Annotated in this window: 96 protein-coding genes and 1 pseudogene (1 of these 97 cut by a window edge); 51 read left to right on the top strand and 46 right to left on the bottom strand. The window is 63.1% G+C overall.

Features of this window, described 5'->3' with window-relative positions; all coding sequences use genetic code 11:
* Together X730_RS1000000168520 and X730_RS157350 are read right to left on the bottom strand one after the other, a co-directional pair.
* Positions 1 to 129 (bottom strand): annotated as a pseudogene (locus X730_RS1000000168520) (RNA polymerase subunit sigma-70); the annotation flags it as partial.
* Positions 130 to 136: 7 nt separating this feature from the next.
* Positions 137 to 505: a YciI family protein gene (locus tag X730_RS157350; RefSeq protein ID WP_023744856.1), complete on the bottom strand. Its 369-nt coding sequence runs from the start codon at positions 503 to 505 to the stop codon at positions 137 to 139.
* A gap of 235 nt (positions 506 to 740) precedes the next feature.
* On the opposite strand from X730_RS157350, the gene X730_RS157355 reads away from it, so the two are divergent.
* On the top strand, positions 741 to 1202 hold the full coding sequence (locus X730_RS157355; RefSeq protein WP_023755312.1) for a RidA family protein: 462 nt from the start codon (positions 741 to 743) through the stop codon (positions 1200 to 1202).
* A gap of 277 nt (positions 1203 to 1479) precedes the next feature.
* On the opposite strand, the gene X730_RS157360 is transcribed toward X730_RS157355, so the two are convergent.
* A complete protein-coding gene (locus X730_RS157360) occupies positions 1480 to 1905 on the bottom strand; it encodes a DCC1-like thiol-disulfide oxidoreductase family protein (protein ID WP_031196669.1) in 426 nt (141 codons plus the stop codon).
* A gap of 179 nt (positions 1906 to 2084) precedes the next feature.
* Positions 2085 to 2234 (bottom strand): hypothetical protein, encoded by a 150-nt coding sequence (locus tag X730_RS1000000165860; RefSeq protein ID WP_196813601.1) that lies wholly within the window; start codon positions 2232 to 2234, stop codon positions 2085 to 2087.
* Between the two features lie 344 nt (positions 2235 to 2578).
* Between X730_RS1000000165860 and X730_RS157365 the strand changes: the two genes are divergently transcribed.
* Both X730_RS157365 and ligD read left to right on the top strand, forming a co-directional pair.
* On the top strand, positions 2579 to 3445 hold the full coding sequence (locus X730_RS157365) for a Ku protein (protein WP_023825849.1): 867 nt from the start codon (positions 2579 to 2581) through the stop codon (positions 3443 to 3445).
* A gap of 11 nt (positions 3446 to 3456) precedes the next feature.
* Positions 3457 to 5967, top strand: a complete 2511-nt coding sequence (ligD, locus tag X730_RS157370; RefSeq protein ID WP_023825848.1) for a DNA ligase D — start codon at positions 3457 to 3459, stop codon at positions 5965 to 5967.
* A 217-nt stretch (positions 5968 to 6184) separates the two neighbouring features.
* On the opposite strand, the gene X730_RS157375 is transcribed toward ligD, so the two are convergent.
* On the bottom strand, positions 6185 to 6889 hold the full coding sequence (locus X730_RS157375) for a winged helix-turn-helix domain-containing protein (protein ID WP_023825847.1): 705 nt from the start codon (positions 6887 to 6889) through the stop codon (positions 6185 to 6187).
* A gap of 69 nt (positions 6890 to 6958) precedes the next feature.
* Here X730_RS157375 and X730_RS157380 point away from each other — a divergent pair, with 69 nt between their 5' ends.
* The 3 genes from X730_RS157380 (at position 6959) to X730_RS157390 (ending at position 7945) form a co-directional block, all read left to right on the top strand.
* Positions 6959 to 7162 carry a DUF1127 domain-containing protein gene (locus tag X730_RS157380; protein ID WP_023741364.1) on the top strand — a complete coding sequence of 68 codons (204 nt, stop codon included), beginning with the start codon at positions 6959 to 6961 and terminating at the stop codon, positions 7160 to 7162.
* Between the two features lie 85 nt (positions 7163 to 7247).
* Positions 7248 to 7604, top strand: a complete 357-nt coding sequence (locus tag X730_RS157385) for an NIPSNAP family protein (protein WP_023825846.1) — start codon at positions 7248 to 7250, stop codon at positions 7602 to 7604.
* Positions 7601 to 7945: an antibiotic biosynthesis monooxygenase gene (locus X730_RS157390; RefSeq protein WP_023825845.1), complete on the top strand. Its 345-nt coding sequence runs from the start codon at positions 7601 to 7603 to the stop codon at positions 7943 to 7945. The genes X730_RS157385 and X730_RS157390 overlap by 4 nt, the downstream gene beginning before the upstream one ends.
* A 160-nt stretch (positions 7946 to 8105) precedes the next feature.
* Here X730_RS157390 and mbfA read toward each other — a convergent pair whose 3' ends face one another.
* Complete coding sequence (mbfA, locus tag X730_RS157395; protein ID WP_023744860.1) at positions 8106 to 9089, bottom strand: iron exporter MbfA; 984 nt, start codon at positions 9087 to 9089, stop codon at positions 8106 to 8108.
* Positions 9090 to 9252: 163 nt separating this feature from the next.
* Here mbfA and X730_RS157400 point away from each other — a divergent pair, with 163 nt between their 5' ends.
* Entirely contained in the window at positions 9253 to 9573 is a 321-nt protein-coding gene (locus tag X730_RS157400; protein ID WP_023681249.1) for a hypothetical protein, read from the top strand.
* 112 nt (positions 9574 to 9685) lie between these two features.
* On the opposite strand, the gene X730_RS157405 is transcribed toward X730_RS157400, so the two are convergent.
* The 4 genes from X730_RS157405 to X730_RS01000000164225 form a co-directional block, all read right to left on the bottom strand.
* Positions 9686 to 10057 (bottom strand): endonuclease domain-containing protein, encoded by a 372-nt coding sequence (locus tag X730_RS157405; RefSeq protein WP_023825844.1) that lies wholly within the window; start codon positions 10055 to 10057, stop codon positions 9686 to 9688.
* 72 nt (positions 10058 to 10129) lie between these two features.
* On the bottom strand, positions 10130 to 10501 hold the full coding sequence (locus X730_RS157410; RefSeq protein WP_023825843.1) for a hypothetical protein: 372 nt from the start codon (positions 10499 to 10501) through the stop codon (positions 10130 to 10132).
* A 314-nt stretch (positions 10502 to 10815) separates the two neighbouring features.
* Positions 10816 to 11163, bottom strand: a complete 348-nt coding sequence (locus tag X730_RS157415; protein WP_023825841.1) for a hypothetical protein — start codon at positions 11161 to 11163, stop codon at positions 10816 to 10818.
* Between the two features lie 275 nt (positions 11164 to 11438).
* Positions 11439 to 11942, bottom strand: coding sequence for a hypothetical protein (locus X730_RS01000000164225; protein ID WP_245261306.1), 504 nt, complete (start codon positions 11940 to 11942; stop codon positions 11439 to 11441).
* Between the two features lie 171 nt (positions 11943 to 12113).
* On the opposite strand from X730_RS01000000164225, the gene X730_RS157420 reads away from it, so the two are divergent.
* Positions 12114 to 14672: an ATP-binding protein gene (locus X730_RS157420; RefSeq protein ID WP_023726762.1), complete on the top strand. Its 2559-nt coding sequence runs from the start codon at positions 12114 to 12116 to the stop codon at positions 14670 to 14672.
* Positions 14673 to 14678: 6 nt separating this feature from the next.
* Here the strand turns inward: X730_RS157420 and lepA are convergent, their stop codons facing one another.
* A complete protein-coding gene (gene lepA, locus X730_RS157425) occupies positions 14679 to 16484 on the bottom strand; it encodes a translation elongation factor 4 (protein WP_023673259.1) in 1806 nt (601 codons plus the stop codon).
* 139 nt (positions 16485 to 16623) lie between these two features.
* Positions 16624 to 16995, bottom strand: coding sequence for a DUF559 domain-containing protein (locus X730_RS157430; protein ID WP_023703870.1), 372 nt, complete (start codon positions 16993 to 16995; stop codon positions 16624 to 16626).
* A 224-nt stretch (positions 16996 to 17219) separates the two neighbouring features.
* On the opposite strand from X730_RS157430, the gene X730_RS157435 reads away from it, so the two are divergent.
* The 3 genes from X730_RS157435 (at position 17220) to msrA (ending at position 19093) form a co-directional block, all read left to right on the top strand.
* Positions 17220 to 17891, top strand: a complete 672-nt coding sequence (locus X730_RS157435; RefSeq protein WP_155922415.1) for a DUF1223 domain-containing protein — start codon at positions 17220 to 17222, stop codon at positions 17889 to 17891.
* Between the two features lie 80 nt (positions 17892 to 17971).
* Positions 17972 to 18256, top strand: a complete 285-nt coding sequence (locus tag X730_RS157440; RefSeq protein WP_023825839.1) for a hypothetical protein — start codon at positions 17972 to 17974, stop codon at positions 18254 to 18256.
* A gap of 111 nt (positions 18257 to 18367) precedes the next feature.
* Positions 18368 to 19093: a peptide-methionine (S)-S-oxide reductase MsrA gene (gene msrA / locus X730_RS157445; RefSeq protein ID WP_023825838.1), complete on the top strand. Its 726-nt coding sequence runs from the start codon at positions 18368 to 18370 to the stop codon at positions 19091 to 19093.
* A 165-nt stretch (positions 19094 to 19258) separates the two neighbouring features.
* Here the strand turns inward: msrA and X730_RS157450 are convergent, their stop codons facing one another.
* The gene (locus X730_RS157450) at positions 19259 to 20263 is read right to left on the bottom strand and encodes a cytochrome d ubiquinol oxidase subunit II (RefSeq protein ID WP_023710366.1); all 1005 of its coding nucleotides are present in this window, start codon (positions 20261 to 20263) and stop codon (positions 19259 to 19261) included.
* A 108-nt stretch (positions 20264 to 20371) separates the two neighbouring features.
* Entirely contained in the window at positions 20372 to 21733 is a 1362-nt protein-coding gene (locus X730_RS157455; protein WP_023825837.1) for a cytochrome ubiquinol oxidase subunit I, read from the bottom strand.
* A 269-nt stretch (positions 21734 to 22002) separates the two neighbouring features.
* Here X730_RS157455 and X730_RS157460 point away from each other — a divergent pair, with 269 nt between their 5' ends.
* Positions 22003 to 22929, top strand: a complete 927-nt coding sequence (locus X730_RS157460; RefSeq protein WP_023692970.1) for an ABC transporter ATP-binding protein — start codon at positions 22003 to 22005, stop codon at positions 22927 to 22929.
* Positions 22926 to 23687, top strand: a complete 762-nt coding sequence (locus X730_RS157465; protein ID WP_023703863.1) for an ABC transporter permease — start codon at positions 22926 to 22928, stop codon at positions 23685 to 23687. Before X730_RS157460 ends, X730_RS157465 begins: the two co-directional genes overlap by 4 nt.
* Positions 23688 to 23880: 193 nt before the next feature.
* Here X730_RS157465 and X730_RS157470 read toward each other — a convergent pair whose 3' ends face one another.
* Positions 23881 to 24912, bottom strand: a complete 1032-nt coding sequence (locus tag X730_RS157470) for a phosphatidylglycerol lysyltransferase domain-containing protein (protein WP_023825836.1) — start codon at positions 24910 to 24912, stop codon at positions 23881 to 23883.
* 131 nt (positions 24913 to 25043) lie between these two features.
* Between X730_RS157470 and X730_RS157475 the strand changes: the two genes are divergently transcribed.
* The 3 genes from X730_RS157475 to X730_RS157485 all read left to right on the top strand — a co-directional run bounded on the left by X730_RS157475 (position 25044) and on the right by X730_RS157485 (position 27641).
* Positions 25044 to 26246, top strand: coding sequence for an NAD(P)/FAD-dependent oxidoreductase (locus tag X730_RS157475; RefSeq protein ID WP_348524269.1), 1203 nt, complete (start codon positions 25044 to 25046; stop codon positions 26244 to 26246).
* A 232-nt stretch (positions 26247 to 26478) separates the two neighbouring features.
* On the top strand, positions 26479 to 26964 hold the full coding sequence (locus X730_RS157480) for a MarR family transcriptional regulator (RefSeq protein WP_023825834.1): 486 nt from the start codon (positions 26479 to 26481) through the stop codon (positions 26962 to 26964).
* Complete coding sequence (locus tag X730_RS157485; protein ID WP_023825833.1) at positions 26961 to 27641, top strand: GNAT family N-acetyltransferase; 681 nt, start codon at positions 26961 to 26963, stop codon at positions 27639 to 27641. The genes X730_RS157480 and X730_RS157485 overlap by 4 nt, the downstream gene beginning before the upstream one ends.
* A gap of 15 nt (positions 27642 to 27656) precedes the next feature.
* On the opposite strand, the gene X730_RS157490 is transcribed toward X730_RS157485, so the two are convergent.
* Positions 27657 to 27881, bottom strand: a complete 225-nt coding sequence (locus X730_RS157490; protein WP_023673272.1) for a hypothetical protein — start codon at positions 27879 to 27881, stop codon at positions 27657 to 27659.
* A gap of 240 nt (positions 27882 to 28121) precedes the next feature.
* Here X730_RS157490 and X730_RS157495 point away from each other — a divergent pair, with 240 nt between their 5' ends.
* The 4 genes from X730_RS157495 to X730_RS157510 all read left to right on the top strand — a co-directional run bounded on the left by X730_RS157495 (position 28122) and on the right by X730_RS157510 (position 31537).
* Positions 28122 to 28463, top strand: a complete 342-nt coding sequence (locus X730_RS157495; RefSeq protein WP_023673273.1) for a hypothetical protein — start codon at positions 28122 to 28124, stop codon at positions 28461 to 28463.
* Between the two features lie 4 nt (positions 28464 to 28467).
* A complete protein-coding gene (locus tag X730_RS157500) occupies positions 28468 to 29178 on the top strand; it encodes a phosphatase PAP2 family protein (RefSeq protein WP_023825832.1) in 711 nt (236 codons plus the stop codon).
* 288 nt (positions 29179 to 29466) lie between these two features.
* Positions 29467 to 29736, top strand: coding sequence for a helix-turn-helix transcriptional regulator (locus X730_RS157505; protein WP_023825831.1), 270 nt, complete (start codon positions 29467 to 29469; stop codon positions 29734 to 29736).
* 79 nt (positions 29737 to 29815) lie between these two features.
* Positions 29816 to 31537, top strand: a complete 1722-nt coding sequence (locus X730_RS157510) for a SulP family inorganic anion transporter (RefSeq protein WP_023825830.1) — start codon at positions 29816 to 29818, stop codon at positions 31535 to 31537.
* 18 nt (positions 31538 to 31555) lie between these two features.
* Here X730_RS157510 and X730_RS157515 read toward each other — a convergent pair whose 3' ends face one another.
* On the bottom strand, positions 31556 to 32413 hold the full coding sequence (locus tag X730_RS157515) for an ATP/GTP-binding protein (RefSeq protein ID WP_023755332.1): 858 nt from the start codon (positions 32411 to 32413) through the stop codon (positions 31556 to 31558).
* 115 nt (positions 32414 to 32528) lie between these two features.
* Here X730_RS157515 and X730_RS157520 point away from each other — a divergent pair, with 115 nt between their 5' ends.
* Positions 32529 to 33329, top strand: a complete 801-nt coding sequence (locus X730_RS157520) for a helix-turn-helix transcriptional regulator (protein WP_023739823.1) — start codon at positions 32529 to 32531, stop codon at positions 33327 to 33329.
* Between the two features lie 116 nt (positions 33330 to 33445).
* Positions 33446 to 34822, top strand: a complete 1377-nt coding sequence (locus tag X730_RS157525; RefSeq protein ID WP_023755333.1) for an adenylate/guanylate cyclase domain-containing protein — start codon at positions 33446 to 33448, stop codon at positions 34820 to 34822.
* A gap of 142 nt (positions 34823 to 34964) precedes the next feature.
* Here the strand turns inward: X730_RS157525 and X730_RS157530 are convergent, their stop codons facing one another.
* Together X730_RS157530 and X730_RS157535 are read right to left on the bottom strand one after the other, a co-directional pair.
* Positions 34965 to 35261: a YciI family protein gene (locus X730_RS157530; protein ID WP_023703852.1), complete on the bottom strand. Its 297-nt coding sequence runs from the start codon at positions 35259 to 35261 to the stop codon at positions 34965 to 34967.
* A 64-nt stretch (positions 35262 to 35325) separates the two neighbouring features.
* Complete coding sequence (locus X730_RS157535) at positions 35326 to 36153, bottom strand: oxidoreductase (protein WP_023673282.1); 828 nt, start codon at positions 36151 to 36153, stop codon at positions 35326 to 35328.
* 122 nt (positions 36154 to 36275) lie between these two features.
* On the opposite strand from X730_RS157535, the gene X730_RS157540 reads away from it, so the two are divergent.
* Positions 36276 to 36866 carry a TetR/AcrR family transcriptional regulator gene (locus X730_RS157540; RefSeq protein WP_023755334.1) on the top strand — a complete coding sequence of 197 codons (591 nt, stop codon included), beginning with the start codon at positions 36276 to 36278 and terminating at the stop codon, positions 36864 to 36866.
* 7 nt (positions 36867 to 36873) lie between these two features.
* Here the strand turns inward: X730_RS157540 and X730_RS157545 are convergent, their stop codons facing one another.
* The 3 genes from X730_RS157545 to X730_RS157555 form a co-directional block, all read right to left on the bottom strand.
* Positions 36874 to 37674, bottom strand: a complete 801-nt coding sequence (locus tag X730_RS157545) for a hypothetical protein (RefSeq protein ID WP_023755335.1) — start codon at positions 37672 to 37674, stop codon at positions 36874 to 36876.
* A 41-nt stretch (positions 37675 to 37715) separates the two neighbouring features.
* Positions 37716 to 38654, bottom strand: a complete 939-nt coding sequence (locus tag X730_RS157550) for a CHAD domain-containing protein (RefSeq protein ID WP_023825829.1) — start codon at positions 38652 to 38654, stop codon at positions 37716 to 37718.
* Between the two features lie 86 nt (positions 38655 to 38740).
* Positions 38741 to 39238 carry a CYTH domain-containing protein gene (locus X730_RS157555; protein WP_023739820.1) on the bottom strand — a complete coding sequence of 166 codons (498 nt, stop codon included), beginning with the start codon at positions 39236 to 39238 and terminating at the stop codon, positions 38741 to 38743.
* Positions 39239 to 39330: 92 nt separating this feature from the next.
* On the opposite strand from X730_RS157555, the gene X730_RS157560 reads away from it, so the two are divergent.
* Genes X730_RS157560 through X730_RS157575 form a run of 4 tightly spaced genes read left to right on the top strand, consistent with a single transcriptional unit; the run spans position 39331 to position 43032 of the window.
* Positions 39331 to 40035, top strand: coding sequence for a CerR family C-terminal domain-containing protein (locus X730_RS157560; protein ID WP_023681279.1), 705 nt, complete (start codon positions 39331 to 39333; stop codon positions 40033 to 40035).
* Positions 40032 to 40982, top strand: a complete 951-nt coding sequence (locus tag X730_RS157565; protein ID WP_023825828.1) for an HlyD family efflux transporter periplasmic adaptor subunit — start codon at positions 40032 to 40034, stop codon at positions 40980 to 40982. The genes X730_RS157560 and X730_RS157565 overlap by 4 nt, the downstream gene beginning before the upstream one ends.
* Entirely contained in the window at positions 40979 to 41899 is a 921-nt protein-coding gene (locus tag X730_RS157570) for an ABC transporter ATP-binding protein (RefSeq protein ID WP_023825827.1), read from the top strand. The genes X730_RS157565 and X730_RS157570 overlap by 4 nt, the downstream gene beginning before the upstream one ends.
* A complete protein-coding gene (locus X730_RS157575) occupies positions 41896 to 43032 on the top strand; it encodes an ABC transporter permease (RefSeq protein WP_023696062.1) in 1137 nt (378 codons plus the stop codon). Before X730_RS157570 ends, X730_RS157575 begins: the two co-directional genes overlap by 4 nt.
* A gap of 4 nt (positions 43033 to 43036) precedes the next feature.
* Here the strand turns inward: X730_RS157575 and X730_RS157580 are convergent, their stop codons facing one another.
* The 3 genes from X730_RS157580 to X730_RS157590 are packed head-to-tail and all read right to left on the bottom strand — an operon-like array spanning position 43037 to position 45020.
* Positions 43037 to 43636: a DNA-3-methyladenine glycosylase gene (locus X730_RS157580; protein WP_023748245.1), complete on the bottom strand. Its 600-nt coding sequence runs from the start codon at positions 43634 to 43636 to the stop codon at positions 43037 to 43039.
* A 17-nt stretch (positions 43637 to 43653) separates the two neighbouring features.
* Positions 43654 to 44034 (bottom strand): nuclear transport factor 2 family protein, encoded by a 381-nt coding sequence (locus X730_RS157585; RefSeq protein WP_023825826.1) that lies wholly within the window; start codon positions 44032 to 44034, stop codon positions 43654 to 43656.
* An 8-nt stretch (positions 44035 to 44042) separates the two neighbouring features.
* A complete protein-coding gene (locus X730_RS157590; RefSeq protein WP_023825825.1) occupies positions 44043 to 45020 on the bottom strand; it encodes a threonine/serine dehydratase in 978 nt (325 codons plus the stop codon).
* A gap of 195 nt (positions 45021 to 45215) precedes the next feature.
* Between X730_RS157590 and X730_RS157595 the strand changes: the two genes are divergently transcribed.
* The 3 genes from X730_RS157595 to X730_RS157605 all read left to right on the top strand — a co-directional run bounded on the left by X730_RS157595 (position 45216) and on the right by X730_RS157605 (position 50361).
* Positions 45216 to 47237, top strand: coding sequence for a hydantoinase/oxoprolinase family protein (locus X730_RS157595; protein ID WP_023825824.1), 2022 nt, complete (start codon positions 45216 to 45218; stop codon positions 47235 to 47237).
* Between the two features lie 133 nt (positions 47238 to 47370).
* A complete protein-coding gene (locus X730_RS157600) occupies positions 47371 to 49539 on the top strand; it encodes a malate synthase G (protein WP_023825823.1) in 2169 nt (722 codons plus the stop codon).
* 186 nt (positions 49540 to 49725) lie between these two features.
* Positions 49726 to 50361, top strand: a complete 636-nt coding sequence (locus X730_RS157605) for an outer membrane protein (protein ID WP_023825822.1) — start codon at positions 49726 to 49728, stop codon at positions 50359 to 50361.
* 84 nt (positions 50362 to 50445) lie between these two features.
* Here the strand turns inward: X730_RS157605 and X730_RS157610 are convergent, their stop codons facing one another.
* Positions 50446 to 51978 carry a YifB family Mg chelatase-like AAA ATPase gene (locus X730_RS157610; protein WP_023825821.1) on the bottom strand — a complete coding sequence of 511 codons (1533 nt, stop codon included), beginning with the start codon at positions 51976 to 51978 and terminating at the stop codon, positions 50446 to 50448.
* Between the two features lie 250 nt (positions 51979 to 52228).
* A complete protein-coding gene (locus tag X730_RS157615; RefSeq protein WP_155922411.1) occupies positions 52229 to 53293 on the bottom strand; it encodes a glycosyltransferase in 1065 nt (354 codons plus the stop codon).
* A gap of 184 nt (positions 53294 to 53477) precedes the next feature.
* On the opposite strand from X730_RS157615, the gene X730_RS1000000165190 reads away from it, so the two are divergent.
* A complete protein-coding gene (locus tag X730_RS1000000165190; protein WP_196814800.1) occupies positions 53478 to 54551 on the top strand; it encodes a glycosyltransferase family 2 protein in 1074 nt (357 codons plus the stop codon).
* A 92-nt stretch (positions 54552 to 54643) separates the two neighbouring features.
* Here the strand turns inward: X730_RS1000000165190 and gshB are convergent, their stop codons facing one another.
* The 3 genes from gshB to X730_RS157630 form a co-directional block, all read right to left on the bottom strand.
* A complete protein-coding gene (gshB, locus tag X730_RS157620; protein ID WP_023687497.1) occupies positions 54644 to 55597 on the bottom strand; it encodes a glutathione synthase in 954 nt (317 codons plus the stop codon).
* 80 nt (positions 55598 to 55677) lie between these two features.
* Positions 55678 to 56052, bottom strand: a complete 375-nt coding sequence (locus tag X730_RS157625; RefSeq protein WP_023710381.1) for a GtrA family protein — start codon at positions 56050 to 56052, stop codon at positions 55678 to 55680.
* Positions 56053 to 56055: 3 nt separating this feature from the next.
* Entirely contained in the window at positions 56056 to 57060 is a 1005-nt protein-coding gene (locus tag X730_RS157630; RefSeq protein ID WP_023710382.1) for a glycosyltransferase, read from the bottom strand.
* A 124-nt stretch (positions 57061 to 57184) separates the two neighbouring features.
* On the opposite strand from X730_RS157630, the gene X730_RS157635 reads away from it, so the two are divergent.
* The 8 genes from X730_RS157635 (at position 57185) to X730_RS157670 (ending at position 66361) form a co-directional block, all read left to right on the top strand.
* On the top strand, positions 57185 to 58984 hold the full coding sequence (locus tag X730_RS157635) for a hypothetical protein (RefSeq protein ID WP_023703818.1): 1800 nt from the start codon (positions 57185 to 57187) through the stop codon (positions 58982 to 58984).
* A gap of 100 nt (positions 58985 to 59084) precedes the next feature.
* Positions 59085 to 60434: an EAL domain-containing protein gene (locus tag X730_RS157640; RefSeq protein ID WP_023681311.1), complete on the top strand. Its 1350-nt coding sequence runs from the start codon at positions 59085 to 59087 to the stop codon at positions 60432 to 60434.
* A 169-nt stretch (positions 60435 to 60603) separates the two neighbouring features.
* On the top strand, positions 60604 to 61371 hold the full coding sequence (locus tag X730_RS157645) for an SDR family oxidoreductase (RefSeq protein ID WP_023703817.1): 768 nt from the start codon (positions 60604 to 60606) through the stop codon (positions 61369 to 61371).
* 5 nt (positions 61372 to 61376) lie between these two features.
* On the top strand, positions 61377 to 62321 hold the full coding sequence (locus X730_RS157650; RefSeq protein ID WP_023825818.1) for a 2-dehydro-3-deoxygalactonokinase: 945 nt from the start codon (positions 61377 to 61379) through the stop codon (positions 62319 to 62321).
* A gap of 22 nt (positions 62322 to 62343) precedes the next feature.
* Positions 62344 to 62985 carry a 2-dehydro-3-deoxy-6-phosphogalactonate aldolase gene (locus tag X730_RS157655; RefSeq protein WP_023825817.1) on the top strand — a complete coding sequence of 214 codons (642 nt, stop codon included), beginning with the start codon at positions 62344 to 62346 and terminating at the stop codon, positions 62983 to 62985.
* Positions 62985 to 63860: an SMP-30/gluconolactonase/LRE family protein gene (locus X730_RS157660; protein ID WP_031196663.1), complete on the top strand. Its 876-nt coding sequence runs from the start codon at positions 62985 to 62987 to the stop codon at positions 63858 to 63860. The genes X730_RS157655 and X730_RS157660 overlap by 1 nt, the downstream gene beginning before the upstream one ends.
* Positions 63861 to 63955: 95 nt before the next feature.
* Positions 63956 to 65017, top strand: a complete 1062-nt coding sequence (locus X730_RS157665) for a hypothetical protein (protein ID WP_023825816.1) — start codon at positions 63956 to 63958, stop codon at positions 65015 to 65017.
* Positions 65018 to 65107: 90 nt separating this feature from the next.
* Entirely contained in the window at positions 65108 to 66361 is a 1254-nt protein-coding gene (locus X730_RS157670) for a low temperature requirement protein A (RefSeq protein WP_031196662.1), read from the top strand.
* Between the two features lie 18 nt (positions 66362 to 66379).
* Here the strand turns inward: X730_RS157670 and X730_RS157675 are convergent, their stop codons facing one another.
* The 4 genes from X730_RS157675 to X730_RS157690 form a co-directional block, all read right to left on the bottom strand.
* Positions 66380 to 66667, bottom strand: a complete 288-nt coding sequence (locus tag X730_RS157675) for a DUF1330 domain-containing protein (RefSeq protein ID WP_023741329.1) — start codon at positions 66665 to 66667, stop codon at positions 66380 to 66382.
* A 13-nt stretch (positions 66668 to 66680) separates the two neighbouring features.
* Positions 66681 to 67394 carry an orotidine-5'-phosphate decarboxylase gene (gene pyrF / locus X730_RS157680; RefSeq protein WP_023825814.1) on the bottom strand — a complete coding sequence of 238 codons (714 nt, stop codon included), beginning with the start codon at positions 67392 to 67394 and terminating at the stop codon, positions 66681 to 66683.
* Positions 67391 to 67987 carry an NADPH-dependent FMN reductase gene (locus tag X730_RS157685; RefSeq protein WP_023701964.1) on the bottom strand — a complete coding sequence of 199 codons (597 nt, stop codon included), beginning with the start codon at positions 67985 to 67987 and terminating at the stop codon, positions 67391 to 67393. The genes pyrF and X730_RS157685 overlap by 4 nt, the downstream gene beginning before the upstream one ends.
* 120 nt (positions 67988 to 68107) lie before the next feature.
* On the bottom strand, positions 68108 to 68719 hold the full coding sequence (locus X730_RS157690) for a LysE family transporter (RefSeq protein ID WP_023825813.1): 612 nt from the start codon (positions 68717 to 68719) through the stop codon (positions 68108 to 68110).
* A 122-nt stretch (positions 68720 to 68841) separates the two neighbouring features.
* Here X730_RS157690 and X730_RS157695 point away from each other — a divergent pair, with 122 nt between their 5' ends.
* A complete protein-coding gene (locus X730_RS157695; RefSeq protein ID WP_023681320.1) occupies positions 68842 to 69750 on the top strand; it encodes a LysR family transcriptional regulator in 909 nt (302 codons plus the stop codon).
* Positions 69751 to 69845: 95 nt separating this feature from the next.
* Here the strand turns inward: X730_RS157695 and pmtA are convergent, their stop codons facing one another.
* From pmtA to X730_RS157730, 7 genes are all read right to left on the bottom strand, one after another.
* The gene (pmtA, locus tag X730_RS157700; protein ID WP_023681321.1) at positions 69846 to 70451 is read right to left on the bottom strand and encodes a phospholipid N-methyltransferase PmtA; all 606 of its coding nucleotides are present in this window, start codon (positions 70449 to 70451) and stop codon (positions 69846 to 69848) included.
* A gap of 117 nt (positions 70452 to 70568) precedes the next feature.
* A complete protein-coding gene (dnaJ, locus tag X730_RS157705; RefSeq protein ID WP_023681322.1) occupies positions 70569 to 71699 on the bottom strand; it encodes a molecular chaperone DnaJ in 1131 nt (376 codons plus the stop codon).
* A gap of 219 nt (positions 71700 to 71918) precedes the next feature.
* A complete protein-coding gene (gene dnaK, locus X730_RS157710) occupies positions 71919 to 73835 on the bottom strand; it encodes a molecular chaperone DnaK (RefSeq protein ID WP_023825812.1) in 1917 nt (638 codons plus the stop codon).
* Positions 73836 to 74207: 372 nt separating this feature from the next.
* On the bottom strand, positions 74208 to 75206 hold the full coding sequence (locus X730_RS157715; RefSeq protein WP_023673201.1) for an LLM class flavin-dependent oxidoreductase: 999 nt from the start codon (positions 75204 to 75206) through the stop codon (positions 74208 to 74210).
* Between the two features lie 22 nt (positions 75207 to 75228).
* On the bottom strand, positions 75229 to 75432 hold the full coding sequence (locus X730_RS157720) for an arylamine N-acetyltransferase (RefSeq protein ID WP_023673202.1): 204 nt from the start codon (positions 75430 to 75432) through the stop codon (positions 75229 to 75231).
* A gap of 82 nt (positions 75433 to 75514) precedes the next feature.
* On the bottom strand, positions 75515 to 76684 hold the full coding sequence (locus X730_RS157725) for an AI-2E family transporter (RefSeq protein ID WP_023673203.1): 1170 nt from the start codon (positions 76682 to 76684) through the stop codon (positions 75515 to 75517).
* A gap of 110 nt (positions 76685 to 76794) precedes the next feature.
* Complete coding sequence (locus X730_RS157730) at positions 76795 to 77856, bottom strand: LLM class flavin-dependent oxidoreductase (protein ID WP_023739793.1); 1062 nt, start codon at positions 77854 to 77856, stop codon at positions 76795 to 76797.
* Between the two features lie 234 nt (positions 77857 to 78090).
* Between X730_RS157730 and X730_RS157735 the strand changes: the two genes are divergently transcribed.
* Positions 78091 to 78519, top strand: coding sequence for a DUF6481 family protein (locus X730_RS157735; protein ID WP_023673205.1), 429 nt, complete (start codon positions 78091 to 78093; stop codon positions 78517 to 78519).
* An 85-nt stretch (positions 78520 to 78604) separates the two neighbouring features.
* Here X730_RS157735 and sugE read toward each other — a convergent pair whose 3' ends face one another.
* Both sugE and X730_RS1000000168090 read right to left on the bottom strand, forming a co-directional pair.
* Positions 78605 to 78919, bottom strand: coding sequence for a quaternary ammonium compound efflux SMR transporter SugE (gene sugE / locus X730_RS157740; protein ID WP_023681326.1), 315 nt, complete (start codon positions 78917 to 78919; stop codon positions 78605 to 78607).
* A gap of 206 nt (positions 78920 to 79125) precedes the next feature.
* A complete protein-coding gene (locus tag X730_RS1000000168090) occupies positions 79126 to 79392 on the bottom strand; it encodes a hypothetical protein (protein WP_032889372.1) in 267 nt (88 codons plus the stop codon).
* A gap of 71 nt (positions 79393 to 79463) precedes the next feature.
* On the opposite strand from X730_RS1000000168090, the gene X730_RS157745 reads away from it, so the two are divergent.
* The 4 genes from X730_RS157745 to X730_RS157760 all read left to right on the top strand — a co-directional run bounded on the left by X730_RS157745 (position 79464) and on the right by X730_RS157760 (position 82709).
* On the top strand, positions 79464 to 80273 hold the full coding sequence (locus tag X730_RS157745) for a transglutaminase family protein (RefSeq protein WP_023687480.1): 810 nt from the start codon (positions 79464 to 79466) through the stop codon (positions 80271 to 80273).
* A 112-nt stretch (positions 80274 to 80385) separates the two neighbouring features.
* Positions 80386 to 81339, top strand: coding sequence for a cation diffusion facilitator family transporter (locus X730_RS157750; RefSeq protein WP_023696044.1), 954 nt, complete (start codon positions 80386 to 80388; stop codon positions 81337 to 81339).
* Positions 81340 to 81416: 77 nt separating this feature from the next.
* Positions 81417 to 81821, top strand: coding sequence for a GFA family protein (locus X730_RS157755; RefSeq protein ID WP_023673210.1), 405 nt, complete (start codon positions 81417 to 81419; stop codon positions 81819 to 81821).
* Positions 81822 to 81902: 81 nt separating this feature from the next.
* A complete protein-coding gene (locus tag X730_RS157760; RefSeq protein WP_023673211.1) occupies positions 81903 to 82709 on the top strand; it encodes a class I SAM-dependent methyltransferase in 807 nt (268 codons plus the stop codon).
* 101 nt (positions 82710 to 82810) lie between these two features.
* Here X730_RS157760 and X730_RS157765 read toward each other — a convergent pair whose 3' ends face one another.
* Positions 82811 to 84064 carry a DNA recombination protein RmuC gene (locus X730_RS157765; protein WP_023825811.1) on the bottom strand — a complete coding sequence of 418 codons (1254 nt, stop codon included), beginning with the start codon at positions 84062 to 84064 and terminating at the stop codon, positions 82811 to 82813.
* Positions 84065 to 84167: 103 nt separating this feature from the next.
* Here X730_RS157765 and def point away from each other — a divergent pair, with 103 nt between their 5' ends.
* From def to truA, 6 genes are all read left to right on the top strand, one after another.
* On the top strand, positions 84168 to 84698 hold the full coding sequence (gene def / locus X730_RS157770; protein ID WP_023673213.1) for a peptide deformylase: 531 nt from the start codon (positions 84168 to 84170) through the stop codon (positions 84696 to 84698).
* 99 nt (positions 84699 to 84797) lie between these two features.
* Positions 84798 to 85085 carry a hypothetical protein gene (locus X730_RS157775; protein ID WP_023825810.1) on the top strand — a complete coding sequence of 96 codons (288 nt, stop codon included), beginning with the start codon at positions 84798 to 84800 and terminating at the stop codon, positions 85083 to 85085.
* Positions 85082 to 85507, top strand: a complete 426-nt coding sequence (locus tag X730_RS157780; RefSeq protein ID WP_023703800.1) for a type II toxin-antitoxin system VapC family toxin — start codon at positions 85082 to 85084, stop codon at positions 85505 to 85507. Before X730_RS157775 ends, X730_RS157780 begins: the two co-directional genes overlap by 4 nt.
* A gap of 37 nt (positions 85508 to 85544) precedes the next feature.
* The gene (fmt, locus tag X730_RS157785; protein ID WP_023825809.1) at positions 85545 to 86495 is read left to right on the top strand and encodes a methionyl-tRNA formyltransferase; all 951 of its coding nucleotides are present in this window, start codon (positions 85545 to 85547) and stop codon (positions 86493 to 86495) included.
* A complete protein-coding gene (locus tag X730_RS157790; RefSeq protein WP_023681337.1) occupies positions 86492 to 86998 on the top strand; it encodes an N-acetyltransferase in 507 nt (168 codons plus the stop codon). The genes fmt and X730_RS157790 overlap by 4 nt, the downstream gene beginning before the upstream one ends.
* Positions 86999 to 87009: 11 nt before the next feature.
* On the top strand, positions 87010 to 87765 hold the full coding sequence (gene truA / locus X730_RS157795; protein WP_023681338.1) for a tRNA pseudouridine(38-40) synthase TruA: 756 nt from the start codon (positions 87010 to 87012) through the stop codon (positions 87763 to 87765).
* Here the strand turns inward: truA and X730_RS157800 are convergent.
* The gene (locus X730_RS157800) at positions 87762 to 88367 is read right to left on the bottom strand and encodes a hypothetical protein (RefSeq protein ID WP_023681339.1); all 606 of its coding nucleotides are present in this window, start codon (positions 88365 to 88367) and stop codon (positions 87762 to 87764) included. The genes truA and X730_RS157800 overlap by 4 nt on opposite strands.
* A gap of 2 nt (positions 88368 to 88369) precedes the next feature.
* Positions 88370 to 88455, bottom strand: partial view of a succinyl-diaminopimelate desuccinylase gene (dapE, locus tag X730_RS157805; RefSeq protein WP_023681340.1) — the end only. It continues 1105 nt past the right edge of the window; only the last 86 of its 1191 coding nucleotides appear in the window; its start codon lies off the right edge, out of view; its stop codon occupies positions 88370 to 88372.

Raw genomic sequence — 88455 nt, 5'->3', positions numbered from 1 at the left:
CTCGGCCAGCGCGTCCTCGGCGCCGGCCACGTCGCGGGTGCGCGCCGCTAGCCAGGCGACCAGCTTGCCGTAACTCTGCCGGGCGGCCGCTTCGGCCGCCGCCCGCGCGATCTCCGGGCGATTGTCCATCACGGTTTCATTTCTTGGGCATGTAGTCGGCCATTTCCCAGATCGGCCGCAACTCGACCGTGCCGGCGCTCGCCGCCGGACAGCGCGCCGCCCACTCGATGGCGGTATCGATATCGGCCGCCTCGATCATGTAGAAGCCGGCAAGCTGCTCCTTGGTGTCGGCATAGGGGCCGTCGATCACGTTGGTCTTGCCGTCTGTGATCCGCACCGAGGTGGTCGCCTGGGTCGGGCGCAACCGTTCGCCGGCGAGCCATGCGCCGGATTTCTTCAACGCTTCGGTATAGGCGGCATATGCTGCGCTCATCTGCTGAGCCTTCTCGATTGGCGTGTTCGCCTGCGCTGCTTCGTCGCTGTTGATCAAAAGCATGTATCGCATGGGTCTTCTCCCGTGGTTTCGAAGGCCGCGTCCTAGCGGGGCCAGACGTATGTCGCGCGGCGGCGGCCGATTTCGACAGGCTTCAGAAAAAACTTTCGCCTCCGCCAGGAGATTTCGCAAGGACCAGATGTTCCTTCGTCTGCTGGCGGATGACCGGCAGCGGACTGGCCGTGGCTCCGCACAGCACTATCCTCTGTCGTTGGCGGGCACGTCACACGAGGCGTGGGAGAAGAGAATGGAACTCGTGACCCACAAGAAATTCAAGAACGGCCGGTTGATGCCATGGGGCAAAGGCACGGTCGTCAGCGGTGCGAAAGGCACCGTCTATCTCTGCGGCAACACCGCGACATCGGCTGACTACGATCCGGCCGGCAAGAAGGGTGGCGGCTTCGCCGGCGATGCCGCGGCGCAGTGGCGGGAAGTTCTCGGCAACATCAAATCGGATCTGGAAGAACTTGGCAGCGGGCTCGACCATCTCATCAGGCTGACCTTTTTCGTCAAAGGGCCATTTCCCGACGGCGGCGTCCTCAGCTCGCCTAATTTTCGTCTCGACGTGCTGGACGCGCTTTTCGCCGAGCATTGTCCGAAGCATTGCAGCGACAACAATCCGCCGCCTTCGGAGGTAATCGGCGTCGCAGCGCTTGCCCAGGCAGACATCGTCATCGAGATCGTCGCCGTCGCGGCGCTGCCGGACTGAGGCGCGAACGAACAGGCCGGCCTTGCGCGACGTCGCCGTTGCGATCGAAGCGCGCCGGCACGAGCTGCGCCGCCGCGCCGGTGCGGGCGTTGCACAAGGCCTCGGCTCTGGCCAGTGAGCGCCCGGCGACGAGCAGGACAGGCGTGGCTCGCTCTCCAGCAATTGCACGATGCGGCCGCCGAAAATGCCATAGCCGCCAACGACCAGAAGCCTCATCGCGCCGCTCTTTTTGCGTATGTCGTTCCCGGAACCGAGGTCACTTTTGGGTGACATGTGATTAGCCGATCACGCGCGCACGTATCGCGGCGGACAGGATCTCGCAACTGTCCTTGCGGCCGAACATGGCGTAGCGGTTTTTGGCGATGCGTTCGTAGAGCCAGTCACGCAAGGGGCGCGGGATGAGCAGCAGCGCTTTCGCCGCCCGCCACGGCCAGCCCAGTTCGGCCATCACCGCGATGAAACTGTCCAGCCGCATGAAGGGAGCGCCGCCGACAAGGACCAGATTGGTCTCGTAGCTGTCGGTGCGCAGCCCGTATCTCTGGAACAGCGCCTCGCCGAAGGGCGACTGCGCCGTGGCGAAGCGGAAGCGGTTTTTGCGGTCGAGCCCGACCACCGTGCGTACGAAGCCCGAGCACAGCACGCAGACGCCGTCGAAAACGATCAATGGCTGGCTGGCCTCGAAGGGTTCAGGAGAAGAAGTCACGGGACGTCCGGCAGCTTGTGTCTTCAGACACTAAGCCCGCCGGCAGCGGGATCAAAGCCGCGGCGTTGTCGCACGGCTTCTCGCGGCCAGCGCGGGGCGCTCGGCGCGATAGGTGGTTGCGCGGGGATCGGCCTCCGGTCTGCAGATCCGGCTGTCGTGACGCGTTTCGAATGTCATGATCAATGCGCGCCGAGCGAGCTGCCGCGACGGGCGCAGGCCGGACCCGGGCCGCGCATGTAGTAGCGCTCCGGCCGATAGGTCGGCGCGATGAACTCGCGGATGGCGGCGGCATAGCCGGCGATGTGGCCCCAGAATTTCATTTTACTCAAGTCCCTGTCCCGATTTTCGGATGTCCCGTCCGATTGCGGGGATCATAGTGTCGAGGCGTGAATAGTCGGTGAACACGATGTTAATCTTTGGTCGAAAACCCCATGCTTCGTGGCCGGAATGCGGCTGTTTGGGGGTCTTTCGGTGTGGTTCGTCGCCATTTCCGGCATTGTGACTTTTGCATCACATATGTTTCGTATGGATGTCGCTTGAGCGCGGTTCTGTTCAGATTTGGCGAGCCTCTCGAAATTTCCATGCTCGCTGCCGAAATGCCCCTGGTTGCGCGCCCGGAACCGGAACGGGCCTTGCCCGTTCTCGCTTGAACCGCATCGCGCAGGAGTTCGCCATGGCACCTCGCCCCGCCTGGAAGGGCTATCTGAAACTGTCGCTGGTCACCTGCGCTGTCGAACTGACCAACGTCGTCACCCACGCCGAAAAAGTTTCGTTCCGGGTGCTCAACCGCAAGACCGGCAACACGGTCAAGCGCATCTATGTCGATTCTGAAACCGGCAAGCCGCTGGGCGATGGCGACGAGATCAGGGGCTATGAGGTGAGCCCCGGTGAGTTCGTCCATATCGAGGACGAAGAGATCGAAGCGGTGCAGATCGAGTCCTCGCACACGATGGCGCTGGACGGCTTCGTCGACAAAGCCTCGATAGAGCAGATCTATCTCGACACGCCCTATTATGTCACGCCCGCCGACAAGGTGTCGGAGGAGGCCTTTGCCGTCATCCGCGATGCCATGGCGGACAAGAAGATGGCCGGGCTGGCGCGCGTCGTGCTCTATAGCCGCGAGCGGCCCGTGGTCATCGAGCCGCGCGGCAAAGGCATGGTGCTGACCACCTTGCGCTACGGCAACACGGTGCGGGAGCCGGAGAGCATCTTCGGCGACATCAAGGCGGTGAAGACCGACCAGGAGATGACCGATATGGCCGAACGCATCATCGACAAGAAAAAGGGGAAGTTCGATCCGTCGACATTCGAGGACAAGTATGAGGACGCGCTGCTCGAACTGATCCGCGCCAAGAAGGCCGGCACGAAGGCGCCGAAAGCGCAGGCCGCGCCCAAGCCGTCCAATGTCGTCAATCTGTTCGACGCGCTGAAGAAGAGCCTGTCCGATGGCGGCCAGGCGGAAGGCCCGGCGAAGAAGGCCAAGCCGGCGGCAAAAAGCGGCAAGGCGAAAGCTTCTGCGCCCAAGCGCAAGTCGGCTTGAGGGTCGGCGCCGTGGCCAGCCTCGAACAATATCAGTCCAAACGCGATTTCAAGAAGACGGCCGAGCCGGCGGGCAAGGTCGCGCGCGGCAAGCAGCCCGGCGGCATCTTCGTCGTCCAGAAGCACGACGCGACCAGGCTGCACTATGATTTCCGCCTCGAGCATGAGGGCGTGTTGTGGAGCTGGGCGGTGACGCGAGGCCCGAGCCTCGACCCGCACGAAAAGCGGCTGGCCGTGCATGTCGAGGACCACCCGATCGACTATGCCGGCTTCGAGGGCACCATTCCCAAGGGCGAGTATGGCGGCGGCACCGTCATCGTCTGGGACGAAGGCACATGGACGCCAGAGATCGACCCCGCCAAGGCGATGAAGAAGGGCCATATCGACTTCGAACTCAACGGCCAGAAGCTGAATGGGCGGTGGCATCTGGTCAGGTTAAGACCCCGCCCTGGCGAAAAGCGCGACAACTGGCTGCTGATCAAATCCGACGATGCCGCCGCCCGCCCCGGCGAGGATATCCTGAAGGACGCACCGAAATCGGTGAAGTCCGGCCTGACCATCGAAGAGGTCGCGGAAGGCAAGACCGCCGACGGCAAGAAGCCGAAGGTCTGGCACTCCAACAAGCCTGCGGCATCCAGCAAGGCGAAAGCCGGCAAGCGCCTCGACTTCGTCGAGCCGCAACTGGCGACGCTGGAGCGCGAGGCGCCGCCCGGCGAGGACTGGCTGCATGAGGTCAAATTCGACGGCTACCGCATGCAGGCGCAGATCGCCGGCACGGAGGTGCGGCTGCTGACCCGCACCGGCCTCGACTGGACGGAGAAATTCGGCCCTGAGATCGTCGCGGAACTGGCCCAGCTGAAATGCAGCGACGCCATCATCGACGGCGAGATCGTCGTGCTCGCCGACAGCGGCGTTTCGTCTTTCTCGCTGCTTCAGCAGGATCTCTCCGCCAATCGAACCGACCGCTTCACCTACTATGTGTTCGACCTTATGCGGCTTGACGGCAACGATTTGCGCCGCGAGCCGCTGGTCGAGCGCAAGCAGGCGCTGCAGGAGCTGCTCGGCGAGACGGCCGAAAATGCCCCCGTCCGCTTCAGCGACCATTTCGCCGAGCCCGGCAAGATCATGCTGCAGCACGCCTGCCGCATGGGCCTTGAAGGCATCGTCTCCAAGCGCGCCGATGCGCCCTACCGCAGCGGCCGTGGCCCAAGCTGGGTGAAGTCGAAATGCACGGCCCGCCAGGAATTCGTCATCGGCGGGTATCTGCCCTCGGACAAGACCGGCCGCGGCCTGCGTTCGCTGCTGGTCGGCTACCACGAGGGCGGCAAGCTCCACTATGCCGGCCGCGTCGGCACGGGCTTCACAGCCAGGAGCGCCACCGATTTGAAGAAAAAACTCGATGCGCTGAAGGCAGACGCCTCGCCGTTTGCCGCCGCGGTGCCAAAGGGCAAGGGTTTGGTCTGGGTCAGGCCCGAACTTGTCGGCGAAGTGGAGTTCCGCAGCTGGACCTCGGACCGTATAATACGCCACGCGTCGTTCCAGGGACTGCGCGAGGACAAGCCGGCGGAGGAAGTCGTGCAGGAAAAGCCATCGAAGGCGGCAAACAAGGCAAAGCCGGCGGCAGGCGGCGCCGGCAAGGCCGCCGGGGCTAAGGCGCCCGCGACGATCACGACCAGCGTAAAACTATCCCATCCCGACAAGCTGCTGTGGCCCGAGGAAAAAATATCCAAGCAGGACTTGCTCGAACACTACGCGCTGGTCTGGCCGCGCATGGAGCAGTTCATCGTCAACCGGCCGCTCAGCCTGGTCAGGGCGCCGGATGGCATCGGCGGTCCGCGCTTCTTCCAGAAACATGCTTCGGCCGGCATGAGCGACAAGATTGCCCGCATGAAGGACCCGACCGATGGCGAGGAAATCCTGTTCATCCGCGATTTCGACGGCCTTGCCGCTCTGGTCCAGTACGGCGTGGTCGAGGTCCACATCTGGGGCTGCAAGATCGATGAGCTGGAAAAGCCGGATCAGATCATCTTCGATCTCGATCCCGACGAAGGCGTCGACGTCAAGGCGGTGCGCGAGGCCGCGCTCGACATCAGGGGCAAGCTTGACGATCTGTCGCTGCCGAACTTCGTCAAGCCGTCAGGCGGCAAGGGCTATCACGTGCTGGTGCCGCTGAAGCCGTCGGCGGATTGGGAGGCGGTCAAAACCTTCTCGCATGATTTCGCCAAGGCGCTGGAGCAGGCCGCGCCCGACCGCTACACGGCGACGCTGTCGAAAAAGGCGCGCACCGGAAAAATCTTCGTCGACTATCTGCGCAATGGCAGGGGCTCGACCACCGTCGCGCCCTACTCTTCCCGCGCCAAGAAGGGCGCGACGGTCTCGGTACCGGTGACGTGGGCGGAGGTTGAGAAGGGGCTAGCGCCGAATTCCTTCCCGATCGGCGACAAGACGACGCTGAAGGAATTGGAGAAGGCCGATCCGTGGGCGGATTTCTTCGAGCAGGCGAAGGTGCTGAAGCGGGGGTGAGCGTCGCGCGCCTCACCTGCTACGCAAGCGTTCCGTCACACCCCCCTCTGTCCTCAAGGGGGGAGATTGGCAGCTTCGAGGCGCAGCTCACCTTTACGATGTTCGAGATTGGCGAAAGCTGTTGAGCGCGTAATCTCCCCCCTTGAGGGGGAGATGGCCGGCAGGCCAGAGGGGGGTGCTGTCCCGCCAGCGTCGCCCAATTAGCGCTGCCGAACCTCTACGCCAAAAACACCCGCTCGAACGCCTGCTTCCCCGGCGGTGAAAACACCACCGCGCGGCTGTCCTTCTCCCGCCTTGCCCATTTCTCCGCCAGGATCTTGTCCAGAATAGCCGCGCCCAGCGTTCCCGCAAGGTGCGAGCGGCGCACGCTCCAGTCGAGGCAGGCGCGGCAGACCGGCCGGCGCGGCTTGGCGCCGACGTCGATGCCGATGGCCGAAAAATGCGAGGCTGCTGCTGGCCCCAGCCGGATCTCCCCCGGCCGGATCTCCCCGAGCCTGATCTCATTGTCGTCGCGCAACAGGATGCCGCGCGCGACGAGCCGGTCGAGCATCGCCACCGCTTGTTCGCCGGCGAGGTGGTCGTAGCAGACGCGGGCCACGCGCATGGCGCCGTCGCGCGGGCCGGGCCGGGCCCGCTTGGGGCCGACCGCTTCGGCCACCCCGGTGATCGCCTCGATCATGCCGGCAACCTGCGGCCCGGCGAGGCCGTAATAGCGATGCCGTCCCTGGCTGGCCAAAGTTAAAAGCCCGCCCTCCATCAGTTTCGACAGATGCGAGGACGCCGTCGGCAGCGAGACGCCGGCCTCCAGCGCCAGTTCGCTCGCCGTCAAAGCCGTGCCGCCCATCAGCGCATTCAGCATGTTTGCCCGCGCCGGATCGCCGACCAGGCTGGCGATGCGGGCAATGTCGGGTCCTTCACGCATAGTTAGGCCTCCATCGAAGCATTCTCGTCAGATAAGCATTATTGTCGGGCGGGATCAAGGAGAACGCCGATGCCAACCGCTTCCGCCCCACTCGCCAGCCGCCGGCCGTTCCCGTTCGTCACCTGGCTGCAACGGCGGCTTCTCGCCCGCTGGTACGACCGCCATCTGCAGCGGCTAGACCTCGCAGAGGTTGACGACCATCTGCTGCGCGATCTCGGCCTGACCCGTGAGGATGTGCGCCGCGAATGCGCAAAATCCTTCTGGCAGGCCTGACAGCCAGCGCTTTTGCTTAGCAGACCCTGCGGCACAACGTTTCGACGCCGCTCGAACTATCGATGCGAAACCCAAGGAGATCACGATGACCATCACCTGCTTCATCCGCTATGAGATCGACCCGTTCGGCAAGCCGGCCTTCGAGCAATATGCCAAGGCCTGGGGCCAGGCGATCCCGCGCTGCGGCGCCGATCTGATCGGCTACTACGCCCCGCATGAGGGCTCGGCCACCACGGCCTACGCCGCCTACAGCATCGACAGCCTCGCCGCCTACGAGGCCTACCGCGCCCGCCTCGCCGCCGATCCCGCCGGCAAGGCCAACTACGAATTCGCCCGCCGCGAAAAGTTCATCTTGAAGGAGGACCGCATCTTCCTGAAGCTGGTGTCGGGGCCGCATGGACCGCGGCAGCTGTTCCGGACCGCGGTCAAGGAGGAGATATGATCGCTGTCATCTTCGAGGTGCAACCGGCTGAGGGAAAGCGCGATGCCTATCTCGGTATCGCCGCCGAGTTGCGGCCGCTGCTCGACGGCATAGACGGTTTCATCTCGATCGAGCGCTTCCAGAGCTTGGTCGACCGGAACCGCGTCCTGTCGCTGTCCTTCTGGCGCGACGAGGAAGCGGTGAAAGCCTGGCGCAACACGGAAGAGCACCGGCAGGCGCAAAAGGCCGGCCGTGGCGGAATCTTTGCCGGCTACCGGCTGCGCATTGCGCATGTGCTGCGGGACTATGGGCTGACGGAGAGGGATGAAGCGCCGGCCGACAGCCGGGCGGTGAATGGGTGACTAGGTATCGGCGTCGCGCCAGGCCCCCTCATCCGGCCGCTTCGCGGCCACCTTCTCCCCGCTGGGGAGAAGAGACTGGCGCAGGCTTCGAAAATCTCCTCTCCCCTCGGGGAGAGGTCAGCCGAGCGAAGCGGAGGCTGGGTGAGGGGGCGCTTGGCGCTCACGCATTCCCGATCAGCACCCCGGCCGCAAACACCAGCGCCCCACCCAGCACCACCTGAAACGCCGCGCGCAGGAACGGGGTTTGCATGTAGCGGTTCTGCACGAAGGCGATTGCCCACAGTTCGAAGAACACCACCACGGCCGCCACCGCCGTCGCCGTCCAGAAATGCGGGATGATGTAAGGCAGCGCGTGGCCCAGCCCACCCAGCGTCGTCATGATGCCGACGGTCAGTCCGCGCTTGATCGGCGAGCCACGCCCTGACAATTTGCCATCGTCGGAAGCGACTTCGGTAAAGCCCATCGAGATGCCGGCGCCGATCGAGGCGGCGAGGCCGACCAGCAGCGTCTGCCAGGTGTCGTGCGTGGCAAACGCGGCGGCAAAGATCGGCGCCAGTGTCGACACCGAGCCATCCATCAGCCCGGCCAGTCCCGGCTGCACATAGGTCAGGATGAACTGGCGCTGCTCGGCGCTGGCTTCCTCGTCCTTGACCTCGCCCGGCACAAGTTTCTGCTCCAGCCGGTGCGCCGAATTCTCATGGCTTTGCTCGGCCGCGGCCAGGTCGCCGAGCAGTTTCCGCGTCGAGGCATCGCTGGTGCGCTTGGCCGCCTCGACATAGAAGCGATAGGCCTGCTGCTCCATCGCTTCGGCTTGACGCCGCACATGCTCGATGCCGAGCGGCCGCACCAGCCAGTCGGGCTTGCGCTCGTAATAGCCTTTCACATGTTCGCGGCGCAGCAGCGGAATGCGCTCGCCGAAACGCTTGCGGTAGAGCTCGATCAGGGAATCGCGATGGCCGTCCTCCTCCGCCGCCATCGCCTCGAACACTTTCGCCGACTGCGGGAAACTGTCCGCCAGCCCGTCGGCATAGGCGCGGTAGATGCGCCCGTCATCCTCTTCGGAGGAAATTGCCAGCGCCAGGATCTCCTGTTCCGACAGCGTTTCGAAAGGACGGCGGCCGAAACCGAAGACACGGGAAAGCATGAGAAATTCACCCCAGTTTAGAACAATTCTAAACTAGGCGCTGCAGTCTCCGCGGTCAATCACCAGTCAAGAAATGTTGAAGCGCCGGATCGCAACGCGCCCTTCATTATCGGCAAATGTTCACCTATATTGTCGCGACACGCAAGCAAAAGGCATGAGCAAGATGACGGCAAAGCCGCATGACCACTTCGATCCGAAACCCGTCCTCGATCTGATCGCCAGCATCGAGGCCGATTTGCAGCGGCTGAAAGGCCTGGTCGAACAGCAGGTCGAAAAATTCGACCCCGCCAATCCGCACAACAAGGCGCCCGACGGCAAGCTGACCGAGGAGGGCGTCGAATGCTGCTACCGCCTGTTCGACGAAGGCAAGTCGCGCTATTCGGTCGCCCAGCAGATGAAGATCTCGTTTGCCGCCGCGACGCACCGGTTCAATTCCTGGCGCAAGGCGGGCGGGCCGAAGCGGCAGAGGGCGTTGCTGGGATAATTGGCGAAAGCCGCGGGGAAACCCGATCTCCCCCCTCGTGGGGGAGATGGCCGGCAGGCCAGAGGGGGGCACTGTCCCGCCGACCTTTCCCTGCCCTAAAGCCCAGCACCGTTCAGGATGCGCCTCCAAGCCCAGCCGCAATCACAATATGCTGGCAGATATTGTCGACGTCGCGGATGACGTCGTCATTCCAGAACCGCAGGACGGTCCAGCCATCTTGTTCGAGGTGCGATGTCCGCGTCTCATCACCGGCAGCCGCGCCGGCGTCCGCATGCTGGGAGCCATCGACTTCGATGACCAGCTTCTTCTCCGGGCAAGCGAAATCGACGATGTAGGCGGCAATCGGAAATTGTCGCCGGAAGCCAAGCCCCATCAGCCGGTGGGCACGAAGTTCGTTCCAGAGCTTGAGTTCGGCTGGCGTCAGGACTTTGCGCATCGATCTGGCGTTTGCGCGATGTCGAGGCGGTAGAGGCGTGTGCGGCATTACGATGCTCGGTNCGCCCCCCTCTGTCCTGCCGGACATCTCCCCCACTTGGGGGGAGATTGGCTGTACTTCCTACGGCGTCAGTTCAATTTCCTCCGTCTCGCCGCCATTGCAGGTGTAGCAGCAATCCTCGCATCTTTCCTTGTTGTTGGGGCCGACGCCCCAATAGGTTCCCTCGTCGCCGTCGACCCAGGCGCCGTAGCAGATGGACTCGCCCTCGTCGCACGACACCGGGATCTGCTTGGTCTCGCCATCGTCGAGATAGAAATCCTTGTCATTGCCCGGCCAGACATAGTCGCGGTCCTGGCTGTAGAGCTCGAGGCGCATGGCGTTGGGATGGCTGTTCTTGACGGCGAAGGTGATGTCGGCGGCGTAGGCCGACGGCGCCAGCAAGGTGGCGAGCGAGAGCGCGACGACGATGCGGCGCAGACAAGTGAAAGACATGGTGTTCCCCCGAGGCAAATCGGCCCCCCGGCCGAGGGAATCAGCATCGCACGATGGCGGCGGAGATTGAAGGGCGGGGCGTGACTGATTTTGGGGGGATTGGTGAAGGTGGCGGAACTGCTGATCTCCCCCCTCGTGGGGGAGATGCCTGGCAAGGCAGAGGGGGGCGCTGTCCCGCCGACCTCTCATTCCTGCAGCCGCGTCATTTCAATTTTAGGCTTGCTGATCCATACGCTGGCGATCCTTCGCGCCCCCCTCTGTCCTGCCGGACATCTCCCCCACGAGGGGGGAGATTAGCAGCTTCGGCACCCCCACTACTCAACCAGATCGATCGTCTCGGTCGTCTTCTCCACGCAGATGAAACAGCACGTATCGCACGGCTGGTCATTGTCCGGCCCGACCCCCGCCGAAATCGCATCGTTGCCATTCACCCAGGCGCCGTAGCAGATGTTTTCGCCCTGAGAGCACGAGATCGGCACCGATTTCTGCGAGTTGGGCTCGATCAGAAACACCTGGTCGCCCCCCGGCCACGACATCTTGCGGTCACGGCTGAACAGCTCCACCGCCACCGCCTGGCTGCGCAGGTTCTTGACGAAGAACGCCATATCGGCGGCGTGGGTTGGGGTGGCGAGGAGCAGGGCGGTAAGGGTGAGGCGGAGCATGATGGGGTATCCGAATCGGAGACGGGAACTAAAGCATGAGCGGAGAGGCGACGCGAGGCGATCGAGCGGGCAATCTCCCTCCTTGAGGGGGAGATGGCCGGCAGGCCAGAGGGGGTCGGTCCGACCGGGCTCAACCTTGTTGCCTTGTTGCGGCAGATGGAGGCTAGCGCTTCACGCGAGGCGACCCCCTCTGTCGCCTTCGGCGACATCTCCCCCTCGAGGGGGGAGATTAGCGCCAACCTTCACATGCGGCGCCAGCCGTCGGATCGCGTCAATCACCTCGGCGACTTCAGCAACGTCCAGATCCAGCCGGCAAACGCCAGTACCAGGAACGGACAGCCGGCGGCGGGCAGCGGCGCCGAAATCGGCAGCAACGGCGCGCCCACAGCACCATGGCCACCGTCACGACAAACAGGATGGCGCGCCGGTGAGCCGCATCCACAGGCAACGGTGCTCGACGCGCCGATCAGCACGACCGCCGCCGCCCACAGCGAGATGCCGCCGACATAGGAGGGAACGCTGGCCTCCAGCCCCGCCGCATTGCCGGCCAAAAGCAAGGTCTCGCCGGCGAGGAAGGTGAGGAACCCCGCAGCTACACAGTCATTGCCCAGCCGCTGGTATTTCATGGTCAGCAGCGCGGTTGCCACCACAAGCGCCACGCCGTCGATCGCCCAGAGCGTTTCGCGGAGCGGCGCGCTGGAGACGAATGTCCCGGCCAGGCCGAAGGCGCCGCCAATGGCGAGACCGATGGCTGCGACGGTGTCTGAAGTGGTGCGCATGCGACGTCTCCCCGAGCCGTGCCGAGATTACGCGAAGGCGGGCGTACGGTGAAGATACTGCGCTGCATCTCGTCATCCGATCCATTTAGCTTAACCCGGATATCGAGGGCTTGACACCTTAGCCGTAGAAGTAATCTAGTGACGCTGGGCGACTGAGTACTGGGGGGGAATATGCTTCACCTGTCCGTTGATCGACGGATCGCGGAGTTGCATCGCGCGGGTATCCTCGATCAATCTATAATCGACGTATTGATACCTCACGGCCGGCCTCACGACTTCGAGTCGTTTCTCTACGACTACAAAACCTTTGTCGGTCAGGATAACGGATCGCATGCAGACGCGCGCATGGACTCGCTAATAAAAGACTTTGCTGCCTTTTATAACTCCATGGGTGGATACATAATTTCGTTATTTGATACGAACCACACAGATTCTTCAGTATATAATTTTCTATCGAACAACGATCAGCTGAACCAGCGGCTGTCAAGCTTCATAGGCAAGAATATAGGCGTTCGCATTTTTGTAACCGCTGGCGCTGTCGACAACGTTAAGCGTGACATCATCCTGACGTTCGTCCCAAAGCGGCCGATAAATGAAAAGCCACGACCGTTTATTAAGAACGGCTTCAACTATGGCGCGCCAGATAAGCCTAAGTTTGTATTCGCAAAAGGCGGTCTATATTGCCGCTATGAGCATGAGTGCAAGCCGGCCAATGAGGATATTGAGCTACTAAACTTTCTATATTCTGACAGAGATAACTCAAACGCCTTACAGGTCGGGGCAAAGACAGAAAATAACCTCCCGCCCAAAGATCCAAGTCTGATCCAATTTGTTGGCAGAAAGGGATATCTTGAGGCCTTGTGGAATTGGATCACCGAGGCTAGGCGCCCAATGAAGGTGCTGACTGCTGCTGGTGGCCTTGGAAAGACCACTGTCGCCTACGAGTTCGCGACCCAACTCCTGGACCGACCAGGGGCTGGGCTCGAAAAAATAGTATGGCTGTCTGGAAAGAAAATTACCTTCGCCCCACTGCTAGGCAAGCTCGTTCCGACGACCCGCTGTGACTTCGAGAACATCGATGATCTCCTTGACAACTTCTTGATCCAGGTTGGCTTTACGGAAGACGAAGTTCGTATAGCGTCTGATCGAGAAGAGAAGATCTCAAAGTGTATCGAAGCGTTTTCTACGATATCGATTCTTTTAATTATAGATGACGTCGATTCTCTTCCGAAAGAGGAACAGAACGACCTATATTCGGTTATTTCTCAGATAATAATTTCAGCAAACGTGCAGAACGATAATAGCCGTGTCCTTTTCACCTCGAGGCTGGAGTTGTTGACGGGTCGGGAACAGCGGATCGGAATGTCTGGATTTGAAGGTGGAGACTTCGTAGAATACCTTGAAGTGAACTTGGCTTATCTAATTGAGGACCCAGGGCAGGCGAAACAGATACGGCTCAATCGGGATAAACTTCTGGCAGCGTCTGCAGGCTCACCAATCTTCATAACTTCAATTATTCGCCTAGTCTCATTAGGGCATGAATTGGGTCGGGCGGTGAGTGATTGGCGAGGTAAGAATGGTGAGCAGATACGATCGTTTGCATTTGAGAAGGAAATTGACCAGCTTTCTGCCACACAGAAAGAAATACTATTCGCAATGCAATTGCTTTCTCGCGCGCGAACTGACGAAGTTAAGGAAATTTGTGAAATAACATCAGTGGAGCTTGAGCAGGATCTCGCCACTCTGAAGAACTATCATCTGTACGCGACGAAGGGTGACCCTGTAGCCGGAACTATTCTGGAGGTGCCGGAGCCTATCCGCCTTATGCACGACATCACCCAGAACAAACTTCCGGAAGCGCGAAGGAAGCATATTGAGAGAGCGTGCATATCTGCACGGAAGAATAATGAAGATCCGGCTAGGCGGATAGCGCTAATAGTTTCTCAAACAGTGCGCCATTGGAAGGCTCAAAATTATGAGGTAGCTGAATCATACCTTTCTAAAGAAATATCAAAGTATAATAAAACAGGTGACCTCTATTGCCTTAGAGGGCGGACGCGTATGTCTGTGCGGGGACGTAAACCAAGTGAAATAGAGAGGGACTTCGAATCTGCTGACAAATATGGCTGCAATGCCTTCGATTTGTTAAAGTATTGGTATATGCTTAAGATAAGAAACAAAGACTGGCGAGGATTATTTAATCTGCACGTCCGAAAGAAGGATACTGCGCAGTTCTTTCCAATTTTTAACTGCTGCCATGTCTTTGCCGCTGTAAAGATTGCTGATCGGACCTTGGAGACTGAGAGGGCCTCGAAAGGGAGCGGGGTGGACGACGCCATTAAGTACTACACTCAAGCCTTACAGTTGGCTGACGGCTATATAACGGACAGGCAGGCGATGGGCTATTTCCATAACTTGCGATGTCTTATGCACGAGGCAGCTACTGGGGCAGTCAACGCGATTCAGATGCAAGAGTCCTCCGATCGGAAGGATCTCGATGTTTTCCGGCTCGTGGTGAAGTGCCTGAAGTACCAGTTTGCGCCGTCGTACTTTTTACGCATCGGGCTTAAAGCCGCCGAGAGTTGGGCAAAGAAAGTTGGGGCGAAACACGAACGAAATTCAGTTAGCGACGAGCTTCTGCAAATCAAACGTTATTTGGCTGCTCAGCCCTACCAACGGACGCGTCTCATGGCGGAGTGTGACCGAGTCACCAAGATCGTAATGGGCTGAGCCACCTCAATCACCCATCTTCAGCGCCTGGATAAACGCCTCCTGCGGAATATCCACCTTGCCGAACTGGCGCATCCGCTTCTTGCCCTCTTTCTGCTTGTCCAGCAGCTTGCGTTTGCGCGAGACGTCGCCGCCATAGCACTTCGCGGTGACGTCCTTGCGCAGCGCCGAGATGGTTTCGCGGGCGATGACCTTGCCGCCGATGGCGGCCTGGATCGGGATCTTGAACAGATGGTTCGGGATCAGCTCCTTCAGCTTTTCGCACATCTGGCGGCCGCGCTTTTCCGCCGCCGTGCGGTGGACCAGCATGGACAGCGCGTCGACCGGCTCTTCATTGACCAGGATCGACATCTTCACCAGATCGCCTTCCTTATAGTCGGTCAGGTGATAGTCGAAGGAGGCGTAGCCCTTGGAGATCGATTTTAGGCGATCATAGAAGTCAAAAACCACTTCGTTGAGCGGCAGGTCGTAGATCAGCATGGCGCGCTTGCCGACATAGGACAGGTCGGCCTGGATGCCGCGCCGGTCCTGGCAGAGCTTCAGGATGCCGCCGAGATAGTCGTCGGGGGTGAGGATGGTGGCGCGGATCCACGGCTCCTCGATGGCTGAGATTTTCACCACGTCGGGCATGTCGGCGGGGTTGTGCAGTTCCTTGACCGAGCCGTCATTGAGCAGCAGCCGGTAGACGACGCTCGGCGCCGTGGCAATGAGGTCGAGGTTGAACTCGCGCTCCAGCCGCTCCTGGATGATTTCCAGGTGCAGCAGACCGAGGAAGCCGCAGCGATAGCCGAAGCCGAGCGCGGCACTGGTCTCCATTTCATAGGAGAAGCTGGCGTCGTTGAGGCGCAATTTGCCGACGGCGGCGCGCAGATCCTCGAAATCGGCGGCGTCGACCGGGAACAGGCCGCAAAACACCACCGGCTGCGCCGGCTTGAAGCCGGGCAGGGCGTGCGCGGTCTGGCGCTTGTCCTCGGTGATGGTGTCGCCGACGCGGGTGTCGGCCACTTCCTTGATCGAGCCGGTGAAGAAGCCGAACTCGCCGGGGCCGAGCTCGTCGACATTGATGCGGGCGGGCGTGAACACGCCGGTGCGCTCGACCAGGTGTTTTGCGCCGGTGCCCATCATGCGGATGGTCGCGCCCTTTTTCAGCACGCCGTCGATGATGCGCACCAGGACGATGACGCCGAGATAGGCGTCGTACCAGCTGTCCACCAGCATGGCTTTCAGGGGTGCCGACGCGTCGCCTTCGCGCGGCGGCGGCAATTGGTGGACGATTGCCTCCAGCACATCGGGAATGCCGAGGCCGGTCTTGGCCGAGATCAGCACGGCGTTGGAGGCGTCGATGCCGATGACTTCCTCGACCTGCTCGCGGATGCGCTCGGGCTCGGCGGCCGGCAGGTCTACCTTGTTCAGCACCACGACGATCTCGTGGTTGTTGTCGATGGCCTGGTAGACATTGGCCAGCGTCTGCGCCTCGACGCCCTGCGAGGCGTCGACGACCAGCAGCGAACCCTCGCAGGCGGCGAGCGAGCGCGACACTTCATAGGCGAAGTCGACATGGCCGGGCGTGTCGATCAGGTTGAGGATATAGTCCTCGCCATTGTTGGCGCGGTATTTCAGCCGCACCGTCTGCGCCTTGATGGTGATGCCGCGCTCGCGCTCGATGTCCATCGAGTCCAGCACCTGCTCCTTCATGTCGCGCAGCTCCAGCCCGCCGGTGGACTGGATCAGCCGGTCGGCAAGCGTGGATTTGCCATGGTCGATATGGGCGACGATGGAGAAATTGCGGATGTGGTCGAGAGGCGTGCTCATGGCGCGCGCTTTAGCAGGGGCGGGTTGCAGGGGCAAGCGGGGTGGCGGTGCCCTTGCCTTCTCCCCTTGTGGGAGAAGGTGGATCGGCGCGCAGCGCCGAGACGGATGAGGGGTGTTCCAGCTTGACGCCGGCGTTCTTTCACCGCCATGGCTGCAAACTGACATCCCTTACATAAGCGATTATCGTGGTGCAGACGCTGTCCATGTCTTTCAGGACATCGTCGTTCCAAAAGCGCAACACACGAAAGCCTCTCGCCTCCAGTTCCGTTCTACGGGCATGGTCTGACTCTGAGTCCGCATGCTGACTCCCATCGATCTCGATGATGAGGAGTGATTCAAGACAAGCGAAATCGGCGACGTATTTTCCAACAGGAACTTGGCGCCGAAATTTGATCCGATCAAGCCTGCGGTCACGTAGTTCGTGCCACAGTTTGTCTTCCGCCTCCGTCATTTCACGTCGGAGCGAACGGGCAAAGTTTCGTTTGGCAGGAGCGACGGGCTGATGTGGCATGACGTTAGATTAACCAACGTCTCACTCCGCTGGAACACCCCTCATCCGTCTCGGCGCTTCGCGCCGATCCACCTTCTCCCACAAGGGGAGAAGGCAACGACGCGTCGGCCCCCAATCACGAAGCGGTGAACCATGTAACGAAGCCTCTGGCAGCGGCGAAGTGTGGGAAGAACTCGCCGCAACGGAGACCCACGATGACTGGACTTAACCCAAAACGCAGCGCGATGCTGGCCGCCGCAGGCGCGGCGCTGATGATGCTTGGCGGCACCGCCTTCGCCCAGCCGCTCACCGTGGTCGAATTGTTCACCAGCCAGGGCTGTTCGTCCTGCCCGCCGGCAAATGCCAATCTGATCAAGGTCAAGGACCAGCCGGGCGTTCTGGCGCTGTCGTTCAACGTTACCTACTGGGACTATCTCGGCTGGAAGGACATTTTCGGCCGCGAGGAATTTACCCAGCGCCAGGTGCGCTATGAGCCGTCGCTCGGCCGCTCCGGCCCGTTCACGCCGCAGGTGGTGGTCAATGGCGGTGCCGATGCGGTGGGCGCGGCATCAGGCGAGATCGAGCAGCTGATTTCCGCGAATGGCCGCACGAAGGGGCCGACGCTGTCGCTCGACGGCGGCAAGATCAGCATCGGCGCCGGCAAGGCTCCGGGCGGAAAGGCCGATGTCTGGCTGGTCCGCTACAACAAGGGCGTCGTCGAAGTGCCGGTGGCGCGCGGCGAGAATACCGGCCGCACGCTGCCGCATGCCAATGTCGTGCACTCGCTGGAGAAACTCGGCAGCTGGAGCGGCGATGCCACCACGCTGCCATTGCCGGCAGCCTCCGGCGGCTTGAGCACCGCCGTGCTGGTCCAGTCGCCGGGCGGTGGACCGATCCTGGCTGCAGCCGCCGACTGATTTTCTTTTCTACGCAACGCCGCTAGCGCGGCATAACCGGGCTCGCATCCGCGCGCCCTCTTCAAGGAGGAAATACCATCATGACCAAGACCCTTACCGTGCTCGCTTTTGCGCTTTCGATGATCGGCTTCGCCGCCGGCGCCCGTGCCGACGAAGCGACCAACGCCATGAAGCCGGCGATGGTAACCGATGCGATGAAGCCCGCGACCGATGCCATGGCGCCGGCGACCGATGCCATCAAGCCAGCCGACCCAATGGCGACGAATGCGATGAAACCCGCCGCCGACGCCATGAAGCCGGCCGATGCCATGAAACCCGCAACGGATGCGATGAAGCCGGCGGACGCCATGGCGCCCGCGCAATAAGGCTGGGTCCCATGGCCCGGCCGCACAGTGGCCGGGCCGGCGCACGGCAATTTGAGAAACCAGGCGGGACGTTCTGTCGTATAGTCTTCGCCACCATCAAGGAGATCAGACATGACCGGGATTGCAAGGACGAGAACGCCGATCTTCAAGAGCGCGCTTGCCGCGCTCATCGTCGCCGCCGCCGCGGCCGCCTTCTGGCAGAGCCCTGCGCGCTCGGCCGAGGACGCGGTGGTGATCCCGCCGCCGGCAATGGACGAGAAGGCCGCCAGCGGCAGCGAGAAGGCTATCTTCGCCGGCGGCTGCTTCTGGGGCGTGCAGGGCGTGTTCCAGCACGTCAAGGGCGTGACCAAGGCCGTCTCCGGCTACACCGGCGGCGCCAAGGATGACGCCGTCTACGAAACGGTGGGCAGCGGCCGCACCGGCCACGCCGAATCGGTCGAGATCACCTACGATCCGTCCAAGGTGACCTACGGCCAGCTGCTGCAGGTCTATTTCTCGGTCGCCCACAACCCGACGCAGCTGAACTATCAAGGGCCGGACTCGGGCACCCAGTACCGCTCGACCATCTTTGCCGAGAATGGCGAGCAGCAGAAGATCGCCCAGAGCTACATCGCCCAGCTCGACCAGGCGAAGGTGTTTGCCAAGCCGATCGTCACCACGTTGGAGACGGGCAAAACCTTCTATCCGGCCGAGGAATATCACCAGGACTTTCTGACGCTGAACCCGACCTACCCCTACATCGTCTACAACGACCTGCCCAAGGTGGCGAATTTGAAGGCGCTGTTCCCGGGGTTGTATAGCGAGAAGCCGGTGCTGGTGCTGGCGGGGAAGAGCTGAGCACCTAATCTCCCCCCTCGAGGGGGAGATGTCGCCGGAGGCGACAGAGGGGGTCGGTCCGACCGGACGCGACCTCCTGCGGCAGAAGAAGGTTAGCGCTCCACGCGCGGCGACCCCCTCTGGCCTGCCGGCCATCTCCCCCTCAAGGGGGGAGATCAGCTCCCCTCAATCATACGTCAGATCCGTCGCCTTCCCGCCGAACACCCGATACGCATAGAACGAATAGAAGATGATCACCGGCAACACGACGACCGTGCCGGCGAGGATGATGGCCAGGCTTTCCGTCGCCGACGCCGCCTGCCAGATGGTCAGCCTCTCGGGCACCACGAAGGGGTAGAACGACCATGCAAGCCCGGCAAAGCCGAGCGCGAAGATGGCGGCGAGCGTCAGGAACGGCCGCAGCGCATGGCGGTCGTCGGGCTTGGGCAGGTGGAAGGTCTGCCGCCACAGCCACAGGAACAGCAGCGCCGACAGGATCGGCAGTGGCGACAGATAGAGCATTTCGGGCCAGACGAACCATTTGGCGAAGATGCGCGGGCTGGCGAATGGGGTCGCCAGCGACACCGCCGCCATGCCGAGCGCGGTCAGCACCAGGGCCGTGCGCAGCCAGGCCACCGCCTTCCTCTGCAATTCGCCCTCGGTCTTGTAGATGACCCAGGCCGCGCCCATCGCTGCATAGGCCGCCGACAGGCAGAGCGCCACCAGCGCCCCGAAAGCGATGCCGCCAAAACCGACATCGAGGCCAAGCACATAGACGCCGAGCATATAGCCTTGCGCCAGCGAGGCGATGACGGAACCGAGGAAGAAAATGCGGTTCCAGCGATGCTTCTTGCCGGCGGGCACCTTGGCGCGGAAATCGAAGGCGACGCCGCGCAGGATGAGGCCGACTAAAAGCACGAAGACCGGAATGTATAGCGCGGTGAGGATGACGCCATGCGCCAGCGGAAAGGCGACCAGGAGCAGGCCGACGGCCAGCACCAGCCAGGTCTCGTTGGCGTCCCAGAAAGGGCCTATTGCCGCGATCATGGTGTCCTGCTCGGCATCTTCGGCGACCGAGAACAGGATGCCGATGCCGAGATCGAAACCGTCGAGAATGACGTAGATCAGGATGGCGAGGCCCATCAGGCCGGCGAAGATCAGGGGCAGCGCGGTTGGCCAGTCGAAGGTCATCGGTCTGTCATCCCTCTCATCAACGGTTCTGCCCTTCGCTATGGCTCCGGGCGTTCGTCATTCGAAAAGCCAAATCGTTGGCTTTTCGTCCGCTACGCGGACCATTCCTCACTCTCCCGCGGCCGGTTGCGACATCGCCGTCTTCATGACGCCCGGGAGCGGCGAGGTATCGCCGTCCTTGGCGGCCTTCAGCGCCAGGTGCACCAGCACGCCGAGATAGGCGATCAACAGCAGCACATAGAGGATGAGATAGATGGCGAGCGTCAGCGCGACATGGCTGCCGGCGACCGGGCCGATAGCGTCGGCGGTTTTCAGCACGCCGGTGACCAGCCAGGGCTGGCGGCCGATTTCGGTGGTGTACCAGCCGGCCAGTGTCGCCAGCCAGCCCGACAGCGCCATCGGCACCATCAGCATGGCCAGCGGCCTCGGCAGGCTGTGGCGGCGCTTGAGGAAGAAGGTCGCCGACCACGAGACGATGAGCATCAAAATGCCGGTGCCGACCATGATGCGGAAGCCCCAGAACACCGGGAACACCGGCGGGTGCAGGCCGGGATAGTCGTTGAGCCCCGGCACGATACCGCTGGTGGAATGGCGCAACACCAGGCTGGCGCCGTCGGGAATGGCGATCTCGAATTTGTTTTCCTTCGCCGCCTCGTCGGGCAGCGCAAACAGCACCAGCGGCACGTTGGGGCCGGTGTTCCAGTTCGCCTCCATGGCGGCGATCTTCTGCGGCTGGTGCTCCAGCGTGTTCAGCCCGTGCTGGTCGCCGGCGAAGATCTGGATCGGGATCAGGATGGCGGCGGTGAAGACGCCGGTGCGCAGCGCCTTCCACATCGATTCCGACCGGTCGCCGGTGAGGTAGCGCAGCGCCGACAGGCCGGCGATCAGGAACGACACCGTCAGGCCGGAGGCAAGCAGCATATGCGTCAGACGGTAGGGCATGGACGGGTTGAAGACGATCGCCCACCAGTCGACGGGATGCGCCTTGCCGTCGATCATCTCGAAGCCGGCCGGCGTCTGCATCCAGGAGTTCAGCGCGATGATCCAGAAGGCCGACAGCGTGGTGCCGCCGGCGACCAATACCGTCGCCAGCGTGTGGACGCGGTTGGAGACGCGGCGGAAGCCGAACAGCATGATGCCGAGGAAGGCCGCTTCGAGGAAGAAGGCGGTGAGGATCTCGTAGGCAAGCAGCGGCCCGGCGATGTTGCCGACCTTTTCCATATAGCCCGGCCAGTTGGTGCCGAACTGGAAGCTCATGGTGACGCCGGAGACCACGCCCATGGCGAAGGACAGCGCGAACACTTTCACCCAGGTGAAATAGGCGCGCATCCAGGCGGAATCATTGGTGGCGTTGTAGCGGAGCTTGAAGAACAGCAGCACCCAGCCAAGCGCAATCGTGATGGTCGGAAACAGGATGTGGAACGAGATATTCGCCCCGAACTGCATTCGCGACAGGATGAGCGGGTCCATGCGGGCTCCGGCTGCTGTTGTTGGCGCAGAATAGGCGGCGGATGCGGTCCGGTCAAAGCGGCTTGGCGTCACGCGGGGCGCGTTGTCGCAGCAGATGGGATCAATCCGTCAGTGCCCCGATACCCCCATGACGAAACGGCAAAAGGGGAACGTTTGTCCACAATTGTCAGCAGCGGCATTGACTTCGCGCCGTGCGCACCGACATTCAGCGCAATAATAATCCCCGCCTCTTTCAAACAGTCGTTTTCGGCCTCATGTCTTCCACTAATTTGCCTTCCATCATTTCGATTTCCGGGGTCACCAAGACCTACGCCACCGGCTTCAAGGCGCTGAAGGAAATCAACCTCGACATCGAACGCGGCGAGATTTTCGCGCTGCTGGGGCCGAACGGCGCCGGCAAGACGACGCTCATCTCGATCGTCTGCGGCATCGTCAACCGTTCGTCGGGAACGGTGACCGTCGACGGCCACGACATCAACCGAGACTACCGCGCCGCGCGCAGCCTGATCGGGCTGGTGCCGCAGGAGCTGACCATCGACGCGTTCGAGAGCGTCTGGGCAACCGTAACCTACAGCCGCGGCCTGTTTGGCAAGGCGCCCAATCCGGGCTTCGTCGAAAAGGTGCTGCGCGACCTGTCGTTGTGGGACAAGAAGGACGCCAAGGCGATCACGCTGTCGGGCGGCATGAAGCGGCGGCTGATGATTGCAAAGGCGCTGTCGCATGAGCCGCGCATCCTGTTCCTCGACGAACCCACGGCCGGCGTCGACGTCGAACTGCGCCAGGACATGTGGGCGATGGTGCGGCGGCTGCGCGACGATGGCGTCACCATCATCCTCACCACGCACTATATCGAAGAGGCCGAGGCGATGGCCGACCGTGTCGGTGTCATCAACCGCGGCGAGATCATCCTGGTGGAGGGCAAGGCCGAACTGATGCGCAAGCTCGGCCGCAAGCGCCTGATCGTCGAATTGCGCAACCCGCTCACCGCCATTCCCGATGCATTCTCGCACTACGCCTTGGAGCTGTCGGGCGATGGCACACAGCTGACCTACACCTATGACAACCAGAGCGAACGCCCCGGCGTCGCATCGCTGCTGCGCGAACTCGAGACGGCCGGCATCCAGTTTCGCGACATGGACACGCAAAACAGCTCGCTCGAGGAGATCTTCGTCAATCTGTTGAGGCAAGAGCCATGAATTGGCGAGCAGTATGGGCGATCTACCGGGTCGAGATGGCGCGTGCGTTCCGCACCGTGCTGCAGAGCATCGTCTCGCCGGTGATCTCGACATCGCTTTATTTCGTCGTCTTCGGCTCGGCCATCGGCTCGCGCATCACCGAGATTGACGGCATCAGCTACGGCGCCTTCATCGTGCCCGGCCTGATCATGCTGTCGCTGTTGACGCAGTCGATCTCCAACGCCTCCTTTGCCATCTATTTCCCGAAATTCGTCGGCTCCATCTACGAGCTCTTGTCGGCGCCGGTGTCGTATCTGGAGATCGTCATCGCCTATGTCGGCGGCGCCGCGACCAAGTCGATCATCCTCGGCTTGATCATCCTGGCGACGGCCTCGCTGTTCGTGCCGCTCACCATCCAGCATCCGTTCTGGATGCTGGCCTTCCTTGTCTTGACGGCGGTGACCTTCAGCCTGTTCGGCTTCATCATCGGCATCTGGGCGAAAAGCTTCGAGCAATTGCAGCTGGTGCCGCTGTTGATCATCACGCCGCTGACCTTCCTCGGCGGCAGCTTCTATTCGATCAACATGCTGCCCGAGACCTGGCGCACGGTGACGCTGTTCAACCCGGTCGTCTACCTGATCAGCGGTTTCCGCTGGAGCTTTTACGGCAAGTCCGATGTCTCGGTCGCCGTCAGCCTGGGCATGACGACGGTGTTCCTCGCCATCTGCATCGCCATCGTCGCCTGGATCTTCCGCACCGGCTACCGGCTGCGCAACTGACCCTGCCGCTCTAAAGCGCGTCGCGTTTGAACGGACTCAGGCGACGCGCATTAGGTCTTTGTTCTTATGCATGTCGTTTGCTCAAAACCGGGACCACTTTTGAGCAACATGCAAATGGGCGATCGCCCGTGCGCCGGTCAAATCAACAGTTTTGCTGGGGGCAAATTGGCCACGTTGGCCGCCACGCTTCTTGCTAGATCGCCTTGATGAGGCGCAGCAACCCCAGCATCTCGATCAGCCTGCCCTCGCGGAAGGCGATGTAGGTCGGTTCTTCGACGCCATGGAAGCGGCGCTTGAACGCCGCCTGGCCCTTGAGGTTGAACTTGCTGCGGTTGACCCAGGGCGACTCATAGGCCCGCTCGAAGGCGTTGCGCCAGAAGCTCGATTCGGCAAAGCTGTTGGCTCCGACATCGAGCATCGGCGACAGGCCGAGCGTGACGACCGAAATGCCCTCATTGCGAAAGCGGTCGACGGCGAATTTGGTCAGCCCGATTTCGGCATGCGGCGAGGCATCGATGTGCTTGCGCTTGAACGAGGTGGTGTAGCCGATCACCATGCCGCCGCTGAACATCGGATCGAAATCGAGCAAGGCGACGAGCTCGCCTTCCGGGCTGTAGAGCACGAAACGGCGCATATCGATGCCGAGATGATCGGCAAAGGGCCTGTTGAGGAAGGCCATCTCCCAGCGCTTGACGATGCGGTCGGCCCGCCAGTTCTGCGACAGGCGCTGGACCTCGTCGAGATAGACCGCTCCTTCGCCAAAGGAAAACCCCTTCTTCAAGAGCCAGCGTTCGGAATAGCGCACGCTTTCGTTGCGCTTGCCGGAAAAATCGTGAGCCGGCAGCTCCAGCCGCGTGTCGACGCCGAGGCGGTTGACCTGGTAGCCGAGCCCGGCCAGAACGCGCGCCGTCGGTTCGCCGATCTGCACGAACCACGGGCTGTCGGCGGCTTCGACAAAGCGCCTGATATAGTCGGGCCGATCGGCCGGATGGGCCACCGGGTCACCGAGCGCGAAATGGTGCTTCATCTTGGTGCCGAAGGCGATGTAGCCGTCGGCGTCGCCGAAATAGGACAGTTTTTGCTGCACGGCGGTCGAATAGGCCAGCGAGAAGTCGCCGTGCCGGCGGACAAGCGCCAGCCGCTCGACATGCGAAAAATCCTGGCGCGGCACCTTGGCTGCGGCGCCCTCCAGCAGTCTGTCAAGAAAGATACGCAAGGAGGGCATGGTCGAGCTTCCGCGTGCCGATGATAAACAGGCTTGCCCCCAAGGCCTCGAATCAGTCGCATTGACGCGACCTCATTATCGATCATATCGCCCCTGTGCCATATGGGACGTGCCATATAGGACGGGTCCCCATGGCGCACCTGAAAGGGAATCTCGACCGAATGGCGGCTACGACAAGCGAAACGATGCCTATCGTCCTGGGGCCGAAAGGACTCGACGACACGGTTATCGTCATCGGCGCCGGAGCGGCGGGGCTGGCGGCCGCCGACGCGCTTGGCCGGCGCGGCGTGCGGGTCGTCGTGCTTGAAAAGGAGCCGCGGATCGCCGAACCGTGGCGACGGCGGCACGAGAAGCTGACCCTCAACACGCATCGCGCGCTATCGGCCCTGCCCGGCCTTGCCTATCCGCCACGCACCGCCACCTTTCCGAACAAGGATGCCATCGTCGGTTATCTCGAGGATTTTGCCCGCGCGCGCGGCATAAGGGTCGAATTCGGCACCGCCGTCGAGCGGATCGAACGCAGAGGCAATGGCTGGCTCGTCCATACGGGCCGGGAAACGCTGAGCGCCCGCAATGTCATCGTCGCCACCGGCCGCGACCGCTTGCCATGGACGCCGGACTGGCAAGGCAAGGCGACTTTCACCGGCAAACTTGTCCACGCCGCCGATTTCGGCACAGCACAGGACTATGTGGGCAAAAGCGTGCTGGTGGTCGGAGCCGGAAATTCCGGCTTCGACGTGCTCAACCACCTCGCCCGCGCCGACACCAAGGCCATCTGCTTGTCAGCCAGGCAGGGTCCGTCGCTGATGCCGAAACGGATCGGCAAGGTCGCCGTGGCGCGCTTCGGCGGTTTCATGGCGATGCTGCCGACGTGGATTGCCGATGCCGCGATTGCCGCGACGCAGCGGCTGGTGTTCGGCGACCTCGCCCGCTTCGGCCTGCCGCCGGCGCCGAAAGGCGGCGCCAGCCGGCTCGGCGTCGAGCAGATCGCTATCGCCGTCGACGACGGCGCCGTCGCAGCGCTGAAGGCCGGACGGATTTCGGTGGTGGCGCCGGTGGCGGCTTTCGAAGGCGCCGGCGTGCGGCTGAACGACGGCACGGTGCTCGAGCCGGATGTGGTGATCGCGGCAACCGGCTATCGCACCGGCCTGGAGGCCATGCTGGGCGATCTCGGCGTGCTCGACGCCAAGGGCGTGCCGAAGGCCAATGGCGGCACCCCGAGCGGCCAGCCCGGCCTGTGGTTCATCGGCATGCGGCCAAGCCTGACCAGCTATTTTCACAGCGCCGCCCTGCAGGCCGAAGCGATTGCCCGTCAGATCGCCAAGGGGTTGTAGACGCTGCGGTGCGCTTGGTCCGACACATCTGCATGGCGGGATCGTATATTTTGGCGGTTAGCCGAAGCGCCCTGTCCCTTCGTCATTCTCGGGTCTTCGCGACGCCGCTGCGCGGCTGCTTCGCCAGTGGGATGACGAAGCTGAGAGCTTGCGGCCAATCTCCCAACGCAGGCGCTTGTATCCACTTCATGTCTTCTTATATAACATGTTATCAAAATTGGACAAACCGACCATGGAAGACATCATTCGATCCCTTGGCTACCTCACCCTCGGCAGCAGGCTGAAGCGTATCGGCGAGCAGTTGCAGGCCGATACGCAGCGCATGCTCGATGGGCTGGAGGTGCCGGTGCAGTCCAGCCAGTATCCTCTGCTGGCCGCGCTGGACCGGCTCGGGCCGCTGCCTGTCGGCGAGCTGGCGCAGTCACTGGGGATCACCCAGCCGGGGGTGACGCGCAGCGTGGCGCTGCTGGCCGAGTTGGGGCTGGTCGAGGCCGCGCCATCGAACGACGACCAGCGCCGCAGGATGATCTCGCTGACCGCCAACGGCCAGCGCCTGGTCGACAGGGCGAAGCGGGACGTTTGGCCGCGCATCGAGAACGCCGTTGCCGACTTGTGCAAAGGCCTTGCGGGGCCGCTTCTCGAACAACTCTCGGCAATAGAGGACGGCCTGGCGGCGGCCCCACTCGACCGTCGTGTGAAACAGGATGTCGCGCCATGAGCCATGTCCTCGATCGTCCGGTCTGGAGCGCGCTCGACACGTGGCATCGGATCTTTGCGTATGGCGACAGGCTCGCCAGGCGCTATCCCTCCTCGATCGTCCCCTTCGCGGCTTCCGGGGCAGACGACGCTGAGAGCCTGCAGGCGCTCGCAAGCCTCATTCCTGCAGGTGAGAGCGTGTTCATGCTCCAGGCGGACCCCATTGCCTTGCCGCCGGAACTGACCGCGACCGTGACCGCCTTCGGTGTTCAGATGGTTGCTGCGGCGCCATTGCCTGCCGTGTCGGACGAGCGTGTGCAGCAGCTGACGCAGGACGACGCGGCCGGGATGCTCGCTTTGGCGTCACTGACCAGGCCCGGCCCGTTCACGCTCAAGGCGCTGAGCCTCGGCGAGTTCTGGGGCGTGAAGATCGACGGCCGGCTGGCGGCGATGGCCGGCGAGCGCATGAAGCAGCCCGGCTACAGCGAACTCAGCGGCGTCTGCTCGCATCCCGAATTTCGCGGCAGCGGCCTCGGCCGGCTGCTGTCGGTGTTCGTGGCCAACCGAATTTTTGCGCGCGGCGAAGTTCCCTACCTGCATGCCTATGCCAGCAATGCCGGCGCGGTCCGGTTGTACGAGTCCATCGGCTTCAGGCTGAGGGCAGAGATGAATGTGGCCGTCGTGCAGCGCGCCGGATAGGCCGCCTTGCGGGCCTCAGGCTGATTTCGGCTCCAACCTGCGGAAACCCACGGTTTCCATAAGCATATCTTCCTCGACCATCCCGGCATTGTGCAGCGCAAGCAGGTTCAGCGCGATCTCCCGCGCCTCCGCCGAATCGGGATGCACGTCGCGCCTGCGGCAGGCTTCGTCGAACACGCGTTGCAGCCTGGCGATGTCGTCGGGTTTCAGCAGGCCACGGTCATAGACGGACTTTGGCATGGCACTCTCCTCCAGAAGAGGTAGGGCGCCATGTTTAAATGTCCATTCTTTTCCGGGGCTTGGGTGGGCAGCTGCCTGGGTTTGCGATAATCCGGCCCGAGCGTTGCAATCAGACCGCGATCGTGCTGCCATTCATTCAGCCACCTCTCGTCATCGTCGGGCCTGTCTCGCCGCAGTCTGCTTGACGTGTCGGCGCGCTTGCGAAACAAGGGCTGCCACAAACGACAGCGAGGCACAAAAGTGAGTTTCTGGGGACTGGCGCAGCTCGTCGTTTCGACGGTGATCTTCCTGCTGGCGGCAATCGCGGCCAAGCAATGGGGGCTGGCGCCAAGCCTTGGCAAGATCGTGCTGACACTGGCGCTCTATACGGCGGGCAATCTGATGATGCTGCGGCTGGTTCGTGAGTTCGGCATGTCGGTGTCGTTCAGCCTGTCGGCGGTGATCCAGCTGGTGGCGGTCAATGTGGTGGCGCTGGTGTTCTTCGGCGAACGCGTCAATGCCTTGCAGGCGACCGGCATCGTGCTGGCCATCGCGGCGGTGGTGCTGATCTCGCTCGGGCCTTACCTGCAGGGGCGACTGTAATCCGATGAAGACCCCGCGTGCGTTCACCAACTGGCTTGAATTTCCGGTGCTGCTGGCCGGGCTGGTGATAGCCGCCGGGCTGTGGGGCTTCGAGGAACTGATGGAGGTGGCGCGGGCCACCACGCCGCACGCTTTCGATACTGAGATCCTGCTTGCTTTCCGAAAAGTGGGTCAGCCGGATGTTCCCGTCGGCCCGGCATGGCTGGAAGGCGCGATGCGCGACATCACCAGCCTCGGCAGCTCCAGCGTGCTGGTGCTGATCGTAACGGCGGTGATCGTCTACCTCCTGCTGATCCGTAGGCCGAGGACGGCGCTGCTGATCTTTGTCGCGGTGGCTGGCGGGCAGCTGCTGTCGACCTTGCTCAAGGCCGGCATCGACCGGCCGCGCCCCGATCTTGTCTCGCACCTGGCCAACGAGACGTCGCTGTCGTTTCCCAGCGGCCACGCCATGCTGTCGGCGGTGACCTATCTCACGCTGGGCTCGCTGGCAGCGCGCTTCCTGCCGGGACGAACGACGAAAATCTATGTCCTCAGCCTGGCGGTGCTGGTAACGCTGCTGGTCGGCGTCAGCCGCGTCTTTCTCGGCGTCCACTGGCCTTCCGACGTGCTGGCGGGATGGTGCGCCGGCTTCACCTGGGCGACGCTGTGCTGGCTGGCGGCGCGAATGCTGCAGCGGAACAAGGCGGTGGCCGGTGGCAACGAGCCCGAAGACTGACGATCCGGAGCGACATTCAAATCAGCCGGTTGATCAGCCCGTGTCCGCAGCCTGCCAGCAGAAAAACCGCCGACAGCAAGGCTGCCGACGTCGTCAAGGTCCTGAAAATCTTCAACTGATATTTCCCCGCCAATAAGAGCCAAGGCGGTTAACGTAGCATGCTCATCCCGTATCCCGCCATCCGGCTTTGTGGAGAGATCATGTTTCATGTATGCTTTATGATGGTTGAAACATCACTATGATTGTATTACACGTCGTCTCCGCAGACTCAGACGGGGGTTCCGACCGATGATCACTGCCGCCCAGATGCGCGCCGCGAGGGCGCTGGCCGGCATCGATCAGAAGACGCTCGCCGAGCGTGCCGGCGTTTCGCTTCCGACGATCCAGCGCATGGAAGCGAGTGACGGCGTGGTCAGGGGTGTGGTCGATACGCTGATGAAGGTTATCCAGGCTCTCGACGAGGCCGGGGTGGAGCTCATCGGCGAGAACCAGACCAGCGAGCGCGGCGGCCGGGGCGTGCGCCTCAAGTCGGTCGCGCCGCCGAACCCGCAAGGCTGAGCCGGCATATAGTCGCGACGGCGACCGCCGACAGTCCTGCCGACGATCCCGCCGCCTTCACGCAAGCGGAAGGCAGTCCATGGATCAGATCCGGCGGGCAGTGCATCAACCGGCCCAGAAGTCGGCAAAGCCGACATTTTCAGAGCTGTTCACGCCCAAGCTGGTGACGGTCTGGCGCGAAGGTTACCGCCTGCCGCAGTTCAAGGCCGACTTCATGGCCGGGCTGACCGTCACTATTGTCGCGTTGCCGCTGTCGATGGCGATTGCGATTGCTTCGGGCGTGACGCCGGAGCGCGGCCTGTTCACGGCCATTGTCGGCGGCTTCATCGTCTCGGCGCTCGGCGGCAGCCGCTTCCAGATCGGCGGCCCGGCCGGCGCCTTCATCGTGCTGGTGGCGGCGGCGGTGCAGCGCGAAGGCGTTGACGGACTGCTGCTGGCGACGATGATGGCCGGCATCTTCCTGCTCGCCATCGGCTATCTCCGGCTCGGAACCTATATCAAATTCATCCCTTACCCGGTGACGGTCGGCTTCACCGCCGGCATCGCAGTCATCATCTTCTCCGGCCAGATCGTCGAACTGTTCGGGCTGAGGCTTGCCGGGCCGGAGCCCGGGCCGCTGCTGCCGAAGCTGATGGCGATCGGCCACGCGGCCGGCACGCTCAATATCTCGGCAACGCTGGTGGCGGCGCTGACCATCGCCACCATCGTCGGGGTGAAGCGCTGGCGGCCCGGCTGGCCGGGCATGCTGATCGCCGTCGGACTGGCCTCCCTTGTCGTGGCGCTGCTTTCGCTGCCGGCGGAAACGATCGGCACCCGCTATGGCGGCATTCCGCGCAGCCTGCCGTTGCCGGCACTGCCGGCACTCAACCTCGACAAGGCGCTTGCGGTGCTGCCGGATGCGGTGGCTTTTGCGCTGCTCGGCGCCATCGAATCGCTGCTCTCGGCCGTGGTCGCCGATGGCATGACCGGGCGGCGTCACCGTTCCAATTGCGAACTGGTGGCGCAAGGCTTTGCCAACATCGCGTCTGCCCTGTTCGGCGGCATCTGCACCACCGGCACCATCGCCCGCACCGCCACCAATGTGCGGGCCGGCGCGCATGGGCCGGTTTCCGGCATGCTGCATTCGCTTTTTCTGCTGGTCTTCATGCTGGTGGCCGCACCGCTGGCCAGCTACATCCCGCTTGCCGCCCTTGCGGGTGTGCTGGCGGTTGTCTGCTGGAACATGTTCGAGAAGCAGGCCTTCGCCACGTTGCTGCGCGCTTCGCGCGGCGACGCCCTGGTGCTGATGGCAACCTTCCTGATCGTCGTCTTCCGCGACCTCACCGAAGGCATCGTCGTCGGTTTCGCGCTAGGCTCGATCCTGTTCATCGACCGCATGGCCAAGTCGATCGCCGTGGAGGCGGATTTGCCGCTGGTGCAGGACGATGTCGCCGACAGCAGCGGCCGCGCCTACGATGCAAGCGAGGCAAGCGACGCCGACACCGTCGTCTATCGCATCTCCGGCGCCTTCTTCTTCGGCGCCGCCTCGACTGTCGGCACGGTGCTCGACCGCATCGCCGACCAGCGCAAGAACTTCATCCTCGACTGTTCGGCGGTGCCGTTCTTCGATTCCACCGCGGCCAATGTCATCGAGGGCGCGGCGCACAAGGCGAAGCGCGCAGGAGTGCGTTTCATCATCGCCGGTGCCTCGCCGCAGACACGGCGCATGCTGATCAACCACGGCGTCAAGCGCCCGCTGGTGACCTTTGCCGCTTCGATCAAGGATGCGCGGGCGCAACTCAAAGCCGCGCCCGTTGGCTGAGCCGGCAAATGTGCGCCGTCAGTCCAGGCTCAGCACCACGATCTCGCCCTCGTTCATCAGCGGCACGAAAATCCGCGTGCCGTCTGTGCCGATATCGGCGCTGCCCGGCTTGAACTGCTCTACAGCCTCCGGCGCCTCGCCGACTTTGTACCGATAGAGCGTGCCGGTCATGAAGGCGGTGGCGTAGATGCTGTCGCCGATGGCGACGACGCCGTCGAGGTCGGCAAAGTTTTGTGCGCCAGGCAGCGGCGTCACGGCTTTCGTCGCGAGATCGACCGACAGCAGGCCCCCGGGCGCGGCAGTGCTGAAGTCCGGCTTGATGCCCTTGCCCCAGGACGCCACGATCAGCCGATCGCGATCGGCAAAGATGCCGTTGGGTGCGGCGAGCTTCGCATCCTTCACGAACAGGTCCGGCTTGTCGCCGTCAATGCGGTAGATCGCATCGGCCAGCATGTCGGTGACATAAACCTTGCCCGAACTGTCCGATGTCACGTCATTGAGGAAAACGGCGCCGGGCACATCGATCGTCGAGATGAGCTTGCCGCTGGCGAGATCGACGATGCGCACCTTGGTGATGTCGGCGACGTAGAGCTTGCCGCCGGAGATCGCCGAGCCCTTCGGTGCATCCATGCCGGCGGTCCAGTGCCGGCTAACGACCTTGCCGTCCAGCGATAGCACCGAGAGATAGCCGTTGCCGTCGGCTTCACCGGGATTGCCGACGATGTTGGAGACGATGATGCGGTGGTTGGCGGCATCGAACAGCGCCGATTCCGGTTGCTCGAAGCCCGAGGCGCGCCAGAGTTCGGCGGCCTCGGCCGCAGGCACGAGCGCGATAGCGAAGGCGGCGAGACAAATAAAGGGGATGAGGGTTTTCATGGCCAGGTCTCCTGTGATGGATGGCGGAGAGCTAGGAGTTCCGATACTTTTCCGGAAGGACGATTCGAGCTAGTATCGGAAGCCGATACGAAATGGCGCAAAAGAGGTGCATCCCATGAACGGCCTGATCTTCGAGGCGCTGAAGCGGACGCTGAAGGCCAAGGGCGTCACCTATCGTGAGCTAGCCGGGCGGATGGGCGTTTCCGAGCCGACGGTGAAGCGCATCTTCCACGAGCGCAACTGCAAGCTCGACCGTCTCGTCGGGATCTGCGCTGCCGCCGGCGTCGAGCTGGAAAACGTGCTGGGGTCGATGAACCGGGGGCCGGGACCGGTCAACCGCATCGCGCCGGAGGTCGAGCGCAAGCTTGCCGGCCGGCCGGCGTTGCTGTTCATCTTCGTCATGCTGTCGGAGAAATTTACGCCCGAGGGCGTCATGCGCTCGCAAGGCTTGAGCGAAGCGTCGATGTTCCTCTATCTGCGCGATCTCGAAGCGCTCGGCCTCATTGCGCTGGGCAGCGGGTTGTCGGCACGGCTGCTGGTCGACACACCGATCCAGTGGAATTTCGAGGGGCCGCTCAGGCCGCTATTCGAGATGACAAACAAGAATTTCATCGGCTGGGCGATCACCCATCTGGAGCGGGAAGCGACCTTCGTCTCTTTCTCCAGGCGGATGCGGCCGGAGACGGCGGAGATGGTGAAGCGCGAGGCGGAGGAACTGGCCGAGCGCGCCAAACTGCTCGCCCATCACGACCAGCACACGACGCCGGAAGACGGGCTGACCGGCTACAAATGGACATTTGCTTTTGGCGCAACCCCGTTTCCGGCGATCATGCCGATCGGCCCGCACCCCAGGGATGCCGGTGCGTCCGACCGGCCCACCGCTCCGGCAAAGGGACGCCGCCCGTTGCCGGCTTGACGCGCCAGCCGCGTTTCAAAAACGAAACCATGATAGAGTTCGCGCGCTGATTTGCCAGACTGTACGGGGCGGGTTTGCCGAATGCGTGACCGTCCCCGCAAAATCGAAGTGATCCTATGCCGACCGCGCCAACACTTGAACTTCGCCGCTATTCGCGCCTGAAAAATTTGCGGGAGCGCGCAGAACGCCAGGGTGCTGCATTGCAGTTCTGGGCGCGCACGGCATCGCTCGCCGTGATCTCCTGCTTCTTTTCCTTGATCAGCCGCTGGGATGCCTCGCTGCTCTTCGTGCTGGCGGGCCTAGCGCTGTTCCAGCTCGTCGGCCTGATCCAGTTTCGCTTTGCGCGCCGTCGCAACGCGCCATGGTGGATCGGTTACCTCGTCGGTACGCTGGACATCATTCTGTTGACCGTTCTGCTGGTAACGCCCAACCCGTTTTCCCTCGAGGTCGCGCCGGCTGCGATGCAACTGCGCGAGGGCAGCTTCAAATTCCTGCTGATTTTCGTATGCCTTGGCGCGCTGACCCTTTCGACGCGATTGGCGCTCTATCTCGGCGCGCTCGCGGCCTTGACGTGGACGATCGGGGTGGGATGGGTGGTTTTGCATGCGGGAACCGTCATTCCGGCAACGAACCTCTATTCGCTGCCGATGACAGAGCGACTGAATCTCTATCTCAACCCCAATTTCGTCGATACGTTCGCGCAGGCGACCAATGTGTTGGTTGTCCTGATTATCGGCGCGATCATGGCGCTGGTCGTCTCCCGTTCCCGGCATCTGTCGGAAGACTATGTCAAGGCGGAGCGCGCCCGCGCCAATCTCGCCCGGCATTTTTCGCCCAATGTCGTCGACCAGCTCGCCTCGGATGACGAGCCCTTCGGTCCGGTCCGCCGGCAGGATATCGCGGTGCTGTTCGCCGACATCGTCGGCTTCACACACTATTCCGAGGATCATCCGGCCGAAGCAGTGTTCGAACTACTGCGTCAGTTCCACCGTCGCATGGAGCAGGTCGTTTTCGACCACCATGGCACCGTCGACAACTATATCGGCGATTGCATCATGGCGACCTTCGGGGTACCGCAAGCCAGCCATGACGACGCAACCCGGGCCATCCGGTGCGCTGAAGCGATGATCGCCGCTATCGAAGACTGGAATGTCCAGCGTGTGTCCAGGGGATATCCGCCGCTGGACGTTCGGATCGGTGCACAATATGGCGCCGTCGTCCTCGGCGCGGTCGGCAGCGAGCGCAACCTGTCCTTCGCGGTGGTGGGCGACACCGTCAACGTCGCCAGCCGTTTGCAGGCGCTCTGCCGGGAGCTTCAGGCGAATATTTGCTTTGGGTCACGACTGATTGAGGCCGCGAAGGCGGAATCGCTCGGGACACAGCTGAATGCGCGCGATCATGGACCGGTTAGCATCCGCGGCCGGGACGAACCGGTCCATGTCTGGGTCGAACACAGAGCCGAAAACCAGGGCGCTATTGCGGTTTCGGCGTGATGCAGGCCGCCATGTGAGACGCCTGCACCTCGGCAGGATGGACGCCAGAAACCTCGACAGGATCGCGCCCGCCAGCGTGCGCAAAGCTGGCCCGTTCGAGAGCGACTTTCGCTGCCGCATCGATGCGGTTTGGTCGAAATGGTTAGCCGTGCGTTTTCAAATGCAGCATCGGATGGTGTTCGTAGTGCCCGGCGCCATTCTTCACGATCGGGTCCTCCGAGGTGATCGCCTCTATGTCCAGATCATCGGCAATCCGATAGAGCGACACCCCATAACCGCCAGCCGGGTCCATCACGGGGCCGTGCGCGACGATAAGCCTCTTTTCAAGCAGGTCATCCAGGAATGCTCCGTGCTGCTTCATCCACTCTTCCTCATCGGTGGTCATCGTTGCCAGAAAGTCGGAACGCGGCGGAATATATTTGCACAAATAGGACTTCATTCGGCGCTCCTCGGCGAAAGGAGGCTCGCCTGCCGGACTGGCCTGGCGATGCCTTGATTTTAGATCAATCGGCCACGCCCATCTGCTTGCGGAAGCTCTTGTCGAACATGTTTTCGGGCACGAAGCGCCGCATGAAGCGAAGACGGCCTGCCGTTTTGCCAGGCGTATAGCGCATGCTCGGCGTCTTTTCGGTGGCTGCCTGTACCACTTTGTCGGCCACGGCTTCCACCGGATCGCCGCTCGCGATTCTGTTGCGCCAGGTCGAATTCATGGCTGAGCGCCCCTGCTCGTAGACGCCGGAAATCCGGTCAGGCTGTTCGGCGTTCTCTTCCAGTCCGGTGCGGGTGAAGGCGGGCTCGACAAGGGAAACCCTGATGCCGAACGTTCGAAGTTCGTGATCGAGCGACTCGGAATATCCTTCGACTGCGTGTTTGGTGGCGGTGTAGAGGGCGGTGAATGGCCCCGGCAGGAAACCGGACACCGAACTGATGTTGATGATCCGGCCCTCGCCCTGTCTGCGCATGATGGGCAGCACTTCATTGGTCATGCGAACGATGCCGAAGACATTTATGTCGAACAGGCTTTGGGCTTGAGCGACCGATGATTCCTCGGCGCCGCCGATCAGGCTGCGGCCCGCATTGTTTACCAGTACGTCAATCCGGCCGGCGAGGGCGACAACTTGCTTGATGGCGTCTCTGACGGACCCATCATCGGTGACGTCGCAAGGGACCATGTGAATGCCCTGACGCACTTCGTTGGGCGCAGCTCGGCGGCTGGTGCCGAACACGCGATACCCCGCCCGGATGAGCGCAAGTCCGGCCGCATGCCCGATGCCACCCGAAGCGCCGGTGATCAGCGCGATCTTCTCGGCGCGCGACTGAACTTGTGTCATCTCAACTTTCCTGCCTAATGATTATGATCGTAATCATTGGTGATAATGACCGCCGTAATCATTGTCAAGCGCCTCCGCCACGTCTTATATGTCGATCATCATCAATAGGAGAGGATGCGGTCGTGAAGGTGAGCAAGGAGATGGTCGAGTTAAATCGAGAGCGGGTCATCGATACCGCTGCAAAGCTCTTCCGCGAACAAGGGATCGACGGGATCGGCATTGCCGATCTGATGAGCGCGGCCGGGCTTACCCACGGAGGCTTCTACCGACAATTCAAGTCGAAGGACGACCTCATCGTTCAGGCCATGCAGCGGGCCTTCAGTGACATGAGCGCCGATCTATCCGCCCGGCTCGCTTCGACCGATACTCCGTTGGAGACGCTCGTGCGCCACTACATCTCGGACCATCATCGCGACAATCCGGGGCACGGATGCAGCCTCACCGCACTGGCGGCCGATGCCGCCCGGCACGACGATCCAGCGCTTCGATCGTTCTTCGGAAGCATCGTCAGCAATTATGTCGCGTTGATCATTTCACTCCTGCCGGGAAGCGACCCGGCCGCGAAGCGGAGTGCCGCGATCGCATTCCTAGCGGAAATGGTCGGATCGGTGATCCTCTCCCGCGTCGTGCCCGATCCGACGCTTTCCGCTGAGATCATCGACACTGTCTCGAATGATCTCATAGGGCGCCACTCGCCATCGGCGCCGGTTTGAATGGTTGCTATTCGGCGGCCTTCGCCTCAGCGGCCCTATCTTCCCAGGTCACCGCCCGGTAGTCGAACCCAAATTCCAGCGTCGGTTTCACGATGCGGAAGAAGGGTGACAGGTCGAAGTCGCGCGGCGTGTAGAGCGAGTGGTGGCGGATGTGCAGGATTTCGCGGCGCGAATAGTTCGACTGCGCCGAGGCGCGGCCGGGCGCGCGGGTGATCTCGGGCAGGATCGGGTAGCGGATCTCGCCATAGGCTTCGGCGATCAGCGTCGAGCAGATGGCGCGGGTCGGATCGCCGGAACCGAAAGCCAGCATGCGGCGGCGCCAGCGCACCGGCACCGGTGGCGTCGGCAGGAAAAAGCGCAGCATGTCGAAAATGTTCTTGAGATCGTATTTCAGGCCGAGCTTGCCGATCATGAAGGCGACGACATGGTCGCGGTCTTCCGGGGTCAGCCCGCTCGCCCGGCAGATACGGGTATTGTAGGTGCGGTAGCGCGACAGCGGCACGGCGACACAGCCTTCGCCGAGCGTGACTTCGATCAGCCGACGCCGTTCCGATCCGTCCTCCGGCTCGGACAAGGCATCGCCGATATAGAAAGCCGCATGCGACCAGGTCGACTGTGTCAGGTATTTGATTGCCGCCGAGATCTTCTGGTTGCCTTCGATGAGCAGGATGTCGCCGGGCTCGAGCGTGCGCCGCAACGTCTCGGCGTCGGACGGCGTGTAGGGCTCATAGCCGGAGGATTCGTCCTGCAGCCGGCCGGCAAGCCAGCGGCCAAGGCGGTCGAGAAGCGTGTCGCGCGGCGCGGTCATGGCAAAGTGTGACTAGCACGAGGTGACGTCCTCGGCCATGATCAACCGACCGGGACCTCTTCCGACGATGCCGGGCCGGCGAGGTCGTCGCGCGCATTGCGCGCGAGTTTCTTCGTCGAGCGCTTGGGGCTGTCGCCGAACAACTCGGCCGCTCCGGCAAGGCAGCTCTTCTTCAGGCTTTTTTCCGAGCGCTTCAAAAGCTTGCCAAGAAGCCTTGTGTCCTGCGCATCGCCGAGCGGCTCACCGTCGGCCTCGAGCAACACGCGCATGACGAAGACGTCGTGCAGTTCGCCGAGTTTTTCGCCAAGTTCATCAACTGCCTTGCGCCGCACCTTGATCGGCGTCGGCCACAGCCGGCCGAGCAGCGACAAATGCATCGAGTGGGTCTTGGCAGCCTTGCGCAGATCGTGGAAATCCTCTCCTTCGCCGCGCGATCCCGCCCGGTCCAGGGCCTTCCTGGCACGGCGCAAGGTCTTGCGAGCGCCTTCCGCAAGCACATCGGCTGCATGCTCAGGCAGATCGGGGAGCAGCAGCCGCTCTATCCTGATCAGGCCTTCCTCGCAGGCGGCGGTGGCCGCGCCTATGGCGGCGTCGAGGCCGGCGCCGGCATGCATTTCATGCTGGCGGGCAATCAGCCGGTCGCGCACGCTGTCGAGGCCGCCGCCGGCAACCTGCTCGGGAAAGGCGGCTGCCAGCCGGTCGACGGTCTCGACCAGCGCGGTCGCCTCGCGCGGCCCGGCAAGCAGCGCCGCCACCTGACGGTAGCATTGGTTCTCAGTCGGACAGAATGTTTCATTTCCGGAACGGACCAGCCGCAGCAAGGCGCGCGCGCTCTTCAGCCGCTTGCGGCATTTGTGCAATGCCTGCTCCGGCTGGTCGCGCGCGACGGCCAGATGGGCAAGCGCCTTGCCGATCTCCTCGCCAAGGATACGCCTGACCTCGCCGGTCAGCGGCAGGCGCGGATCGATGCGAAAGCTCATGCGGCGATCTCCGGAATCCCCCTAGAGCATGATGCCGAAAAGTGTGAAGCGGTTTTCGGACGACATCATGGTCCATCTCTTTTGATTTAGAGCCGGATTCCGATTTTAGGTCGACCCGACCTAAAATCATCCGGCTCTAGGGCGAGCGACGCGTTGTAAAATCTCTGCTCGCCGGTCACTTCGCGGCCGAGCCAATCAGGCAGCATTTCGTCAGGTACATCCTCCGGCGTCTCCAGTTCGGCCACCACAAGGCCGGCTAGGATCCCGCCGAAAACATCGACTTCGTAGAGATAGCCGCGATGCCTAACATGGTGGCGTGTCTTCTCGATGACATGTCCGATGGCGAAGGCCAGCATCTCCTCTGCGTCCGCCAGTGGAATTTCATATTCGTATTCGTCACGCTCGCGGATCTTGCTGCCGAATTTGAGCGTCAGCTTCGCCGAACTGCCGTCGCTGATGCGCACGCGCACGGTGCGGCCAGGTGCTGCGGCAAGGTAGAACTGGCGAATGCGTATATTCGCCTCGGCCATTTCTAGCCATTCGGCGGTGGAGACCAGGAACTTGCGTTCGACTTCCTTGCCCATGGCCGCGCACTAAAGCGTCTGCGGCCCGACATGGCAAGCGGCCGTAGATAATCAATTTGACTTTAATCAATCGATTGATTAAAGAGGCCGACATGATCAAATCCGCGCCCGACAAAATGCCCCGCCAGGAGACATCGCCCGCCGAGCAGACGCGCGCCGCACTGGTGCTGGCCGCGCTCAAACTGTTCGGGCGGCAGGGCTTCGACGGCACCTCGACGCGCGAGATCGCGGCGGAGGCGAAGGCCAACATCGGCTCCATCGCCTATCATTTCGGCGGCAAGGAAGGGCTCCGCGGGGCCGCCGCCGACCACATCGTCGAGACCATCCAGGCGGTTGCTGGCCAGGCGCTCGGCGGCATGCAGCTGCAAGGTCAAGCCAGTTCAGAGACGGCGCGGGCGCAGCTCTCGACCGCATTGGAGCGGATGGTAGGATTTATCGTCGCCCGGCCGGAGGCGGGCGATATCGTACAATTCGTACTTAGAGAGTTGTCGCATCCGACGGCCGCCCTCGACCGCATCTATGACGGGGTGTTCGAACCGACGCATCGCCGCCTCTGCCAGATCTGGGAACAGGCGACGGGCGAGCCGGCCGAAAGCGAGGCCACCAAGCTCGTGGTCTTCACGCTGATCGGCCAGGTCATCTATTTCCGCATCGGCCGCGAAGCAGTGATGCGTCGTATGGGCTGGCGCGAGATCGGTAACGCCGAAGCCGCCAAGGTGGTGGCGGCGGTCACAAGCAATCTTGGCGCCATACTGGCGGCCCGAAATCCGGTCGCCCGCAAGGAGGGCAAGCGATGAGTTTTCTCTGTTCCCTGCCGCTCGCGGCCCAGCTGTTCGGCGCCTGCGCGCCGGCAGCGCCGCTTGCCGTCGGCTATGTCGAGGGCGACTATGTCTTGCTGGCGCCGATCGAAGTGGCGCAGGTCGAGACCGTCGCGGTCAAGCGCGGCGACCGTGTTGTATCAGGCACGCCGGTGGTGACTCTCGAAAGCGCCGACGCAAAAATCGCCGTCGCCCAGGCAGAGGCCGCGCTCGCCCAGGCGCAGGCGCAGCTTGCCGACCTGCAGATCGGCAAGCGACCGGAGGAGATCGCGGTGCTGAAGGCCGAGGTCGACATGGCCAAGGCCCAGGCCACGGATGCCAAGCGCAAATACGACCGCGCCGCCGACCTGTTCAAGCGCGGTGCCGGCACGCAGGCCGACTACGACACCGCCGCCGCGACGCTGGAGACCGCCAATGCGCAGGTCGGCCAGGCGCAGGCCAACCTCGCCGTCGGCGGTCTGCCTGCGCGTCCCGAAACGATCAAGGCGGCAGACAATCAGGTCAAACAGGCACAGTCGGCGTTGGAACAGGCTGAGTGGCGGCTATCGAAGCGCGTGCTGGCGGCACCCTCGCCCGGCCGCATCAATGACGTCATCTGCAATCCCGGCGACACCGCTGGTCCGACCGCGCCTGTCATTTCGATGTTGCCGGACGGTGCGGTGAAGCTCAGCGTCTATGTCCCGGAAAGTGCGTTCTCGTCGATCAAGGTCGGCACGCTGCTTGTCGTCCATTGCGACGGCTGCGGGCCGGAGGTGAAGGCGCGCGTCAGCTATGTCTCGCCCGACCCGGAATTCACCCCGCCGGTGATCTACTCGCTCGAGAACCGGCAGAAGCTGGTCTACCTCGTCGAGGCGCGGCCTGAGGGCAAGGCGCAAGCGCTGCAGCCGGGACAGATCGTCGATGTCGAGCTGGCGGCCTCAAAATGAACGCCATCGACGTTCATGGCCTGGTCAAGCGTTTCGGCGACAAGACTGTCGTCGACCATGTGACGATGACGGTGGCCGAGGGCGAGATCGTCGGCTTTCTCGGGCCCAACGGGTCCGGCAAGACGACGACCATCCGCATCATGTGCGGCCTGCTGACGCCCGACGAGGGCGAAGGTACGGTGCTGGGTTTCAACATCCGCACCGAGTCGCTCCGCATCAAGCGCGAAGTCGGCTACATGACGCAGAAATTCTCGTTCTACGAGGATTTGACGATCGGCGAGAATCTCGAATTCGTGGCGCGGCTCTACCGGCTGAAGCCGGTCGAGGAGCATGTGTCGAAAACGCTGGAAGAGCTTGGCCTGACGAGCCGCCGCAACCAGCTCGCCGGCACGCTGTCGGGCGGCTGGAAGCAGCGGCTGGCACTGGCCGCCTGCATCATGCACAAGCCGAAGCTGCTGCTGCTCGACGAGCCGACCGCCGGCGTCGATCCGAAGGCGCGGCGCGAATTCTGGGACGAGATCCACCGGCTGGCGAGCGGCGGTCTGACCGTGCTGGTCTCCACCCATTACATGGACGAGGCCGAGCGCTGCCACCGCATCAGCTACATCTCCTACGGCAAGATGCTGGCCACCGGCACGGTGGACGAGGTGGTGACGAATGCCGGTCTGACCACCTTCGTGCTGCAGGGACCGCGCCTCGACCAGGTCGCCGATGCACTCAGGGACCGGCCCGGCGTCGACCAGGTGGCGCCGTTCGGCGCGACGCTGCATGTCGTCGGCTCCGACAAGGCAAAGCTCGAAAAGGCGCTCGCCGATGTCGAGAAGGGGCACAAGGGTGTCAGCGTAAAACCCGGCGAGACCAGCCTCGAGGACGTCTTCATCCAGTTCATGTCCGGCTCGAAGGACAATATGGCATGAACAGCGTCTTCTCCTTCGCCAGGCTAGGTGCGCTGCTGATCAAGGAATTCATCCAGATGCGGCGCGACCGCATCACCTTCGCCATGATGCTGGGCGTGCCTCTTTTGCAGCTGGTGCTGTTCGGCTACGCCATCAACAACGATCCCAAAAGCCTGCCTGCCGCACTGGTGGCGACCAGCAACGACCCCTACACCCGCGCCATTGTCGCGGCCCTGCAGACGACCGGCTACTACCGCTTCGACCATGTCGCGCAAAGTGCCGAGGATGCCGAATTCCTGATGGCGCGCGGCGATGTCGCCTTCGTCGTCACCATCCCGGCCGATTTCGGCCGCCGGGTGGAGCGCGGCGACAATCCGCAGATCCTGATCGAGGCCGACGCAACCGACCCGGCCGCCGCCAGCGGCGCCATCTCGACGCTAAGCAAAGTGGCCAGCCAGGCGCTGCTTCGGGCGCAAGGCATGCAGGAGGCGGCGAGTGAGGCCGCCAGGGGCCAGCTCGATGTGGTGGTGCACCAGCGCTACAATCCGGAAGGCATCTCGCAATACAACATCGTGCCCGGCCTGCTCGGCGTCATCCTGCAGATGACCCTGGTGATGATGACCTCGATCGCGCTGACCCGGGAGACCGAGCGCGGCACTATGGAAAACCTGCTCGCCATGCCGTCCAGCCCGTTCGAGATCATGCTGGGCAAGGTGCTGCCCTATCTGGTGGTCGGCGGCGTCCAGGTGGTGGTGGTGCTGGCGGCGTCGAAGCTTCTGTTCGCCATTCCTTTCACCGGCTCGATGTCGCTGCTGCTTACCGCCGTATTGGTGTTCGTGCTGGCGCTGGTGCTGCTTGGCTACACCATCTCGACCATCGCCCGCACGCAGATGCAGGCGCTGCAGCTGACCTTCTTCTTCTTCCTGCCGTCGATCCTGCTGTCCGGCTTCATGTTCCCCTATCGCGGCATGCCGGGCTGGGCGCAGACCTTCGGCGAGATTTTCCCGCTGACGCATTTTCTGCGCATCACCCGCGCGGTGATGCTGAAGGGCGCTGAACTGCCGGCGGTTGCGGGCGAGATCGCCTGGCTGGTCGGGTTCGTGGCCTTGTTTGCCGGCGTCGCATTGGTGCGGTTCAGGCGCACGCTCGACTGAGCGTTCAGGAATTGAGCGATCGCGGACCGCTGACGAACGGGCTGCCCCTGACATAGAACCGCAGCGGGCGGTCCGCATCCTTCGTGATGCCGATGCGGATGCCTTGGCCGATGTCGCTGGCCTGATGCTCGTCGGCTGCCAGCCATAGCGGGCCTTGGCGGCACAGATCGAGGCCGTCCAGCGAACGGTCGATCCGCAATGCCTGGGCGAGCCGCCCCGGCCCGCGCGCCAGGTCGCGCAGGCGCTCCACGCCCCGGTTCAGCCGCATGATGGCGATGCCTTCGAGCGGCTCCAGCGCCCGGATCAGCACGCCGGTGCCGGTGCCCGGCCCCTCGCTCGAGACATTGAGCATCCAGGAGACCCCATAGGCGAGGTAGACGTAGGCGTGTCCGGGCCCGAGGAACAGCGAACGGTTGCGCGGCGTCATGCCGCGATAGCCGTGCCCGGCGGCGTCGCCGGTGACATAGGCCTCGGTCTCGACGATACGGCCGCTGACGATGCCTTCCGGCAGCTCCCGCACCACGAGCTTGCCGATGAGATAGCGGGCGAGATCGGCCGTATCATCAGGCAGTTCGGCACGATCGAGCGGATGGTGGCCGGTCATGCTACCGCCACCGTGTTTCAAGGTATCCGTTCGACCCATTGCGCGCGCGACTGCCCCGGCTCGAACGGATCGCCGAAATACTGGGTTTCGCGAACCACCTTGCCATCGACGAACTCCATGATGCTCACCGTATAGGACGGAATCCCGTCATAGGTCAGGACATATTCGGTGATCCAGAGGTCGCCTGACCCGGTGATCCGCCGCACGGCAAAGCGCTTCCGGTTGGGCTGCGTGGCGCGCGACGACTGGATGTTGTGCCGTCCGCTGATGCGCTCGCCTGATTGCGGATAGTCAAGCACCGCGTCCTCGCGATAGATCTGATGCTCCGTATCGAGATCATTGGCATTGGAGGCAGCCCAATGGCGATCGAGAGCCGCCCTTATCTCAGCGTCTGCCATATCGGTTCTCAGCCCGCGGCCATGATCTCGGCATAGGTGGTGAAATCGACATTGCCGCCTGACAGCACGACGGCGACGCATTTGCCCGACAGTTCGATCTCGCCTGACGAGAGCGCCGCCAGCGCCACGCAGCCGCCGGGTTCGACCACCAGCTTGAGATGGGCCATGGCGTCGCGCACCGCCTGTGCGGCCGCCTTGTCGGAGACGGCGATGGCGCCGGCGAGGTTCTTGCGGTTGATCTCGAAGGTGATGGCACCGGGCTCTGCGGTGAGGATGGCATCGCAGATCGAACTGTGGCCGGGCTCGTTGGAAACCCTTTTTCCCTCGATCAGCGAGCGGCGGGTGTCGTCGAAATGCTCGGGCTCAACCGCCCAGATTGCCGTGGCCGGCGAGGCATCCTTGACGGCGATCGAAATGCCGCTCGTCAGGCCGCCGCCTCCACAGGGAATGACGACCGCGTCGAGGCTGACGCCGAGCGCTTTTGCCTGGCGCATCAGTTCGAGACCGATCGTGCCCTGGCCGGCGATGATGGCCGGATCGTCGAAAGGAGGCACCAGCACCATGCCCTTGTCCATGTAGGGTCGCACCACCGTCATTCGGTCGTCGCGAAAGCGGTCGAACGGCACCACTTCGGCGCCCATCTTGCGGACATTGGCGATCTTCATCGCCGGCGCGTCGGCCGGCATGGCAATGACCGCCTTGACGCCGAACATGGCAGCCGCCGCGGCGACGCCCTGAGCATGGTTGCCTGAGGAGAAGGCGACGACGCCGCGGCTGCGCTCTTCTTCGCTCAGCGAAGACAGTTTGTTGTAGGCGCCGCGGAACTTGAACGAGCCGGTGCGCTGCAGCGTCTCCGGCTTGAACAGGATGCGGCCGCCGAAGCGTTTGTTGAGTTCCAGCGATTCGATCAAGGTCGTTTCGGCGATCAGGCCGGAGAGCCGCGCGGCGGCGGCATGGATGTCGGCGATGCCGGGAAGCGTGGTCATGGCGAAGTCCTGAAAGGGATGAGATCGGCGCATGGTGCACGCAAAGGCAGGCCACGCACCAATGAAAAAATGTGACCGTTACAAAGTTTGGCGGGCATGAGCGGCGACGAGGGTCAAACTGGCCCACCCCTCCCGCCTTTATCAGCCGGGCCGTATCGGCTAAGGGCGGGGGAGCAGAATCCCGGACCGCCAGACATGACCGCCAAGCCAAAACCCCTGTTCCTCGGTATCGACACCGGTGGCACCTATACCGATGCCGTGCTGTGGTCGGAACAAGGCGGGCCAAAAGGCAAGGTGCTGGCCAAGGCCAAGGCGCTGACCACGCGGCACGATCTTGCCGTCGGCATTTCCGGCGCGGTCGATGCGGTGCTGGGAAAATCGGCCACCGATCCGGCCGCGATCAAACTCGTGTCGATGTCGACGACGCTCGCCACCAATGCGCTGGTCGAGGGCCAGGGTGGGCGTGTGGCGCTCATCATGATCGGCTTTACCGGGGCCGACCTTGCGCGCGACGGGCTGAAGACGGCGCTCGGCACCGATCCGGTGGTGTTTTGTCCGGGCGGCCATGACGTGCACGGCAATGCGGCCAAGCTCGATCTGTCGGGGCTGGAAGCAGCACTCCCTGAACTCGGCGCCTCGGTGTCGGGCTTTGCCGTGTGCGCCTATTTCGCCACCCGCAACCCGGCGCATGAACTCGCCGCGCGCGACCTCATCCGCGAAAAGACCGGCCTGCCGGTGACCGCCAGCCACGAATTGTCGGCCAAGCTCGGCGGCCCGCGCCGCGCGCTCACCACCTTGCTCAACGCCAGGCTGATCTCGATGATCGACCGGCTGGTGGCGGCAACCGAAGGATTTTTGGAAGCCCGCAACATCGCAGCGCCCCTGATGGTGGTGCGCGGCGATGGCGCGCTGGTTTCGGCGGCGTTTGCCCGCCAGCGGCCGATCGAGACCATCCTCTCCGGCCCGGCCGCCAGCCTGGTCGGCGCCCGCCACATGACGGGCCTGGACAACGCCATGGTGTCCGACATTGGCGGCACCACCACCGATGTCGCCGTGCTCGACGGCGGCCGTCCTCGGCTCGATCCCGAAGGCGCCACCGTCGGCGGCTTCCGCACCATGGTCGAGGCGGTCGCCATGCGCACTTTCGGCCTCGGCGGCGATTCCGAGGTGGCACTGGAAGATGGCGCGCTCAACCCGAAAATCCTGCTCGGGCCGCGCCGCCTGGTGCCGCTGGCGCTGGCCGGCATGATGCATGGTGCTTCAGTGACATCGGAGCTCGAGCGCCAGCTCAGGGCGCCAAACCCCGGCCGCATGGATGGCCGCTTCGCGCTGCGCACCGGCGTGCCGGACCGGCTCGCCGCCGGCCTGACCGCGCCCGAGGCAAAGCTCTACGAGCAGATCGGCGCTGTGCCGCTCGCCATCGATAGGCTGCTGACCTCGAACGCCCAGAACGCGACGCTAAACCGGCTGGTGTCGCGCGGGCTGGTGCATATCTCGGGCTTCACGCCCTCGGATGCCGCCCATGTGCTGGGCAAGCAGGCCAATTGGGATCCCACTGCTGCCCGGCTCGGGGCCGAACTGTTTGCCCGCAAGCGTGATGGGCGAGGCCAGTACATCGCGCCGTCTCCGGAGGTGATTTCCGAACGCGTGCTGCTGACGCTCACGCGCTGGTCGGCCGAATACATTCTGGAGACAGCCTTTGCCGAGGATGGGCTGGATGGCGCCGCCACCGTCGCGCATGCGCTGGTGCAGCGCGCCGTCGATTCCCATCCCGGCATCGCAAGGCTCAGCGTCGCGCTCGATCGTCCGGTCATTGGCCTCGGCGCCTCGGCGCCGCTGCACTATGCCGGCTTGGCCGAGCTGGTCGGTAATGAGTGCGTGGTGCCGGAGGATACGGATGTCGCCAACGCGCTCGGCGCCGTCGTCGGCCAGGTCCGCGTCTCCGCCGAAGCCCGCGTCAGCCAGCCCAAGGAAGGTTTGTTTCGTTTGGCGTCGGGGCAAACGGTGCGCGACTTCACCGACGAGGCCAAGGCGATCGCGGCAGCGGAGGCTGATGTGCGGGCGATCGTAGCCGCGCGCGCGAAGGATGCCGGCACGGATAATGCCGAGATCGACGTTTCGACCGAGTTCAAGGTGTCTACGGTTGAGGCCCAACGGATGTTTATCGAAGCGCATGTGGTGGCGGTTGCATCGGGTCGGCCGAGGATCGCGGTTTAGGGTAATCTCCCCCCTTGGGGCCCCTTGGGGGGAGATCAGCAGCTTCAAAATCCCCGCCTTCACCCTAAGCTGAATTGACCCTTCACCCCTGACATGCCAAAGGCCGCAAAGCCTTTCATCTGGAGAAGCCCTGATGACCGATCGCGTCGAGATCGCCGGATTGCGGATTGCCCGCGAACTGCATGACTTTGTCGGCGAAGCGCTGCCGGGTACCGGTATTGCCGCCGACGCCTTCTGGAACGGCTTTTCGTCCATCGTCCATGATCTCGCGCCGAAGAACCGGGCGCTGTTGGCCAAACGCGACGCCATGCAGGAACAGATCGACGCCTGGTACCGCGCCAATGGCGCGCCCATCGATATGGAGGCCTACAAAACCTTCTTGCGTGAGATCGGCTATCTCGTGCCCGAAGGGCTGGCCTTCTCCGTGTCGACCGACAATGTCGACCCCGAGATCGCCACCGTTGCCGGGCCGCAGCTGGTGGTGCCGGTGATGAATGCGCGTTATGCGATCAACGCCGCCAATGCCCGCTGGGGCTCGCTCTACGATGCGCTCTACGGCACCGACGCCATTGCCGAGACCGGTGGCGCCGAGAAGGGTAAAAGCTTCAACCCCGTGCGCGGCGCCAAGGTGGTTGCCTGGGCGAAGAGTTTTCTGGACGAGTCCGTGCCGCTCACCTCGGGCAAATGGGCCGGCGTGAACGGGCTGACGGTTTCGGGTGGCACCTTGCGGCTCGGCGCCGGCGCCGGCGGCACCACGCTGGCCAACCCGAAACAATTTGCCGGCTATCGCGGCGACGGCGCCAACCCGGAAGCCATCCTGCTGGTCCAGAACGGCCTGCACATCGAGATCCTCATCGACCGCACCAACCAGATCGGCCGCACCGACCCGGCCGGCATTGCCGACGTGATCCTGGAATCGGCGCTGACCACCATCCAGGACTGCGAGGATTCGGTCGCGGCGGTGGATGCCGAGGACAAGGTCATCGTCTACCGCAACTGGCTCGGCCTGATGAAGGGCGATCTGGCGGAGGAAATCAGCAAGGGCGGCAAAACCTTCACGCGCAAGCTCAATCCGGACCGCGCCTGGACCGCGCCCAGTGGTGGCGCGCTGAGCTTGCCTGGCCGCTCGCTGATGCTGGTGCGAAACGTCGGTCACCTCATGACCAATCCGGCCATCCTCGACCGCGATGGCAACGAGGTGCCGGAAGGCATCTTGGATGCGGCGATGACGGCGCTAATCGCGCTGCACGATGTCGGCGCCAACGGGCGTCGGATGAATTCCCGCGCGGGCTCGATGTATGTGGTGAAGCCGAAGATGCATGGGCCGGAGGAAGTCGCCTTCGCAGTCGAGATTTTCGACCGCGTCGAGGCGCTGCTCGGCATGGCCAAAAACACTATCAAGATGGGCATCATGGACGAGGAGCGGCGCACCACCGTCAACCTCAAGGAAGCGATCCGCGCGGCGAAGGAGCGCGTCGTGTTCATCAACACCGGCTTCCTCGACCGCACCGGCGACGAGATCCACACCTCGATGGAAGCCGGGCCGATGATCCGCAAGGGCGACATGAAGCAGGCCGCCTGGATCTCCGCCTATGAGGCGTGGAATGTCGACATCGGGCTCGAATGCGGGCTCGCCGGTCATGCCCAGATCGGCAAGGGCATGTGGGCGATGCCGGATCTGATGGCGGCGATGCTGGAACAGAAGATCGCCCATCCCAAGGCCGGCGCCAACACCGCCTGGGTGCCGTCGCCGACAGCGGCGACGCTGCACGCCACGCACTATCACAAGGTCGATGTCCACGCCGTCCAAGCGGCGCTGAAGAGCCGGCCGAAGGCGAAGCTCGATGATATATTGTCGGTGCCGGTGGCGGTGCGGCCGAACTGGACCCCCGACGAGATCCAGCGCGAGCTCGACAACAATGCGCAAGGCATTCTGGGCTATGTCGTGCGCTGGATCGACCAGGGCGTCGGCTGCTCGAAAGTGCCCGACATCAACGATGTCGGCCTGATGGAAGACCGCGCCACGCTGCGCATCTCCTCCCAGCACATCGCCAACTGGCTGCACCACAAGGTTTGCTCCGAAATTCAGGTGATGGATTCGCTGCGGCGCATGGCAGCGATCGTCGACCTCCAAAATGTCGGCGACCCGCTCTACCGCCCGATGGCCACCGATTTCGACAATTCCATCGCCTTCCACGCCGCCTGCGACCTGGTGTTTAGAGGCCGCGAACAGCCGAATGGCTATACGGAACCGGTGCTGCACGCACGGCGGCTGGAGCTGAAGGCGAAAGAGCGGGCCTGATCCTGCGGCGGAAAGGCGTCGGCTGAGGCTGCCCAGCTTCGCGACCGCACTCGTGGGAAGACGCTGCCTCCATTGCCTGCAATCACTAATTTAGCCTGCAGCGTGACTGTTTTGACACAGGTTTCGCAAGGATTTGGGTGTATTGCTAAGACATTGATCAATTGATGGTCGGGTCGGGGGACATCCATGCGGCTTTTTGCAGGAATTTTGCTGGTTGCGGGCATGACTGTGACCGGGGCCAATGCAGCGGATTTCGTTGAACCGGTAGCCTCCACCTATTCATGGACCGGCTTTTACATCGGCGCGAATGCGGGTGGCGCCTTTGGCAATATCGACGGCAACTTCATAGGCATCACTGGATCGGCCGACATCAGCGACTTCACCGGCGGTGTCCTGGTCGGTGCCAACTATCAATCCGGCCCGTGGGTTTTCGGTATCGAAGGCGACATAAATTATCTGGGCTTCAAGCAGGAATTCGACGACGGCGGTCTTTTTGCGCGTGCAAGTCTGGATGCCTACGGGACGATCCGGGGTCGCGTCGGCTACGCATTCGATCAGTTTCTGCCCTATGTCACCGCTGGCCTTGCCGTAGGCAATGTCAAGATCGACGAACATGTCTTCAACGAAACCGAAACCAAGCTTCAGACCGGATATGCGGTCGGCGGCGGTGCGGAATATGCTTTCAACAACAATTGGACCGTTCGCGCGGAATATCTATACGTCGACCTCGGCAAGAAGGATTTCGGGTTCGATCCCGTCGATCCTTACAACGTGAAGACGAATTTCAGCGTCGTTCGCGCAGCCTTCGCCTACAAGTTCTGACTTTTAGCAAAGCCAGACATCATCGGTTCTTGATATCGGTCCGGGCGGACAGCTAGCCATCCCGACAAAGCAGGCTAGGCTTCGTCACGCCGCCTGCGCTACCCGCTCCGACATCATGCGGTAGGAAATCGCCTCGGCCAGGTGGATGCGGCCGACGGCCTCGCTGGCGTCGAGGTCGGCCAGTGTGCGCGCCACTTTAAGCACGCGGTGATAGGCGCGCGCAGAAAAGCCGAGTTTCTCGCTGGCGTCTTTCAGCAGCGACAGGCCGGCTGCGTCCGGCGCGGCGATGTCCTCGATGACAGAAGGCGAGCAATGGGCGTTGGTGGTGGCGCTGGTGACGCCCAGCCGCTCGAACCGCTCGCGCTGGATGGTGCGGGCGCGCGCCACGCGCTGGGCGACCGCCGCGCTCTTCTCCGCCCGGTCGGGCCGGATCAGGTCGGCGGCCGAGACAGCCGGTACCTCGATCCTGAGGTCGATGCGGTCGAGCAGCGGGCCTGAGATGCGCGCCTGGTAGTCGGTGCGGCAGCGTTCGCCGCGCAGGCAGCGATAGCCGGGCTCGCCGGCCATGCCGCAACGGCACGGGTTCATCGCCGCTACCAGCTGGATGCGCGCTGGATAGGTGACGCGGTGGTTGGCGCGCGCGATCATGCAGTCGCCGGTCTCCAGCGGCTGGCGCAGCGCATCCAAGGTCTGCGGCGTGAATTCGGGAAACTCGTCCAGGAACAGGACGCCGTTATGGGCAAGCGATACTTCGCCCGGCCGCGCCCTGATGCCGCCGCCGACCATTGCCGCCATCGAAGCCGAATGGTGCGGGGCGCGGAACGGCCGCCGGTCGGTGAGCTTGCCTTCGCCGAGCTCGCCGGCCACCGAGGCGATCATCGAGACTTCAAGAAGTTCCTTGGGCGCCAGTGGTGGCAGAATTGAAGGCAGCCTCTGCGCCAGCATCGATTTTCCCGAGCCGGGAGGCCCGACCATCAACAGATTGTGGCCGCCGGCCGCCGCCACTTCCAGCGCCCGCTTGGCGCTTTCCTGGCCCTTGATGTCGCAGAGGTCGGGCAGGTCGCGGGCCGAGACATGGATGCCGGGCTCGGGCCGCGACAGCACCTGCGTGCCGCGAAAATGATTGGCGATGGCAATCAGGCTGCGCGGCGCCAATATGTCGAAATCCTTGCCCGCCCAGGCCGCTTCCGGCCCGCAGCCGAACGGGCAGATCAGGCCCTTTCCCTCGGCATTGGCGCCGATCGCCGCCGGCAGCGCGCCGGCGACCGCGGCAATGGTGCCGTCGAGCGACAATTCTCCGAGCACGACATAGGAGGCCAGCATGTCGCCCGGAATGGCGCCGAGTGCAGCCATCAGGCCGAGCGCGATCGGCAGGTCGTAATGGCTCCCTTCCTTGGGAAGATCGGCAGGCGCCAGGTTGACCGTCACCTTCTTCGACGGCATCGACAGCCCCGACGCATGCAGTGCCGCCTGCACGCGCTCGCGGCTTTCGGCCACCGCCTTGTCGGCCAGCCCGACGATCTGCATGCCGACCTTGCCCGGCGCGATCATCACCTGGACATCGACCGGTACGGCCTCGATGCCCTGGAAAGCAACCGTGCGAACCCGCGCCACCATCTTGCTCTGCCCCCGGATATCGGCTCGCCTCGGCCTTGTGGTTCAGACCGCGAGCGACGTCAGGACAAGACAACCATAGATTTCAGGCCAAGGCAAGAACATTACAGGAACATGCATTCGTGGTGGCTGCAGCGCGCTGTGCCGGTTGCAAAAACGGAAGATGGTCAAGCAAAATGGAACGGCTGCTCCGCCTCCTCGACCGCGTTTAACAAGGGCGACTAGGCCCTTCGGCGATCTGAGGGTGTTGCTTCTAAGCGGTGATGAAGGCATCGACCGAACCTGAAAGCGATCGATCGATCGCGACCTGCGGTGGAAGCCACTCCATGACAGGATATCTGAAAGGCCAAGGCAGGGCGATCCGGCGCGAAGAGCCGCTCTCCAGAAAAATCTCGTTTACAAGGTCTATGAACCGCCCGCGGTCTCGTTCGATTCGTTTCAAAGTTTGCGAACGAATGTAATCCCGGGGAATTCGTCGCTCCTTCAGCGCTAAGACAGCCTCCGCGATGGATCGAGGATCGGGTGGAACTGTGAGCGAATAGTCGTCATCCAGATAAAGGTCTCGGCCGCCATGGTTCGGCGTCGTGACCACTGGAAGGCCCGCGAGAAGATATTCCGTGCTGGCGAACATTGGTCCTTCCAGGTGAGAGAGACAGATTCCCACGGCTGCACGATTCAGATGCGTGTTCACCTGAGCCGGTGCCAATCGGACCGGCTTGCCGGTGCCGTCAAACTCGTTGATAAAGACGTGATGCGGCGCGAGCTCCCTATGCCGATTTATTCGCGCTCTTTCCGACTCCGTCGTGGAGGACCCGCTTGAATCTCGATAGAAGACAAATGCGCAACGCTGGATGCCAAGCGACAAGTCATGGCGCTTCCACGGAGCCAGTTGCGCATTGTAGATTGCATCAAATTCTACAGGGACGTCATTGAGGGGCCTGAATATGTGTTCGGAGGTTGTTGACGTCTTGTTGTGCAGGACGGCGGCCTCGCCGGACTGATTCAACAGATCAGCCTCGGCCTGAGTGTTGGATAGGAAGATTAGCGAGTGACGGGGGTTCTTGAGTCTATGCAGAACGGCATAGGTCCGGATGGTTTTGACGCTAGCACTGTTTTCGATGGACCAGGTTGGCGAGATGAGAAACCAGGCGCGGTGGCCGCGTGGAAGGAAAGGCATATGACTTGCTAATCCGAGCGGCGTACCGGACATTCCCGAATAGGATATTAACGGATCGTCAGACAGCAAACTGGCCTGAAGAGCAGGTTGCGACTTCGCGGAAGGGTGCCCTTTTCTGAGTTTGTGGCCATGACGCAGCATGGCTCTGACAATCTCGAATTTGGTAGGAGGGCGATACCCGTGCTGTAGGGTCAACATGCGGGAATTGCGATCTTGAGTGCGGAGAAAAACTCGCTTCGATAGAGAGAAATTTGGCAAAGAAACACCGCCAGTTGATCGACGGAATATCTCAGGCGATCAAATCTGGTGTACGGAGAAGCGCCTCTTGAAAGAAAACATCGTCCCAAGCGGAGCTGGTTCTCACATCGCGCTACCAACCGTATCCGTTTGCGTAGGCTGTTTCAATCAAGAGGCATTCATCGACACTGCGATCCGATCCGTAGCGGCGCAGACATACACTGCGTTCGAATGCGTGGTGGTCGATGATTTTTCGACCGACGGTTCCCGCCGAAGGATTGAAGAGTGTCTGTCCCAGCTTGGCGACAGTCGTTTCCGCTTTCTGCCCCGACTGCAAAATGGCGGGCAGTTGACAGCAATGATGACCGGGCTTGACGCGACAGCCGGGCCCCTGATCTCCTTTCTTGACGGTGACGATGCTTGGCATCCTGACTTCATAGAATGCCATGTGAGAGCCCATCTCAGCCACACCCGTATCGCGGCGATGTCGAGCTCCGATGAGGTGGTGATAGATACGGCCGGCAAACTGCTTGCGGGCGGTCATCCCGTATTCCACCTGAATGACCCGCGATCGATGCCGAAAATGAGCGGCTACCTGCATGTCGACACCGAAGCTGACCCGACATTATTATTTATTGATCGGGGCACCGTGGGTTGGTTTTGGTCAACCACATCGGGGATGATGTTTCGTCGAGCTCCGCTTGAAATCATGCGTCCATCCGATCCGGACGAAATAAAGATATGTGCCGATGGTTATATGGCTCGTGCCGCCCATATGATCGGCGGAACCGTGAGGATTGGGCGGGCTCTTGGCAGTTATCGGCTTCACGGCGGCAATGGCTGGGCGGACGGGCGCATCCTGGGTACCGGAGTTGGCCTCGGCAGGATGTCGCCTGATACTGAAATAGCGATACGGCGGGCACTGGCCAATCGTTGGTGCGAAGTGGCGCCGGGACTGGAGCATTTAATCTCCCGCCACTCAATGCGCAGGACCTTGGTCGACCTGATCGGACTGTCTGCGGCTTTCGCATTGCTGGAAAAGAACTCCGATGCGGGTTTTCTGCTGAAAGACTGGGCAACACCACAGCGAAAATTGCAGACCAGACTTATCGGTCTCCTTCCTCCGAAACTGAGGCCTCGGCGCTTCCGGGACATAGTTTGATTTGATGAGCCGCTTGCTCGGCAGTCTTACCCGATAAAGAGCATCCTTCGATGCTTCTCTGGACCCACCAAAGTCCTCCGTAGCAACGCACACTACGCGGCCGAATTGCGCCGCATTTCCTCCACCGCGTCCCAGAACAGGCTGGCGATATCCGCGCCGCCAAAGCGTTGCACTTCGCGCACGCCGGTTGGCGAGGTCACGTTGATCTCGGTCATGTAGTCGCCGATCACGTCGATGCCGACCAGGATGAAGCCGCGCTCTTTCAGCGACGGGCCGATGCGGGCGCAAATCTCGCGTTCGCGCTCCGTCAGCTCAGTCTTTTCGGCGCGGCCGCCGACATGCATGTTGGAGCGAGAATCGTGGTCGGCCGGCACGCGGTTGATGGCGCCGACCGCCTCGCCGTCGATCAGGATGATGCGCTTGTCGCCCTTGCGCACATCCTTCAGATAGCGCTGGACGATATACGGCTCGCGTGACAGCTGGGCGAACATTTCGAGCAGTGAGGCGAGGTTGCGATCGTCTTCCTTGAGATGGAAGATGCCGGCGCCGCCATTTCCGTAGAGCGGCTTGACGATGATGTCGCCGAACTCCTTGCGGAAGGCGGCGACCTCCTGGGGATCCTTGGTGATCAGCGTTTCCGGCATCAGATCGGGGAATTCGGTGACGAAGATCTTTTCCGGGCTGTTGCGCACCCAGGCCGGGTCGTTGACGACCAATGTCTTCGGGTGAATGCGCTCCAGAATATGCGTGGTGGTGATGTAATTCATGTCGAAGGGCGGATCCTGGCGCAGCAGGATCACATCCATCTCCGACAGGTCGGTGCGCACCTTGTCGCCCAGCGTATAATGATTGCCCTTCTCGTCGCGGAGCTTCATCTCTTCGATGCGGGCAAACACCTTGCCGCCCAGCATCGACAGCCGGTCGGGCGTGTAGTGGAACAATTGGTGGCCGCGCCGCTGCGCCTCCAGCGACAGCGCAAAGGACGTGTCGCCGGCGATCGAGACGGTGGAGACATGGTCCATCTGGACGGCGATCTTCAGGGGCATCTTCCGGTCTCCAGCAGGCTCTGTCGCCGATATACGGAACTTGGCGGCTTCTGCCAATCGCGCTTGCTTGGCCCAGACCTTTAACGGTCGAAGACCAGCCGGGAGTAACCGAGGAACGACAGCGCCATGGCGACCGGCGAGGCGACGGCAAGTGCCGCCAGCGGCGGCAGCGCCGGCAGCGCAAACAGGATGGCGCAGTAGACGAGATAGTTGACGATGCTGGTGGCGATGCCGACGCCGCCATAGCGCGCGCCCTCCTGCGCCACGCCGCGGCTCGACGGCGAAAAGGTCAGGTGCCGGTTGATCTGCCAGGTGACGCACAGCGCAAAGCCGATCGACAGGACACGGGCGACGAAGGGACCGAGCGGCGTCAGCGCCAAGAGCAGCCAGAGCGCCGCGGCATCGGCGACGAAACCAACGCCGCCTGCCAGGACGAAGCGGGCGAGCCGGCTCACGGCTCAGGCGGCCCGGGGCGTCTTGCCCGGTTCGGCCTTCGGGATTTCACCAGTGCGTTCGCGCCGTTCGACCCGGCCTGACGGCACCGAGAGATAAAAAATGCGCTTCTGCTCGGCGCGTCCGCGCGATACCGAATCGAGGATCAATCCGGTCACCATCGCAAGCATCGAGAGCAGCAGCAGGCCGACCGACAGCACCCAGGTCGGCATGCGCGGCACGAGGCCGGTCTGGGCGAATTCGATCAGCACCGGCGTCATCAGGGCAAGGCTCGACGCCAGGAAGAAAATCGCGAAGGCGCCGAAGAAGCGCAGCGGCTGCGTTTCCTTCATCAGCATGGCGAACATCCACAGGATCCTGGCGCCGTCGCGATAGGTCGACAGCTTCGACGACGATCCCTCAGGCCGGCGGCCATAATCGAGCGCGATCTCGCTCACCGGCAGTTTGAGCTGCGAGGCATGCACCGACATTTCGGTCTCGATCTCGAAGCCGCCGGAAACCGCGGGAAAGCTCTTGACGAAACGCCTCGAGAAGACGCGGTAGCCGGAGAAGATGTCGGTGAAGTCGGCGCCGAACAGCCGCTTGTAGAGGCTATTGAAGATGCGGTTGCCGAAGGCATGGCCGGAACGGCCGGCATCGTCGGTGACGCCGCGCCTGGTGCCTACCACCATGTCGCAGCGCTCGGTCTGCAGGATGTTGATCAGCAGCGAGGCATCTTCCGGCGCATAGGTGCCGTCGCCATCGGCCATCAGATAGATGTCCGCATCGATGTCGGCGAACATGCGCCGCACGACATTGCCCTTGCCCTGGCGCGGCTCGCGGACGACGATGGCGCCCGCTGCGCGCGCCTTGAGCGCGGTCAAATCCCTGGAATTGTTGTCATAGACATAGATCTCGGCCGACGGCAGCGTCTCGCGAAAGCGCCGCACCACCTCGGCGATGGTCAGTTCCTCATTGTAACAAGGCAGGAGCACGGCAATGGCCGGCTCATGGCGGACTTCGTGCGGCATTTCCGTCTCCCGACGCCCGGCGGAGCCTCCGGCCGCGCTCATATGCGGCCTCGCTCAGGCGACTTTACTATTTATTGAAGCTGTTAAGGCTAGGTTTAAGGCCGCAGTCTTTCCGACGAAGGTCATGATGATGAACGCAGCCAAGGCGGGTGCTTCCTCCTGGAAGTCCGATATGACGCTGGCGCTGCTTGCCATGCTGGTGGTGCTGGCCGTCAATGCCGCCACGGGCTTTCGCGAATTGAGCAATGCCGGCGGCGACAATGACAGCCTGCTGCGGCTGGTCGAGGTTCGCGACATGCTGGCCGGCCAGGGCTGGTTCGACCTGCATCAGTACAGGATGGGGCCGGAAGGCGGTTTCGTCATGCACTGGTCGCGGCTGGTCGACGCACCGCTCGCCGCCATCATCCTCGCCGCCTCGGCGCTGACCGGCAGCATGGCCATGGCCGAAGCGATCGCACAGGTGCTGTGGCCGTCGCTGCTGTTTTGCCTGGCGGTGTTTTTTACAGCCCGTGCGGCACGAAGCTTCGCCGGCGTCGGCGCCGTGCTGCCCGCTATCGTCATCGGCGCGGCGGCGCTGCATTTCATCGGCATTTTCTTGCCGGGTGCGCTCGATCATCACAATGTCCAGCTGACGCTGACCATGGCCAGCCTCAGCCTGCTGCTCGAGGCGCCGGCGCGTCGCTGGGCGGCGCTGATTTCCGGGCTGTGTGCGGCCCTGACGCTGGCCGTCGGCATGGAAACCGCGCCCTATGTCGCCACCATCGGCGCCTGCATCGCTTTGCTGTTCGTCGTCGATCCCGGCGGCGAACACCGGATCGCCAGGGATTTCGGTCTCGGCTTTGCCGGCGTTTCAGCCCTCGTCTTCGTCAGCACCATCCCGCCATCGGCCTGGGGCCAGGCGCAGTGCGATGCCTTCTCGGCCGTGCAATTCGTCGTCGCGGCAATCGCCGGACTGGGCCTTGCCGCCGTGACGTCGCTCAAGGTGTCCAACGGCACGGCCGGACGCCGCCTGATTTCGCTCGGCCTGCTCGCGCTTGTGCTGGGCGCCGTTGTCGCGGCGCTGTTTCCGCAATGCCTTGCGGCTCCCTACGCAAATCTCGATCCGCGCCTCAAGGAATTGTGGCTCGATCACATCGACGAGGCGCAGTCGCTGTTCAGTATTGCCGCCAGCGAGCCGGCCTCGCTGGCGGCGCGCTATGTCACGCCGCTGGTGGCGATCGCGCTGATGGCGCTTCGCCTGCGTGGGCCATGGCGCCGCCAGGACAGCCTCGTCGGCGCCTTGCTGGTCGGCGCCTTCATCGTCAGCGCCTGGCAGGTCCGCGGCTCGACATTCTCGATCGCCTTTGCCGTCATCCCGCTGTCGGCCTGGATCGCAAGCTGGCGCGAACGGGCGAGGATCAGCCCTGCGCGCAGCGTATCGCTGCGCATGGCGGCGGTCTGGGTGGTGTCGGTGAATGCCGTCTGGGCCGGTGCTGCCGCCGCGACGTCGAGCGTATTCGAGGCCAACAAGGTCTCGGTCGAGGCACAGGACACCGACAGCGATCCGTCCTGCGAGCGCAAGGCCTCCTTCGCGGCGTTGGCCCGGCTGCCGCACACCACGGTGCTTGCCATCTCCAATCTCGGCTCGCCCATCCTGGCCTATTCCGGGCACCGCGTCTTTGCCGGCCCCTATCATCGCAACATCGCCGGCGACCTGCTTGCGCTCGATGCCTTCCTCGGATCGGCGGACCAGGCGAGGACGATCGCGGCGGCTCACCACGTCGGCCTGATGGCGCTCTGCCGCGGCAGCGCCGAAAGCAAGATGCTTGCCGCCAAGGCGCCGCAAGGCTTCCTGGCCAGGCTGATGCAGGGAAGCGTCCCCGATTGGCTCGAACCGGTGGCCGAAACGCGCGGAACCCCGGTCGAACTCTACCGCGTCCGCTAAAGCATCATTCGCCAGCGAAAAATCGATTTCGCGATACGCTTCCTAAACGCTTTGCTGCCAGTCTCAGCCTAAATTTCGGGCGTCACAAACAGGGATACCGATGCAAACGACGTTTGGCACCGGGCAGGCAAGCAGGGAAAACTCGGATCTGGCGTTCACCGATGCGCTGACCGGGCTCGGCAACCATCGCCGCTTCTTCGACAAGGTCGATCGCCTGATCAGCGACCGTGCAGACGATCCCGCGCCGTTCACGGTCGGCATTCTCGACCTCGACGGCTTCAAGCCGATCAACGATCTGTTCGGCCACAAGGCCGGCGACGACATATTGATCCAGGTGGCGATGCGGCTGCGCGCCTCGATGGACAGCCACTCTACTGTCTGCCGCATCGGCGCCGACGAATTCGCCTTCCTCTACCCGATGGTGTTCTCGGAGGAGGCGGCGGCCGAGAAGTCGCGCATGATGATCGAAATCCTGTCGGCGCCCTACGATGTCGGCGAACGCACCGCCAGGCTTTCGGCCTCGGTCGGCTGCTCGCTCTTTTATTCCGGCGACGAAACCACGGAAATCCTCGTCAACAAGGCCGAAACGGCGCTCTACCACGCCAAGCGTTCGGGCCGTGGCCGCGTCGTCGTCTACACCCGCGAAATGGAAGAGGCGGCCAAGCGCGTCACCCGCATCGAACAGGCGCTGCGCCGCGCCGTCTCGGCCGGTGAGGTCGAGCCGCATTTCCAGCCCATCGTCGATCTGACCACCCGCCGCACCATCGGCTTCGAGACGCTGGCGCGCTGGACCGATCGCGACCTCGGCGTCGTCCCGCCGACCGTGTTCATCCCCATCGCCGAAGAGCGCGGCATCATCGGCCCGCTATCGCAGCTGGTGCTGCGCAAGGCGACCGAAGCGGCGCGCAGCTGGCCGAAGGACCTGTTCCTGTCCTTCAACCTGTCGCCCTCGCAGCTCGTCGACCAGAACACTGGCCTGCACATATTGTCGATCCTCGACCGCACCGGCTTCGATCCGCGACGGCTGGAGATCGAGATCACCGAAACCGGCCTGATGAACGATCCGGCCTCGGCCGAGAAGATCGTCGAGGACCTGCGTCGCGTCGGCATCCGCGTCTCGCTCGACGATTTCGGCACCGGCCAGTCCTCGCTCGGCCGCTTGCGCGAATTCCATTTCGACAAGCTCAAGATCGACCGCGCCTTCGTCTCCTCGATCCTCGACGACCGACCGTCGGAACACATCATCCGCGCCATTCTGGCCATGTGTGAAGGGCTCGGCATGGATGTCGTCGCCGAAGGCATCGAGGAGGAGGCGCAGGCCGACCGCCTCGTCCAGTTCGGCTGCGCCGGCGGCCAGGGCTATCTCTTCGGCAAACCGGTCGACGCCGACGCCACGCTCGGCTACCTCCGCGATTCCTATCGCGGCGCCCTCTACGCCAAGGCAGTCTGACCGGCGGTCTGGCCTGCGTCGAGCAAGTCAGCGGCGCGAGCCAAGATCGACTGTGGCCGCCATCTTGCGGCCTTTTGTCTGACATAAGCCAATCAAATCGCCGTTTTCGCCCTTGCTCCCCGGACTTGGCTGGATAGGATGCGCGCCGACCGGACCGGGAGATGAAGATATGATGCCATCGGCCGATTTTGCCGACCTCAGGGGAGCCTCGGTGCTGATCACCGGCGGCGGTTCCGGAATTGGTGCGGCACTGACCGAGGGCTTCGTTCGCCAGGGCGCCCATGTCGCCTTCATCGACATCGCCGATGGCCCAAGCACGCTGCTTGCCGACCGCGTCGAAAAAGAACTTGGCCGGCGACCGCTCTACCTCAAGACCGATTTGCGCGACGTCGAGGCGTTGCGCGCTTCGGCCGCCAAAGCGGCTGAGGCACATGGCGACGTCACCGTGCTGGTCAACAATGCCGCCTGGGACGAACGCCACGACGTCGCTGACGTTACCGTCGAGTTCTGGGACAACAATCTCGCCGTCAATCTGCGCCCGCATTTCTTCACCGCACAGGCGGTCGCGCCGGGCATGAAGCGGGCCGGCGGCGGTTCGATCATCAACTTCACCTCAACCTCCTATCTCATCAACCACCCCGATATGCCGGCCTACACCGCCGCCAAGGCCGGCATACTCGGCCTCACCAAAGGTCTCGCGGGCAAGCTTGGGGTCGACGGCATCCGCGTCAATGCGATTGCGCCGGGCTGGGTGATCACCGAGCGGCAGCGGGAACTCTGGGTCACCGAGGAGAAGCTCGCCGCCCATGTCGCCAAGCAATGCATCAAGCAGGTCATGCAGCCCGACGACATCGTCGGCACAGTGCTGTTCCTGGCCTCCGACGCCGCGCGTATGCTGACGGCGCAGATGTTGATCGTCGACGGGGGTTTCCTGTGAGTCCGGTGAATCAAAATCCGGCAAAAGGCACGCCGGCAGTCGCCGCCGTCGACTGGGGCACGACCCGCATGCGGGTCTGGCTGGTCGACGGGGCGGGCGGGGTGCTTGCCGAGCGTCGCGGCGATGATGGGTTGATCACCGCGCAGCAAAAAGGCTTTTCGACCATCCTCGAGGGCCATCTGGCGGCGCTCGGCGCACCTGACACACTGCCGGTCATCATCTGCGGCATGGCCGGCTCGCGCCAGGGTTGGCTGGAAGCGCCTTACGTCACCGTGCCGGCGCCGCTCAGTGCCATTCTCGCGGGGGCCGCCCGCATTCCCGGCCAGCGCCGCGACATCCGCATCGTGCCTGGCCTGGCGCAGCGCCTGGAAGATGCGCCGGACGTAATGCGCGGCGAGGAAACCCAGCTTGCCGGCGCCGGTTTGCCGGCAAAAGGTCGCCATCTCGTCTGCATGCCCGGCACCCATTCGAAATGGGTTCTGGTCGCAGACGGCGCGGTCGACGGCTTCTGCACCTGGCCGACCGGCGAGCTGTTTTCGGTGCTGGCCACTCACTCTATCCTGCGCCATTCGCTGGGCGAGAGCCCGAAGCCGGTCACTCCGGACAATCCGTTGTTCCGGGAATGGTGCCGCAAGGCTTTGGCGGAGGGCGGCGATGTCACCTCGCGGCTGTTCTCGATCCGCGCCGCCGGCCTGCTGCAGAACCTCAAGGCCGACGATGCCGCCGCTTGCCTGTCCGGCCTGCTGATCGGCGGCGAGATCGCCTCGGCGGGCCGCCGCTATGGCGAAAGCACCACCGCAATCGTGCTGGTTGCGTCCGGCTCGCTAGCAGCCCTCTACCGCCAGGCGCTAGACCTTGCAGGGCTTGCCGTCAGGACGGTCGACGCCGACGAGGCGGTGCGTGCCGGCCTTATCGAGGCAGCGCGGGAAAATGGCATGATCGCCAAATGACTCACCAGAGTGGAGTGACAGCGTGACCCAGACCGCCCCCTTCCCGAAGCTCAAGCGTGGTCTTGTCGCCATTCTGCGCGGCCTCAAACCCAGCGAGGCGGTTGCCATCGGCCAGGCGCTGTTTGACGCCGGCATCGAAGCCATCGAGGTGCCGCTCAATTCGCCGGAGCCGTTTTCATCGATCGCCAGCATTGTCACCGCTTTGCCCAAGACAGCGCTGGTCGGCGCCGGCACGGTGTTGACTTCAGCCGATGTCGACGCCCTCGCCAAGGCCGGCGGGCGGCTGCTGGTCAGCCCCAACATCGATGCCGACGTCATGGCCCGCGCCATGCACCATGGCATGGTGACGATGCCAGGCGTGTTCACCCCCACCGAAGCTTTTCAGGCGATTAGGCTTGGGGCTTCGGCGCTCAAATTCTTCCCGGCAAGCGTGCTCGGGCCCAGCGGCATTTCGGCGATGCGGGCCGTGCTGCCGGCCGATACCGTGGTCGGCGCCGTCGGCGGCGTTTCCGAGAAAGACTTTGCCGGCTACAAAGCCGCTGGGGTGACCGCTTTCGGTCTTGGCTCCAGCCTGTTCAAACCCGGCATGAGCGTCGACGAGGTGGCCACGCGTGCCCGGGCGGCGGTAATGGCCTGGGATGCGGCCTTCGGCGGAGCGGCATGATGGACAACGTTTCGGTTTTCTCGGACCATGTCTGCGAGCTCGGCGAGGGGCCGAGCTACGATCCCGCCACCGATACGCTGTTCTGGTTCGACATTGTCAACGGCCTGCTGCTGGAGCAGGGTGTCACGTCCGGCGCGCGGAAAGTCCATGAGCTCGGTCAGATGGCCAGCGCCATCGCCATTGTCGATGGCAATCGCCAGCTCATCGCCACCGAGACTGGCCTGCATGTCCGCGACGTCTCGACCGGCAAGCTGACGCTGCATACGGCCATCGAGGCCGACAATGCGCTGACCCGCTCCAACGATTCGCGCGTCCACCCTTGTGGCGCCTTCTGGGTCGGCACGATGGGCAAGGGTGAGGAGAAGGGCGCCGGCTCCATCTACTGGTTCTTCAAGGGCGAGCTGCGCACGCTTTACACCGGCATCACCGTGTCGAACTCGATCTGTTTCTCGCAGGATGGAACGATCGCTTACTACACCGATACCGCGACCGGCCTGTTGATGCGCGTCGCCTGCGATCCGGCAACGGGTCTGCCGATCGGCGAGTCCAAAGTGTTCGTCGACCATCGCTCGTCGAAGGGCTATGTCGATGGCTCGGTCGTCGACCGCGACGGCGTGCTGTGGAACGCGGTCTGGGGCGGCAAGGCGGTGAAGGCTTATGCGCCGGACGGCACATTGTTGCGCGAAATTGCCACGCCGGCGGGGCAGTCCTCGTGCCCGGCCTTTGTCGGCGCCAAGGCCGATCGGCTGGCGGTGACCTCGGCCTGGAAAGGCAAGGACGACAAGCAGCGCAAGCTCGACCCACAGGCCGGCATGACCTTCCTGCTCGACATCCCCGTCAACGGCCGCTTCGAGCCGCGCGTGGTCATCGCCTGAGCGCTGTCGCGCAGGCGTCCGCCTCGGTCGGTTTCGCGCAAGTCTGAAGCAGGGGCCATGCCATGGTGGGACAACACCACCGAAGGTCCTGATCCATGCCGCGCCCGACCCTGATCCTCGTCCATGAGCCGGAAAAGGCCTGTCTCGACCGGCTGGTCGCCGACGGCTTTCCCGCCGAGCGCGCCCTGGAAATCTCGTCCTATCTGGCGCAATCGACCGATCTCGCGCCCGAATTCGATGAAATCACCGCCGCTTGCGGGCGGCGCGGCCTCGCCTTTATCCCGGTTGCACTCGACGATGCGGCAAGCGCGCTGGCGAAGGCCGATCCCGCAACCACGCTGGTCTGGACGCTGACCGACGGCATTGCCTATTTCCGCGGTGCTGCAGCGCCCGCACTTGCCAGGCTGAATGGGCTTAGAACCGTCGGGGCCGACGATGCGCTGTTCGCGCTTTGCCAGGACAAGTTCCGTTCCGGCGCCGTGCTTTGCGCGCTCGGCCTGCCGGCGCCGCAGGCAGGCCTGGCCCGCGACGGCCGCTGGCTGGCCGACCCGCCAGCTTCGGAAGCCGGCTGGTTCGTCAAGCCGAACCGGCTCGGCTCCAAGGTAGGCATCTGGCCGGATTCACGCTGCAACGACCTGGCCCATGCGCTGGAGCTTAGCCGGCGGGTCTATGCCGCTTATCGCGACGATGTCGTCGTCCAGCCCTATGTCGGCGGTCGCAATGTCCGCGCCAGCTTCCTTGGGCTGCAAACGGATGCCGGGGCGGAAGCGCTCGGCGTTGCATTCGTCGACTCCGGCGGCGATTTCCAGACCATGGCGGACTCGATGGCGCTTTACGGCGACACCGGCGAGGCCGCCAAGGCGGCTGGACTATACAGCGAGCCGGTGCTGGAGGCGGTTGCCGACACCCAGCCGGCAGCCGCGGCAACCATCCGCCGCATCGCCGAGCGGCTGGTCAGCGGGCTCGGCCTGCGAGACGTGTTTTCCCTCGATTTCAGGGTCGAGGCTAACGACCATGTCCACCTCATCGAGTTCGAGATCTGTCCCGGCCTGCCCTGCTTCGATTTCCGCGCCTATTGCCTGATGCAATGGGGCATGACGCTGGCCGATGCGGTTGCCGAGACGGCGGCGAACCGACTGAACCGACAGGCGATCTGAACGGTCGAGGGACCAGCGCGACCTACCGCGCCTTGACGGCTTTTGCTCCACCTTTAGTGTCGCGGGACAGTCCTCAGGCAAGGCCGCGCGATGAGCACACCAGCAAGCTCCCTCCACCATCACATCAGGCGCATGGCCGGGCGCGATCCGCACGAGGCGCATCGCGTCGCCACGCCGCTCGAGCTGCTGTTCGATCTGACCTTCGTCACCGCCTTCAGCCTTGCCGCCGCGCAACTGGCGCACGCCCTTGCCGAGGGCAACTACGCGGCGGCGCTGATCGGCTTCGGCTTTGCCAGCTTCGCCATCTGCTGGGCGTGGATCAATTTCTCCTGGTTTTCCTCCGCCTATGACACCGACGATTGGATCTTCCGCCTCGTCACCATGGTGCAGATGATCGGCGTGCTGGTGCTGGCCATCGGCCTGCCGCGCATGTTCGCCTCGATCGAGCATGGCGAACACCTCAACAATTCGGTCATGGTGCTGGGCTACGTCATCATGCGCGTCGCCATGATCTTCCAATGGCTGCGCGCGGCGCGGCAGGACCTTGGGCGGCGGCGTGCCTGTCTCACCTATGCCATCGCCATCGCGATCGCCCAGATCGGCTGGGTGGTGCAGATCCTAGTCGATTTCTCGCTGGCGACGAGCCTGGCTTTCGGCGCGGTCCTGCTTCTCATCGAGCTTGCCGGACCGGTCATCGCCGAACGCCGGGATGGCGGCACGCCCTGGCACGCGCATCACGTCGCCGAGCGCTACAGCCTGTTCGCCATTATCGCGCTGGGCGAAGGGGTGGTCGGCACGCTGGCGACGCTGTCGGCCGTGGTCGAGGAGCAGGGCTGGAACCTCGATGCCGCCTTGATCGGCATTGCCGGAATGGGTCTCACCTTCGGCATGTGGTGGGTCTATTACATGCTGCCCTCGGGGACGGTGCTGCACCAGCACCGCAGCCGTTCCTTCGTCTGGGGCTATGGCCAGATGGTGATCGTCGCTGCCATCGTCGCCACCGGCGCCGGGCTGCATGTCGCGGCCTATTTCATCGAGCACAAGACCCATAACGGCCCGGTAGCGACCCTGCTGTCAGTCGCCATTCCGCTAGGCGTGTTCCTGGGGGCGATCTATGCGCTGTATTATTATCTCGTCCAGCGCTTCGATCCCCTCCACGTCTGGCTGCTGGCGGGAACGGCTGCGGTCGTCGCACTTGCCATCATCGCCGCCATTGCCGGCGTCGACATGGCGGTCTGCCTCATCTTACTCACGCTAGCGCCGGCCGTCACTGTTGTCGGCTATGAGCTGTCGGGGCACCGCCATCAACTGGAGGTGCTGGCGCAGGAGGAAGCGCCGCACTGAGCAGAGCAGCTTCGCGCGTCAGATACCCTCGACCAGCACGATCTCGCCATCGGCCACTTTCTGACGGATGGCGACGGCGCGCTGGTACTCCGGCGAGTGGTAGCAGTCATGCGCCATCGCCAGCGATTCGAACTCGATAATGACATTGCGGGCGCGGCCAGGCCCCTCGGCCTTTTCATGCTCACCGCCACGGGCCAGGAACTTCACGTCGAAACGGTCGAAAGCGAGCTTGGCGGCAGCGACATAGTCCTTGTAGCCTTCAGCATCGCGCACATCGACGCGGGCTATCCAGTATCCCTTGGGCATTTTCTTCTCCTCGCTACGCGGCGCGCATCTCTTCCAGTATGGCTTCGGCAGCCGCGCGCCTGTCGCTTGCCGCCACGATCGGCCTGCCGACCACGAGATGGCTGGAGCCGTTGCGGATCGCCTGGCCGGGCGTCACCACGCGTTTCTGGTCGCCATGGTCGCTGCCCTTGGGCCGTATCCCCGGTGTCACCACCGCCAGGTCGGGTCCGACGATGCGGCGCACCGCTTCCGCCTCCTCGGCCGAGCAGACGACGCCGCCCATGCCGGCATGCAGCGCCTGTTCGGCGCGTCTCAGCACCAGCGTGTGCGGGTCGTATTCATAGCCGGCGTCGATCACGTCCTGCTCGTCCATCGAGGTCAGCACGCTGACCGCCAGCAGGCAGAGGTCGCTGCCCCTGGCGGCCTCCACCGCGGCTCGCATCGCCTTGGGATAGGCGTGGATGGTCAGCATGGTCATGCCCATGCGCACGATGTTCTCGACACCCTTCGCCACGGTGTGGTCGATGTCGAGCAGCTTCATGTCGAGGAAGATTTTCGTGCCGCCGCTGGCCAACTCCCTGGCGAAGTCGAGCCCGCCGGCGAAGGCCAGCTGATAGCCGATCTTGTAGAAGGAGACGACGCCTCCGAGCTCCTGCACCGCCTGTTCGGCCTCTTTCACCGTCGGCACGTCGAGGCCGACGATCAGCCTGTCTCTCATGGTATGGGCCTGCATGGCTGTGGAAATCATGCCCCGGTCCGGGTCGATAGCATGCGCGAGGTTTCGATCAGCGTGCGGCATAGGTGCTCCATCGATTTGGTCAGTCTATCATCCCTGAAATTGCCGTCGCCGTCGAAGGCACTGCCGCCATCGGATACCGAGCATTCCGGCGTCACCATCTCCAGCTGGCAGCGCACCAGCACGGCGCGCAGATGGTTGATGCAGCGGATCCCGGCGAAATGTCCGTTCGAAGACGAGCACAGGCCGGCGACCTTGCCGACAAATGGCCTCACCGGCCAGCCGCCATCGAGGCGCACCCGGCTTACCCAGTCGATCGTGTTCTTGAGCAGTGGCGGGATCGAGCCATTATATTCCGGCGTCGCGATCAGTAGCCCGTCATGGGCGGCGATCAGCCGGCCGAGCTTCACGGCGTTGTCGGGAACGCCTTTTTCCTTTTCGAGGTCCTCGTCGATGATCGGCAGCGGATAGTCGGCCAGCGAAATGCGCGTCACCTCGGCGCCTTGCATGGCCAGCTCCTTCTGCGCCACATCGGCGGTCCTGCCGCTGAAGGCGCCGCTGCGCACCGAGCCGGCGAAGACGAGGATTTTCGCGATCACAGCCATTGGCCACTCTTGTTCCCGGACAGGTACAGCCAGAGGCTGCGCAAATCAACGCACTGGCTCAAAAAACGGAAACGATCGGGGGGCAAGCGCGCGAAGGTGTGCCGAGCAGCTGGGCTATTGCTAGTGGGTGACCGCAATTCTTGCACTCAGCGCGATGAGTGCAACTCCGAGCAAGGCATCTATCGGCCTGCGGACGCTGCCATATACCGACCCAACCCTTCTTGTGGAGAACATTAGCGCGACAAGCCCAAACCACGCCATCGCGACCAGCCCGATTATGGCCAGCGACCCTGCCTGGACCCAGATCGGAGCCTGCATCGGCAATACCGATATGAACAGGCTCGCGAAGAACGCGGCCGTCTTCGGATTTGTAATTCCGACAACGAATCCGCTTCGCCAAGGAGCCGTAGTCTCTGCGCCACCGACGGCCAGCGGTGGCCGCGCCTGCCAAGCCGACAAAAGGATCTTGCTGCCCAGGTAACCGAGATACACGGCACCGGCGATCCGGACGGCAAGGTGAGCCCATGCAATCTGCGTCAGTACGAGGCCCAGGCCACACATCGCGAGAGCCGCCCACACCATGATCGCTGCGGCAATGCCAAGCGCCACATGGAACCCCGCGCGACGGCTGATCAGCGCATGGGAAGTCACGGCTACAAAATCGGGTCCTGGGCTCATGGCGCCGAGCAGGAAGACCGAAGCAAGGGTCAGGAATTGCGGAAGGTAGCTCATGCGATACTCCAGTTTCAGTCTCGTCGTACCGCACGCCTGCATGCCGGAGAGGCCAGGAAAGCCGCTCGCCGATTTCGAGGGTCGTTTCCCTCACCTTCACAAAACCTACAGCGCTCTTTAATATGAGCGAAATGAAAGATATTTCGGCAGCCATGAACAAGGCTAATATCAACATCACGATGGTGCGCGTCCTGACATCGCTCAGCGAGACGCGCAGCTTCACCAAAACCGCCGAGCGGCTCTGTCTTTCTCAATCGGCCATAAGCCATGCAATGAAGGCGCTGGAGGAGATCGTTGGCGCGCCCCTCGTCATACGTGATCGGCGCGGTGTCGCTTTCACCGCAACCGGCGAGGCGGCTTTGGACGCGGCGCGCGCCGCTTTGCATGCTTTAGGCCGTCTTGTCGGCCTACGGGAACACTCCATCAAAGGCAGAGTACGGCTCGCGCTGGTCAGCAGCGCCTCGGTAAAGATTGCTCCATATGCGTTGAACATTACTTCCGTCCGGCACCCGGAGCTTGCTGTCGAACTGCTCTTGGGCACGGATACCGAGGTGGCGGAGTGGGTCGATCGCGGTGCCGCCGATATTGGACTGTCCTACATCGCCGGCAATTGCCAAGCCGAGGAACTTGTCGACGACGAACTCTTTGTGGCGTCATCGCAAAAGAACTCAGTCCAAGGCGGGTCATTTCCGATCCGCGCTCTCGACGGCCAGCCATTCATCATGTCGAGCGGCGGCTGCGGACCAATGCTTGCCGAATTGTTCCAGGATTTTGGCGTTGCGCCAGTTGTCATCCTGTCGGCGAGCGATATGGCGGCGCTGCTTGCTCTGGTGGGGGCCGGGCGCGGTTTGTCGATTGCGCCAGGCCTGGCGTTTCCGGCCGATTGGCAGCGAACCGTCGCGAGGCGTCCTCTTGAGCCGCGTGCGCGTCGGCCTCTGCTGCTTCTGTTCTCCAGCAGCGCCGAAGCAACGGCCGTGCGGGCCATGTGCGCGGCGATCAGAGAGGTCGCCACGAGTTTGCGAGGCGGATAACAGTCAAGGATGTGGATCGACCCTCAATCGAGCTTCCTTCGGGAGACGGCGATCCTCTACAAGGCGCCAGAGACTTCTCCCGCCCCCAATACCAGCTAATGCGCTTCGCGCCGGTAGATCCACAGCTGCGTCGGCGGGATGTTGCGGAAGATGAAGTCGAAATGCTTGACCGTGTAATTGCCGCGGCCGGGCGGGATCGGCGACAACGGCCCATAGGTCAGCTGCACGATCGGCCGTCCAACCGGGATGCGGTCCAGCAGGCTTTCAATATAGGCGATCCGCTGTGCGACCGGAAAATTGAGCAGCGGCACGCCGGAGACGACGGAATCGAAAACCATCCCGCTCTTCTCGCCAAGCGTGGCGTTGAGATTGAAGGCATCGCCCTCGATGACGTTGACGCCGGGATAGAGCTGGCGCAGATGGCGCACGAAATCGGTGGAATATTCGACCGCGTAGAGGTTTTCGGGCTTAACGCCCTGGGCGAGGATTGCACGCGTGATGACGCCTGTGCCGGGGCCGACTTCAAGCACCGGCAGGCCGGACTTCGGATTGACGATGGAAGCCATCTTGCGGGCGGTGACGGAGCTTGTCGGCACGATCGAACCGACCGACTTCGGCTTGTCGATCCAGCCTTTGAAGAATTTGAGTTCGTCGTCGAACTTTTCCGCCAGCGCCTTCCGCAATCCCGGACCACGTGCCATGCAAGTTCTCCTCAACACTCCCCGAACGCTACTTAGCAGCTAACAGGTCCAAGGCAAGGCGCGATCTGGCATAAGATGTTGATGACGTTCGGGAAGCGTGGCGGCCTTGGCTTGGGTTCAGTGCTCGCCGAAGGATTCGAAAAAGTCCTTCATGCGGGCGAAAAAGCCGCTCGACTGGGGCGAATTGTCCTTCGACGACAGCTGCTCGAACTCTTCCAGCAACTCGCGCTGGCGGCGCGACAGGTTTTGCGGCGTTTCGACCGCGGTCTGGATATAGAGGTCGCCGACATTGGGCTGGCGCAGCACCGGCATGCCCTTGCCCTTGAGGCGGAACTGGCGGCCGTTCTGCGTGCCTTCGGTCACTTTCACCTTGGTCTGACTGCCGTCCAGCGTCGTCACCTCGAACGAGCCGCCAAGGGCGGCCGTCGTCATCGATATCGGCACCTTGCAGTAGAGATCGGCGCCGTCGCGCTGGAAGAATTCATGCGGCTTCACCGCCAGGAAAATATAGAGGTCGCCCGATGGGCCGCCGCGCAGGCCCGCCTCGCCCTCATTGGCAAGCCGGATGCGGGTGCCGTCCTCGATGCCGGCCGGGATATTGACCGACAGCGAGCGTTCCTCGGTGACGCGGCCCTGGCCGGCGCATTTCGGGCACGGGTCCTTGATCGTCTGGCCGCGGCCTTGGCATTGCGGGCAGGTACGCTCGATCGAGAAGAAGCCTTGCGTCGCTCGTACCTTGCCGTGGCCATGGCACATCGAGCAGGTCACCGGCTGGGTGCCGGGCTTGGCGCCGGTCCCGGAGCATTCCGTGCATGAGATCGAGGCCGGCACGCGGATTTGCGCGGTCTTGCCGGCAAACGCTTCTTCCAGCGTGATTTCCATATTGTAGCGCAAATCGGCGCCGCGTTCGCGGCCGCCCGACGAGCGGCGCTGGCGCCCGCCCATCATGTCGCCGAAAATATCTTCGAAAATGTCGGCGAAGCCGCCGGCGCCAAAACCTTGCGCGCCGCCATTCATGCCGCCCTGCTCGAAGGCGGCGTGACCGAAACGGTCATAGGCCGCGCGCTTCTGCGGGTCCTTCAGCGTTTCGTAGGCTTCGTTGATTTCCTTGAACTTATGCTCGCATGAGTGATCGCCGGGATTGCGGTCGGGATGGAACTGCATGGCCAGCTTGCGGAAAGCGCTCTTGAGCTCCTTCTCGTCGGCGCCCTTTTGCACGCCCAGCGTCTCGTAGAAATCAGCTTTCATCTTTTCCCGCAGTCCGGATGCTCAACGTCTTGATGCATGTTGCGTCGTTTGCCGGCACGTTGTCTCGATTTAGGAGCGGTGCTGCCCGGATGCTAGGGCCGGCGCGCTTGTGCCTGTGTTTTTCAGTGACTTTTTCGGCAAGGCCCGCACTTTTTCAGCGAGGGTTGCAAAAAAGCCCGGCTTTGCGCCGGGCTTTCCGCTTTATTTGCCGTCAACCGGTCAGGCCGACTTCTTCTTCTCGTCGTTTTCGTCGATTTCCTCAAAATCGGCGTCGACCACATCGCTATCCTTGGCCGCGTCCGCCTTGGCGTCGGCTTCCGCCGCTTCCTTCTGCGAAGCTTCGTACATGACCTGGCCGAGCTTCATGGATGCTTCGGCAAGCGTCTGCGACTTGGCCTCGATGTCGGCGGCATCGTCGCCTTCGGCAGCAGCCTTCAGCGCCGTGATAGCCTCCGATATCGCCGTGCGCTCGGTTTCCGAAACCTTGTCGCCATATTCCTTCAGCGACTTCTCGGAGGAGTGCACCAGCGCCTCGGCCTGGTTGCGGGCCTCGACCAAAGCACGCCGCTGCTTGTCGGTCTCGGCATTGGCTTCGGCGTCCTTGACCATCTTCTCGATGTCGGCGTCCGAAAGGCCACCAGAGGCCTGGATGCGGATCTGGTGCTCCTTGCCGGTGCCCTTGTCCTTGGCCGAAACGTTGACGATGCCGTTGGCGTCGATGTCGAAAGTGACCTCGATCTGCGGCACGCCGCGCGGCGCCGGCGGAATGCCGACCAGGTCGAACTGGCCGAGCGCCTTGTTGTCGGCAGCCATTTCACGCTCGCCCTGGAAGACGCGGATGGTCACGGCCGACTGACTGTCTTCAGCGGTCGAGAACACCTGGCTCTTCTTGGTCGGGATGGTCGTGTTGCGTTCGATCAGGCGGGTGAACACGCCACCCAGCGTCTCGATGCCGAGCGACAGCGGCGTCACGTCGAGCAGCAGCACGTCCTTCACGTCGCCCTGCAGCACGCCGGCCTGGATGGCGGCGCCCAAAGCGACGACTTCATCCGGGTTGACGCCTTTGTGCGGCTCCTTGCCGAAGAACTGCTTCACGATCTCCTGGATCTTGGGCATGCGGGTCATGCCGCCGACCAGGACCACTTCGTCGATCTCGCCAGCCTTCAGCCCGGCATCCTTGAGCGCCGCCTTGCAGGGCTCGATGGTGCGCTGGACGAGATCGTCGACCAGCTGCTCGAACTTGGCACGGGTCAGCTTCAGCGTCAGGTGCTTGGGGCCGGTCGCGTCGGCGGTGATGAAGGGCAGGTTGATTTCCGTCTGCGTCGTCGACGACAGCTCGATCTTGGCCTTTTCAGCCGCCTCCTTGAGGCGCTGCAGCGCAAGCTTGTCGTTCTTCAGGTCGATGCCCTGTTCCTTCTTGAACTCGGCCGCCAGGTATTCGACGAGACGCATGTCGAAATCCTCGCCGCCGAGGAAGGTGTCGCCATTGGTCGACTTCACTTCGAACACGCCGTCGCCGATTTCGAGCACCGAAATGTCGAACGTGCCGCCGCCAAGGTCATAGACGGCAATGGTCTTGCCATCCTTCTTGTCGAGGCCGTAGGCAAGTGCTGCAGCCGTAGGCTCGTTGATGATGCGCAGCACCTCAAGGCCGGCGATCTTGCCGGCGTCCTTGGTGGCCTGGCGCTGGGCGTCATTGAAATAGGCCGGAACGGTGATGACCGCCTTCTCGACCTTCTCGCCGAGATAGGCCTCCGCCGTTTCCTTCATCTTCTGCAGGATCATGGCCGAGATCTGGCTGGGCGACTGCTTCTTGCCGCCGGCCTCGACCCAGGCATCGCCATTGTCGCCCTTGACGATCTTGTAGGGGACAAGCTTCTTGTCCTTCTCCGTCACCGGGTCGTCATAGCGGCGGCCGATCAGGCGCTTGACCGCGAAGATGGTGTTTTCAGGATTGGTGACCGCCTGGCGCTTGGCCGGCTGGCCGACGAGACGTTCGCCGTCGCCCGAGATGGCGACGATGGAAGGCGTCGTGCGCGCGCCTTCCGCATTTTCAATGACCTTGGGCTCCTTGCCATCCATGATGGCGATGCAGGAGTTGGTGGTGCCGAGATCGATACCGATTACTTTTGCCATTTTTCTAGTCTCTCCGCTAAGCAGGCTCTCAGGACCCGTAAGGCGTTCCGACGAAAGCCCCTGTTCACAAGAAATTCCGCTCCGGCAACCGGCATTCCGGCACTGGGCGGCTTGGCGCGTATATAAGAACAGGCGGCATCGGGCGCAAGCATTCTGCGCATGGCATCCACCGCGCCGCGCTTGGCGCCTTTGAACAGCCGCCCAGCGGCCCGGATGTGCTCCAACCGCGCTCAAAACCCCAGGATCTGCGCGATCCCCCCGGCGAAGCGCCCAGTCAGGGCTTCGAAACCACAAGAAAACGTCACCTATGCGTGAGAGAGGCGGCTCCTGGCTGAGGAAGGCGCCTGCCCACAGCAGACACAGGCAAAAGCGTCACGCGGCCTGCGACAGCGATTTATGCGCCTCGGCCAGGATTTCGAACGAGCGCACGCGTGCCGCATGGTCGAAGATCTGCGCGGTCACCATCAGCTCGTCTGCGCCGGTGCGGCGCACGAACGCGTCTATGCCTTGCCGGACGGTTTCGGGAGAGCCGACGACGGCGCAGGACAGCGCCTGCGAAATCATGGTTTTTGCCATCGGCTCGAGCGTCTGGTCATAGCCCTCGACCGGCGGCGGCAGGCGGCCGGCCCGCCCGGTGCGCAGATTGACGAAGGCCTGCTGGAGCGAGGTGAACAGCAGTTTTGCCTCTCCATCGGTCGGTGCGGCGAAAACGTTGAGGCCGAGCATGACATAGGGCTTGTCCAGCTGTTCCGAAGGCTGGAAGCGCGAACGGTAGATCTCCAGCGCATGGTCCAGTTCGGCCGGCGCGAAATGCGAGGCGAAGGCATAGGGCAGGCCGAGCATGGCGGCGAGCTGCGCGCCATAGAGGCTGGAACCGAGGATCCAGACCGGCACCTTCTGGCCTTCGCCGGGCACGGCGTGGATACGCTGGCCTTCCGCGGCCGGCTGGAAATAGCCCATCAGCTCGACGACATCCTGGGGGAAATTGTCTGACGCCTCGAGATTGCGGCGCAGCGCGCGCGCTGTTCCCATATCGGTGCCGGGCGCGCGGCCGAGGCCGAGGTCGATGCGGCCGGGGTGCAGTGCCGCCAGCGTGCCGAACTGCTCGGCAATCACCAGCGGCGCATGGTTGGGCAGCATGATGCCACCGGCGCCGACGCGGATGGTCTTGGTGCCGCCGGCGACATGGGCGATGACGACGGCGGTCGCCGCGCTGGCGATGCCCGGCATGTTGTGGTGCTCGGCCAGCCAGTAGCGCCTGTAGCCGAGCCGCTCGGCATGGCGGGCCAGGTCGAGCGAATTTGCCAGCGATTGCGAGGCGTCGCTGCCTTCGACGATCGGCGACAGGTCGAGAACGGAAAGTGCGGTCATGGGCCTCAAGCCTTTACGATGTTCAACTGCCTGACCCTGGTTTCGAAGGCGCGGTCGGGAATGACGATGTCGAGCTGGTGCCAAGCAACGGGTCCATATTCTCGAACGGGATCGCCTGCGGACGCTGGCGATGCGGCGCGCTCAGCGTGCCGAGCGGAGCATCGATCGGGCCGCGATAGCCGATGCGGTCGAAATAGGAATCGAGGTCGAAGGAGGCATCTTTCATCGCAGGGTCCGGCTTGACCGGCTCGATATAGGCACTCCGCCTGAAGACAACAAATGCGCGATGACGGACAGGCGCGGCAAGCTTATGCCGCTGCCTTTCCGTTCTCTTCGGCCGCTTCTTCCTCCACCACGGCCGTCTGCTGTGCGGCGAGAAAATTGCCGACATGGCTGAGGCCATCGAAATGATCGCAGAACACTTTGACGACGACCAACAGCGGCACCGCCATCAGCGCGCCGACAAAGCCCCAAAGCCAGGACCAGAAGGCGATGGCGATGAAGATCGCCACGGCGTTGATCTCGAGGCGTCGGCCGACAACCATCGGCGTAACGAACTGGCCTTCGACGATGTCGCACAAAAGCACGAAGCCCGGCGCCAAAAGGGCGTAGGTGATCGAGTCGAAGCTGATCATCGCAATGACGCTGACCAGCACGATGGTGATCAGCGCGCCGACATAGGGCAGGAAGTTGAGCAGCGCCGCCATCGTTCCCCAGACGAGCGGGTTGGGCATGCCGAGCGCCCACAGGCCAAGGCCGATAACCGCGCCGAGACCGGCATTGATGACGGTGACGGTGAGCAGATAATGCGAGATTTCGCGCTCGACGTCATAGACGACGCGCAAGGCCCGCTTCTTCTCACTGAGGCTGGCGAAGGACTGGATGATCTTCTCATAGAACATCGTGCCTGACGCCAGCAGGAACAGCGACAGCACGAAGATGATGGTCAGGCTTGTCCCCGCCGACAGGACGTTGCTGGCGGCGGCCGACAGGACGCCGGACTGTGCCATCGCCACCTTCTGGATGCCCGGCTCCTGCGAGGTCTCCGTCATCTGTTCGATCTGATGCGAGATCTGCATGATCCTCTCGAGCGGACGCCGTAATTGCGCCAGCCGTTCGGTAAGTTGTTGGCCGATCGACGAGGTGTTGTTGAGAAGGTCGATGACCGGGCCGCTGAGCAGATAGCCGGCAACGCCGAAGACGCAGATCGACAGCACGACCAACATTGTCGCCGAAACCACTTCCGGAATGCCGCGCTTGCGCAGGAAGCGCACGATTGGTGTCAGCGTCAGCGTCAGCAGGAAGGCGAGGATGACCGGCATGAAGAAAGCACGCGCGAAATACAGCGCGTAGATGGCCATGAACAGAAAGATCCCGATGAGCAGCGAACGCATCAGATGCGTGTCGGCACGCGCCACAACTCTCGCCTCTTCGGTTTCGGCAAGGCCAGCACCCAAAGCGGCGGGTTCGGCTTTCATGATTTTCCCTCAGCGGCGCACCGCAATTGGTGCATTCCCCTGACGGAAACGCCTCTGCAAGCCCAAGGTTCCGTTAGCCGGCAAGGCCCTCAATCCGGGCCGCCCGTCGCTCAGGCGGCTGGCGCTGCGACGGCGACGCCGGGCTTGGCGGTCTCCTTGCGCACGATCGGCGCCACCTTGGTGCCGTACAGTTCGATCGCCTTCATGATCTTGGCGTGCGGCATGGCGCCGATCGCCATCTGCAGCAGGAAGCGGTCATTGTTGAAGATCTTGTGCTGGGCGACGATCTTTTCCGCCACCTGCTCCGGATTACCGACGAACAGCGCGCCGTTCGGACCACGCGACTGATCGAAATGCGCCCGCGAGGTCGGGCCCCAGCCGCGCTCGCGGCCGATGCGGTTCATCACTTCGGCCTGCGGGCCGTAGAAATCGTCGGCCGCCTGTTCAGTGGTCCCGGCGATGAAGCCGTGCACATTGATGCTGGTGGCAAGGCCCGAGGGGTCGGTACCGGCCCGCCTGGCGGCATCGCGATAAATGTCGAACAGCGGTGCAAACCGCGCCGGCTCGCCGCCGATGATGGCCAGCGCCAGCGGCAGGCCGAGCACCCCCGCGCGGGCCGCAGACTGCGGCGTTCCACCTATTGCGATCCAGATCGGCAATTTGTCCTGCAGCGGCCGCGGATAGACGCCGCGGTCGTTGATGGGCGCGCGCAGATTGCCGGACCAGGTGACCTTGACGCTGTCGCGTATGGCCAGCAGCAGGTCGAGCTTTTCGGCGAACAGCTCGTCATAGTCCTCGAGATTGTAGCCGAACAGCGGGAAGGATTCGATGAACGAGCCGCGCCCGGCCATGATCTCGGCCCGGCCGCCCGACAAAAGGTCGAGCGTTGCGAACTGCTGGAAGACACGCACCGGATCATCGGAGGACAGCACGGTGACCGCGCTGGTCAGCTTGATGCGCTTGGTGCGTTCGGCGGCAGCGGCCAGCGCCACCACCGGCGCGGACGCGGCATAGTCGGGGCGGTGATGTTCGCCCAGACCAAAGACGTCGAGGCCGACCTGGTCGGCCAGCTCGACCTCCTCGATCAGATTGCGTAGTCGCTGATGCGGGCCGATCGCGCCGGGGCCGGGCTCCGGGCTGACGTCGGCGAAAGTGTAGAGACCGAGTTCCATGGCATGTCATCCAAATGTTCTGATTTGCCGCTAGAGGTAGCGGCGAGCCGCCCCGGCCGCCAGAGGGGCGGATAGTGAACAGTGCATGTCGGTTTCGGCCGGCTTTGTTTCAGGGAAAACGCGTCTCCCGGCTGCAACAGCCTAAACTTTCATGGCTGGCATACCGTTTTGGCGCTTGAACTCTCGGTTTTCGCGCGTATGTAAGCGTCGCGAATTGACTTCAGGGAAGTGGACTTGGCTATCTACAGGGAAAAAGACATTTTCGAGCGGCGCAATGCCGCGAACGAGGCAAAGAAGGCGCTTCTGGAGCGCTTCAAGTCGAAGCCGGCGGCTGATGATCCTGCGGTTCTGGCCAAACAGGCCGAACGCAAGGCGATTCTTGAGGCTCGCGAAATACGCGAGGCCGAAAAGGCCAGGCTGAAGCAGGAAAAGCTGGCACGCGAGGCGGTCGAGAAGGCCGAGCGCGAGGCAGCAGCCGAAGCGGCGCGTATTGCGGCCGAAGAGGCAGCGCAGGCTGAAGCGAAGATCAAGGAAGCCGAAGAAAACGAGCGCATCGCCCGTTTGCTGGCCGACGAAGCCGAACGCAAGGCCAAGCGCGACGCACGCTATGCGGCGCGCAAGCAGCGTACCGGCAGGACGCCTCCGGGCTTCTCCGCCCGCTAACGCTTCGATCGAAACGATCGGACATCAGGGTCGCCTTCCAGCGGCCCTGAATGTGTTTGTGCGTCGATTTCCTTGGTTGCTTTGCTCAGGCGGCGAGCTTCAGCCCCATAATGCCGCAGACGATGAGCGCAATGCAGGCGAGCCGGATGGCCGTCGCAGGCTCGCCCAGCAGCCAGATGCCAAGAAGCGCCGTGCCGACCGTGCCGATGCCGGTCCACACCGCATAGGCCGTCCCGACAGGCAGCGTCTTGAGCGCCAGGCCGAGCAACCCGAGGCTGATGATCATCGAGGCGACAGTGAGCACCGTCGGCAGCGGCTTCGAGAAGCCGTCGGTGTATTTGAGGCCGATCGCCCAGCCGATTTCGAACAGGCCGGCGAAAAACAGAAAAATCCACGACATCGGGATGCACTCCATTCCATGAGCATGGCGGGCCGTCCCGGCCGATTTATGGGAAGGCGCGAGGTCGTCCTCGCCGCTTCGACACAAGCGGCTGCGCCGGTGCGATCAACAAAAACACCGGCCGCATCGTTCATGCCGCCGGTGTCAAAATCTGCGCCGAAACGGTTTGTCCGGATTTCAACCGTCCAAGATCTTCCGAGGCGGGCTTACTTTTCCTTGAGCCTCATCGCCTTGACGGGCGGCGCCTTGAGTGCCGGAGCCGCTGCGGGCTTCTTGGCGTCTTTTTTCGGCTTCCGAGCTTCCTTGCCCGCCTTCATCGCACCTTTAGCCATGATTCGTTCCTCCAGTTGCTGGGAGGCCAAGTGAAACAAGAGAAACGCCGGACTGCAAGAGGGCTGCGTCTGTCGCCGGCGCCGTCGGGCCGCTTTCAACCGGTTTCTAATTTGCTCGTAAACCATTCCGGTCCGTGCCATGGTTGCCTTCGCACTGCAGCATCGGCCATGCCTTCGCCCGGCGATGATCAGGCAGTGCGGTCAGGACGACAATGCGAATCCGCATCGGCAGCGAGATGAGTTTCGATTTTCCGCAGGAAACGCCGCTGATCGCGATGCTCAACGTCCACTACTCCAGGGCCTCCGATCTCGAGCGCCCGGATTTCCTGACCTCCAACCCGCCGGTGCCGATCCAGAGCTACCGCGACAGTTTCGGCAATTGGTGCAACCGTTTCGTCGCCCCGCCCGGTCGCTTCACCTTCGGCACCGATTCGGTAATCCGCGACCCCGGCACGTTCGAGATGGGCGACCTGATGGCCTGGCAGCATGAGGTGCGCGATCTGCCGTCGGACACATTGCTGTTCCTGTTGCCCAGCCGCTTTTGCGAGAGCGATCTGCTGGCCAGCGAAGCCTGGCGGCTGTTCGGGCATACGCCGCTCGGTATTGCCCGCGTCCAGGCGGTCTGTGACTTCGTCCACAACCATATCGTCTTCAGCTACGGCAATGCGCGGCCGACCCGCACCGCGGCGGAAGCCTATCGCGAGCAAAGCGGCGTCTGCCGTGACTTTGCCCACCTCGCCGTCACCTTTTGCCGTGCGCTAAACATCCCGACCCGCTACTGCACCGGCTACATCAGCGACATCGGCCTGCCCAAACCTTGGGCGAGCATGGATTTCGCAGCCTGGATGGAGGTCTATCTCGGTGGCCGCTGGCATGTCTTTGACCCGCGCAACAATTCGCCACGCATCGGCCGCATACTGATCGCGTCGGGTCGCGACGCCGCCGACGTGCCGCTGACCCACATCTTCGGACCGGGCACGCTGGCTGGTTTCAAGGTGTGGACGGACGAGATCATCGAATAGGGGCGTCTTTCCGCAAGCTGGCCTTCAACCTGAACGACCAGGCGATTCGTGCGTTGTGATGCCTGTGGAGCTCGGCGGCAGGCCGTTACATTGGGCGCCTTGGAGGGACAGCATGGCAGCGCATGGCGGGTCGAAGACGGTCATCTACGCGGCGCTCGCCGGTAATTTAGCTATTGCTATGACCAAATTCGTCGCCGCCTTCTTCACCGGCAGCTCGGCGATGCTGTCGGAAGGCGTGCACTCGCTGGTGGATACCGGCAATGGCGGGCTGCTGCTCTACGGCATGCACCGCGCCGCCCGTCCGCCGGACCGCACGCACCCGCTCGGCCATGGCCGCGAGCTGTATTTCTGGAGCTTCATTGTCGCCCTGCTCGTCTTTGCGCTCGGCGCTGGCGTGTCCTTCTATGAAGGCGTCGTCCACATCATGGCGCCTCAGCCGGTCGCCAATCCCAAAATCAACTACATTGTGCTGGGCCTCTCAATGCTGTTCGAGGGCAGCTCCTGGTACGTGGCGCTGAAGGAGTTCCGCCAGCAGAAGGGCAACCAAGGCTGGCTGCAGGCCGTGCAATCGAGCAAGGATCCGAGCGTCTACACGATCCTGTTCGAGGACAGCGCCGCCCTGCTCGGTCTGTTCGTCGCCTTCGCCGGCATATTGGCGGCCGAACTCCTCGACATGCCCGAGCTCGACGGCGTCGCCTCGATCGGCATCGCGATGATCCTCGGCGCCACCGCCATCTTTCTGGCGCGCGAAAGCAAGGGATTGCTCATCGGTGAGCCGGCCTCGCCGGAAGTGCAGGCCAAGGTGCTGGCCATCGCCCAGCAGGATCCGGCAGTGCAGCGGGCCAACGGCGTTCTCACCGTCCATCTCGGCCCGCAACAGATCGTCGCTGGGCTGAGCATCGAATTCGAGGACCATCTGACGGCGCCTGAGATCGAAGCCTGTGTCGAGCGCATCGAGGCGCTCTTGAAAAAAGAAATGCCGGAGATCACCAGACTGTTCGTCAAGCCGCAGACGACCGGAACCTGGGAGCACCGGCGCAAGCAGGTCGAGGCGGCGTCGGACTAGTTCTGGACCAGCAGTCCACCGTTGGCGCCATCGCCTGGTCCCGCTAAGATCACCCGACGGATTTCGGAGAATCAACGATGAAAATCGATGGTGGGTGCCATTGCGGCGCCATAACTTATGAAGCAGACGTCGACCCGGAAAAGACCTCTATCTGTCATTGCACCGACTGCCAGCAACTGACCGGTACCGCCTTTCGTGTCACTGTTCCCGCGCCTGAGGATCATTATAGGATCACAAAGGGCACACCGAAGGTTTATATCAAGACGGGATCGAGCGGCGCCAAGCGTGCCCAGGCGTTCTGCGGCGACTGCGGTTCCCATCTTTACGCAACGTCGGTTGGCGACGGGCCGAAGGTCTATGGGATCAGGGCGGGGACCGCGCGGCAACGCGAGGATCTCGTTCCGACCCAACAGAAATGGCACCGATCGGCCCTGCACTGGCTTCCGGAATTCGAGGGCGTAAGCATCGTAGAGGCGCAGTAGCACCTGCCTCCCGGTTAAACGCGGCCCAAACCAGCCAATAATGTGCTAGGCTAGCCATCAAACGGATGGCGGGGGATAGCAATGTCGGAAACGGACAAAGTGTTTGCCGGCTCGATTCCGGAAAACTACGACCATTACATGGTGCCGCTGATCTTCGAGCCGTTCGCCGCGGATTTGGCACGACGGGCAGCGTCCTTGTCGCCCGGCGCCGTCCTGGAAGTCGCCGCCGGTACCGGCGTTGTCACCCGCGCATTGGCTCCAAAACTGTCTCCCGGCGCAAGCTATGTCGTGACCGACCTCAACCAGCCTATGCTCGACTACGCGGCCTCGCGACAAGCTCCCGACAGTCGTATACAATGGCGTCAGGCGGATGCTCTGGCGCTGCCGTTCGAAGATGCGGCTTTCGATCTCGTTTGCTGTCAGTTCGGCGCGATGTTCTTTCCCGACCGAGCCGCCGGCTATCGCGAAGCAAAGCGGGTCCTGAAGACCGGCGGCCATTTCCTGTTCAACGTGTGGGATCGCATCGAAGAGAATGTATTCGCCAATGATGTGACGAATGCTCTTGCGGAGATTTTTCCGAACGATCCGCCCCGCTTTCTCGCCCGCACGCCGCACGGCTACAATGACATTGCATTGATCCGCGGCGAGTTGGAAGCCGCAGGTTTCTCCCGTGTGGTGATCGACACGAGGGCCGAACAAAGCCGTGCCTCCTCGCCGCGCCTTCCGGCGGTTGCCTATTGCCAGGGAACTCCGCTTCGCAACGAAATCGAGGCTAGAGGAAAACTGGAAGCCGCAACCGATCACGCCGCGTCCGTGATTGCAGCCAGACACGGCAGCGGCGAGGTTGCGGCCAAGATCCAGGCGCACGTGATCGTGGCTACGGTCTAATGCATGGCGCCCAGAAGTGTGCCGCGGTTCTGGGACAACGACATGCATCAAAACAAAGACTTTTAAAGCGCGTCGTATGAATCCGTTCAGCGCGACGCGCTTTAATCGTCGCCTTCGACGACACGTAGCCTGAGCTGCCCCGTCTTGGAATCCGCCACCCGCACTCCGGCTTCGGCCTTGGCGGGTCCGCCACCGCGCACTTCGGCTTCGTTTTCTCCAAACTCCAGCGCTTCGATCTTTTGGCCGCGCTTGGTCACCTTCGACGTCGACACCAGTATCTCGTCGATATCCTTGGCCGACTGGCCAAAATGAGTCTGCAACCGGCGCACGCGTTCGTCGACGCGCGCGACGTCTTCCATCAGCCGGATCACCTCGCCCTGGATCAGATGCGCCTGTTCGCGCATGCGGGCGTCCTTGAGGATGGCCTGGATGACCTGGATCGACAGCATCAAAAGCGACGGTGAGACGATGATGACACGCGCCCGGTGCGCCTTCTGGACCACGGCGTCGAAATTCTCGTGGATTTCGGCGAACACCGATTCCGACGGCACGAACATGAAGGCGGTGTCCTGCGTCTCGCCCTGGATCAGGTATTTTTCCGAGATATCGCGGACGTGAATTTCGATGTCGCGGCGGAAAGCCTGGGCCGCGATCTTCTGGTGTTCGGCGCCATCGGCGGCGCGGATGGCGTTCCAGGCTTCCAGCGGAAACTTGGCGTCGATGGCAAGCTGCGGCGCACCGTTCGGCATCCTGACCAGGCAGTCGGGACGGCTGCCGTTTGACAGCGTTGCCTGGAACTCGTAGGCGCCCATCGGAAGGCCGTCGGCGACGATCGCCTCCATGCGCGACTGGCCGAAGGCGCCGCGCGTCTGCTTGTTGCACAGGATCGCCTGCAATTGCACGACCTGGCCGGCCAGCGACTGAATGTTGCCTTGCGCGGTGTCGATGACCGCCAGCCGTTCCTGCAGTTTGGCGAGGCTCTCATGCGTCGATTTGGTCTGTTCGGTCATGGTTTGACCGAGCCTGCCGGTCATGGCGTCGAGGCGCTGGCCGATCGACTGGTTGAGTTCGGCCTGCCTTGCGCCGAACACGTCGGCGATGGCGCCCATGCGGCCCTGCATCTCGGCCTGGCTTTGCAAAATGCCGGCCATCCGCGCCTCGGCGTCGCGGGCGTGGTCGGCGGCTTCCGCCGCGGCGATGGTGCGCGCCTTGGCCGATCGCCACAGCGCCACGACAAGCGCCAGGAACAGGCCGAGAAACACCAGCGCGCCGAGGGCCAGTGCATGGCCGAGCGTGATCGTCGTGGCGCCAAGCCGGGCAACGGGTTCGGAAAGGATGGTGCTCAGGTCGTTCATCCCGCCAGCATAGCCGATTCGCAGACCTGGCACAGATCAAAACGTGAACGAGACCGATTCGCACCGGTTGACGCTTCTCCTGCGACGTTTTAGGTGAGGCGCCATGTCGATCAAGCCGCTCATCATCCTTCCCGATCCCATCCTGCGCCAGGTTTCCAAACCAGTCGAACGCGTCGACGCGCCTTTGCGCAAACTGGCCGACGACATGCTGGCGACGATGTATGATGCGCCGGGCATCGGTTTGGCCGCAATCCAGATCGGCGAGCCGCTGCGCATGCTGGTCATCGACCTCGCCAAAGAAGACGAGCCGCCGGCGCCGCATGTCTTCATCAATCCCGAAATCCTCGAAAGCGCCGACGCCCGCTCGGTCTACGAGGAAGGCTGCCTGTCGATCCCGGACTATTACGCCGAGGTCGAGCGTCCCGCCTCGGTGCGCGTGAAATATCTCGACCGCGACGGCAAGCTGCAGGAGATCGAGGCCGAAGGCCTGATGGCGACTTGCCTGCAGCACGAGATCGACCATCTCAACGGTGTGCTGTTCATCGACCACATCTCGAAGCTGAAGCGCGACATGGTGGTCAAGAAGTTCAAGAAGCTCGCCAAGGACAAGGCGCCGGGCAAGCTGGTGGGATAGGCCCTGCTTTCGGCGACTCGCACAAAATCCCGTCTCGACCCGCCCCTATTGAGAGACGCTTCCTAGCGTGATATCATTGATATCAGACTGGAGACTCAGATGGGCGATATGTTGATCAGAGATATTCCCGAGCCGTTGAAGCGTGAAATCGAGCATGCGGCACGCAAGGGCGGCCAAAGCCTCTCGATCAAGGCGATCGATTTATTGCGAAAAGGCATGGTTGCGGAAAAAGAAGGCAGGGCCGAGCCTGGACTCACGGCTTGGGATGCGATTCGCGCTGCCTTCGCCTCGGAAAATGCAATCAGCGACGAATTTGCGCAGATGATGGATGAGATCGAAGCGGAACGGAAACGCGACTTTGGCCGCACCATTGAGAATTTCGAGTGATAATCCTCGATACCAATGTCGTCTCGGAAGCGAGCCGGCCCGCGCCCGATCCAAACGTCGCTAAGTGGTTTCGCAGACAGGACCTGCTCGACCTCTATCTCTGCGGTCCTGTTGTCATGGAGCAGTCCTTTGGAGCCGAAAGGTTTCTGAACAAGACCGGCTCGGACCGCCACGTCCGTGCACTTGACCACCTGGTTTCGAAGCAGTTTTCGGGACGTGTCGTCGAATTTGCCGGTCCCATTCCCCGTCTGGCGGGCAAGCTCCGGGCAATGCGGGAAACTATCGGCCGGCCGATCAGCCTTTCCGATGCCATGATCGCTGCCATCTGCCTGTCGCACGACGCTATGCTGGCGACGCGCAATATCAGGGACTTCGAAGAGCTTGACCTCAAGATCGTAAACCCGTTTGAAGCAGACGCTTGAGCGGACTGCCGCGCGCAGAACAGGATACTGGACGAAAATGCCGCTTCGCGTCATCTTCATGGGCACGCCGGAGTTTTCGGTGCCGGTGCTGCGCGCGATTGCCGAGGCCGAGCACGAGATAGCAGCCGTCTACACCCAGCCGCCGCGCGCCGCCGGCCGCCGCGGTCTGGAGCTGACACCGTCGCCGGTGCAGCGCGAGGCTGAGCGGCTGGGCATCGAAGTGCGCACGCCGCTGTCGCTGAAGGGCGAGGGCGAGCAAGCTGCTTTCCAGGCGTTGCGTGCCGATGTCGCAGTCGTCGTCGCGTATGGTTTGCTGTTGCCGAAGGCTATTCTGGAGGCTCCGCGCCTCGGCTGCCTCAACGGCCACGCCTCGCTTTTGCCGCGTTGGCGTGGTGCAGCTCCCATCCAGCGCGCCATTATGGCCGGCGACGTCGAGACCGGCATGATGGTGATGCGCATGGAAGAGGGCCTGGACACCGGTCCGGTGGCACTGGTTGAAAAATGCGCCATAGAGCCCGATATGACGGCCGGCGATCTGCACGACCGCTTGATGAATATTGCTGCCACGCTGATGGTGGAAGCGCTGTCCCGATTGGAGACAAATACCCTGGCATCGACTTTGCAGGCGGCTGACGGGGTGACCTACGCCAGGAAAATCGATAAGTCGGAGACACGTGTGGACTGGACGCGCCCGGCTGCGGAGGTCCACAATCACATTCGCGGGCTGTCGCCATTCCCCGGCGCCTGGTGCGAGGCCGACATCGGCGGCCGCACGGAACGGCTGAAACTGCTTCGCTCGACGCTTTCTGAAGGTACGCTTTCTGAAAGCATGGGCGAGTCGGGAGGAATTCTCGATGACCGGCTGACGGTCGCCTGCGGGTCGGGCGCGGTCAGGCTGGTCGAAGTTCAACGGGCGGGCGGAAAGCCTGCTGCCGCGAAGGAGTTTCTGCGCGGGGCCAAGATCGAAAAAGGAATGAAGTTCTCATGAGCATGATGTCGATACGCGGCGCGACGCCGCGGGACCGCGAGGCCATACGCCTGGTCGAGGAACACGCATTCGGCCAGCAGGCGGAGGCCGGGCTGGTCGACGCTCTGGTCACCGGCGGCGACGCCGTTGTCGAACTGGTGGCGGAAGAAGACGGCCAGGTGGTCGGCCACATCCTGTTTTCCAGGCTGTTCGTTAGGAACGGCGGCAAGCAGTTTGCAGCCGTGGCGCTGGCGCCGTTGGCGGTGGAACCTTCGTTCCACGGCTCGGGCATTGGCGGTGCGCTGATCCGCGAGGCGCATATCCGCCTCAGGGATGCCGGCGAGACGCTCGCCGTTGTGTTGGGCGATCCGGCCTATTACGGCCGCTTCGGCTACAATCATGCGCGCGCCGAAAAGTTCGAGAGCGAATATCAGGGCGAAGCGCTGCAGGCGCTGGCCTGGGGTGACGCACCCGAAAAAGGCAAACTGGTCTACGCCCAGGCCTTTACCGCACTCGCCGCCTGAACGAAGGGTGTATGCCGCGTTTTCGTCTCGATATCGAATATGACGGCAGCCTCTTCGCCGGCTGGCAACACCAGGCGGATCAGCCTTCGGTGCAGCAGGCGATAGAGCAGGCGATCGAGAAATTCTGCGGTGAGGCGGTGCGGATACGCGCCGCCGGCCGCACCGACGCCGGGGTGCATGCGACCGCCCAGGTGGCGCATGTCGACCTCGCCAAGGCATGGCCAAACGACAAGGTGCGCGACGCCGTCAACGCGCACCTGCAGGCGGCAGGCGCGCGCATCGCCATCCTGCAGGCGACGGTTGTCCCCAATGAGTTCGACGCCCGTTTCTCGGCCACCGGACGGCACTATCTCTACCGCATCCTCAACCGGCGCGCGCCTGCAGCGATGGAAAAGGGCAAGGTCTGGTGGGTGCCGAAGCGGCTCGATGCGGACGCCATGCACGAAGCGGCGAAAGTCCTGCTCGGCCGACATGACTTTACCACCTTCCGCTCGACGCAATGCCAGGCCAACAGTCCGGTGCGGACGCTGGAGCGGCTCGATGTAAGCCGCCAGGGCGACCTGATCGAAGTCAGGGCCTCGGCGCGCTCTTTCCTGCACAACCAGGTGCGCTCCATGGTCGGTTCGCTGAAACGCGTCGGCGACGGCGGCTGGACCGCCGCCGACCTCAAGGCAGCGCTCGCGGCGCAAGACCGCGCCGCCTGCGGCCAGGTGGCGCCGCCCGACGGGCTTTTTCTCGTCGGTGTAGACTATCCGGAAAAGTTCTAGGCCGGAGCGGCGGTCGGCACCGTGATGCCGAGCAGCGCCACTAGGCCGAACAAGACGGCCAGAGACACCACCAACATGCCTGCGAACACGGCGCTGCCGACAGCCGCGCCCTTGCCGATCGCGGCGTTGGTCATCCGCCAGGTGAGTACCAGCGACAGCACCACCAGAACCAGCCACACCAATTCGGCAACCGGGTTGCCGGACGGCAGGAAAAGCCTGATCAACGCTGAAGGCAGCAGCATCCAGGCGGTGATCGCCGACGCCCAGTTGCTCGCGACGACATAGTGGACGAAGCGGTCGCCGATGCCGGCGCGCGATGCGACCAGGGCAAGCACAACCAGGGGCAGCAGCCACGAGCCGAGGTCGACGGTCGCCAGGCGAACCAACATGCCCAGCCGACCGGCGAACGCATTGGGATCGCCGATCTCGTTGGCCGTGCCGACCCAGCCGACGATCATCGCCGGCGCGGCGACGACGATGGCGAAGAAGGAATTCCAGAAGCCGTCCGCCGAAAGGTCGAGCAGCCGCAAGCCGTCGGCCTTTCCGAGCATCAGCCGCCAGGCGCCGTTAAGCGATGAAGAGGTCTCGTCAACCGAAAGCATGATCAGCCCTGCTCGAACCAGTCATCGATGAAGCGCTGGTAGATTTGGGTCAGCGTCTCGAGGTCGGCCAGTGCGACGCGCTCGTCGA

It is taken from the genome of Mesorhizobium sp. L103C131B0, assembly GCF_000502275.1.
Taxonomy (GTDB): Bacteria; Pseudomonadota; Alphaproteobacteria; order Rhizobiales; family Rhizobiaceae; genus Mesorhizobium.
Note: the sequence above shows the minus strand (reverse complement) of the source record. Positions and strands in the feature narration are given on the sequence as shown.

What these genes read in the sequence shown, in the direction of transcription:
- X730_RS157515 (WP_023755332.1), bottom strand. Translation starts at nt 32,413, where the DNA reads ATGAAAACCCTCATCCCCTTTATTTGTCTCGCCGCCTTCGCTATCGCG.
- X730_RS157665 (WP_023825816.1), top strand. Translation starts at nt 63,956, where the DNA reads ATGCCGCGCCCGACCCTGATCCTCGTCCATGAGCCGGAAAAGGCCTGT.
- X730_RS157640 (WP_023681311.1), top strand. Translation starts at nt 59,085, where the DNA reads ATGCAAACGACGTTTGGCACCGGGCAGGCAAGCAGGGAAAACTCGGAT.
- X730_RS01000000164225 (WP_245261306.1), bottom strand. Translation starts at nt 11,942, where the DNA reads ATGCGCACCACTTCAGACACCGTCGCAGCCATCGGTCTCGCCATTGGC.
- lepA (WP_023673259.1), bottom strand. Translation starts at nt 16,484, where the DNA reads ATGAGCACGCCTCTCGACCACATCCGCAATTTCTCCATCGTCGCCCAT.
- X730_RS157430 (WP_023703870.1), bottom strand. Translation starts at nt 16,995, where the DNA reads ATGCCACATCAGCCCGTCGCTCCTGCCAAACGAAACTTTGCCCGTTCG.
- X730_RS157755 (WP_023673210.1), top strand. Translation starts at nt 81,417, where the DNA reads ATGAAAATCGATGGTGGGTGCCATTGCGGCGCCATAACTTATGAAGCA.
- X730_RS157595 (WP_023825824.1), top strand. Translation starts at nt 45,216, where the DNA reads ATGACCGCCAAGCCAAAACCCCTGTTCCTCGGTATCGACACCGGTGGC.
- X730_RS157510 (WP_023825830.1), top strand. Translation starts at nt 29,816, where the DNA reads ATGGATCAGATCCGGCGGGCAGTGCATCAACCGGCCCAGAAGTCGGCA.
- X730_RS157555 (WP_023739820.1), bottom strand. Translation starts at nt 39,238, where the DNA reads ATGGGCAAGGAAGTCGAACGCAAGTTCCTGGTCTCCACCGCCGAATGG.
- X730_RS157405 (WP_023825844.1), bottom strand. Translation starts at nt 10,057, where the DNA reads ATGCCGCACACGCCTCTACCGCCTCGACATCGCGCAAACGCCAGATCG.
- X730_RS157760 (WP_023673211.1), top strand. Translation starts at nt 81,903, where the DNA reads ATGTCGGAAACGGACAAAGTGTTTGCCGGCTCGATTCCGGAAAACTAC.
- X730_RS157720 (WP_023673202.1), bottom strand. Translation starts at nt 75,432, where the DNA reads ATGAAAGATGCCTCCTTCGACCTCGATTCCTATTTCGACCGCATCGGC.
- def (WP_023673213.1), top strand. Translation starts at nt 84,168, where the DNA reads ATGTCGATCAAGCCGCTCATCATCCTTCCCGATCCCATCCTGCGCCAG.
- X730_RS157490 (WP_023673272.1), bottom strand. Translation starts at nt 27,881, where the DNA reads ATGCCAAAGTCCGTCTATGACCGTGGCCTGCTGAAACCCGACGACATC.
- pmtA (WP_023681321.1), bottom strand. Translation starts at nt 70,451, where the DNA reads ATGGCACGTGGTCCGGGATTGCGGAAGGCGCTGGCGGAAAAGTTCGAC.
- X730_RS157725 (WP_023673203.1), bottom strand. Translation starts at nt 76,684, where the DNA reads ATGAAAGCCGAACCCGCCGCTTTGGGTGCTGGCCTTGCCGAAACCGAA.
- X730_RS157765 (WP_023825811.1), bottom strand. Translation starts at nt 84,064, where the DNA reads ATGAACGACCTGAGCACCATCCTTTCCGAACCCGTTGCCCGGCTTGGC.
- fmt (WP_023825809.1), top strand. Translation starts at nt 85,545, where the DNA reads ATGCCGCTTCGCGTCATCTTCATGGGCACGCCGGAGTTTTCGGTGCCG.
- truA (WP_023681338.1), top strand. Translation starts at nt 87,010, where the DNA reads ATGCCGCGTTTTCGTCTCGATATCGAATATGACGGCAGCCTCTTCGCC.
- X730_RS157505 (WP_023825831.1), top strand. Translation starts at nt 29,467, where the DNA reads ATGATCACTGCCGCCCAGATGCGCGCCGCGAGGGCGCTGGCCGGCATC.
- X730_RS157535 (WP_023673282.1), bottom strand. Translation starts at nt 36,153, where the DNA reads ATGACACAAGTTCAGTCGCGCGCCGAGAAGATCGCGCTGATCACCGGC.
- X730_RS157530 (WP_023703852.1), bottom strand. Translation starts at nt 35,261, where the DNA reads ATGAAGTCCTATTTGTGCAAATATATTCCGCCGCGTTCCGACTTTCTG.
- X730_RS157400 (WP_023681249.1), top strand. Translation starts at nt 9,253, where the DNA reads ATGACGGCAAAGCCGCATGACCACTTCGATCCGAAACCCGTCCTCGAT.
- sugE (WP_023681326.1), bottom strand. Translation starts at nt 78,919, where the DNA reads ATGTCGTGGATTTTTCTGTTTTTCGCCGGCCTGTTCGAAATCGGCTGG.
- msrA (WP_023825838.1), top strand. Translation starts at nt 18,368, where the DNA reads ATGACCGGGATTGCAAGGACGAGAACGCCGATCTTCAAGAGCGCGCTT.
- X730_RS157480 (WP_023825834.1), top strand. Translation starts at nt 26,479, where the DNA reads ATGGAAGACATCATTCGATCCCTTGGCTACCTCACCCTCGGCAGCAGG.
- X730_RS157355 (WP_023755312.1), top strand. Translation starts at nt 741, where the DNA reads ATGGAACTCGTGACCCACAAGAAATTCAAGAACGGCCGGTTGATGCCA.
- X730_RS157775 (WP_023825810.1), top strand. Translation starts at nt 84,798, where the DNA reads ATGGGCGATATGTTGATCAGAGATATTCCCGAGCCGTTGAAGCGTGAA.
- X730_RS157410 (WP_023825843.1), bottom strand. Translation starts at nt 10,501, where the DNA reads ATGTCTTTCACTTGTCTGCGCCGCATCGTCGTCGCGCTCTCGCTCGCC.
- X730_RS157695 (WP_023681320.1), top strand. Translation starts at nt 68,842, where the DNA reads ATGAGCGAAATGAAAGATATTTCGGCAGCCATGAACAAGGCTAATATC.
- X730_RS157465 (WP_023703863.1), top strand. Translation starts at nt 22,926, where the DNA reads ATGAATTGGCGAGCAGTATGGGCGATCTACCGGGTCGAGATGGCGCGT.
- X730_RS157455 (WP_023825837.1), bottom strand. Translation starts at nt 21,733, where the DNA reads ATGGACCCGCTCATCCTGTCGCGAATGCAGTTCGGGGCGAATATCTCG.
- X730_RS157585 (WP_023825826.1), bottom strand. Translation starts at nt 44,034, where the DNA reads ATGGCAGACGCTGAGATAAGGGCGGCTCTCGATCGCCATTGGGCTGCC.
- X730_RS157385 (WP_023825846.1), top strand. Translation starts at nt 7,248, where the DNA reads ATGACCATCACCTGCTTCATCCGCTATGAGATCGACCCGTTCGGCAAG.
- X730_RS157675 (WP_023741329.1), bottom strand. Translation starts at nt 66,667, where the DNA reads ATGCCCAAGGGATACTGGATAGCCCGCGTCGATGTGCGCGATGCTGAA.
- X730_RS157450 (WP_023710366.1), bottom strand. Translation starts at nt 20,263, where the DNA reads ATGACCTTCGACTGGCCAACCGCGCTGCCCCTGATCTTCGCCGGCCTG.
- X730_RS157570 (WP_023825827.1), top strand. Translation starts at nt 40,979, where the DNA reads ATGAACGCCATCGACGTTCATGGCCTGGTCAAGCGTTTCGGCGACAAG.
- X730_RS157435 (WP_155922415.1), top strand. Translation starts at nt 17,220, where the DNA reads ATGCTGGCCGCCGCAGGCGCGGCGCTGATGATGCTTGGCGGCACCGCC.
- X730_RS1000000168090 (WP_032889372.1), bottom strand. Translation starts at nt 79,392, where the DNA reads ATGGCACGGACCGGAATGGTTTACGAGCAAATTAGAAACCGGTTGAAA.
- X730_RS157525 (WP_023755333.1), top strand. Translation starts at nt 33,446, where the DNA reads ATGCCGACCGCGCCAACACTTGAACTTCGCCGCTATTCGCGCCTGAAA.
- X730_RS157440 (WP_023825839.1), top strand. Translation starts at nt 17,972, where the DNA reads ATGACCAAGACCCTTACCGTGCTCGCTTTTGCGCTTTCGATGATCGGC.
- X730_RS157630 (WP_023710382.1), bottom strand. Translation starts at nt 57,060, where the DNA reads ATGCCGCACGAAGTCCGCCATGAGCCGGCCATTGCCGTGCTCCTGCCT.
- X730_RS157420 (WP_023726762.1), top strand. Translation starts at nt 12,114, where the DNA reads ATGCTTCACCTGTCCGTTGATCGACGGATCGCGGAGTTGCATCGCGCG.
- X730_RS157375 (WP_023825847.1), bottom strand. Translation starts at nt 6,889, where the DNA reads ATGCGTGAAGGACCCGACATTGCCCGCATCGCCAGCCTGGTCGGCGAT.
- X730_RS157730 (WP_023739793.1), bottom strand. Translation starts at nt 77,856, where the DNA reads ATGGAACTCGGTCTCTACACTTTCGCCGACGTCAGCCCGGAGCCCGGC.
- X730_RS157685 (WP_023701964.1), bottom strand. Translation starts at nt 67,987, where the DNA reads ATGGCTGTGATCGCGAAAATCCTCGTCTTCGCCGGCTCGGTGCGCAGC.
- X730_RS157645 (WP_023703817.1), top strand. Translation starts at nt 60,604, where the DNA reads ATGATGCCATCGGCCGATTTTGCCGACCTCAGGGGAGCCTCGGTGCTG.
- X730_RS157575 (WP_023696062.1), top strand. Translation starts at nt 41,896, where the DNA reads ATGAACAGCGTCTTCTCCTTCGCCAGGCTAGGTGCGCTGCTGATCAAG.
- X730_RS157560 (WP_023681279.1), top strand. Translation starts at nt 39,331, where the DNA reads ATGATCAAATCCGCGCCCGACAAAATGCCCCGCCAGGAGACATCGCCC.
- X730_RS157500 (WP_023825832.1), top strand. Translation starts at nt 28,468, where the DNA reads ATGAAGACCCCGCGTGCGTTCACCAACTGGCTTGAATTTCCGGTGCTG.
- X730_RS157390 (WP_023825845.1), top strand. Translation starts at nt 7,601, where the DNA reads ATGATCGCTGTCATCTTCGAGGTGCAACCGGCTGAGGGAAAGCGCGAT.
- X730_RS157545 (WP_023755335.1), bottom strand. Translation starts at nt 37,674, where the DNA reads ATGACCGCGCCGCGCGACACGCTTCTCGACCGCCTTGGCCGCTGGCTT.
- X730_RS157600 (WP_023825823.1), top strand. Translation starts at nt 47,371, where the DNA reads ATGACCGATCGCGTCGAGATCGCCGGATTGCGGATTGCCCGCGAACTG.
- X730_RS157745 (WP_023687480.1), top strand. Translation starts at nt 79,464, where the DNA reads ATGCGAATCCGCATCGGCAGCGAGATGAGTTTCGATTTTCCGCAGGAA.
- X730_RS157590 (WP_023825825.1), bottom strand. Translation starts at nt 45,020, where the DNA reads ATGACCACGCTTCCCGGCATCGCCGACATCCATGCCGCCGCCGCGCGG.
- mbfA (WP_023744860.1), bottom strand. Translation starts at nt 9,089, where the DNA reads ATGCTTTCCCGTGTCTTCGGTTTCGGCCGCCGTCCTTTCGAAACGCTG.
- X730_RS157605 (WP_023825822.1), top strand. Translation starts at nt 49,726, where the DNA reads ATGCGGCTTTTTGCAGGAATTTTGCTGGTTGCGGGCATGACTGTGACC.
- X730_RS157475 (WP_348524269.1), top strand. Translation starts at nt 25,044, where the DNA reads ATGGCGCACCTGAAAGGGAATCTCGACCGAATGGCGGCTACGACAAGC.
- dnaJ (WP_023681322.1), bottom strand. Translation starts at nt 71,699, where the DNA reads ATGAAAGCTGATTTCTACGAGACGCTGGGCGTGCAAAAGGGCGCCGAC.
- X730_RS157415 (WP_023825841.1), bottom strand. Translation starts at nt 11,163, where the DNA reads ATGCTCCGCCTCACCCTTACCGCCCTGCTCCTCGCCACCCCAACCCAC.
- X730_RS157580 (WP_023748245.1), bottom strand. Translation starts at nt 43,636, where the DNA reads ATGACCGGCCACCATCCGCTCGATCGTGCCGAACTGCCTGATGATACG.
- X730_RS157550 (WP_023825829.1), bottom strand. Translation starts at nt 38,654, where the DNA reads ATGAGCTTTCGCATCGATCCGCGCCTGCCGCTGACCGGCGAGGTCAGG.
- X730_RS157715 (WP_023673201.1), bottom strand. Translation starts at nt 75,206, where the DNA reads ATGACCGCACTTTCCGTTCTCGACCTGTCGCCGATCGTCGAAGGCAGC.
- X730_RS157610 (WP_023825821.1), bottom strand. Translation starts at nt 51,978, where the DNA reads ATGGTGGCGCGGGTTCGCACGGTTGCTTTCCAGGGCATCGAGGCCGTA.
- X730_RS157635 (WP_023703818.1), top strand. Translation starts at nt 57,185, where the DNA reads ATGATGATGAACGCAGCCAAGGCGGGTGCTTCCTCCTGGAAGTCCGAT.
- X730_RS157350 (WP_023744856.1), bottom strand. Translation starts at nt 505, where the DNA reads ATGCGATACATGCTTTTGATCAACAGCGACGAAGCAGCGCAGGCGAAC.
- X730_RS157365 (WP_023825849.1), top strand. Translation starts at nt 2,579, where the DNA reads ATGGCACCTCGCCCCGCCTGGAAGGGCTATCTGAAACTGTCGCTGGTC.
- X730_RS157520 (WP_023739823.1), top strand. Translation starts at nt 32,529, where the DNA reads ATGAACGGCCTGATCTTCGAGGCGCTGAAGCGGACGCTGAAGGCCAAG.
- pyrF (WP_023825814.1), bottom strand. Translation starts at nt 67,394, where the DNA reads ATGATTTCCACAGCCATGCAGGCCCATACCATGAGAGACAGGCTGATC.
- X730_RS157750 (WP_023696044.1), top strand. Translation starts at nt 80,386, where the DNA reads ATGGCAGCGCATGGCGGGTCGAAGACGGTCATCTACGCGGCGCTCGCC.
- X730_RS157800 (WP_023681339.1), bottom strand. Translation starts at nt 88,367, where the DNA reads ATGCTTTCGGTTGACGAGACCTCTTCATCGCTTAACGGCGCCTGGCGG.
- X730_RS157670 (WP_031196662.1), top strand. Translation starts at nt 65,108, where the DNA reads ATGAGCACACCAGCAAGCTCCCTCCACCATCACATCAGGCGCATGGCC.
- gshB (WP_023687497.1), bottom strand. Translation starts at nt 55,597, where the DNA reads ATGCCCCTGAAGATCGCCGTCCAGATGGACCATGTCTCCACCGTCTCG.
- X730_RS157690 (WP_023825813.1), bottom strand. Translation starts at nt 68,719, where the DNA reads ATGAGCTACCTTCCGCAATTCCTGACCCTTGCTTCGGTCTTCCTGCTC.
- X730_RS157660 (WP_031196663.1), top strand. Translation starts at nt 62,985, where the DNA reads ATGGACAACGTTTCGGTTTTCTCGGACCATGTCTGCGAGCTCGGCGAG.
- X730_RS157565 (WP_023825828.1), top strand. Translation starts at nt 40,032, where the DNA reads ATGAGTTTTCTCTGTTCCCTGCCGCTCGCGGCCCAGCTGTTCGGCGCC.
- X730_RS157470 (WP_023825836.1), bottom strand. Translation starts at nt 24,912, where the DNA reads ATGCCCTCCTTGCGTATCTTTCTTGACAGACTGCTGGAGGGCGCCGCA.
- dnaK (WP_023825812.1), bottom strand. Translation starts at nt 73,835, where the DNA reads ATGGCAAAAGTAATCGGTATCGATCTCGGCACCACCAACTCCTGCATC.
- X730_RS157790 (WP_023681337.1), top strand. Translation starts at nt 86,492, where the DNA reads ATGAGCATGATGTCGATACGCGGCGCGACGCCGCGGGACCGCGAGGCC.
- X730_RS157485 (WP_023825833.1), top strand. Translation starts at nt 26,961, where the DNA reads ATGAGCCATGTCCTCGATCGTCCGGTCTGGAGCGCGCTCGACACGTGG.
- X730_RS157615 (WP_155922411.1), bottom strand. Translation starts at nt 53,293, where the DNA reads ATGCTGCGTCATGGCCACAAACTCAGAAAAGGGCACCCTTCCGCGAAG.
- X730_RS157380 (WP_023741364.1), top strand. Translation starts at nt 6,959, where the DNA reads ATGCCAACCGCTTCCGCCCCACTCGCCAGCCGCCGGCCGTTCCCGTTC.